The sequence below is a fragment of the Dyella japonica DSM 16301 genome (assembly GCF_001010355.1).
GTDB classification, from domain to species: domain Bacteria; phylum Pseudomonadota; class Gammaproteobacteria; order Xanthomonadales; family Rhodanobacteraceae; genus Dyella; species Dyella japonica.
In genome coordinates this window covers 1-115,343 of the sequence record NZ_JPLA01000014.1, presented here as the reverse complement: position 1 = coordinate 115,343, position 115,343 = coordinate 1, and the positions used below count along the sequence as shown (strand labels likewise).

The window sequence follows — 115,343 nt, the reverse complement described above, 5'->3', positions numbered from 1 at the left end:
ACTCACGCGACGTTTTGTGGATGAAGCCGGACGCCTGCACCAAGCCCTTGCCGCGCAGTGCGAGCGGGTGGTGTTGGTCGCGGCCGGATTGCCGATGCCTCTCAAAGGAAGCCTTACATGAGCCAAGACTGGCTGACTGAACCCTGTTTTGCGATCGATGAAGCGAGCCGCCAGCGCGCACTGGAACACCAGTCGCAGTTGACCAAGCCGCCGGGTTCGCTGGGCACGCTTGAAACGCTGGCCGTGCGTCTGGCCGGCATGCAGCACACGGTGATGCCGTCGGTGCAATCGGTATGGATCAGCATCTTTGCTGGCGACCACGGTGTGGCCGCCGAAGGCGTGTCGGCCTTTCCGCAGGTGGTGACCGGCGAGATGATCCGCAACTTCGCCAACGGCGGCGCGGCGATCAGCGTGCTGGCGCGCAGCCTCGGCGCCATGCTCGAAGTGGTGAACCTGGGCACAGTGAACGATCCGGGTGAACTGCCCAATGTCCGCCGCGCGATCATTGCGCCGCAGACCAGCAATTTCTGCGAGCAGCCTGCGATGAGCGCGGTGCAACTGGAGCTGGCGCTGCGTGCCGGCGCCGACAGTGCCGAGGCAGCACGGCAGGCTGGGGCAAAACTTTTTATCGGCGGCGAGATGGGCATCGCCAATACCACCTCGGCGGCTGCGCTGGCCTGCGGACTATTGCGCGAGTCGCCCAGTGCGCTCGCCGGTGCGGGCACCGGCCTGGATGCCGCCGGCATCCGGCACAAGGCCGAGGTGATCGAACGCGCGCTGGCATGTTTTCCGGCCGATGACGATGCGCTGGCCTGGCTCGGTCGCGTGGGCGGTTTCGAGATCGCCGCGCTCTGCGGTGCCTATATCGGCGCAGCGCAGCGCGGCATTCCGGTGCTGGTCGATGGCTTCATCACCACGGCTGCCGCGCTGACAGCCGTGCGCATCAATCCGTCCTGCCGTGAATGGATGTTCTTCGCGCATCGCTCGCGCGAGCGCGGTCATGCGCGCCTGTTGTCGGTACTGGAAGCCGATCCGCTGCTCGACCTTGGCCTGCGCCTGGGCGAGGGCAGCGGTGCCGCCGCCGCTGTACCGCTGATGCGGCTGGCCTGCGATCTGCACGCGCGCATGGCCACCTTCGCGCAAGCGGGGGTGAGCGCTGCATGATCGGCAAGCACACCGGCATCGACTTGCTGCGCCATGGCGATACCGGGCAGCGCAGCTATCGCGGCCAACTCGACGACGCGCTCAGCCCGCTGGGCTGGAGCCAATTGCGCGCGGCGATTTTCGGACGCAGCTGGGATGCGATCGTCACCTCACCGCTGCGCCGTTGCGCGGAGTTCGCGCAGGACCTGGCCTGCGCGCGCCGCGTGCCGATGCGGGTCGATGCGCGTCTGGCCGAATACCACTTCGGCGACTGGCAGGGCGTCCCCATCGAGACGCTGGCGCAGGAGCAGGGCGACGCGTTGGCGCGCTTCTGGGCCGATCCGGTTGCGCATCCGCCGCCGGGTGGCGAGCCATTTGCCGCGTTCCGCGATCGCCTTTGCGCCGCCTTGAACGACGTCGCCGAAGCAGCGGAAACGCAGCGCGTGCTGGTGGTGACCCATGGCGGTGCGATCCGTCTCCTGCGTTGCGAGGCGGAAGCGCGCGACTTCGGCGAGATGGCGAATATCGATGTGCCGCACGCATCGCTGCATGTGTTGCCGTGGGCGCCGCCCGCCAGCAAGCAGGAACAGGCCTGATGCGAGGACTGTTCGCAGCCATCGGATTTCTCACGCGCCTGCCGCTGCCGGCGCGCGCATTCGATGGCGCGTCTTCACCCTCGGCGCAATTGGCCTGGTATCCCGCCGTGGGCGCCTTGCTGGGCGCCTTGCTGTGGTGCCTGGGATGGTTGCTGTCCGGCGCGCAGCCCTTGCTGGCGGCAGCGCTGTTGCTGGTTGCGTGGGTGGCGCTCACCGGTGCGCTGCACCTGGACGGCCTGGCCGACAGCGCGGACGCCTGGGTAGGCGGCCTGGGCGATCGGGAGCGCACGCTAACCATCATGAAAGATCCGCGCAGCGGCCCCATCGGGGTTACTGCGATCGCCCTGGTCCTGCTGTTGAAGTTCGCGGCGCTGGCCAGCGTGCCGCAGCCGTCGGCGATGTTATGGGTGGCGCCCTTGCTGGGGCGCGCGGTGCTCACCGCGGCCTTCATGACGACGCCTTATGTACGCAGCGGCGGCCTGGGCAGCGGCCTGGTGGGCGAATCCCGTGCGCTGTGTGCGTTGGCGCTGCTGCTGGCCACCCTCGCCACGTTGTTGGCCGGCTGGCACGGACTGCGGGCCATCCTCGCCGCCGCGCTCGTGTTTGGCTGGTGGCGATGGACCTGCCTGCGCCGGCTGGGCGGCATGACGGGCGATACCTGTGGCGCGCTGACCGAACTCACCGAAGCGGCCGTGCTGGTGGCGCTGGCGCTCTAGCCGCTGGCCTGGGCATCAGCGGCGTATCGTTGAATTCCCGCCGTTCGCCTCGATAATGACGACTTGTCGCTGCATGCGGCCGGTGCGTGATCCCGGCACGGCGACCGATACTGCGGAGTCTCCATGCCTATCTATGAATTTGAATGCGCCAGCTGCGGCCATCGTTTTGACCGTCTGCAGAAGATCGCCGATCCCGATCCGTCGGTGTGCCCGGCGTGCGACGTGGCCGAAGTGAAGCGGCGCCTGAGCGCCCCCGGCTTCCGCCTGGCCGGCAGCGGCTGGTACGAGACCGACTTCAAGAAGGACGGCGACAAGAAGCGCAACCTCGCTGGCGACAGCGCCGCACCTGCGGCCAGCGCACCGAGCACGCCCACGCCATCGAGTTCCTCCAGCGACAGCTGAGCCCGATGGCTGAACGCCGGATAGCCGGCCTGCAGGTTTCTGCGAACAGTCGCAAGATATTCAATTCCGGTTGAAGATATTCCCACTAGCGTGACTAGCCGTCACAGAGGAGTGGGATCGATGTTCCGGATACGAACGGGTTTGATGGGTGTAGCGGCAGGTCTCATGGCAGGCCTGCTGTGGGTGGCGGCGCCGGCCGTGCATGCGCAGGGTCGCGACCAGGTGCGCTGCGGCAGCGACGATGGCCGCTTTACGCGCTGCCAGGTGCCGTGGCGCGACGCCGAAATGATCCGCCAGGAATCCAACAGCCCGTGCATTCGCGGGCGGACCTGGGGTGTCGATCGCGGCGGCCTGTGGGTGGACCAGGGCTGTCGCGCGCAGTTCGTAGAAATGGGCGGCGGCGGTTACCGCCCGCCGGGTGGTGGCGGCTACTACCCGCCGCCGGGCTATCGCCCGCCGGACAATGGCGGCTGGCGCCCGGGTCCGGACTGGGATCGCGAAATCCGCCTGCAGTGCGAAAGCAACGACAAGCAGTACCACTTCTGTCAGGTGGACGTGGGCGGGCGCGGCAATGCCGTGCTGCTGCGCCAGCTGTCCGGTTCGCCCTGCGAACAAGGCTACAGCTGGGGCTGGAACCGTGCCGGCGTATGGGTTTCCAAGGGCTGCCGCGGCCTGTTCTCGGTCAATCGCCGCTGGTAAGGGGCTGAAACGTGGGCGCAGGCGCGGTCTTCGAAGCCCGCCTGCCGCTCGCCGCCGGGCGGGTCGGTGTTAACATTCCGGGTCTTCTTGTCCACGCATCACGCCGCCCAGCGGCCCGGAGTTCCAAGCGCATGCGCACGCATTTTTGCGGCCTCATCGATGAGGCACTGGTCGGTCAGACCGTTTCCCTGTGTGGCTGGGTCAACACCCTGCGCCTGCAGAGCCACGTGGCTTTCGTCGACCTGCGCGACCACGAGGGCCTGGCCCAGGTGGTGATCGAGCGTGACAACGCGGCGGCGTTCGCGGTGGCCAACGAGATCGGCAACGAGTATTGCCTGCGCGTCACCGGCACCATCCGCAAGCGCCTGTCGGTGAACGACAAGCTGCGCACGGGCACGGTGGAACTGGTCGCCGACCAGGTGGAAATTCTCAACGCCGCGAAGGATCTGCCGTTCGCGATGCACGAGAACCCCAATGAGGAAATGCGCCTGACCTATCGCTACCTCGACCTGCGCCGCCCGGACATGCAGCAGATGATGCGTCGTCGCATCAAGCTGGTGCAGTCGCTGCGCCGCTACCTGGATGCTGCCGGTTTCCAGGACATCGAGACGCCGATCCTGACCAAGGCCACGCCCGAGGGCGCGCGCGACTACCTCGTACCCAGCCGCGTGCATCCAGGCCAGTTCTACGCACTGCCGCAGTCGCCGCAGCTGTTCAAGCAGATCCTGATGATGGCCGGTTTCGACCGCTACTATCAGATCGCCCGCTGCTTCCGCGACGAGGATCTGCGCGCCGATCGCCAGCCGGAATTCACCCAGCTCGACCTTGAGTTCGCCTTCGTCGAAGAGAAGGACGTGCAGGATTTCGTCGAGGAACTGATCCGCCACGTGTTCAAGGAAGTGGTGAACGTCGAACTCGACGCCGCGTTCCCGCGCATGACCTGGGCCGAAGCGATGCGTCGCTTCGGTTCGGACAAGCCGGATCTGCGTATTGCGCTGGAGCTGGTCGACATCGCCGACGCGGTGAAGCACGTGGAATTCAAGGTGTTCGCCGAGCCGGCCAATGCCGACAACGGTCGCGTGGCCGCGCTGCGCGTGCCGGGTGGCGCCACGTTCACCCGCAAGGAAATCGACCAGCTCACCGAATACGTGGCCAAGTACGGCGCGAAGGGCCTGGCCTGGCTGCGCGTGGATGATCTGTCCAAGGGTCGCGAAGGCATCAACTCGCCGGTCGCCAAGTTCCTCGACGACAAGGCGCTGGAAGGCGTGCTCAAGCTCACCGGCGCCGAAACGGGCGACATGGTGTTCTTCGGCGCGGGCACGTGGAAAGCCGTCACCGACTTCATGGGCGCGCTGCGCCTGAAGGTCGGCAAGGACCGCGGCCTGGTCGAGAACAGTTGGAAGCCGCTGTGGGTCACCGACTTCCCGATGTTCGAATACGACGAGGAAGAAAAGCGCTTCGTCGCCTTGCATCATCCGTTCACCGCGCCCAAGGCGGACGACATCGCCGAGCTGCGCGCGAACGCATCCAATGCGGTGAGCCGCGGCTACGACATGGTGCTCAACGGCAACGAGATCGGCGGCGGTTCCATCCGCATCCATCGCCCGGACATGCAGAGCGCGGTGTTCGACCTGCTCGGCATTTCGCCGGACGAGGCGGAGATGAAATTCGGCTTCCTGCTCAAGGCGCTGAAGTTCGGCGCGCCGCCGCACGGCGGCCTGGCCTTCGGCATCGACCGCATTGCCGCGTTGATGGCCGGCACCGAATCCATCCGCGACGTGATCGCCTTCCCCAAGACCACCAGCGCGCAGGACCTGATGACCGATGCGCCGTCGCCGGTGAGCGAGGCGCAGCTGAAGGAGCTGCATGTGAAGGTGGCTGCGGAAGCCAAGCCGGCTGGATAATTCCGCGCCCGCTTTTCTGCCGTCATTCCGGCCTGCGCCGGAATGACGAGCCTGAAAACCTGCACGTGCAGACTCATCCGCGCACCACGTCGCGGCCCCGGCGCAACTTTTTGTGCACAATGGACTCTTCAGAATGATCTGGCTGCCAAGGCCCGATCATTCTCATTGTCGATGAAGTCCCCACACGCGCCATGACCGATCACGTCATTCTCCTGCACGGCCTCTGGATGCGCGGTTTCGCGCTCTTGCTGCTGCATCGGCGCATGATGGAAGCGGGCTTTCGCGTGCATCGCTTCGACTATATGAGCGTGGCCGCTTCGCAGCCGCGCATCCTCAACAGCCTGCAGGCTCGCATCCATGAGCTGGGACAGGATGCGCAGCGGGTGCATCTGGTCGGGCATAGCCTGGGCGGTCTGCTGGCGCTGCGCGCCTGCGCGGAAGTCGCCTTGCCGCCGGGGCGGGTGGTTTGTCTGGGCTCGCCGCTCAAGGGCAGCGCCGCCGCCCGTCGCTTCGCCGGCATGGGCCGCGGTGGCGAGGTGCTGCTCGGCCACAATCGCGAGCTGCTGGAAAACGGCTTCGAACGCTGGCAGGGCGAGCGCGAGGTGGGTGTGATCGCCGGCAAGGTGTCGCTGGGCCTGGGCGCGATGATCGGACAGTTCGCCGGCGACAACGACGGCTGCGTGACGGTGGAGGAGACGTTTCTCCCCGGCATTGCCGACCACTGCGCCATCGAGACCAACCATACGGGGCTGCTGTTTTCCCAGGAAGCCGCGCGCCAGGTCACCCAGTTCCTCCAGCAGGGTCGTTTCGATCGCGCCGAGGCCTGACAAAGCGCCGTCCCAGGCGCTTTCGCGTGCCGCTTGCCCGTACTGCGCCGTGAAGCGATAGAATTCGCGCCTCGTCCGTTCACCAGATTTGCAGGAAGTGCCATGGGTAGAGGCCCGTCCATCGAAGGTCGCAAGAATGCCGAAGACGCCAAGCGCGCCAAGGTGTTCACCAAGCTGATCCGCGAAATCACCGTGGCAACACGCGCCGGCGTCGCCGATCCATCCGCCAATCCGCGCCTGCGCGCGGCGGTGGACAAGGCGTTGTCGGCCAATATGACCAAGGACACCATCGAGCGCGCGATCAAGCGCGGCTCGGGCGCCGACGGCGGCGCCGCGATGGAAGAACTGCGCTATGAGGGCTATGGCCCGGCCGGTATCGCCCTGATCATCGACTGCTTCACCGACAACCCGACCCGCACCGTGGCCGATGTGCGCCACGCGCTGACCAAGCACGGCGGCAACCTGGGTACCACCGGCTCGGTGGCGTTCCAGTTCTCCCGCGTGGGCGAGCTGGTGTTTGCCACCGGCGGCAACGAAGCGGCCGAAGAAAAGGTGCTCGAAGCGGCCCTGGACGCGGGCGCGGACGACGTGGTCAACGAGCATGGCGAAAGCACCGTGCTGTGCTCGCCGGAAAGCTTCGAGGCGGTGCAGCAGGCGCTGATCGCCGCCGGTCTGAGCGCGCAGCATGCCGGCGTGGGCATGCGCCCGAGCAATCGCGTCGCGGTGCCGGACGAAGCACTCGAAACCCTGCTCGACCTGCTCGAGAAGCTCGATGCGCTCGACGACGTCAGCGAGGTTTCCCACAACGCGCTGCTGCCGGCCGAGGCTGCGAGCTAAGTTCGCGGCCGCTTCATCGGCCCGCGGCGACTCTTCGCCCATGACCCGCATCATCGGCATTGACCCGGGCAGTCAGCGCACCGGCGTAGGCATCATCGATGTCGACGCCACGGGCAAGCTGTCCCATGTCTACCATGGCGCGCTGGCGGTGGCTGGCGAAGCCACCTTTCCGCTGCGCCTGAAACGCATATTTGACGAGCTGTGTGCCATCATCGCCGCCCATCGGCCGGACGAGTGCGGCGTGGAGCGCGTGTTCATGGCGCGCAACCCGGACTCGGCATTGAAGCTGGGGCAGGCGAGGGGCGCCGCGATCTGCGCGGTGGTCAGCCAGGGGATCGCGGTGCACGAGTACGCGGCGACAGAAGTAAAGCAGGCCGTGGTCGGCAGCGGCCGCGGCGACAAGACCCAGGTGCAGCACATGATCGGCGTCCTGCTCGGACTCAAGGGCCCCCTGCAGGCTGACGCGGCAGACGCGCTCGCCATCGCGGTGACCCACGCACACACGCGTGCCAGTCTCGCCCGCGTGGGCATTCCTCGTACCGCCTGGAGGCGTCGATGATCGGTCGTTTGCGCGGCACCCTGGTGTCCAAGCAGCCGCCGTGGCTGATGGTGGAAGTGGGTGGCGTGGGCTACGAGCTCGAAGCGCCCATGTCCACCATCTACGACCTGCCGCAGACCGGCAAGGAAGTCACCCTGCTCACGCATTACGCGGTGAAGGAAGACAGCGTGGCGCTGTACGGATTCATGCACGAGTCCGAGCGCACCCTGTTCCGCAACCTGCAGAAAGTCAGCGGCATCGGCGCGAAGATCGCGCTGGCCGTGCTGTCGGGCGTGTCCACCAACGATTTTGCCCGGCTCGTGCAGACGGGCGATGTGGTGGCGCTGACCAAGATTCCGGGCATCGGCAAGAAGACCGCCGAACGCATGGTGGTGGAGCTGCGCGATCGCGTGGACGGGCTGGCCACCACCTTGCCGGGCTCGCATGCGGCGCCCAACGGCGCACCGCTGGACCCGACGGGTGAAGCCACGGTGGCCTTGCAGCAGCTGGGCTACAAGCCGGCCGAAGTGACCCGGCTGGTGCAGAAGGTCGCCAGCGAGGGCGACACGGCCGAAGCTATCATTCGCAAGGCGCTGCGCGCCGCACTAGGACATTGAGACGTGACTCCGGATTCCTCCCACGGCATGTCCGACGCTGATACCAAACGCCGGCTGGCCACGCTCGCGCTCGGCGCGATCGGCGTGGTCTATGGCGACATCGGCACCAGCCCGCTGTACACCTTGCAGACCACGCTCAGCCACGACGGCATGAAGCCGACGCCCGAGAGCATCTACGGCGTGCTGTCGCTGATCTTCTGGGCGCAGATCATCGTGGTCTCGCTCAAGTACGTCGTGTTCATCATGCGCGCGGACAACAAGGGCGAGGGCGGCATCATGGCGCTGCTCGCACTGGCGCTGCGCAGCGTGCGAGGCGATGCGCGCCAGCGCTGGCTGCTGGCCATCATCGGCATCTTCGGCGCGGCGCTGTTCTATGGCGATGGCGTCATCACGCCGGCCATTTCCGTGTTGTCGGCGGTGGAAGGCGTGAAGGTCGCCGCCCCCAACCTGGGTCACTGGGTGGTGCCGATCACCGCGGTGATTCTGTTCTTCCTGTTTGCGCTGCAACGTCATGGCACCGAACGCGTCGGTCGACTGTTCGGTCCGGTGATGGTGGTGTGGTTCATCGTCATTGCGCTGCTGGGCTTGCGCATGGTGGTGCAGAACCCACACGTGCTGCTGGCGCTCAATCCGGCCTATGGCGTGAAGTTTTTCTTCAGTCACGGCCTGCAGGCCTTTATTGCACTGGGTGGCGTGGTGCTGGCGTTGACCGGCGCCGAAGCCTTGTATGCGGACATGGGCCACTTCGGCAAGCGTCCGATCCGCCTGGCCTGGTTCAGCTTCGTGCTGCCGGCCCTGGTGCTCAACTATTTCGGACAGGGTGCGCTGCTGCTCAACCATCCCGAGGCGATCGACAGCCCGTTCTTCAAGCTGACGCCCGAGCCGCTGCTGTATCCGATGATCGGCCTGGCCACCATCGCCACCGTGATCGCTTCGCAGGCGGTGATCTCCGGTGCGTTCTCGATGACGCGCGAGGCGATGTCGCTGGGTTATTCGATGCGCATGCCGGTGGTGCACACCTCGCGCGAAATGTCCGGCCAGATCTTCGTGCCGTGGGTGAACAACTTCCTGTTGATCATGGTGCTGGCGGCGGTGCTTGGCTTCCGCAGCTCGGACAACCTGAGCGCGGCGTACGGCATCGCGGTGACCGGCACCATGACCATTACCAGCATTCTTGCCTTGATCGTGGCGCGCCGTCAGTGGCATTGGAGCCGCCTGACGGTGATCGTGACCGGCGTGCTGCTGCTCACCATCGACCTGTCCTTCCTGGGCGCCAATCTGATCAAGATCGAATACGGCGGCTGGTTCCCGCTGGTGCTGGGCGTGGCGATCTTCATCGTGATGACCACCTGGCGTCGCGGCCGCGAGCTGGTGGTGCGCGAGATCAAGCAGTCGGGCTTGGCGCTGGATCCGTTCATCGCGAACATCGCCGAGCATCCGCCACTGCGCGTGCCGGGCACGGCCGTGTTCCTCACCGCCAACCAGAATGCCGTGCCGCATGCGCTGCTGCACAACCTCAAGCACAACAAGGTGCTGCACGAGCGCAATGTGCTGCTCACGGTGGAAATGCTGGAAACGCCGACGGCGGACCTGGGCGAGCGCATCGAGATCAGCGAACTCGGTGGCGATTTCTACGGGTTGGCCCTGCGCTTCGGTTTTGCCGAAGACCCCAATATTCCTCGCGCGTTGGCCAAGTGTTCCAAGAAAGGCCTGCCCTTCGACATGATGGACACCACGTTCTTCCTTTCGCGCGAAACCATCATCGCGGACGCCAAGCGTCCGGGCATGGCGTTGTGGCGCGACAAGCTGTTCGCCTTCATGGCGCGCAACGCGCTGCCGGCCACGGCGTTCTTCCAGATTCCGGGCAATCGTCTGATCGAACTGGGCGCCCAGGTCGAAATTTGAGGAAAAGGGCGCTTCGGCGCCCTTTTTTGTGGCGGGGATTGGCTTGGCGGGCTTTTTTTCAAGCCTGCGTCATCGTGCTCTGCCATAATTTCGCCCCATGACCGAACACCGCATCGTTACCGCTGCCGCCCAGATGGATGACGAGGCCCTCGAGGCTTCGATCCGCCCCAGGCGACTGACCGAATACCTGGGCCAGCAGACGGTGCGCGAGCAGCTGTCGATCTATATCGAGGCGGCCAAGAAGCGCGGCGGCGCGCTCGATCACGTGCTGATCTTCGGCCCACCGGGCCTGGGCAAGACCACGCTCAGCCACGTGATCGCCAACGAGCTGGGCGTCAACCTGCGTTCCACCTCCGGTCCGGTGCTGGAGCGGGCAGGGGACCTGGCCGCGCTGCTGACCAACCTCGAACCGCACGACGTGCTGTTCGTGGATGAGATCCATCGTTTGTCGCCGATCGTGGAGGAGGTGCTCTACCCGGCGATGGAAGACTTCCAGATCGACATCATGATCGGCGAAGGCCCCGCGGCCCGCTCGATCAAGCTCGACCTGCCGCCGTTCACCCTGATTGGCGCCACCACCCGCGCCGGCCTGCTCACGGCGCCGTTGCGCGACCGGTTCGGCATCGTGCAGCGTTTGGAGTTCTATACGCCCGATGAGCTTACGGCCATCGTGCGGCGCTCGGCACGCATCATGGGCATTCCCTGCGAGCTGGAAGGCGCGCAGGAAATCGCACGTCGTTCGCGCGGTACGCCGCGTATCGCCAACCGCCTGCTGCGCCGCGTGCGCGACTATGCCGAAGTGCGCGCGGCCGGGCAGATCACCCGCGATGCGGCGCGTGCCGCCACCGACATGCTCAAGATCGACGCCGAGGGCTTCGACGAGCTGGACCGTCGCCTGCTGACCATCATCATCGAAAACTTCGATGGCGGTCCGGTCGGCGTGGAGTCGCTGGCGGCGGCGCTGAGCGAAGACCGCGGCACCCTCGAGGACGTGGTCGAGCCTTATCTGATCCAGCAGGGTTACCTGGTGCGCACCGCGCGCGGCCGCATGGCCAGCGCCAAGGGCTGGCGTCATCTGGGCCTGACCCCGCCGTCCCGCCCCTCGGTGCCCGCCGACCTCTTCACGGGCGACAACAGCGATGTCTGATACAAGCCAACTCAATGCGACCGCGCCCTTCGAATGGCCGGTGCGCGTCTATTGGGAAGATACCGATGCAGGCGGGGTGGTCTACCACGCCAGCTACCTGCGTTTCATGGAACGCGCCCGCAGCGAATGGCTGCGCGCGCTGGGCATCAATCAGTCCGAGGTGAAGGAAAGCACCGGGCTGGCCTTCCTGGTCCGGGAAATGCAGATCGATTTCCTGCGCGCGGCCCTGCTGGATGATGAACTGGCGGTAAGCGTCGAAGTCAAAGAACGGCGGGCAGCCAGTATCCTTTTCGCCCAGACGATCCGCCGGGCGGACGGCGCGGAGCTGATCCGCGCGAAGGTGCGCGTGGCGTGCGTCGATGTCCGCCGCATGCGTCCGGTGCAAATTCCGGCCGACCTTATCCCCGGCCTTTCCCCTTAATACAAGTACGTGTGCTGGAGGACCTTCGAGCAATGAACGGTGGAGTCAATATTTTCAAACTGGTCGCGGAAGCGAGCATCCTGGTCCAGTTCGTCATGCTGGCGCTGCTGGTGCTCTCCTTCCTCTCGTGGGTCATCATCATCCGCAAGGTGTCGCAGCTGAAGGCGGCGATGGAAGAGGCCGAGAGCTTCGAGGAGCGCTTCTGGTCCGGTGCCGACCTCGCCCAGCTGTTCCGCGAAGTAAGCAATCGCGGCGCCAGCAACGGTGGCCTGGAGAACGTGTTCGAGTCGGGCTTCCGCGAGTTCGTGCGCCAGCGCCAGCGCCGCGTGCATGACATGCGCGTGGTGATCGAAGGTTCCGAGCGCGCCATGCGCGTGGCCGGCACCCGCGAAATCGGCCGCCTCGAGCGCAACCTGGAGTTCCTCGCCAACGTCGGCTCGATCAGCCCCTACGTCGGCCTGTTCGGCACCGTCATCGGCATCATGGGCGCGTTCCAGGGCCTGGGCGAAATGAAGGACGTCACCATCGCCGTGGTGGCCCCGCACATTTCCGAAGCGCTGATCGCCACCGCGATGGGCCTGTTCGCCGCGATCCCGGCGGTGTGGGCGTACAACCGCTTCGCCAACAAGGTCGAGCGCGTGGCCTCGCGTTACGAAGTCTTCCAGGAAGAATTCTCTTCGGTGCTGCAGCGTCAGATCCAGACTGACGAAGCGGCCTAACAGGAGCTTCCCATCATGCGTAGCTCTGCGCGTCACAAGCGCCTCAAGCTGAAATCCGAGATCAACGTCGTTCCCTATATCGACGTGATGCTGGTGTTGCTGATCATCTTCATGGTCACCGCACCGATGATCAACAAGAACGTCGACATCAACCTGCCGCAGGCGAACGCCAAGTCGCTGCAGGACAAGAAGGATCCGGTGATCGTCGCGGTCGACCAGAACGGGCAGCTGTACCTCACCCTGGGTACGGAGAAGCGCCAGCCGATCGATGTGGACACCATGAAGGCCAAGGTCGGCGCGTTCGTCAAGGCGAACCCCGAGGTCAGCGTGCTCGTGGCGGGTGATCGCGACGGCAAGTACGACGGTGTCTATCAGGTGCTGGCCGACCTGCAGCAGGCCGGCGTCGCCAAGGTCGGCCTGATGAGCGCACCGGAGTCGGGCAAGAAGAAATGAGGGAAGACACCCCCAAGGGCACGTCCAAGGCGGTGGTCCTTTCCGCCATCCTCCATCTGGGCATCGTGGGTTTCCTGATACTCGCGGTGGTGCCGTGCTCATTCTACGAAAGCCTGTTCGAGACGCTGCACCTGCCGGCGAGCTGGAATCCGATCGCCTGCGCCAAACCGATCCAGCTGCAGGGCGAAATCATCGAAGCCACCCTGGTGGGCCCCACGGGCGCGCCGCCGCCGAAGGCTGCCCAGGCCAAGCCGACGCCGGCTACCGTGCCGCCGCCGCCCTCGATCCCGCCGCCGCCTTCGGAAGAAACCCCGAAGATCAAGACCTTGCCGCCCCCGCCCGAGCATCCCGATACCAAGGATCAGGAGAAGGTGGTGGCCGATGCGGCGGAGAAGGCCGAGGATGCCAAGCGCGAGCAGGAAGAAAAGCAGCGCCAGCGCGCCGCCGAATTGGACGCCCAGGCGGCCAAGCACAAGCTGGAAGAGCAGAAGAAGCTCGATGAGCTGTTCGCCAAGATGGACGCGGCCGACAAGTCGGTCAAACAGGCCCAGAGCAAGGCCAACCAGGCCAAGCAGCAGATGCAGGACCTGAAGAACGCCCAGGACAACGGCCTGGACAACGTACCGGTGGCAGCCCAGCGGCAGACTGGCCAGAACGGCCCCGATGCGGGTCTGCTGGCGCAGTATTTGGCCGCGATTCAGAACGCGGTCACTCAGAATTGGCTTCGCCCGGATAACATGCCCAACACACCGTGCACGGTGCATATTGTGCAGTTGCCAGGAGGCGACGTGATGAGCGCCAAGGTCGACTCCAGTTGCCCTTACGACGAAGCCGGCAAGCGCTCCATCGAAAACGCGGTGCTGCGCGCGCAGCCGTTGCCCTACAAAGGCTTCGAAAGCGTGTTCCAGCGTCAAATTGATTTCACTTTCAGACCGCAGTGATGGACCCCATGCGCAAACTGACCTTCAGCTACTCCTTCGTCCTGCTCCTGGTGGCCGCGTTGTTCGCCGGTCCTGTGGCAGCCCAGCAGACCCAGTCGCTCAACGTCGACATCGTCGGCGGCACGACCACGGCCACGCCGATCGCCGTGGTGCCGTTCGCCCAGGCGGGCGGTGCGCCGCTGCCGACTGACATCGCTGACGTCATCCGCAACGACTTCAACCGCTCGGGCAAATTCCGCTCGCTGGCCAAGAGCGAAATCGTGGAGACGCCGTCCAAGGGTGCGGACGTCAACTTCGCCACCTGGCGCCTGCTCAAGCAGGACTACCTGACCATCGGCCGCATCAGCGATGCCGGCGGCGGCATGATGCGCGTCGAGTACGAGCTGTGGGACGTCAACAAGCAGCAGAGTCTGCTGGCGCAGGCGTTCACCGCGCCGGCCGGCGACCTGCGTGGCGTCGCCCACCAGATCGCCGATGCGATCTACGAGAAGATCACCGGCGTGCGTGGCGCGTTCTGGACCCGCATCGCCTACATCACCGCGGTGGGCCTGGGTAACAACACCACCTACTCGCTGATCGTGGCCGATTCGGACGGCTATAACCCGCAGGTCGTGGCCCGTTCGCGCGAGTCGCTGCTGTCGCCGGCCTGGTCGCCGGATGGCCGCAAGATCGCCTATGTGTCGTTCGAGAGCGGCAACTCGGCGATCTATGTGCAGGACGTCACCACCGGTTCGCGTCAGCTGATCTCGGCCCGCGCCAAGGGCATCAACGGTGCGCCGAACTGGTCGCCGGACGGCAGCAAGCTGGCGCTGGCGCTGTCCTACCAGGGCAACCCGGAGATCTACGTCATGGATGTGGGCTCCCGCCAGGAGACCCGCCTCACCAACAACCTGGCCATCGATACCGAGCCGCGCTGGACGCCGGATGGCCAGAGCATCATCTTCACTTCCGACCGCTCGGGTCGCCCGCAGCTTTACCAGATGTCGGCCGGTGGTGGCGGGGCCGAGCGCATCACCTTCCAGGGTCAGTTCAACGCCAACGCCTCGATCAGCTACGACGGCAAGCAGATCGCGATGGTGCAGGGCAACGGGAACGTGTATCGTATTGCCATTATGGACCGTAGTCTGGGTGGGCAGGTGCGCTTCATCTCGCCGGGTCCGATCGACGAAACACCGAGTTTCGCGCCAAACGCAAGCATGCTGCTGTATGCCGCCTCCGAAGGCCGCCGTGGTGTGCTGTATGCCGTGTCCGCCGACGGCCTTGTCCGTCAGCGACTGGTACTGGCAGATGGCGATGTGCGCGAGCCGGCTTGGGGTCCCTATCGTCAGCGATAAGCAGTTCATGCCGTGACGCGTAAGCGTCACGGCCATGTGATCCGGGCGTGAAGTCTTGGACGACACGGAAGGATCAAACAGCTTGCCGGCCGTGGCAATCCGTCGCGGAAGGCGGGCCAGGCGGCGCGAGACAGCGCACCGCCGGCATCAAAATGGCAAAATAACAGCCGGTCCACCGGCGAAAACTGTCCCGTAACCGCAATCATTATTGACTGTCGGAACTCAAACCTGTTTGAAGGAACGTCCACCATGAATAAGACCGTTCGCGTCGCCCTGGTCGCCCTGCTCTGCGTTGGCGCGGCCGCATGCTCGAAGAAGCAGGAAGTCAAGCCGCAGCCGCAGCCGGAAGCGCCGATGACCACCCCGGCTCCGTCGACCGCTGGCAAGTACACCCCGGCCGATCTCGATACCGACGCCTGCCTCCGTCAGCGCGTTGTGTACTTCGATTTCGACAAGGACGAAATCAAGCCTGAGTTCCAGCAGATCATGGCTTGCCATGCCAAGTACCTGCAGGATCGCCCGATGGCGCAGATCCGCCTCGAGGGCAACACCGACGAGCGCGGCACCCGCGAGTACAACCTGGCTCTCGGCGAGCGTCGCGGCAATGCCGTGTCCAGCGCGCTGCAGGCCAACGGCGGCTCGGCCAGCCAGCTCAACGTGATTTCGTACGGCAAGGAAAAGCCGGTGTGCCGTGAGCACAACGAAGACTGCTGGAGCAAGAACCGTCGCGTCGAGATCGTCTACACGGCGAAGTAATGAAGAAGACACTGGCTAACAGCTTTACAGCCAGGATGAGCATGGCGGGCGCAATCGCGTCCGCCATGCTTTTTGGCGCTCCCGTGCATGCCCAGGATTCCCGGCTGAGCCTTGCCGACCGCGTATCGCGGCTGGAGCAGCAGGCGCAGAGCCAGAATCAAGGTGGCACCACGCTGGTCAATCAGGTGCAGGCGCTGCAGTCCCAATTGCAGCAGATGCAAGGCCAGATCGAGGAACTGCAGCACCAGTTGCAGGAAGCCAACGACAAGAACAAATCGCAAGCCACGGATTTCGATTCGCGCCTGGGTCGCCTTGAAAGCGGCGCCGGTGCAGCGAACGCCAATGCGGGCAATGCCAATCCCAATAACGCGCCGGCCGCCAACGCCGCACCGCCGGCAACGCCAGCGGCTGCAGGCAAGCCTGGCGCCGCTCCCGCGGCTGCCAATGCCAACGCGCAGGCCGCTTACGACGATGCCTTCAAGTCGCTGCGTGCCGGCGACTATGTGAAGTCCTCGCGCGACTTCCGCAATTTCATCCAGCAGTACCCGGACAGCTCCTTGCTGCCCAACGCGTTCTATTGGTTGGGCGAGTCCTACTACGCCACCAGCAATTACCAGGTGGCGATGGAAGCGTTCCAGCGCCTGGTCAGCCAGTTCCCGCAGAGCGAGAAGGTGCCTGACGCCTTGCTCAAGGTCGGCTACAGCCAGATCGAGCTCAAGCAGGTCGATGCGGGCAAGGCCACGCTGAAGAACGTCACGGCGAAGTACCCCGGCTCCAAGGCCGCCGGCCTGGCCCAGGAGCGCCTGCGCCGCCTGCAGGCCCAGCCGGCCAACTGAGGTAGTGGTTGTGACTGGCAGTAACACGAGCGTGGCATCCACCACGCCGACGCAGGCGCCGGCTGAGCGCCTGCGCATCACCGAGATCTTCCATTCGATCCAGGGCGAAGCCGATGCCATCGGCTGGCGCACCGTATTCGTGCGCCTGACCGGCTGCCCGCTGCGCTGCGTGTGGTGCGATACCGAGTATTCCTTCTACGGCGGCGACTGGCGCGATATCGACGACATCGTGGCCGAGGTCGCCTCGCATGGCGCAAAGCACGTATGCGTGACCGGCGGCGAGCCGCTCGCGCAGAAGCGCTGCCTGATTCTGCTCAAGCGCCTGTGCGATGCCGGCCACGACGTCTCGCTGGAAACCTCCGGTGCGCTGGATGTCGCCCAGGTCGATCCGCGCGTGCGCAAGGTGATGGACCTCAAGGCGCCCGATTCGGGCGAAGCCAAGCGCAACCTGTGGTCCAACCTCGAGCACCTGCTGCCGCACGATCAGATCAAGATCGTCATCGCCAGTCGCGCCGACTACGAATGGGCGCGCGACGTGGTCGCCGAGCATGCACTGATCAAGCGTTGCATGGTGCTGTTCTCGCCCGTGCATGGCGCGATCAAGCCGCGCGACCTCGCCGAATGGATCATCGAGGACAAACTGGACGTGCGCTTCCAGCTGCAGCTGCACAAGCTGCTGTGGAACGACGAGCCGGGACACTAAGAACAGGAGTGAGTGAAGAGGAGTGAGAAGTAAGAGAGAGCGGACGCCTTCTCTCACTACTCACTCCTCTTCACTTACTTCTAGCTTCGAGCTTTACCGCGCTTTGCCCTATTGCAGGGCAGGAGTGAGTGCAGAAGATTGAGAAGTGAGAGAAGGCAGCACGCTCTCTCTTACTTCTCACTCCTCTTCACTTACTCCCAGCTTTACCGCGCTTCGGCCTGTGTTGCCGACGGTGCTTAATCGGCCGGATCACCGGCCTGACTCCTGAGTGGATTTCTCCCATGTCCCAAGCAACTCCCCGCAAGGCCGTCGTACTCGTCTCCGGCGGCATGGATTCGGCAGTCACCATCGCCATCGCCCGTGAGCAGGGCTTCCAGGTGCACGCATTGAGCGTTGCCTACGGCCAGCGCCACAGTGCCGAGCTGGCCGCCTCCGAGCGCGTCTCCGGCCTGCTCGGCGCGGTCGAGCACAAGACGGTGCAGGTGGACCTGCGCACCATCGGCGGCTCGGCGCTCACCGCCGATATCGACGTGCCGCTGGACCAGACCGGCGAGCAGGGCATCCCGGTCACCTACGTGCCGGCGCGCAACACCATCATGCTGTCGATCGCCCTGGGTTGGGCCGAAGTGCTCGGTTCCACCGATATCTGGTGCGGCGTGAATGCGGTGGACTATTCGGGCTACCCCGATTGCCGCCCGGCCTTCATCGAGGCCTTCGAACAGCTGGCGAACGTGGCCACCAAGGCCGGCGTGGAAGGCGCGGGCATCCGCATCCACGCACCGCTGATGCGCATGGGCAAGGCCGATATCGCCCGCGAGGGCCAGCGCCTGGGCGTGGATTTCTCCGAGACGGTGAGCTGCTACCAGGCCGACGCGCAAGGCCGCGCCTGCGGGCATTGCGATGCCTGCGTACTGCGTGCCCAGGGCTTCAAGGCGGCCGGTCTGCCCGATCCCACCCGCTACGCCTGAACGCGCTTGCTTGTGCCGGGGGCGCCCAGCCCATAAAATATCGGGCTGGCTTTTGACGCATGGGTCGTTAGCTCAGTCGGTAGAGCAGTAGACTTTTAATCTATTGGTCCCGAGTTCGAATCTCGGACGACCCACCAAAAGACGCCAAGACCCGCCGAAACGCGGGTCTTTTTTTGCCTGTGAGCCGGGGTTGCGACGCTTTCAGCCGGCCTGGCGCCATACCGGCGCGGCCGGTTTCTGCGCGCTGGAGCTGGCGCTGGAATGGCGTTCCATCACCGGCATGCGCGGCAGGTCGAACCAGAAGGTGCTGCCGCGGCCGGGCTCCGAACGCAGGCCGATGCGCGTGCCCAGCAGTCGTGCCAGGCGCTCGGCAATCGCCAGGCCCAGGCCGTAGCCGCCGCGGCGTTCGCTTTCGCCGGCCTGCAGCTGCACGAATTCCTCGAAGATGCGTTGCTGGTGGATCACCGCGATGCCCGGGCCGTTGTCGCGCACTTCGATGCGGATGGCCTGGCCGCGACGGCGTGCGGCAATCAGCACGCGTCCTTCCGGTGCATTGGCGATCGCATTGCTGGCCAGCTGATAGAGCAGGCTCGCGGCCACGTCGGCATCGCCGTGCAGCTGGTGATGACTGCCGCGCCATGCCAGCGTGACGTGATGTTGCAGCGCTTCGTGATTGAGCGAAGTGCGATCGCGCATGAACAGTTCGGCGGCGGTGAAGCCGATCGGTTTCACCGCGATCACGCCGGCATCCAGGCGCGAGATCTCCAGCAAGGCATCCAGCAGCCGCGTCATCGACGCAATGCTGTGGCGCATCTGCGCAAACGGCGATTGCGGCTCGTTGCCCCCGTTCTGGTCAAGGCCGGCAGCGAACAGTTCCAGCGCCTGCAGCGGCTGGCGGAAGTGATGGCTGACCAGCGCGATGAACTGCGACTTGCTGCGCGTGGCGGCCTGGCTCTGGCGCAGGCGGTCGAGTGCTTCGACCGCGTTGTCGTGCTGCATGGTGCTCCAGTCGCGACGCTGCGCTTCCTGCAGTTCGGACAGGCGTTGCAAGGTCTTGCGCAGTTCCTGGAACTCGGTGCTGACCGGCGTGTCGTCGAGGTGCGGATGCCTGGCATTGACCAGCTCATGCACGGCATAGCGGGCCTGCGACAGCGGCTCGAGCACTCGATGTCGTATCGATACGCGCGCCAGCCACGCCAGCACCAGGATGCCCATGGCGCACAACGCACCCAGCAGCCACACCGTGGCCTGTGCCTTGCGCAGGGGCTGGGTGTCCACATCCATGCTCACCCACGTCGAGATGTTGCCCTGCGGCTTCACCTCGTTGCGATAGGTGGCGTTGCCGGTGGTTGCCGCGGTGCCGCTGCTCCACAGGCGACCGTCCGAACCATGCAGCTCCACGCGGCGCACCTGATCGGCTTTTCCTTCCTGCAGGGTGCGGTCGAGCGCGGCCTGTGGCGAGACGCCTGCGGCGAGCTCCAGTTCTCCGGCAAGCCGCGCCAGGCGCAGGTTGGCGGAGGCATCCACCCGCTCGGCCAGGCTGTGCGTCTGCTGCAAGCACAGCGCCAGGATCAAGGCCAGGGCGGCAATCGTGCTGGGCAGGACCACATCGATGAACAGGCGGGGCAGCAGATGCGCTCGCGGCTCCATGCGTCAGGCCTCCCACTCGCAGCGGCGCACCGACGACAGGCAGTCGTGCCGTCGCCGGGGCTTGGAGTACAGATGGAGGCAGCTTGACAGCATCACGCGGGATCCCGGCAGGGAACAGGACAATGAGATGGGCGCGCCGCTTCGCGGAATCACCCTGATTGGCACTCTAAAGAATCCACTACCACCCTTCGATACCCAGTTCGATCTAGCGCGAGGCGCCATAGTGCTAACGGACTATGGGTCGAAAGTGTGACGTGGTGCGCTGCAGAACGGTTCAGCATGACGGCGGCCGCATTTGGCGTTACCTTGCCACCCGCACGCCCACCCCGGGCGGATCGGAGAACTCCATGTCTTCACGTTGTCGCTGGTTGATTGCCGTTTCCCTGCTGGGTCTCACCGGTGCTGCCCTGGCGCAGGACATTCCCTCCAACATCCCCAAGCGCAAGCCTGGCCTGTGGGAAATGCAGACCTCCGGCATGGGCGGACAGGCGCAGACGACCAAGGCTTGCCTGGACGCCGACACCGATACGGCGATGTACAAGATGGGCACGCACATGAGCGGCCAGATGTGCAGCACCTTCAAGATCGATGTGCAGGGCAACAAGGTGATCACCGATGCCGTGTGCAAGATCAATTCGCCCAGCGGCGAGGTCAATATGACCAGCCACAGCGAGACCAACTATCAGGGTGACTCGGCCTATTCGACGCAGGGCCACATCAAGTACGACCCGGCGATCATGGGTCACGCCGAGATGACCATGACCAGCAGCGGCCATTGGATCGGCCAGTGCGCGGCGGGGCAGAAGCCGGGCGACATGATCATGCCCAATGGTCAGACCTTCAACATCAAGGACATGCCGGGGCACTGAGCCGGCGACGTCTACGGGGTGCTGGGCGCCATCAGCTGGTGCACCAGCGCCTCGTGCTCGGCATCGATCTTCTTCAGCCGCGTCTGCATCGCCGCATCGCTCACCCATTGCGCGCTGTAGGCGCGGCGGCGATCGAGATTGAACTCGATGTCGGCAAACGGCACCAGGGTCTCGTTGCCGGCCGGCGAGAAGCCGCTGATGTCGTGGATCAGGTGCAGCTTGGCCAGCTCGGCCGCGGCGTTCTTGCCCTTGGCATATGAGGTGAGCGCCGCGGCCACGCGCTGGCGCAGCTCCGCCGGCAGGTCGGTGCGGATCACCACCACGGCGTGCGGAATCAGGCTGGAGGTCCACAGCACGCGCAGCCGTGCGTACTGATCGGGAAAGCGCTCGGCGAAGCGCTCCATGTCGGCGGTATTGTTGGAAGCGACGTCGGCTTCGTTGTTGGCCACCGCCAGCGCGTTGTTCTGGTGGTTGTCCACCGACACGCCGGCAAAGAAGGTGTCCGAATCCAGCCGCCGGTTGGCAAAGACCTGGGTTTCGGGCACCAGATAACCGGACACCGACAACACCTCGCCGCGCGCATAGCGCAGCTTGCCTGGCTGGCGGTACAGGTCCTCGAGGTTGCGGATGGGGGAGTCCTTGGCCACCAGCAGCACCGAGTAATAACCGCGCGAACCATTGCTGCGCGTGAGCTGGGCGATCACCTGCATGCGGTCGTGAATGACGGCATCGAGTGCCAGCCGACCCGAGACGAAAGCGAAGTCCACCCGCTCCTCGGCCATCGCCTGGCCCAGTCCCTCATAGGTGCTTACCGAGAGACTGCGGATGGGCAGGTGCAGCGTGCGGCTGAGGTCGTCCAGCATCGGGCGCCAGGCGGCCAGTGATTCGGATGGGCCGCCGATGGGGAGGATGCCGAAGGTCAGCGCGTTGATGTGGCCGCTGTTCTGCGGCGCTTCGGCAGCGACAGCCGATGGACCGAGGACGGCGATCAGCAGGCTGGCCGCGCACAGCAGCCTCAGGAAACCGCGCCGTTCTGGCCTGGTCTGTGGGTCGGCGATGGCGGCCATGGGCAGCGCAGGCTTGCCGATGGGCCGCGAAAACTGTCCGTCTGTGCTGTTCTCGGCGAGTGCATCCGGAGCGAGGCGCATAGGCGGGCGTGGCTACCTTCGGATCAGCGGCGTGGCGATCAGAGGCCGCTGATGCGGCGCGAGGCCACCACGGCCTCCACGCGGTTGCGCACGTTCAGTGCGCGGAAGATCGCTGCCAGATGGATCTTCACCGTGCCCTCGCTGATCCCCAGGTCGCGCGCGATCAGCTTGTTCGGCTTGCCCTGCGAGAGCAGGCGCAGCACATCGATCTGGCGTTCGGTGAGCAGTTTGCGCAGGCGCTCCTCCAGCGAGTCGGCGCCCGGTGGCAGCTGCGATGCGGTGGCTGGCGGCGGTGTCGGCACCGCGCCATCGACGCGTTCCTGCAGCAGCAGCGGCGGCACGTAGACGCCGCCGGACAGCACCAGGCGCACGGCCGAAAGCATCACGTCGGGCGAATAGGCCTTGGGGATGAAACCCTGCACGCCCATGGCCAGCAGGCTCTTCATCAGCGCGCCGTCCTCCGAGCCGGACAGCACCATCACCGGCACGTGGGGCAGATGTTCGATCACTTCGGCCAGATGTTCGCTGCCCTGGACGCCGGGCATGGCCAGGTCGATCAGGGCGAGCGACAGCGACGGTGCCTCCGGCGAATGGATGGCCTCGCGTAGCTCAGCCATATCCATGGCCATCACAAAATCGGTGTCCGGCCCAAGCTCGGCCAGCTTGAGCTTGACACCTTCGACGATCAGCCGATGGTCGTCTGCGATCAATATGCGCATCTCATTCCCCATGGCGCTGTACGGTAATCCCATCACCGCACGTCCGCCTACGCAACATAGCCCCAGCCCGTTCGCGCGGCAACCACAAAGCGCGTACGAACGGCATAGCCTCAACGAGATATGGCGCCGTCACGCCGCCAATCGTGACAATGCCGCCGCGATCGGGGGAATCGCTCATCGTTACCCGCTGGGTGGATGCGGAGCGTTCGGGTCGTGCAAGCTGTTGGCGCGATCCACACCGAACACCGAGAGACCTGGTACTTGATGAACGCCACGCGATGCGCCACCGGCCTGCCCGAGCCACTGCGTGCTGTGCCAAGTCTCCCCCGAAACCCGTTGGAACCTCCGGCATGCGGGACCTAAGGCCCGCGCCCGCCGGTTCGCCATGGATGGCCTTCTTTCCCGGGGACGCGCTCGTCTCCGGTGGTTCGGGCCGGGTCACCTGGCGGGCACTGCATGGTCGGCACGACGACGTGTATCGTCGTAGACTTCGGCGCTCATCCCCGTCCGACGCGGCTATGTGGTGCGGCAGGGGCAATGGAGCGACATGCAACAGGCTTTGACGGCTATAGGTGCCATGCGGCTGCTGGAATGTTTTGCGCCTCTGTTCGCATATGGCCTGCTGATCGACGAGCAGGCCACCAGCCAGAATCTTTCCGACGACGAATTGCCGTCCGTGCACGCACGCGCGGTCGCCCTGGTGGAGCAAAGCCGCGGCGCGGCGTTCGCGCGCGGCAAGCTGCTGGCCCAGGTCGAGCTGGCGGCGTTTGCGGTCGCGGCATGGTTTGACGAGGTGGTCACGCGTCACGGCGGCTGGCGTCAGGTCACGCCGCTGCAGCAGACGCTGTTCCGTACCGGCGGCGCCGCCACCGAATTCTTCGATCAGCTCGGTCGCCTTGGCAGCAGCGAGGACGAAGTCCGCGAAGTGTTCAGCATGGCGCTGCTGCTGGGCTTCGCCGGCCAGTATTACTACGAGCAGGGCGACAGCGGCGAGCTGGGGCGGATCAAGGCGCTGTACTGCCCGGCCAGCACCGGCGCGGCGGGCCTGCTGCAGTCCCTGCAGCGCGAATCGGTGACGCCGCAGCCGTATATGACCTCCGGTTCCCCGGTGCTGCGCCTGCCGGTGAGCTGGATGGGGCGCCGTCTCGCCCAGCTGGTGGCGGCGCTGGTGGTGTTGCTGGTGTTCGTGGCTTTCGTGGCGCCGCTGTTCAGTCACGCCTTGTCCGAGCAGGCCTGGTTCACCAGCAGCCTCATCGTGGCGGGGCTGGCGGTGGTGGGCTGGATCGGCGTGCTGGCCTGGCAATCCCTGGTGGTGATGCGTGCCCACACCCGTGTGGCCGACAGCACCGAGGCAGGCTATGGCATCGGCAGCATCTCGGCCGCGGTGAAGGACGCCGCCCGCCGCCTGCGCGGCGCCATCCTGCATCCGTTCCGCCGCCGTGGCCGCTGGCGTCAGCTTTCACGGCATCCGTGGCTGCTGTTCGTGGGCGACAGCGCGGCGGATGTCCGCTCCTTGCTGCAGGCCGCCGCTGCCGCACCGCATGCGCGCGAGCTGGCGCGTGCCAACGACACGCGGCCGTGGCACTGGTGGGTGTTCCGCGCGCTGGTGGCGATCGAACCCGGCCCGCGGCTTTCGCATCCGCACGCCACCGTGGGCGATGGCGACGCGCCCTGGTCCAAGGCGCTGGCCTTGCTGGCCAAGGAACGTCGCAAGCTTCCGCTGGATGGCATGGTGATCTGCATCGCCGCGCAGAGCCTGCGCGAGCCAGACGGCGCGGTCGCCACGCATGCCGATCGCCTGCATCGGCTCGCCGATGAAGCCACGCGTCGACTGCAGCTGCAGTTGCCGGTGTATGTGGTGGTGACCGGACTGGAAGCCTTGCCGGGGCATGCCGCGTTCCGCTCGGCGCTGCCCCTGTCGGTGTTTCGCCGCGTCCTGGGCTGGCGTCATGCCGCGGTGCTCGAAGACGGCGTGCTCGATACACGCGTCGAGTCCCATGCCGATGCCGTCTCCGATCGCCTGCTGGCGATTGCCCAGGCCGTGCTGGCGAGCGAGCGCGATCCGCGCCGGCGTCGTGAGGCGTTTGCCTTCCTGCAATCCCTATATGGTGTGCAACGCGGTTTGCGCAGCTTCCTTGAACGTCTTCAGGCCAACGAAGTCCACGGCGAACGCCGCCTGCACTGGCAAGGCCTGTACGTGACGGGTGGCTCGCGCAGCGATGCGCCCAACGGCGAATTCGTCGACGACCTGTTCAATCGCTTCCTGCCTGCCGACCGCGTGCTGGCGCGCCGCGTCGCACCCAAGGCTTGATCGTTTCAGGCCGTGGTGGCGCGCGAGGCGCTCCACGCCACCATCAGCGCTTCGCGCAGCTGTTCGGGTGACACCGGCTTGTAGAGCACGGGTATGCGTGCAGCCATGATTTCGCGCAGGCGATCGCTGCGGGTTTCGCCGGTGATGAGCAGGCGCGCGAACGGCGGATTGCCGTCGATCTGGTAATGCGCATCCAGCGCGGCCAGTACGTCCAGGCCGCTTTCGCCGTCACGCAGGCGCAGATCGGAAATCACGATGTCCGGCGGCACGTTCCAGTCTTCCGCGGCCTGCAAGGCCTGCACGCGATCCTCGGCCACCGCCACTTCGCAGCCCCAACTGGACAGCAGGTAACGGATGCCCGAGAGGATGGCGGGCTCGTCGTCGATCACCAGTACGCGCATGCCCGACACATCCGGCGAGGCTTCTTCAACGCTGGCCGCGATGTGCTGTGCAGGCACCTGGGGCAGGTGGAAGCTGAAAACGCTGCCACGTCCGGGCTTGGATTTGAGCTCCACCTGCGTGTCGAGCAATTCGGCCAGGCGTTGTACGGTGGCCAAGCCCAGGCCGAGTCCGCGCCGGCGACCCACATCGTGTTCGTTGCTGTGGCATTCGACCCGGTAGAACTCATCGAACACGCGCACCTGGTGCTCCGGTGCGATGCCGCTGCCGGTATCCCACACATCCACCCGCGCGGTGCCGTCCGCACGTTGCCGCGCCACCACCAGTACGCCGCCGCGGCTGGTATAGCGCAGTGCGTTGCTGACCAGGTTGTTGAGGATGCGCGAGAGCATGGTGCGATCGCTGCGCACCCACAGATCAGTGGTGCGCATGATCAGCCGCAAGCCATGTTGCTCGGCGATCATGCGGAAATTGCGGCTGACTTCCTGGAACACCTGGTCGAGCGGGAACTCGGCGATCTCGATCTGCATGGCGCCGGTTTCCAGGCGCGACAGGTCAAGCAGTTCGCTGAACAGGTGATCAAGCGCTTCCACGCATTCCTGGATATGCGCGATGCGATCCAGGCGCACCGGGTCGCGTTCGTCCTCGGCCAGCGACGAAGAAAAAAGAGTCAGTGCATAGAGCGGCTGACGCAAATCGTGCGAAGCCGCGGCGAGGAAACGTGCCTTGGCCACACTGGCCGCTTCGAGCGCGGCGTTCTTGCGCGCCAGTTCCACCGTGGCGTGTTCGATCTCGCGTTCCATGCCGCGCTGCACGTCGAACAGCGCCATGGCAGCGCTGTTGAAGCCGCGCTGCAGTTCGCCGATTTCGGTCTGGTCGGTGACCTCCACCTCCACATGCCGGTCGCCGCGGCCCAGCTGATGCACGGCATCGACCAGGCGGCGCAGCGGCGCGCTGATCCAGCGCGCCGCCTGCCACGCGATGATGGCGGCCACGAACAGGCTGATCACCAGCGCCACCAGCGCGTGACGCAGGCTCGCCTGCTGCATCGCGATCGCATCGCGCAGGCTCACGTCGACCACCACCGAGCCCAGCACGGGTTGCCCCGGGCGCTCGCTGTCGATCACGTCGCGCACCACGGTGAGGCCTTCGTTGTTGTCGGCACCGCTGCGCCCGAGGCTGTCGGCCAGGATCTCGCCGTCGGCGGCGCGTATCTGCACGCGGGCCACATGCGGCAGGTCGCTGATGGATTCGGCGATGCGCACCAATTCGCGCCGCTGCATGTCGCGCAACGGGGCGGCGGTGACCGAGGCAGCCTGTGTCGCGATGGCGTCGGCGGTGTTCTGCGCCATGCCGCGCAAGGTCATCACCTGCTGCGGCGCCAGCATGGCCACCAGCAAGGTGGCGGTGACCAAGGTCGGGATGAGTGTCACCAGGGCAAGCCGCTGCATCAGCGACGTGCGACGCCACCATTGCACTGTCCGGGAATTGACCCCTGCACCCATCACGTCCCCTTGCACGCTGCATGCGTCAGGCTGGGCCAGCCTAGCGCGATTTTCCGAGTCAGGCAGCAGGCCGACTGGGGGCCTCCGAACGGGCTATGGCGCTTGTCGGTCTTACTCTGGAGGATGGCTCGCCCTGCTCACCAGGGCGGTCTTGTGACGCCGGCTGGTCAAGCGTTCGACCAGCAACGGCAGCAGGGCCAGCACGGCAATCGCGGTAAGCGGCATCCAGACGCCGCGCTGCATCAGCAGCTCCAGCCCGAAATGGCCATGGCTTTGCGCCAGCGCCGCGCCCAGGCCGGCGCCAATCGATGTCTCGAAGATCAGCGAGACGGTGCCACCCAGCCAGCTGGCGCCCATGAACAGCCAAAGCGGACAGCGCAGCCAGGCCAGCGCCACCGTGATCAGGCCAAACGGTGCGACCGGCACGAAGCGAAGAAACATGGTGTAGGCCACGGGATGGCGCTCGAAACCGTGGTGCAGCTTGTCGACCAGGGCGGGCGGATGTTTGCTGCCCGCACCGAAGGCATAGCGGCTGGCCAGGAACAGGATCAGCGTGCCCAAGGTGAGCCCGATCGACGAGTAGATGCTGCCTTCCACCGCGCCAAAGGCAAAACCGCCGGCGATGATGATGATCACCGTGCCCGGGATGCCGGTGGACATGGCCAGGGTGAGCAGGCCGATGAAGGTGACGCGGCTAAGCCACGGCGCGGTTTCGATCTCCTGGCGCAGCTGGTCCTGGTGCTGCACCAGCTGCTCCGGATGCAGCCGGTCCATCAGGCCGGAGCTGAACAAGGCGATGCCGGCCAATACCAGCAGGATCAGCGGAAGCGCGGCGCGCAGGCGGCTCAATAGTGCTGCCCACTCTGACCGTAGGTCGCCAGCACGCTGCGCGCCTCGTCGCGAAGAATGTCGCGGCGCACGGCAATGCCACGCTTTTCGAGCTCGCCGACCCAGTCGGCCGGCAACGGGCCTTCGTCGAACTCGGTGAGCTCTTCCACGTCCTGCGCACGCGCGCCGATCAGCAGCTCATCCACGCCGGCCCACACGGTGGCGCCATAGCACTGGCAGCACGGCTGCGCGCTGGTGGCCAGCGTGTAGCGACCGCCATCGGCATTGAGCCGGAACGCGGCAAGGCGCTGCTGCGCACTCATGTACGCCATCATTTCGGCGTGCGCGACCGAACAGGTCTGCGGCACCACGCGATTGACGCCCACCGAGATCACGCGGCCTTGTCCATCGAACACCGCCGCACCGAACGGGCCGCCATGGCTGCGCTCGATGTTCAAACGAGAGAGTTCGATGGCAAGAGCCACGCGTTCCTCGTCGGTGATGTAGCGCTTTTGCGTATCGACCACTTCGTCGATCCACGGCGGCAGGGTCAGGTGTATCTGTTGGCGCAGCATGCAACGTTCCTTGTGACGCGGATATCAACCAGCTTGTTTCGCCCACGCGTCGCGCAGCGTGACGGTGCGGTTGAAAACAGGCTTGTCCGAGCGGTGATCGACGCGATCGGCCACGAAGTAACCCAGACGCTCGAACTGGAAGCGCTGCTCCGCATCAACCTTCGCCGCGGCCGGTTCCAGCCATGCGGTGACCACGCGCTTGGCGTCCGGATTGATGTGCTCGATCCAGGTCTTGCCGTCGGTCTCGTCATCCGGATCGGCCACGTTGAACAAGCGGTCGTACACGCGCACTTCGGTGGCCACGCCGTGCTTCGCGCTCACCCAGTGGATGGTGCCCTTCACTTTGCGGTCCGCACCCGGCATGCCCTGGCGCGATTCCAGGTCGAGCGAGCAGCGCAGTTCGATGATTTGGCCGTCCGCATCCTTCACCAGCTCGTCGCATTTGACGATGCCCACGCCACGCAGGCGTACTTCGCCTTCGGGCTTGAGGCGATGGAAACCCTTCGGCGGCACTTCGGCAAAGTCTTCGCGCTCGATCCACAGGTCGCGCGAGAACGGCACGTGGCGCGTGCCGAAGCTCTCGTCCTTGGGATGGTTGGAGAAGCTGAGCTGTTCTTCGTGGCCTTCCGGCAGATTGGTGATCACCAGCTTGAGCGGATCGAGCACGGCCATGCGGCGTGCCGCGGTCGCGTCCAGATCCTCGCGGATGCAGTTTTCCAGGATCGAGTAATCGATGATGCTGTTCTGCTTGCTCACGCCCAGGCGTTCGATCAGCAGGCGCAGGCCGCCCGGCGTGAAGCCGCGGCGACGCAGGCCGCGCAACGTGTTCATGCGCGGATCGTCCCAGCCATCGACCAGGTTCTCGTTCACCAGCTGGGCGAGCTTGCGCTTGCTGGTGATGGAGTAGGAGAGGTTGAGGCGCGAGAACTCGATCTGTCGCGGCTTGGCCGGTTCCGTGCGGAAACCGCCTTCGCGCAGGTGCTGCCACAGCTCCGGATGGTTGACCAGGTCGACCTTGTCGACGAACCAGTCGTACAACGGGCGGTGGTCTTCGAATTCCAGCGTGCACAGCGAATGCGTGATGCCTTCCAGCGCATCGGACAGGCAATGCGCATAGTCGTACATCGGGTAGATCGGCCACGCATCGCCGGTGTTCTGATGCGTCACCTTGCGGATCCGGTAGATCGCCGGGTCGCGCATGTTCATGTTGCCCGACGTCATGTCGATCTTCGCGCGCAGCGTCTTGGCGCCATCGGCGAATTCGCCGGCGCGCATGCGCTGGAACAGCTCGAGGTTCTCTTCCACGCTGCGCTCGCGGAACGGCGAGTTGCGGCCGGGCTCGGTGAGCGTGCCGCGATAGGCGCGCATGTCTTCCGGGCTCAGGTCGTCCACGTAGGCGACGCCATCCTTGATCAGCTTGATGGCCGAGTCGTAGAACACCTCGAAATAATCGGAGGCATGACGCAGGTCGTGCCACTCGTAGCCCAGCCAGCGCACGTCGTCCTTGATGCCCTCGACGAACTCCGGGTCTTCCTTGCCGGGGTTGGTGTCGTCCAGGCGCAGGTTGCACCAGCCGGTGAATTCCTTGGCGATGCCGAAATTCAGACAGATCGCCTTGGCGTGGCCGATGTGCAGGTAGCCATTGGGCTCGGGCGGGAAGCGCGTGCGGATGGCGTGATGCTTACCGGTGGCCAGGTCCTCGCGGATGATCTGGCGAATGAAGTCGCGTTGACCCTCGGCCTGCGGGGCAGCGGCGGAGGCGATGGGTTCAACGGCGGCGTTTTCGGTGGACATCGGGAATCGAAGCTCGGTCGCGGTGGCGGAAACGGTGAAGTTTACCTCGTCCCGTAGGTGGGGGTGTTTCGGCCGCTTTTCAGCGGCTGGCCGGGGCAGGGAACAGGTCGCGATCCTCGGTGAACCGCGGCCTTTGTCCCGGCAACGCCCGCGCAAGCAAGGCTTGCCCGAATATCGCCGCAGGGGTAGCGTGGCTGCCATGCGTATTGCTTACCGAGCCGAAAGCCTGATCGACGCCCACCTGGTGAAGGACGCGCTGGAGCGCGCCGACATCCCGGCGTTCGTATCCGGCGAATACCTCACCGGGGCGGTGGGACAGCTGCCTGCCCTGGACTACGTGGCCGTGCTGGTGCCCGAAACCAGCCTGGCGGCCGCCGAACAAGTGGTGCGCGAGGTGGAGCGGGATCTGCAGGAGGCCCGGCTGGCCCTGAACGACCCCGACGAAGACCCCGACGCCCCGTTGCCCGCCTTCTGCTGAACGGCGGCGTTCCCCTGCCGGCACCGCCGGTATTCCGTTTGTCATGTCGCCCCGGCCCGATTCGCGTGGCACGGTACGCTGTCGGCTCGCCGCCCGGCCGCCCAGGAGTCACACACCATGGATGTCACGCTGCAACAGATCGAGTCGCTGATTCGCGCCGTACCGGACTTTCCCAAGCCCGGCGTGATGTTCCGCGACATCACCCCGCTGCTGGCCGACGCCGGCGGCTTCGCCCGCTGCATCGACGCGCTGGCCGCGCCCTGGCAGGGCAGTGCCGTGCAGGCGGTGTGTGGGATTGAATCGCGCGGTTTCATCTTCGGCGCGGCGCTGGCGCAGAAACTGCACGCGGGCTTTGTGCCGCTGCGCAAACCCAACAAGCTGCCGCCACCGGTGGTGTCGGTCGATTACCAGCTCGAATACGGCGTGGATCGGCTGGAGGCGCGCAACGATGCCTTGCGTCCCGGTGAGCGCGTGCTGCTGGTCGACGATGTGCTGGCGACGGGAGGTACTTTGGCCGCGGCGCGTGCGCTGGTGTTGAAGCTGGGTGCGCACCTGGTCGGAGCCAGCGTAGTGATCGAGCTGGCCAGCTTGCAGGGGCGCGAGCGGTGGCAGGATGGAAGCGCGCCGTTGGAGGCGTTGTTGCGGTATTGATGGTTGATCAGTGGTCGCGAAGAGCGTCGCGCACAGGGTGCGCTCCCACAGGGAGGGTGCCGCACATTGTGGGAGCGCACCCTGTGCGCGACACTCTTCCCCTCAGGGCGAAACAGGCTCGACACTCTCCACATAAACCAACTCACACGCCCCATCACCCGTATCGTCGCGCGTCATCGACGTCCGCCAACGCCAGCCATCGGCACGACTCGCGTCGACCAGAAAGCCCTGCAGGTGGACCACTTCCCCCGCACGCACATGTTCCAGTTCGCGACGCGCGGCGTCATCGGCGGGAATCATGTGCATATTGGCGCTGGACTGCTCGATCTCGCGGCGCGGTATCGGAAAATGATCGACGTGCCAGTGATAAAAACGATTGCCCTGGCTGACCTGGATCTGCGCCAGCACCTCGCTGTCGGACATGCGCCCCCAGCCGAGCGCGAGATCCATCGGCGCCAGCGTGGCGCCGGCATCGAAGCGGTAGTTTTCGCGTGACAGCACACGTGCGGTGAGCTCGAAGCGCGCACGGGTCTGCAGGGTGAAATCGCCGCGTCGCAAGGTGTCGCCAACACCCAGATCGATCTGCGTGGGCACGTCTGTCGCCAGCATGCCGGGCGCGTGCGTGATGGCGCGATGGCGCCACGCGTTGAAGCCGCCGAGTAAGGCAATCAGCAGCAGACCGACCACAATGAAGCGCTGCATGCGGCGTCAGCGTCCCGACTTGAGCGCAGGCTTGCCCTCGACGATGCCCGGCTGCAGCAGCCCTTCCGGCAGGTCGCCTATCACCTCGGCGAAGCGCTTGAGGAACGTCCCCAGCGAGGAACTCTTGCGCCATACCAGCGCAATGCGGCGGCTCGGCGCACGGCCTGCAAATTCGAGCAGGCGCACGTTGTCGGTGCGCGCCACCGGCGGTTTGATGGCGAGCGTGGGCAGCAGGGTGATGCCGACATTCGCGGCCACCATCTGGCGCAAGGTCTCCAGGCTGGTGGCGCGAAAACCGGAGCGTTCGCCGGCACCGGCGAGCTGGCATACCTCCAGCGCCTGATCGCGCATGCAGTGACCGTCTTCGAGCAGCAGCAGGCTTTCGTCGGCCAGGTCGTCGAGCTTCAGGCGCTTGTGCTTGAGTCCCAGCGGATGATCTTCCGGCACAGCCAGCACGAACGGTTCCTCGAACAGGAACTGCGTGTGCAGGCTGTCCTCATGCAGCGGCAGCGCGAGGATGCCCACGTCGAGCGAGCCCTCGCGCAGCATGCGTATCACCTGCTCGGTCTTCTCTTCCACCAGCAGCAGTTCCAGGCGCGGAAAGTGCTTGCGCACCAGCGGCACCAGGTGCGGCAGCAGATACGGTCCCAGCGTGGGGAAAATACCCAGCCGCAGCGTGCCCGATTCCGGATCGCGCGTGCGTTGCGCAATCGCCTTGATCTCGTCGATCTCCGACAGCACGCCGCGCGCACGGCGGGCGATCTCGCGACCGGTTTCGGTCAGCAACACCTTGCGCGGCGTGCGCTCGACCAGCGCCACGCCCAGCTCGTCTTCCAGTTTCTTGATCTGGGTGGACAGCGTCGGCTGGCTGACAAAGCTCGCCTCCGCCGCACGACCGAAGTGACGGTGTTCAGCGAGGGCAACGAGATAGCTGAGGTCGCGCAGGTTCATGGGCGGGGTCGATGTTCTAGTGATAGGTATCGTCAATGATTGTGGGGTTGTTGATCGCCTTAGGCAATGCCTGGGCCGGCGTCAGTCACGCTGGGCGTTAAGCGCTGGCGACCGGTGTCTGCCCTCCGCCAGGCTTAGTCTGAAGACGGTCCAATCATGCCTTCTGGCACTGTGTCCAAAGTCACGGCAGCACCTAGGGTCGGCGTTTGTCTTACCCAAGGGGAGCCTTTGCGCATGCGCCGTTTTGTCCGTCCGCTCGTTCTTACCGCCCTCGCAGCTTGCTGCGGCGCCGCCCTGGCTGCGCCCGCTGCCGACGACCAGCCGCATGGCCGCCTGCCGGGCTGGGCCCAGCCGGAGTCCTACCAGCTCGACTTCAAGGTGGACCCGCGCCAGCAGGATTTTTCCGGCACCACCGTGATCAAGGTGAAGCTGACCCAGGCCTCCGATCACCTGTGGCTGCACGGCCGCGAGCTGAAGGTGAGCAAGGTCACCGTGACCGATGCGGCCGGCAAGGCGCACGCGGCGAAGTACGTGGAAGTGGCGCCGAAGGAAGGCGTGGTGCGCATCGACTTCGGCGGCACGCTCAAGCCGCAGGAGCTGACCCTGGCGTTCAACTACAGCGCGCCGCTCAACCAGCAGCTGCAGGGCTTGTACAAGGTCAGCCACGAAGGCCAGCCGTACGCGATGACGCAGATGGAGCCGATCAGCGCGCGCTTTGCCTTCCCCGGCTTCGACGAGCCCGGTTTCAAGACGCCGTTTGATGTGCGCCTGACTATTCCCAATGACGAAGTGGGCGTGGCCAACACCAAGCAGGTGAAGGAAGAAAAGGCCGGCGACGGCTGGAAGCGGCTGACGTTCTCCACCACCAAGCCGCTGCCGACCTACCTGGTTGCCTTCGGCGTGGGCCCGTGGGACGTGGTGAAGGGTCCGGATATTTCGTCCACGCCGTACCGCGCCGATGCGCTGGAGCTGCGTGGCGTCGCCGCCAAGGGCGAAGGCCATCGCATGCAGCATGTGCTGGGCGAAACGCCGAGCATCATCCACACGCTGGAGGACTACTACGGCTTCGGCTATCCGTGGGACAAGCTCGACCTGCTCGCCGCGCCGGACTTCTCCGCAGGTGCGATGGAAAACCCGGGCCTGGTCACCTTCCGCGACTGGCTGCTGCTGATCGATCCGGATTCCCCGGCCAACTACGTGCGCGGCTCGTTCAACGTCACCGCGCATGAGCTGGCCCACCAGTGGACCGGCGATACCGTCACGCTGGCCTGGTGGGACGACCTGTGGCTCAACGAAGCCTTCGCCACCTGGATGCAGCAGAAGGTGACGCAGAAGGTGCATCCGGAATACCGCGCCGATCTCGATCGCGTGCGCGGCGCACAGGGTGCGATGAACGGCGACAGCCTGGTCACCACGCGCAAGATCCGCCAGCCGATCACCGGCAACGGCGATATCGAAACCGCGTTCGACGGCATCACCTACCAGAAGGGTGCGGCGGTGCTGGGCATGTTCGAAGGCTACGTCGGTGAGGCGACGTTCCAGAAGGGCATGCGCGCCTATATCCAGGATCACAAATTCGGCAACGCCACGGCGGATGATCTGATCGATGCCATCGCCACGGCCGCCGACAAGGGCAACAACTTCAAGCAGGCGTTCAAGAGCTTTCTGAACCAGCCGGGCGTGCCCTATGTGCAGACCGAGCTGACCCAGGAAGGCGGCAAGATCGTGCTCAAGCTCAGCCAGAGCCGCTACCTGCCGACCGGCAGCAAGGGCGACGACAAGCAGGTGTGGGGCGTACCGATGTGCGTGCGCTACGGCACCGCCAACGGCAGCAAGGTGAGCTGCGAACTGCTCGACCAGGCCACCGGCTCGATGGTGCTCGAAGGCGCCAGCAAGGGCACCTGGGTGCTGCCCAATGCCAATGGCAGCGGCTACTACCGCTTCGCCATGGCCAAGAGCGACCTTGGCAATCTGGGCAAGCAGATCGGCAAGCTCGACGACGCCGAACAGCTCGCCTATGCCGATGCGGTCTACGCCAGCTTCAAGCACGGCGATCTCGATGCGGGCGACGTACTCGCCGCGTTGAAGCCGCTGACTTCGTCAAAGACGCGCGAAGTGGCTACCGCGCCGCTGACCACGTTCAACTGGATCTACCGCAACCTGGCGCAGACCGATGCCGAGCGCGCCAAGCTCGCCGCATGGGCCAAGGCCGCCTATCTGCCGCGCATGCAGCAGCTCGGTTACCAGCGCAAGGCCAACGAGGCCGACAGCGACTCGCTGTTGCGCAGCACGCTGGCCGACGAACTCGCGTTGACGGTGAAGCTGCCGGAAGTGCGCGCCGAACTGCTCAAGCAGGGCGATGCCGCGCTCAAGCGCAAGGCGGATGGTCGCCTGGACTTTGCGGCCGCCGATGCGGATCTGCTGGGTACCTCGCTCGGCGTGGCCGTGCAGGAACGTGGCAAGCCTGCGGTCGATGCGCTCATCGCCGAAGTGCCGCAGACCAGCGATCCGGCCCTGCGCAACGCCATGCTTGATGGCCTGGCCGAAGCGAACGATCCGGCGCTGACCCTGCAGGTGCGCAACTTCTCCCTCGACAAGAAGGTGAAGGTCGGCGAGATGTCGATGCTGCTGCACGGCAGCCGCGACACCCGCGCCGAACGCGATGCCTCGTGGCAGTGGACCACCAGCAACTACGACAAGATCGTGGACCGCACCGGCAGCTTCTCGGGTGGCCGTCTGCCCGACCTCGTCGGTGGTGGCGGCTGCTCGCAGGATGAAGCTGATCGCCTGCAGGCGTTCTTCAAGGATCGCGCGAAGGACGTGAGCGGCGCCGAGCGTGGCCTGGCCCAGGCCAGCGAATCCACCTTGCTGTGCCACGCCCTGGTGCAGAAGCAGGACGCCGCTGCGATCCTGCGCTGAGGTTTAGGGGCGACGAGTGTTACCCAACCGGGCGGCCGCAAGCCGCCCGGTTTTTTTGTGCATGGCCTTGAACCCTTTTCTCCCCTGAGCCCGTTAGACCTCACGAGGGTGCTTTCCGGCGCCTTCTGCCGGCACCTACACTGAGCCGGCCCACCCGGGTAGTCAGGGAGAGAGACATGCGTCGTCCGTGGGAATGGCTGTGCCCGCTCGTGTTGCTTATCGCGCCAGCCATGGCGCAGGACGTACCACCACCGTTGAAGGATTGGCAGGATTGGGTGTTGCATGAGGTGCCGCAGCACGCGTGCCCGGTGCTGAGCACCACCAGCGGCACCACGGCAGACCGCCAGTGTGCGTGGCCCGGGCGGCTCACGCTGGATGCGGGCAAGACCGGTGCCCGTTTCGGTCTGGACGTCCATGTCGATGGACGCAGCTGGGTGGCGCTGCCTGGCGATGCGCGCAACTGGCCGCAGCAGGTGAGTGTCAACGGCAAGCCGATGGTCGTGCTGGAGCACGACGAAAAGCCCTCGTTGCTGCTCGAGCCCGGCGATTACGCGCTGCATGGCACGCTGCCCTGGGACAACCGGCCGGCGCGTCTGCAGGTGCCGGTTTCCATTGGCCTGGTTTCCTTGACGCTCGACGGCACAGCCGTGACGCGCGTCGAGCGCAACGGCGCGCAATTGACCCTGGGCGAAGCCGCTGAGGCCCAGCGCATGGCCGATGCCTTGTCCATGCGCGTGTTCCGGCGACTGGAAGACGGTATGCCGGCCGATCTGCAGACGGAGCTGCAGCTCAATGTCACCGGCAGTTCGCGCGAGCAGCTGCTGGGGCCGGTCCTGCCCAAAGGTTTTGTCGCCACCTTTATCGAAGGCGGCCTGCCGGCACGGCTGGAAAGTGACGGACGCCTTCGCGTGCAGCTGCGTCCCGGTCAGTGGACGATCACGCTGGGCGCGCGCAGTACCGAGGTGTCCAAACAGATCAGTCTGAATTTGCCGGGAGCACCCTGGCCGGCGCAGGAAATCTGGAGCTACGCCGACGACCCGTCGTTCCGCAGCACGCGCGTCGAGGGTCAGGCCACCGATGCTGGCCAGGCCGATGTGCCAGGCGAATGGGCGGATCTTCCCGCCTTTGCCCTCGATGCGAACCACGGGCTCAGCATCGAACAAGGCATGCGCGGTGGTGAAGGCGGGCAGGGCGATCAGCTCACGCTGCATCGTCAGCTGTGGCTGGATTTCGACGGCAAGGGTTTTACCGCCGCCGATCGCCTGACCGGCTCGTTGCGGCGCAGCCAGCGGCTGGATGTGGCGGCGCCCTGGCAATTGCAGAACGCCTCGCAACCGGAACGCCCCTTGCTGGTGACCGATGGCGGCAACGGCCGCAGCGGCGTCGAACTTCGCGACGCGCGACTCAACCTGACGGCTGGGCTGCGGCTGCCCGAACGCGGCAGCGCGCCAGCGGGCGGCTGGTTGCTGCCGCTGGAGAACATCGAGGCCACCTTGCACTTGCCTTATGGCTATCGCCTGATCGGTGCCTCGGGCGCCGATCATTCGCCCGACTCCTGGGTAGCGCAATGGAGCCTGCTCGACCTGTTCGTGGTGGCGCTGATTGCGCTGCTCGCGGGTCGCCTGCTGGGGTGGCCGTGGGCGTTCGTTGCGCTGGGCTTTCTTGCTCTGGCACAACACGAAGCCGGCGCGCCGCGCTGGACGCTGGCACTGGCATTTGCCCTGGCGCTGCTGATGCGTGCGTTGCCCGACGGCAAGTTGCGGTGGGCGTCACGCGTCGGCGCGATCGCGCTGCTGGTGATCGGGGTGTTGTGGACGCTGCCATTTGCGGCCGCGCAAATGTCATATGCACTGCACCCACAGCTGGAAGAAGGGCGCGTGCAAAGCGGCGTCCAGTCGGAAGTGAGCCGCCGGGTGCAGGCACGGGTCGACATGGTGGAACAGGCGCAATACAACGCTCAACCCGCGCCGCCACCGCCACCGCCACCGGGTGCACCGGTAGCGATGTCGGAGGAAGCCGCGCCAGCGATGATCGCGCCGGCGCCCGCGGACATCATGGGCGGGCACCCTGGCATGGCGCCACCAAAGATCGTGCAGAAAGCCAAGGCTCCCGTCGCACTGGAGTCGATCACCGTCACCGGTTCGCTGATCAATGTCGGGCAGGAGTCGGATGCCCGCAGCATCATCCAGGCCGGTCGCGGTACGCCTGATTGGGATGTCGGCAACGACTATCGCCTCGCCTGGTCGGGCCCGGTCACCGCCGATCAGACCACCCGGCTGGTCATTGCGCCCGCATGGCTGGTTCGCTTGCTGCGCGTGGCGATGCTGGCCTTGCTGATCATGCTGCTGGCCAGGCTGGCCTCGCGCCTCTGGCCCACGATACAGGGACAGTGGCGCGGCCTGCGCATACGCGGTGGCGCGACGGCGTTGCTGATGCTTGCCCTGTGGCCGCATGGCGCCCATGCGCAGGTCACGCCGACCGACGGCATGCTGGCGCATTTGCGCGACCGCCTCACCGAGGCGCCCAAGTGCGCGCCCGATTGCGTGGCCGTGGCGCAGGCCGCGTTCCAGGCGAATGGCGATCAGCTGGTGGTGGACATGGAAGTGCACGCCGGCACCGAGGTTGCCGTGCCGTTGCCACTGGGTGGCCCCGTGTTGATGTTGCAGAGCGTGGCAGTCGACAACCGCGACGCTGCGTTGACGCGCAACGACGATGACGTGCTGGTCAGGCTGGAGCGTGGCGTGCACCACGTGGCGCTGCGTTACAGCGCATCATCGGCCGACGTCGCGACGCTGCATTTCCCGCTGCGCCCGCAGCACATCGTATTCAACGGCAGCGGCTGGAAACCCGATGGCGTGGCCGACGGGCGCCTGCTCGGCGATAGCCTCACCTTCAATCGCGTGCGTGTGACGGAAGACGGCGGCACACCCGCTGCCGTGACACAGGCCTTCCCGCCGTATGTCCGGGTGACGCGCACGCTGATGCTCGGCAGCGAATGGACGGTACGCAACATCGTGCAACGCATCGCCCCAAGCGAAGGCGGTTTCAGCCTGGAATTGCCGCTGCTTCCCGGCGAGCATCCGCTGGGCGACGACGCGCGCGTGCAGGACGGCCGCATCGGGGTCACCTTCAACGCCAGCGAAGACAGCAAGAGCTGGACGAGCCGCCTGGATCGCACCGACGCGCTGGCCTTGACGGCACCCGGACTGGGTGAGCGCGCGGAAACGTGGGTGTTGCAGTCCTCGCCCATGTGGCATCTGGATGCCAAGGGCGTGCCGTCCAGCCAGGACGATGACGGCCTGCGCTTCCAGCCGCTGCCTGGCGAGAGCCTGCACGTGACGGTGACGCAGCCCAAGGCCATCGCCGGCGACAGCCTGGCATTCGATCGGGTGGACGTGGAGAGCCGCGCAGGTGAACGCAGCACGGAAACCCTGCTCACGCTCACGGCGCGCAGCACGCGCGGAGGCGAGCACGCCATCGGCTTGCCCAAGGGCGCCGAGTTGCTGGAAGCCCGGCGCGACGCCATCTCCCTGAGTCTGGCGATACGTGAGGACAAGCTCAGCCTGCCGCTGCTGCCCGGCACGCATGTCTACACGCTGCGCCTGCGTGAGCCGCAAGGTGTGGCGTTCGGTACGCGCACGCCGCCGTTCGAGCTGAACGCGCCGGCAGCCAATATCCAGCTGCATCACACGCTCCCTGAAAGCCGCTGGGTGCTGTGGACCTGGGGGCCGCGCATGGGACCCGCCGTGCTGTACTGGTCGCAGCTCATCGTGCTGCTGCTGGCGGCCTGGCTGCTGGCCCGCTACGCGCCGACGCCGCTGCGCTTTCATCAATGGCTGCTGTTGGGGCTGGGCTTCTCGGCCTTCGCGTGGGGTGCGTACGCCGTGGTGGTCGCGTGGTTGATCCTGCTGGGACTGCGGGCGCGTCATGTACCGTCAGAGCGCTATCGCGCAAGTTTCAATCTGGCGCAGATGGCACTGGGCATCGTCACGCTGGTGGCCATTGCCGTGCTGATCTCCGCCGTGCCCAAAGGTCTGCTCGGTCTGCCCGACATGCATGTGAGCGGCAACGATTCCACTGCGTGGCAGCTCAACTGGTTCGCCGATCAGACCGACAACGTGTTGCCGCAGGGCGGCGTGCTCAGCGTGTCGCTGTGGGTCTACAAGATCGCCATGCTGTTGTGGGCGCTGTGGTTGGCCAATGCGCTGATCGGGTGGCTGCGCTGGGGTTTTGAGGCGTGGAGCAAGGGCGGTTACTGGCGGGCGCGCAAACCCAAGCTGGCGGAGCCGCCGCCGGTGCCGGAGGCAACGGCGTAACGGAGAAGCGCCCCGGTGAGAGCCGGGGCGCTTTGTTTTTGTGCAGGTGGCGGTCGGGCACAGGGTGCCCTCCCACAGTAGTTCGTCGCGCCCCGTGCATTACCGCGAACTTGTAGGAGCGCACCCTGTGCGCGACCCACGCCACCTCAGTCGTCGTCACTCACCTTCAAAACCAACTTGCCCGTATGGCTGCCATCGAACAGCCGATTGAGCACCAACGGCGCGTTCTCCAACCCATCAGCCACCGTTTCACCGGCCTTGATCTTGCCGCTGACCACCCAGCCGACCAGGTCCCGCACCGCACGCGCCTGATCCTTGTAATCGAAGGCAAGGAAGCCGCGCACGGTGAGCCGCTTGACGATGATCACGCTGTAATCGTCCTGCGCGCGCGCACCGCCGGCGTAGTTGGCGATCAGTCCGCACAGCGCCACGCGCCCGCCGTTGACCATGCGCGACAACACCGCGCGCATCACCGGGCCACCGACGTTTTCGAAGTTGACGTGCACGCCATCGGGCGTGGCCGCGGCCAGCTTCTGCTTGAAGTCGTCCGCCTTGTAGTCGACGGCGACATCGAAGCCGAGGTCTTCCACCAGGTGTCGGCACTTCTCCGCACCGCCGGCGATGCCGATCACACGTGCGCCGCGCAGCTTGCCGATCTGTCCGGCGATGGAGCCCACCGAACCGGCAGCGGCGGAAACCACCAGCGTTTCGCCTGCCTGCACGGGCGCGATTTCGTCCAGGCCGTAATAGGCGGTGATACCGCTGAAGCCGCAGGCGCCGAGCAGGGTAGGCAGCGCGACGGGCGGCTTGGGAGGCAGCTTCACCCAGTAGCCCATCTTGTTTTCATCGAGCAGGGCGTAGTCCTGCCAGCCCACCAGGCCCTGCACGAGATCGCCCACCGCATAGTTCGCGGACTTCGATGCCACCACGCGGCCGATGCCGAGGCCGCGCATCACCTCGCCTATGGCGACCGGCGGCATGTATTGCGGCACGTCGCTCATCCACACGCGGTTGGTGGGATCCATGGACAGATACAACACCTTCACCAAGGCCTGACCGTCGGTCAGCTCCGCCGTGGTGGCTACGTGCAGGTCGAAATGGTCGAGACTGACCAGACCTTCGGGGCGGGTCTTCAACAGCAGCTGGCGATTCTTGAAGCTCATGGTGGTCTCCTGGTCAGACGGCGCGAGCGCCGCCATCGACCATCAGTTCGGCGGCGGTGACGAAGCGGCTTTCGTCGGAGGCTAGATAAAGCACCGCATAGGCGACGTCATCGGGTTCGCCCAGGCGATTCATCGGGTTGACGCGCGCCAGCCGGCGCGTGGCTTCGGCCTCGCCCATGCTGCTGAAGAGCGCCTCGACGATGCCGGTGCGGATGAAGGCCGGGTGGACGGAATTGCAGCGCACGTCGATCTTCTGGTGCGCGCAATCCACCGCGACGGATTTGCTCAGTGCAGCCACCGCGGCCTTGGAGGTGTTGTACGCCGTGAAGTTCGGATCGGTCTTGTAGGCGGCCAGCGAGGAAATATTGATGATCGAGGCCGGTTGCGCGTCGCGCAGATGCGCCATCGCGTGTTTGCAGCCGAGCATGACGCCTTCCAGGTTGATGCCCATCACGCGGCGCCATTCCTTCAGCTCGATGTTCTCCACGCCGCCGAGCGAGCCGACGCCGGCGTTGTTGACCAGCACGGAGACGCCGCCCATCCGATCCGCAGCCTGCGCAAGCGTGCCCTTCCAGGCGGCTTCATCGCTGACATCCTGCGCGCTGGACCAGGCGACGATCTTGTCGACCTCGCGATTGATCTCATCGGCGAGCGCAGCGGCGGCAGCGGCGTTCACGTCGGTCACGAAAACCTTGGCGCCGTGCCGCGCCAGCATGCGCGCGATGGCGCTGCCCAGGCCGCCGGCCGCCCCTGTCACGAAGGCGCGCTTGCCTGCGACGCGTTGACTCTGTAGTTGGCTCATGAGGTTTCCTTGGCTCAGACGCAGAGATAGCCGCCATCGACATTGAGCACGCTGCCCGTTGTATAGGACGCGGCATCGGAGGCCAGATACAGCGCCGCCCCGGCCATCTCCGACGGCTGCGCCACGCGTCGCATCGGCACATGGGCGAGCGCCTGCTTGAGGATGGCGGGCGTATTGACCAGCACCGAGGCAAACTTGGTATCGGTGAGGCCGGGCAGCAAGGCGTTGCAACGCACGCCCTGTTCCGCGCATTCCACCGCGAAGGCCTTGGTCATGGAAATGACGGCCGCCTTGGTAATTGAATAGATGCCCTGCTGGAAGCCCGGCACCACGCCGTTCACCGAGGCCACGTTGATGATGGAGCCGCCGCCGTTCCTGGCCATCAGGCGCGCACCGTGCGTGGACATGTAGAAATAGCCGCGGATATTCACATCGACGGTTTTCTGGAATACCGACGGATCGGTGTCGAGGATGTGTCCGAAGTACGGATTGGTCGCCGCGTTGTTGACCAGGATGTGCAGGTGACCATGGGTCTTCTCGACCTGCGCATAGAGCGCATCGATCTGCTCCATCTCACCGATATGGCAGGCAATCGCTTCGGCCTTGCCGCCCAGGCCCACGATCTCGTCCACCACGACCTGGCAATCCGCCTGTTTGCGGCTGGAAACGATGACGTGCGCGCCATGGGCGGCGAGCAGCTTGGCAATCTCGGCGCCGATGCCGCGGCTGGCGCCGGTGACGATGGCGATCTTGCCGGTGAGGTCGAACGTGTTGGGTGTGGTCATGGAGTGATCGTTCCTGAGAGGGTGCCAGTCCGAGTCGTGCGGTGTGGTTTATCGGTCTTTGCCGGATGGACGCATGGTTTCATCGCAGCGTCACCAGCGATGGGTCACGCGAGCGCTCCAGATGCGGCCAGGTGTTGTAGGTGACCAGCTGAGCGCCGCGCGAGCCTAATCGAAGCTTCGTCACCCCGGTGTTCACGAGAGACCAGCTGAGATCGAAAGTCTTCGTCTCCGGGGCTTGGAGCAGAGCACTCGTTATTACGGCGATGGGACCGCCTGAAGTAAACGCCCAAATCGTGTTGGCGGGCGACTGGATCAGTTGATCGAGCGCGTCCAGCACATCGCCCCGAAATGCCTGCCAGCTGCGCCTGTAGTCGGCATCATGCTCCCCGCTGGTCCAGCGCTGGAGTGCTTCGACGAACAGCTGTTGAAACGCGCGATAGGGATCGGCTTGCTGTTTCATCGCCGCGCGCAGTGCGCCGGCCTCTGCCAGCTCGGGCCGAAGACGCGCAAGCAATTCCAGGTGGTCGACTTCATCCAGGCCGGGCACGGTGATGGGCGACACGTTGACGCCCGCCGCATGCAGGCAGGGCAGCGCGGTGCCGCGATGACGGACACGCGGCCCCATCGCCACCAGCTCCGGCATGGCGCTGCATTCGGCCATCCATTCGCCCAACAGCAACGATTGGCGCTCGCCCAGCGCGGACAGTTGGTCGTAGTCCTCCGCATGGAAGCTCGCCTGCCCGTGCCGGATCAGCAGCAGCTCGCGCATGCGTCAGGCCTTTGCCGCCATGATGCGGCGGCAGCGCATGCCCATATAGCGCGCCGCATCGCCGAAGCCCGCGAATTGCGGGTTGGTGGTCTGCCCCAGCGCATAGCGCCGGTAGATCTGCTGGATGATCACCATCAGCCGGAACAGGCCGAAAACCTCGTAAAAACGCCAGCCTGCGACATCAAGCCCCGTGCGTTCGCCGTAGTAGGCGACCACTTCGCGCCGCGTGAGCATGCCCGCTTCGTGGGTGGGCTGGCGGCGGAATGACTGGAAGACCGCATCGTCGTCAGCCTGCACCCAATAGGCGAGCGAGCTGCCCAGGTCCATCAGCGGATCGCCGATGGTGGCCAGCTCCCAATCCAGTACGCCGATGATGGCCAATGGGTCGTCGATGGCGAGTACGACATTGTCGAAGCGGAAATCGTTGTGGATCACGCAGCTCGCGTTGTCATGCGCGGGTTGCTGCGCATCGAGCCAGGCGATCACGTCTTCGCACGGATCGGAACCTTCCGTGGCTGCCTGGCGCCAGCGTTCGCTCCAGCCGGTGAGTTGGCGCGCGATATAACCCTCGCCCTTGCCCAGTTCCTTCAACCCGGGCTGGGTGGCATCCACTTGATGCAGTTCGATCAGGCGATCGACAAAGCCCAGGCATAGCGCGCGTACGCCGTCGCTATCGAGACCGAGTCCGGCGTGCAGGTCGCGGCGAAGTATCGTTCCGCTCAGCCGCTCCATCACGTAGAAGTCCTGGCCGATCACGCTGTCGTCGTCGCAGCGCGCGAGGATCGCCGGCACATACGGATAGCTGGCCTTGAGCGCGCCCATCACGCGCGCCTCGCGCAGCATGTCGTGCGCGGATTTCGCCTTGGCGCCGCGCGGTGGACGACGCAGCACGAGTTCGCGATCGGGATAGCTCAACAAGTAAGTGAGATTGGAGGCGCCGCCCGGAAATTGTTTGACGGTCGGGCTTCCAGCCAGGCCATCGATGTGTTGCTTGAGAAATGCATCGACGCGAGCGATATCGAAGGCGTCTTCCTCGCGCACGGCGCGCGCCTGATCCGGAGTGGCGGTCATGCGTGGTTTCCTGCGGCGAGTTGAGCCTTGGCTTCGATCTTGGCGACGACGGCGCGATGCACTTCGTCGGGACCGTCGGCCAGTCGCAACACACGTGCATAGGCATAGAGTTGGGCGAGCGGGAAGTCGTCGGTAAGGCCGGCGCCGCCATGGATCTGGATCGCGGCATCGGCGGCCTGCTGCGCCACCGCCGGCACCACCACCTTGATTTGCGAGATCAGGCTGAGTGCTGCCTTGCTGCCTTGCGTGTCCAGCACCCACGCGGTCTTCAGCGTGAGCAATCGCGCCTGTTCAATGGCCATGCGCAGATTGGCCACGATGTCCGCGTTGCCACCAAGCTTGATCAGAGGCTGCCCGAAGGCCACCCGTGTTTGCGCGCGTTGGCACAGCAGCGACAGCGCGCGTTCGGCGGCACCGAGCGCGCGCATGCAGTGATGCACGCGACCGGGACCCAGGCGTCCCTGCGCAATCTCGAAGCCACGGCCGGGACCGAGTATCACGTTGGTCACGGGCAGCCGCACGTTGCTGAAATGCAGTTCGCCGTGGCCGCTGGGCTCGTGGTAGTCGTGGAACACCGGCAGCATGCGCTCGATGTGGACACCCGGCGCATCGAGCGGGCAGATCACCATGCTGTGGCGGCGATGCGGCTCGGCCTGCGCATCGCTCAGGCCCATGAAGATCACGAAGCGGCAGTGCGGATGGCCAAGGCCGGTGGTCCACCACTTGCGACCGTTCAACACGATCTCGTCGCCTTCGACGGTGGCTGTGGCGCGCATATTGGTGGCGTCCGAAGAAGCCACATCCGGTTCGGTCATCGCAAAGCCCGAGCGAATCTCGCCGCGCAGCAGCGGTTCCAGCCACTGTTCGCGCTGCGGCGCAGAGCCGTAACGATGCAGCACTTCCATATTGCCCGTGTCGGGCGCATTGCAATTGAACACCTCGGGCGCGATGAACGAGTGGCCCATGATTTCGGCCAGCGGTGCGTAATCCAGATTGCTCAGGCCGGGGCCGTCTTCCAGCTCGGGCAGAAACAGATTCCACAGGCCGGCGTCGCGGGCGCGCGACTTGAGCTGTTCCATCACCGGCGGCTGGCGCCACTGGCGATAGTCGGCACTACCCGTCAGCTGCGCCATGTAGACCGGCTCGGCGGGGAGCACATGCTCGCGCATGAAGGCCTGAAGGCGTTCGGTGAGCGCACGGGTGCGTTCGGTGGGGGCGAAATCCATGGCGGGGCTCCTGAACTTCCACGGAGCGTACGCCTCGGACGACCAATTATTGAAATGAATATACTTTATGGGTCGACATTAGCCATATGAATGGGTTCGCGCATGGAACGTGACAGCCGGATCGACCTCAATCTGTTCCGCGTGCTTGACGCGATCTACACGCAAGGCGGGGTGAGCGCGGCAGCGCGGGTGCTGCACCTGACCCAGCCGGCGGTGACCCACGCCCTGCGTCGCCTGCGCGACCAGCTGGGCGATCCGCTGTTCGTGCGCCAGGGCAATCGGCTGCTGCCCACCGACAAGGTGCGCGCGATGATGCCGGCGGTGCAGGGACACCTCAAAGGCCTGCTGGCCAGCGCGCACGCGCAGCCCAGTTTCGATCCAAGGCGACTGCAGACAGAGTTCGTGATCGGCTTCCGCGACATCCTCGAGTCGATTGCCTTGCCGGGCCTGATGGCCAGCATCGGACGGGAGGCGCCGGGCGTGCGCGTGGTGAGCCGCCGCGTGGCCGCCGATGAGGTGGAGCGCGAGCTGGGCACCGGTGCGCTGGATCTGGCGGTGGATCGCCCCTTGCGCGCCGGCGAGCATATTTCCCATCGGCGCCTGCTTGATGAGACGCTGGTGGTGGTGATGCGGCGCGATCACCCGCTCGCTCGCTCGCTGCGGCGCGCCGATTACCTCGCCGCGCAGCACGTCACCGTCTCTCCGCTGGGCGAGGCAAGTGCGCTCGATACCTTGCTGGGCCAGAACGGCATGTTCCGCGAAGTGCGGATGGTGGCGCAGCACTACTTTTCAGCGTGCCAGATCAGCGCGGCCAGCGACTTGTTGCTCACCGTGCCCAAGGCTTATGCCGATCATCTCGCCGTGCTCCTACCGATCGCCATGCAGCCGTTGCCGGTGCGCATCAAGGCGATCCCCATCCTCGCCTACTGGCACGATTCCAAGGACAACGACCAGGCGCATCGATGGTTTCGTGAACGCCTCGTCAAGTCGATCACGGCCGCCATGCAGGCGTCGCCGCAATGACTTGCGAGCGACACCGTTGCGGCGCACGATGCGTGTAGCAGCGCTGCGCGGTTCCCGCCATTCGCGCTGAATGACCTGAAGGACGCGCCTGGTCGCTTGCTGCCGGGCCGTCCCCTTGACGAGGTGTCTTGCATGTCCGAGCAGTCGCCAGCACCCGAGGTCGTCTACGACCCGACCGATCCGATGAACCGCAAGGAGCAGATGTTTCCGCGCCTGGATCCCACCATGGTCCGGCGCATCGCGGCCTATGGGCAGGAAGAAAACGTCTCTCCGGGCACCATGTTGTTTGAACGCGGGCAGCGCGGCGTGGATTTCTTCCTGGTGCTCGATGGACTGGTGGAAATCTTCGATGTCGACAAGCACGGCCAGTCCAACGTGTTCACCATGTACACCGCGCGCCAGTTCAGCGGTGAGATGAACATGTTCAATCGCCGCGCCGTGATGGCCTCGGCACGGGTGGCGATGGACAGCCGCGTGCTGCGCGTGCGTTCGGAGGATTTCCGCCGCATGGTGGCCGCGGAGGCGGATATCAGCGAGATCATCATGCGCGCCTTCATCCTGCGGCGCGTGGGCTTGATCCGCGCGGGCTTTGGTGGCGTGGTGCTGGTCGGGCCGGGGCACAGCGGCGATACGCTGCGCCTTGAGCGTTTCCTCGTGCGCAACGGTTACCCGCACCGCCTTATCGATACGGAGACCGATCCGGACGCCGATGGCTTCATCGAATGCTTTCAGTTGACGCTTGACCAGTTGCCGGTGGTGATCTGTCCGGAGCGCTGCTTCCTGCAGAACCCGACCACCGCCGAGCTTGCCGACGAACTTGGCCTCACCGAAACCATCGATCCGGATTTCGTCTACGACGTGGCGGTGGCCGGCGCCGGTCCCGCAGGCTTGGCGGCTGCTGTATATGCCGCGTCCGAGGGCCTCTCCACCATCGTCGTGGAAGGTGTGGCACCGGGTGGGCAGGCGGGTACCTCGTCAAAGATCGAAAACTATCTGGGATTTCCCACCGGCATTTCCGGGCAGGCCCTGGCCGGTCGTGCCCAGGCTCAGGCGCAGAAATTCGGCGCGCGACTGGCGATTTCGCGGCAGGCCTCCGGCATCGACTGCTCGGTCACGCCATTCCGCATGTTTCTCGACGATGGGCAAAGCATCCAGGCGCGCTCGGTGATCGTGGCCACGGGTGCGCGCTATCGCAAGTTGGACGTGCCGGGCTACGCGCATTTCGAAGGCGCGGGCATTCATTACGCCTGCACTGCGATGGAAGGGCAGCTGTGCAAGAACGAGGAAGTGATCGTGGTCGGCGGCGGCAATTCCGCCGGACAGGCAGCGGTATTCCTCTCGCGCATCGCCTCGCACGTGCATGTGCTGGTGCGCTCGTCGGGTCTGGCCGCCACCATGTCCGACTATCTGGTGCAGCGCATCCTGCTGTCCTCGTCGATCACCTTGCACACGCATAGCGAGATCGTCGGGTTGGAAGGCGAAGGCCGGCTGCATCGCGTGACCTGGCAGCAGCGCGAGACGGGCGAGTCCACCACGCGACCGTGCAGCAATGTGTTCGTGATGATCGGCGCCGAACCCAACACCGACTGGCTCAAGGATTGCCTCGCGCTGGACAGCAAGGGCTTCGTGCTTACCGGTCGATGCGATCAGGGGCACATCCTGGAATCCCCGTACGCCACGACCAAGGCCGGCATCTTCGCCGTGGGCGATGTGCGCTCCGGTTCGGTCAAGCGCGTGGCGTCGGGCGTGGGCGAGGGCTCGGTGGTGATCCAGGCGGTGCATCGCTATCTGTCGCCCACGGCGGTCTGAGGCAGTATTGCCTCTACACTGTGGCTTCCTACTCGTTGGAAGCAGTCATGTCGGCCTGGTCGCCTGCTCGTATTTCCGTTGGCTTTGACTGGAGCGCCGAGCGTGGCTGAGGTGCGCGCGATCATTGCCGATGCCGCCGACGCGCTCGGCGAACGGCTGGAAGCTGAGTTGCTGTTGCTGCACGTGCTGGGCAAGCCGCGCAGCTGGCTGATCGCGCATGCCGACGACGAACTCGACGGCAATCAGGTCAAGGCATTCGACACGCTGGTGCAGCGTCGTCGCGATGGCGAGCCGGTGGCGTATATCACGGGTCATCGCGGCTTCTGGACCTTGAACCTGGAAGTCACCCCGGCCACGCTGATTCCGCGGCCGGAAACCGAATTGCTGGTGGAGCTCGCGCTCGCTCGCATGACAGCGACAACGCGCGTGGCGGATCTGGGCACCGGCAGCGGTGCCATTGCGCTGGCAATCGCGCGCGAGTGTCCAACCGCCAAGGTCGTCGCGACGGATGCCAGCGCCGACGCACTCGCGGTGGCAGCGCGCAACGCCAGCAAGCACGGCATTGCCAACGTTCGATTTGCACACGGCAACTGGCTGGCGGCGCTGGCGGGCGAGCGCTTTGAGCTGATCGTCTCCAATCCGCCTTACATCGAAGCGGACGATCCGCATCTGGCGCAGGGGGATCTGCGTTTCGAGCCAGCCTCGGCGCTGGCGTCCGGGACCGATGGGCTCGATGACATCCGCCAGATCGTGGCGCAGGCGCGCGACCATCTCGAACCCGGCGGCTCGCTGTTGATGGAGCACGGCTGGAACCAGGGGCCGGCAGTGCGCGAGGTGTTGTCCGCCGCGGGCTACCGCGAGGTGTTCACCGAGCAGGATCTGGAGCAGCGCGATCGCGTCAGCGGCGGAGTCTGGCCCGGCGCGTGATGGACGTCCAAATGAAAACGCCGCGCAGTGCGCGGCGTTTTCGGTAAACATTGAGCTGACCGATCAGGCCGTGATCTGGCTGCGCGAACCCACTTGAGGAAAGCGGGCACGAATCGCACGGCGGATGCTGGGCAGGTCCAGTCCGGCCATGGTCAGCACTTCTTCGCGGCTGCCGTGTTCCAGGTAGGCATCCGGCAGGCCCAGGTGCAGGATCGGCTTGACGATGCCATGCGCGGCCAGGCATTCGGCCACGCCGCTGCCCGCGCCGCCGGCAATCGCGTTGTCTTCCAGCGTCACGAACGCATCGTGGGTGCGTGCCAGTTCGAGGATCATCGCCTCGTCCAGCGGCTTGACGAAGCGCATGTTGACCAGGGTGGCATCCATTTCAGCGGCGATCTCCGCCGCCGGCGCCAGCATCGCGCCAAAGCTGAGCAGGGCCAGGCCATGGCCGCGCCGACGCAATTCCGCCTTGCCGATCGGCAAGGTTTCCAGTTCCTGCTGCAGCGGCACGCCGGGGCCGGTGCCACGCGGGTAACGGATCGCAGCCGGACCGTGATAGTGGAAGCCGGTGGTGAGCATCATGCGGCATTCGTTTTCGTCCGCCGGCGCCATCACCACCATGTTCGGCAGGCAACGCAGGAACGACAGATCGAAGCTGCCCGAATGCGTGGCGCCATCGGGGCCGACCACGCCGGCGCGATCGATCGCGTAGGTCACGTCGAGGTTCTGGATCGACACGTCGTGGATGGCCTGGTCGAACGCGCGCTGCAGGAAGGTGGAGTAGATCGCCACCACCGGCTTGGCGCCTTCGCAGGCCATGCCGGCGGCCAGCGTCACCGCGTGCTGTTCGGCAATCGCCACGTCGAAATAACGCTGTGGGTACTCCCTGGAGAAACGCACCAGGCCCGAGCCTTCGCGCATCGCGGGCGTGATGCCCAGCAGGCGCTCGTCGGCGGCGGCCATGTCGCACAGCCAGTCGCTGAAGATATCGGTGTAAGTGGGCTTGGACGGGCCGGCTTTCTTGACCAATCCTGCCTGCGGATCGAATGGACCCACGGCGTGGTATTCGATCTGCGCCTGTTCGGCGGGCGCGTAGCCCTTGCCCTTGGTGGTGATCACATGCAGCAGCTGCGGACCGGGCAGGTTCTTCACCGTGCGCAGCGCAGTGAGCAGCTGCGGGATGTTGTGGCCGTCGATCGGACCGGTGTAATGGAAACCCAGTTCCTCGAACAGCGTGCTGGGCACGAACATGCCCTTGGCGTGCTCTTCCCAGCGCTTGAAGAAGCGGCCGAAGAACGACTGCTTCGGAATGGCGCGCTTGGCCCGCTCGCGCAGCGCGTTCAGGCGGCGGCTGCTCATGGCGCGCGCCGCCATCTTGGTCAGCGCACCGACGTTCTCGCTGATCGACATGCCGTTGTCGTTGAACACGACCAGCATGTTCGGCTCCACGTCGCCGCCATGGTTGAGCGCTTCGAACGCCATGCCGGCGGTCATCGCGCCATCGCCGATCACGGCGACGACCTTGCGCTGGTCGCCCTTGCGCTGCGCGGCGATCGCCATGCCCAGCGCCGCCGAGATGGAGGTGGACGAGTGGCCCACGCCGAAGGTGTCGTACTCGCTTTCCTCGCGACGCGGGAACGGGGCGAGGCCGTCCTTCTTCTTGATCGTGGTGATGCGGTCGCGACGGCCGGTGAGAATCTTGTGCGGATAGCACTGGTGGCCGACGTCCCACACCAGGCGATCGTTCGGCGTGTCGAACACGTGGTGCAGGGCGACGGTCAGTTCCACCACGCCCAGGCCCGCGCCGAAGTGGCCGCCGGAGCTGGCCACGGCTTCGATCAGGTACTGGCGCAGCTCTTCGGCGACGATGGGCAGCTCGTCGTCGGACACTTTGCGCAGGTCGGCTGGCGTCTCGATGGGCGCCAGATGGGGGTAGCGGGACAGGTCGTTCATTGGCGTATTGTTGGCCCAGCGGGGAGGCGGGGCAAGGGCAGCCGGGTGAATTCTTGCGGGCTGCGCCTCCACACGGCGCTGACACGCCAGGGGCGAGGCTCCGGCGCAGTCATTCAGCCAGGGCCTACATATGAGCGCACGCAAGGCTTTCCAGCGATTCGCCGGATCCGTTGCCCACTATTCCGGTCGCCCGGTCACCTTTGTGCTGGCGGTGCTGGTGGTGGTGGCCTGGGCCGTCACCGGGCCGATGTTCGGCTTCGGCGACACCTGGCAACTGGTCATCAATACCGGCACCACCATCGTGACTTTTCTGATGGTGTTCCTGATCCAGAACACGCAGAACCGCGATTCCACCGCCGTGCAGATCAAGCTGGACGAGTTGATCCGCAGCTCGCAGGCGCACAACGCCTTGCTCAACCTCGAAGAGCTCGACGAGCAAACCCTTGACCGCATCCGCCGCAGCTACTGCCGGCTGGCCGAGCTGGCGCGCAATGAGCTGCAGCGCATCGAGGACGAGGACGACCCGTTCGAAGCCGAAAGCGAAACGCCTTAAACCATGTGCTCGCGCCGATCGCGCGGCAGATGGTTGACCAGGAATTCCATCTGGTCGGCCAGGATGTTGCGGTTGGACAGGATCAGGTGCTCCACCCAGCTCGGGCGGTAGGGCACTGCCAACAGCGGCATATTGGCCTGCTGCGGCGTGCGGTTGCTCTTGCGCAGGTTGCAGGCCAGGCAGGCGCTGACCACGTTTTCCCAGCTGTCCTTGCCCTGCTTGGAGATCGGCAGCACGTGGTCGCGGGTCAGTTCGCCGCGGCTGTAGCGCTGGCCGCAATACATGCACAGATAGCGGTCGCGGGCGAACAGCGCGGTGTTGGTGAGCGCCGGCGAGGGATCGATGGCGTGGTCGCGGCAATGGCCGGTGCTGGCGATGATGGGATGCAGGGACAGCGTGCTCTGCAGCCCGCTGAGGCGGTTATGGCCGCCATGCACCGTCAGGCAGGGGTCGCCCAGCGTCCAGGCCACGGCGTCGCGAACATAGAGGCAAACCGCCTCCTGCCAGCTGATCCAGTCGAGAATTCTGCCGGCGGCGTCCAGCGACAGCACGCGGGTCGAATGAAGATCGACAACGCGGCCAGGTACTTCCATCAGCATGCAAAACCGTCCTTCAACCCAGGGGAATGAACGTTCGGGTGCCGCAAAGATGCTCGTATGGCGCCGAGGATAGACCAAATCCATGACAGAACACACGCAAATGGTTGTCAGGGCAGGGGAAGGCATGCCCGACGGGTGTTCTCGTGTCGGCGGAAGCGCTGATATAGTGTCCGTTCATTTGTAGACCCGAGGCCGGGTTTGGGAGGGGGAGCCTGGGTGGCGACCCCGGCACGGCTGGGGAGAGGTATCAACGTGGCTGAAGTTCTTTTCTACGAGCGTCCTGTTCCGCTCAACCGTACCGAACACAAGGATCTGCGCATCAAGCCGATCCCGAACCTCAAGTTCGCCGGCTCGGTGCACTCGGTGCCGCTGACCGGCGTGGAATTCCCCGCAGCCGCGCGCGACCTGCCGATTCTCTTCGGCGGCGTGACCGTCGAAGACGCCGGCCCGATGGCTCTGCTGGGCCTGCGCGAGAACGAGAACCTGTTCATCAACGAACAGGGTCACTGGGCGCCGAACACCTACATCCCGGCCTTCATCCGCCGCTATCCGTTCGTGCTGGCTGAAAAGCCGGTGGGCGCCGAAGGCGACGACTTCACCGTGTTCCTCGACGAAGCCTATGAAGGCTTCAACACCACCGAGGGCGAAGTCCTGTTCAAGGACGACGGCAGCGAGAGCGAAGTGCTGAACAACGCCGTGCGTTTCCTCGGCGAGTTCCAGCAGCACGTGTCGCGCACGCAGAGGTTCATGGAGCAGCTGCGCAAGCACAAGCTGCTCGAGCCGCGCAACATCCGTCTGGAGAAGGATGGCAAGTCCATCAACCTCAACGGCCTGTTCGTGGTCAATGAAGACAAGCTGCGTCAGCTCGACGAGAAGACCGCGCTGGAGTTCCTGCGTGAAGGCGTGTACGGCTGGATCTACGCGCACCTGGTGTCGCTGGGCAATATCGACCGCGTGTCGCAGCGCCTCAGCGAGCGCGAGCAGGCCGAACAGGCTGCTTCCTCCGCTCTGAAGAACTGATGTCAACGACATCACGGCGCCTGCGGGCGCCGTGATGTTGCCCGCGGCGCGCAACGCGTTGCGGCTGATTCGTACCGTCTCCCGGCATGGTCCCGCATCCTCACGCCATGCTTGCAGGGTCGGGCGATATGCTTGGCCCGAACGGGGCTGCGTGGCGCCGCCGACGCGATCCCCATGGCGGGGCAGGCATGTCCGAGCAGAACAAGCGCGTGGTGATGTCGTATGTCGACGCGTTCAATCGCGGCGACCTCGATGGCGTGTGCGCGTTGTTCGCACCCGATGCCTTGATCCATGGCGCGCTGGGCTGGGGCGGTCTGGAGATGGCACGCCCGCTGTGGGAACAGCTGATGCGCTGCTTTCAGATGAGTCTGGAAGTGGACGCCGTGGTGGCCGAAGGCGACACCGTGGTGGTGCGCTACACCGAGCGTGGGCGCTCGGTGCAATCGTTCCGCGGCGGCCCCGTCACCGGCAAGGATTACGAAGTGCTGGCGATGGAATGGTTCGTGGTGAAGGAAGGCCACATCGAACGCCGCTGGGGCGTGCGCGACACCGCCTCGATGTTTGCGCAGATGGCCTTGCCGCCGCCGTGAGCGTGGCCTTCAGCGGTCGTAGGTGAGGCTGGGCCGCCAGTCCGCGCCGCGCCCTTCCGGCAGGCAGTCGAGCAGGTTCCACAGTGGCCAGATCGCATCCACGTGACGCGGGTCCTGTCCCGGTTCCGGCGGCACGAACATCAGCTCGCTGCACCAGGTGTGGTGCACCTGGCCGTCGCGCCTGAGAAAAATATTCAGCGCAGGCATCTGCCTGCCATCGGCGCTTTCGCCGTGATAGTCGGAGTTGTACGTGTTGTGCGCGGATGACAGCAGATGCAGCTGGCGCCAGCCGCGATCGCGCGCGAAATGACGGATGCGCTGGATCGGCGATTTGGCTACCACCGCCACGTTCACGCGCTGGCGCAGATGCGGCATCTCGCCATCGAGCGCATCGAGTATCGACGAGCACGACGGGCACGGTGCCGACATGGCCGGCCCGAACATGAAGCTGTAGATCGCCAGCGTGTCCTTGCCGTCGGCAAACAGGTCGGACAGGCGCGTCTGCCGTTCGATGTCGGTATCGATCGGCGTGTCGCCTTCATCGTCGAAGGCATAGTCCACCGGCACCACGCCGCCCAGCGGCAGTGCGCGGCGCAATGCAGCGGTGGCTTCGGTTTGCCGCCGCAACTCCATTTCCGCCTTCAGCAGGCGATCGCGGGCGATCCGATAGGCGGGGCTTTCGCCAGGAAATCGAACGGTGTGCAGTGGGTCGGTCATGACTGTCTCCCGTCGTGCGGTGACCGCGGGCAAGGCGCCTGGATCGCCGACCATCGCTCAGCGCACGGGCTTGGCCAGGCGCAGCAGGTCGGCGGCGTAGCCCGCGTTTTCGTACACGGCGCGTGCGCGTTCGTTGCCGGGAAATACCGCCAGCGTCACCAGCTGGCAGCGATGCTCGCGGGCCCAGTTTTCGGCGTGGTCGAGCAGGGCGCGTCCCACCCCGCGGCCTTCGTGCTGGGCGGCCACGGCAAGATCTGAGATATGGCAGTTGCTGCGGCCGGTGAAGTAATCCTGCGTCTTCTGCAGATGGATGAAGCCGACCGCCACGCCGTCGCTGTCTTCGGCCACGAACAAAAAACTGTTGGCCGGCTGCTCATCCAGATGACGACTGAGGTCTTTGCGTATGCCTTCGATGCACTCGTGGCGGCGACGCCATGGCGGCAGGTTGAAGTCCACGAAACGGGGCACCAGGCCAAGGATGAAGTCGTCGTCGTCCTCGGCCAGACGGATCAGAAAGCTGGCGTCGCTCATGCGGGAACAACCGGCAGCGAGAGAAGATGGTTTTCTACACCCAGGGGCGCTGAGGTGGTAGTCCTGAAAATGTGAAGACGTATCCGTGCGGTGGAAGCACGTGGCTCCTATGCGCCTTGTCGCTGTCGCGCACAGGGTGCGCTCCCACAAAAAAGAAAAGGCCCCTCCGTGGTGGAGGGGCCTTTGGGTGGATCAGATCAGGCGATGGCGGGGATGGTGTCCACGCCGGCCTCGATCGCGGCCTTGTGGGTCAGGCTGCGGGGCAGAATGCGGGCGAAGTAGAAGGTCGCGTTGTCGCGCTTGGCCTGCTTGAACGCTTCCGGCTGGTTGCTGTTGGCGAGTGCGGCAGCGCCGCGTGCCGACATATAGGCCAGCGTGATGTAGCCGGAGTAATACAGGTAATCCATCGCCGCGGCGCCCAGTTCTTCCGGGTTGGCCTGCACGCGCTGGGCGAGGGCCAGGGTGAGGTCGGCCCATTCCTTGGCGTGCTTGGCGAGCGGTCCGATCAGGCTGGCCAGCGCGGCATCCTGTGCGTGCTGCTGGCAGAACGCGAGGATCTCCTGCAGGAACAGCTTGAAGCCGGTGCCCTGCAGCTGGAGGATCTTGCGGCCCAGCAGGTCGGCGGCCTGGATGCCGGTGGTGCCTTCGTACAAGGTGATGATGCGGGCATCGCGCACGAACTGTTCGACGCCGTTCTCGGCGATGTAGCCGTGGCCGCCGTACACCTGCAGCGCTTCCTTGGTGCACTCCTGCGCGAGCTCGGTGACCACGCCCTTGGCGATCGGGATCAGGAAGGCGACCAGGTCGCTGGCCTGCTTGCGCGTGGCTTCATCCGCACCGCGGGCTTCCACGTCGGTCTGCAGCGAGGTGTACAGCAGCAGCGCGCGCGAGGCTTCCACCAGCGAGCGCTGGGTCAGCAGCATGCGGCGCACATCCGGCTGCACCATCAGGTTGTCGGCGGGCTTGTCCGGGAACTTCGGGCCCGACAGCGCACGGCCCTGCAGGCGCTCGCGTGCGTAGTTGGTGCTGTTCTGCAGCGCGCGCTCGGACAGCGCCAATCCCTGCACGCCCACGCCCAGGCGTGCGGCATTCATCATGGTGAACATGGCGGCCAGACCCTTGTGCGGCGCGCCGATCAGGAAGCCCTCGGCCGCGTCGAAATTCATCACGCAGGTGGCCGAACCACGCAGGCCCATTTTGTGCTCGATGGCGCCGGCGGCGACGCTGTTGCGCTCGCCCAGCGAGCCATCGGCATTCACCTTGAACTTGGGCACGATGAACATCGAAATGCCGCGGCTGCCAGCCGGTGCATCGGGCAGGCGGGCCAGCACGAGGTGCACGATGTTCTGCGCCAGGTCATGCTCGCCGGCGCTGATGAAGATCTTGGTGCCGGTGATCTTGTAGCTGCCGTTCTCGCCGGGTTCGGCGCGGGTCTTGAGCAGACCCAGGTCGGAGCCGGCCTGGGGCTCGGTCAGGCACATGGTGCCGGTCCAGCGGCCTTCGACGATGGGCTTGAGGTAGGTGTCCTGCTGCTCTTCCGTGCCATGCATTTCCATCGCGTGGCAGGCGCCTTCGGACAGCAGCGGGTAGAGGCTCCACGCCAGGTTGCCGCCCTGGAAGATTTCGCTGGTGGCGGTGCCCATCACGTTGGGCAGTCCCTGGCCGCCGAAGCGCTCGGCCTGGATCAGGCCGGTCCAGCCGCCTTCGGCGAAGGCCTTGAAGGCTTCCTTGAAGCCCTTGGGCGTGGTCACCGTGTGGGTGGCCTTGTCGAAGTGGCAGCCTTCCTCATCGCCGCTGGCGTTGTACGGGGCCAGCACGGCTTCGCTCAGGCGACCGGCTTCCTCCAGCACGGCGTCCAGCAGATCGCGCGTGTGGCCCTCGCCACCCTCCAGCTTGGTGAGCACGGCTTCGGCGCCGAGCACGTTGAAGAGGGTGTAGCGCTGGTCGTCGAGGGGGGCCTTGTAGATCGTCATGGCAGAGTTCCTTCGTGGGTCATACAGGGCGCCGAGATCAGCGCCAGGTGTTGGGGATCCCCGGCACCGGCGACAGCCAGTCATTGCCGTGGAAACTGAAATCGCGAGCGGCTTTTTCCTGCTCGGGTTTGGCGTTCGCCGTGCCGGTCACGTTGTAGGGCACGCTGCCGGCGCTGCCTTTGACGGCGGCGGCCTTGAGCGCGGCGGTCATCTCTGGCGTGGGCAGCAGGTTGATCTGGGTGACGTCGGCGGCGAACGGGGGAATGTCCAGGTCGAACGCCGTATGCAGGCGGACGGGAACCAACTCGGCCACCTGCAGCTGGCCATCGAGCGAGGTGAAATCCATCGAGCCGTAGCTGTTGTTCTGGATGCGCAGGGTCACACGCCATTCGCCGTTGGGCTGGGTGCGCATCTCCTGGATGCTCACCGTGGGCGGAAACACGCTCTTTTTCGGCGGCCCACAGGCCACCAGACCTGCCACCAGCACCAGCACCACTACCCAGCCGAGCAGTCGTTTCATGGAAGCACCTCAAACGATTGTTTGAATCTTAGCAGGATGACCTTGCGGTCTGTCCACGGGGTCCCGCCGTCCGGGATTTATCTCAGCGCGAATGCGATCACGCCGTCGTGACCGCTAGCCAGAGGTTCCCATTGCGCAACGCAGCAGGCATCATCTCCGGCTCATCCCCCACTGCCAGTTGCTCATGACCCGACGTATCGTTGCCCGCCGCTCCCCCATCCATGGCAATGGCGTGTTTGCCGTCGCCCCGATCAAGAAGGGCGAGGAAGTCATCGAGTACAAGGGCACCCTGATGAGCCACACCGAGGCCGATGTGCTGTACGGCGACGGCGGCGAAACCGGCCACACCTTCCTGTTCACGCTCAACGACGAATGGCTGATCGACGCCAACCGCAAGGGCAATACGGCGCGCTGGATCAACCACAGCTGCGATCCGAACTGCCAGGCCGTGATCGAGGAAAACGCCAACGGCAACGCGCGCAAGGATCGCGTGCTGATCGAAGCCATCCGCAACATCAAGCCCGGCGAAGAGCTCACCTACGACTACGGCATCACCCTGGACGTGCCCCATACCGCGCGCCTGAAGAAGCTGTGGAAATGCCTGTGCGGCTCGCCCAAGTGCAGCGGGACGTTGTTGAAGGCCAAGCGCTGAGTTTGAGTCTGCGATAACCCTGTACATGTGTGGGAGCGGTATCTGTGGGAGCGCACCCTGTGCGCGACCGCAGAGTGCCGGGGTACCTCAGTCGCGGTTTTTAGCGAGGCGCTCCGGCGAATTTTTGTCGCCTCGTGCCCTCGGGCGCCTGTCGCGCACAGGGTGCGCTCCCACAGGTGAGCCCGGTGCGTTCCAGCATTGAGGATGGACGCGCAAGGCCATCATTCGTCGGTGGGATACTCGATCCGCACCACCTCGATCACTAGGTCCCCCGCCGGCCGCTGCCACGTCACCTCGTCGCCGACGCGGGCGCCCAGCAGGGCTTTGGCCAGGGGCGACACGTGACTGACCAGGCCGTGTTCCACTTCGGCCTCGTCCTCGCCCACGATGCGGTAGCGCGCCTCGCCTTCATCGCTGTCCACCGTCACCAGGGCGCCGAACGCCACGCGGTCGCGTGGCTGTTGCGCCAGGTCGATTTCGATCGCGCTGCCGACCCGCGTATTGAGCCAGCGCAGTTCGCGCTCCACCTCGGCCAGCTCGCGTTGCTGCGGCAGGGTGTCGGCGGCGGCGCGCAGCGCGTCGCGTCGTTCGCGCATGGCGACCAGCCGCGCACGCAGCTGCGCCAGTCCACGCGGTGTCACGACGTTGGGGTGTTCGCTCAGCGGGATATCCGGCAGCCGTTCGCCGACGGACTCGTCCGCATCCTTCACGAAGGAGCGGCTCATCGCATGCCTCCAGCGCCGTGTGTTTCGGCGCGCATCCATTAAACACATGCGGCGTAATTTCAGCGCCTCAAGCGAACGAAGCGCACGGACGCGACGCCGGTCGCGCCCGTTCAGGCGATGCTGTGGGATCAGTCCTCGTCCACGTGCGGCTTCCACGCCTCGGCCAGTTGTTTCTGCACCGGCGGCGGCACCGGTTCGTAGTGACTGAGATCCAGGCTGTAGCGGCCGCGGCCACCCGTCATCGCCTTCAATTCGGTCGGGTAGTCGGTGAGCTCGGCCAGCGGTGCCTGGGCCTTGATCACCAGCTCGCCGCCGCGCAGCGAATCGGTGCCCATGATGCGGGCGCGCTTGCCGGCGAGTCCGCCGGTGACGTCGCCCACGTTGGCTTCGGGTATGGCCACTTCCACGTCCACGATGGGTTCGAGCACGATGGGCCGGGCCTTGCCGATCGCATCGAGGAAGGCCTTTTTGCCGGCACTGATGAAGGCCACTTCCTTCGAGTCGACCGCGTGGTATTTGCCGTCATACACGGTGACGCGCACATCCTGGATCGGATAGCCGGCAATCGCGCCGGTTTCCAGCGCCTGACGCACACCCTTCTCGATGGCGGGGAGAAACTGCCCCGGAATCACGCCGCCCTTGATCGCATCGACGAACTCGAAGCCGGCGCCGCGATCCAGCGGCTCCACCCGAAGAAACACCTCGCCGAACTGGCCGGCGCCACCGGTTTGCTTCTTGTGGCGATGATGGCCTTCGGCACGCCCGGCGATGGTTTCGCGGTAGGCGATGCGTGGCGGGTGCGTGGTCACTTCGACGCTGTAGCGCTCCTTCATGCGCTCCAGCATCACTTTCAGATGCAGGTCCGAGAGTCCGCGCACCACGGTCTCGTTGAGTTCCTTGTGATGCTCGACGCGGAAGCAGGGATCTTCTTCGGCGAGGCGGCTGATGGCCTGCGACAGTTTCTGTTCCTGGCCCTTGTGCTTGGGCTCCAAGGCAAGCCCGAACATGGGTTGCGGAAAACGCATCGGCGCGAGGTGGATGCGGTCTTCGTCGTGCGAATCGTGCAGCACGGCGTCGAAATGGATTTCCTCGATTTTCGCCACCGCCACGATGTCGCCGGGGATCGCCTGATCGATCTCCTCGTGCGTCTTGCCGCGCAGTCGGAACAGATGTCCCACCTTGAAAGGCTTCTTGCTGTCGTCGATGAACAGCTGCGTGTCGCGCTTGACCGTGCCCTGCCAGACGCGGAACACACCGAGTTTGCCGACAAAGGGATCGTTGACGATCTTGAATACGTCGGCGATCACATGCGCCTTGGGATCGGCGTTGACGGTGATGGTTTCGTCCTCGCCGTTGAGGAAGGGCGGCGGATTGCCTTCGGCCGGATTGGGCAGCAGGCGTTCGGCCAGTTCCAGGAATTCCTTGAGACCGGCACCGGTGCGCGTGCTCACGAAGCAGATCGGGACCAGGTGACCTTCGCGCAGGCATTGCTCAAACGCGTCGTGCAATTCCTGCGGCGAGAGGTCGCCTTCACCCGCATCGAGGTAATGGCCCATCACGGTTTCGTTGACTTCCACCACCTGGTCGAGAATGCGCTGGTGCGCTTCGGCCAGTGAGGAGAAATCTGTGGCGCCGTCGCTGTGGAAAAAGCAGTCGAGCACTTTCGTGCCGCCTTCTGCAGGAAGATTCACCGGCAGGCATTGCGTGCCGAATTCCTCGCGCAGGGCATCCACCAGGGGCCCGAGCTTGGCCACGTCGCAATCGATCTTGTTGATCACCAGCACGCGCGCCAGCCCGCGTTCGCGCGCCCGCTCCATGATGCGGCGGGTACCGTATTCGATGCCGTTGGAGGCATTGACCACCACGGCCACGGTTTCCACCGCGGCGAAAGCGGACAGCGTGGGGCCGCGAAAATCGGCGTAGCCCGCCGTGTCGATCAGGTTGATATGACTCTGTCCGAACGGGATGCTCGCGATGGCGGTATCGATCGAATGGCCGCGCGCTTTTTCCTGTTCGTCGGTATCGGACTGGGTGGTGCCGCGCTCCACCGAACCTTGGTTCTGGATCACGCCGCCGGCGTGCAGCAGGGCTTCGAAGAGCGTGGTCTTGCCGGCGCCGGCATGTCCGGCGAGCGCGATGTTGCGGATGTTTTCCGTGTTGTACGACACGATGCGACCCTCCCATGGCTGGGCGCGGGTTCGTGCCGACGTGACCTGCGGCGCCGCACGAAGCCGCGCAAGCGGCTGACGATGGCGGGCCGTCATGGTCGTCCAGGCGTGCAGGACGCGGGGGCGGTCATGGCGGGTACGGCCGAGGTGGCCGTTTGCGTAGATTTTCGCCAATGGCCTTCCGGGTCAAGTTGCAGTGCGATGAACGGGCCAAACCGGGTCAAACGGGGAACCCTCGGCGCTTGCGCGGGTCAGCAGAAGTCCCCATTCCCGCCGGGCCGGACCGGACTACCGGCCGGCAGCCCCCGCAGTACAGAAGAGATTCCCCATCGAGCATACCGAGCAGGTCGAACACCATCGCTGGACGCCCCCGGGCCCGCCATCGCGCGGGCTGGCGCCCCTCGACGGACCCACACGCGCGATGCTGCATCAGCTGCGCTGGCGAAAGGCTCCGCCCAACCGCGGGCGTCGCTGGCTGGCGCTGGGCATTGTGCTGGTGCTGCACGTCCTGTTCGGCTGGCTGACCTGGCATGAGATGCAGTTGGGCAAGGCGGCTGCGCGGGCCCAGGAAGAACGCACCGGCGCCTTGCTGGTACGGCTGATTCCACGGGCGGCCACGCCGCCCGGGCCGGTCGCCCCGCCCGAGCTGCTACCCCCGCCACCCGCGGAGCCGGCGCCGCCGCCGCGACCGGTCAACACGCCGGTGGTGCACGAGGCGCCGGCGAAGAACGCCATGACCGTGAGTCTGCCGCCCGAGCCGCCGGCGCCTGCCAGCTCCAGCCCGCCGTCGCCGCGGCCGGATATCTACAACGCTGCCGGGCAGGCCACGCTGCCTGCCACCGCGAGCACGGCCGCGCCCGCGCCCGAAGGCGACTATGTGGGGCGGATGCCGCAGGGCGATGCGAAGATCATGCAGCACACCACGACGGTGCCGTACAAGGCGACCCGCTTCGAGAAGGACTGGCAGAAGGGCGGCGGCAGCTCGGTCGACGACGCGCTGAAGAAAGGCGTGGAGAAAAGCACCGTCTCGCACACCTTCCACATCGCGCCCGGCGTGCGCATCCACTGTTCGGTTTCGCTGCTGGCGCTGGGTGGCGGCTGCGGTGGCGATCCGCCGCCGCCACCGCCATCGAACGACGGCGACATGCGCATGAACATGGCGCCGGCCAGCCAGCTGGCGCCGGGTTCGCCGCCGCCCAAGACGATCAGCGTGGCCGAATGCATCGCCATCTATCGCGCCGAGAAGCCGCTGCCGCAGGGCTGTCCGGTCGACACGCCGACGCGCTCGGTCGATGCCGAAATGCAGGAACGGGCGGCGCACTCGACGACCCAGGATGGCGGTTGATCGGGGGACTACTCAGAACCTCATCACTGCCCATTACACTTCGCCCATGGACAGGGAATCCGCGGGCCGGCTGACAGTGACGCTTCCATCGCCCAAGTCGGCGGCGGACAGCGCGGGCGTCTATCGCAGGCGTCGCGCGGAACGCCCGCGCGACCGCTGGTTGCGCATCGTTGCCTTCGCCGGCGCGCTGTTCGTGCATTTGGCTTTTCTGGTCGGCATCATTCTGGGTCCCGCCTACGAGCTCGATGAGCTCAACGACGAGACGCCGCCACTAGTCGTGCGCCTGATCGAGAAGCCCAAGGAAGAGCCGCCTCCGCCGCCGCCCGTGCGCGGCACGCCGCCCAAGCAGGTGGGGCCGGTGCATCGGGGCAATGCGAGCAATGCGCCGCGTACGGCGCGCCGCAGCAGCTCGTCCACGCGCACCAACAACGATCTGTCGCCCGTACCGGTGCCGGCCTTGCAGACGCCGGTCGTCACCGACGTGCCCAGGGCCACCGCACCCAAGCCGGAAATCACCGCTGCACCTTTGCCGCCGGTGACCCTGCCCAAGCCGGCGCCTGCCGAACAGCTGCAACCGGTGCCCACCGCGCCGGAGCCGCCGCAGGTGGCGCTGGAAACGCCGGCGGTGGAGAAGCCGGTGCCGCCGAAGTTCCAGCCCGAGCCGATTCGCAAACCGCAGGTCGAAGGCAACCAGCCGGTGCAGCCGCCGGCTTCGCTTGCCCTGCCGGAGGTGCCGCCACAATCGGCGCCCGTGGTCACCCCGCCGACCGTCGCGTTGGAAAAAGCGGTGCCCGTCACCACGCCGCCGAGCATCGCGGCCGTGCCCCGACCCGAAGCTCCCGCCTCGCCGCCCGAACCGGAGCTGCAGGCCGTGCCGCTGCCGGCGCAGGCGGCGCCCACGGTGAACCTGCAGCCGCAGCCGAACCCGGTGGCGCCGGTGGTGCCCAGCGAACAACCGAAGATCGAATCCCCGGCGATCCGCGTGGCGGAAGAACCGCAGCTGGAAGCCGTGCCCTTGCCGCCCAATCCGCAGCCCTCGCTGGAACATCCGCAGGCGCCGCACCTGGACGTGGCAGCACCCAAGGCCATCGCGCTGGACAACCAGCCGTCGATCGAGCGTCCGCAGCTATCGGAAACGCCGGCAGAGGCAGCGCCGACGCAGAATGCCGCGCCGGCCTCGGCATCCAATGCATCGGCGCAGAGCGCTTCCAGCGCGCAGGCCAATACGGCCAGCAACGAATCGAGCCGTCCTTCCAATGAAAGCGGCGAGAGCAGTGCGCCCAACGCGACGCCGCAGGGCAGTCGCACGGGTACGCCGGGCCAGGCCAATGGGGTCAGCCAGTCGCCCAATGTGGCCGGCGGCAAGGGGCTCAATCTCGGCTTGCCGCCAGGCAAGGGCAACGGCACCAGCAACGGGCAAGGCGGCAAAGGGCAGGGCGAGCAGGAAGGCGCCGTGGGCAGCTATGTGCAGCTCAAGCCGCATGGCAATACCGAGATCATGTCGCACGGCACGCCCAGCATCGGCTATACGCCCACGCGCTTCGAAAAGGATTGGACGCCCGAAGGGGAAAGCTCGATCGACACGGCACTGCGCCACGCGGTGGAGAAAACCACCATGCGCCACACCTTCCACCTGCCGCGTGGCGTGCGCGTGGAATGCGTGGTGATGCCGCTGTTCCCGATGGCGCTGTTCGGTTGCGGCGATGGCGATCCGCCGCCGCAACCGGTGGACGACGTGGTCTACGACAAGATGAAATTGGCGCCGACCAATCCGCTGGTTCCGCCGGTTCCCGGGGCTGCCGCGCCTACGATGGCGACGGTGAAGCTCGACAACAGTGCCCAGTGCGCCGCGGCGCGCGTGGCCGGTGGCCCGATGCCGCCGGGTTGTCCGGTGGAAGTGACGTTGCCTGCGGGTCCTGCGCGCAGCAGCACGACCTGGGTTCCCGCGAGCGACCAGTTCCACTGATCGCTGCGTGGCGCCTGCCTGGTGACGGGTGAGTTACGGCGCCGCGCCGTCGCCCACCCATGCCTCACTTGCTCAGCGCAGGATGCCGTCGGTCTTCAGCTTGGGAATCAGCGCTTGCGCAAGCTGCGTGGTCGCCTTGGGGATATCGTTGATGCCGATGCCTTGCGTGGTGACCGTCCAGACCAATTTCTCCGAACGCGGATCCCACACGCTGGTTTCCAGCGTCACCACGTCGTACTGCTGCACGTCCGGGGTGGACGCCCACGCGCCACCGTACCAGCCATAGAAGCCGCCATACATCGGGCCGCTCGGCGTGACGCTGACCCTTTGCTCGACGCGCTGCACGCGCGTCACCAGCACGGCCTGGGCGCCGCTGGATTTGACCAGGTCGCGCAGCCCGATCGCACCGGTGGTGCCTGCCGGTATCTGCGTATAGCTGGGCGCCGCCTGGATGCCTGCGGCCTGCAACTGCTGCGAGAAGGTGTCTTCAAAGACGTGGCGCATGGTATCGCTGCGCGAGATGCCCACGACCACCACATTGGAGGCGGGCGGTCCCGGCCACGACGGATCGCGCCACTGATTGGTGATGCTGACGTTCGAACACGCGCTCAGCGCAAGGCCGGCGACGATCACGAGCAGACGCAACGCTTTCATGGCGATGGCTCCTGGAAGGCCCGCCCAGCGGGCGGGTGGCAAAGCGATTGTGCGGTGGGGTTCGTGGAGACTCCGCGATAACGGCCGCCCGCTCTCACGGCGAAGGCCGCAGCAGCGAACCGAAGGTGAGATAGACCGAATTGTGGCCGCCCTGGGCGTAGCCGTAGCCGAGGAACAGCGGCCCCAAAGGCGTCTGCACGCCCAGGAACATACTGCCCGCGTAGATCAGCGAACCGAGGTCGACCTGGCTGCGGCTCTGCCAGGCGTTGCCTGCTTCCAGGCTCGCGCCGATGTAGATCGGCGTTGAGAAGATCGCATCCATCTGGCCGGTGCGCCGATACACCACGGCGCGGCCGAGCACAGCCTGGTCGCCATGCAGCGAACGCTCGGCGAAGCCGGAAAGATTGAGGAAGCCGCCCAGGAATTGCTGCGCCTCGAAGAACCGGTCCATCTGTGCGTCATGCGAGAGCGCACTGGTTGCGCGCAATCCCAGCAGCAGGTGATAGCGGGACTGGGCCAGTCCGAAGTCGGGCACCCAGTCCGCGTTCAACTGCGCCACGTCGCCGGTCTGGTCGCCGCCCAGCCACGGCCGGTACATGTCGTAGGACAGATTGATGTGCGCGCCCTTGGACGGAAATTGCGCGTTGTCCAGGCTGTCCCAGTCCAGGCCCACCTTGGCCTGGCTGTAGTCCTGTTGCGCGTTGAAAAAGTCCGAGGGGTTGCCGATGCGCAGGTCGCCCTTGTCGCGGCCACGCGTATAGGCGGCCAGCACGCGCCAATAGGAGAACGGCGACCATCCCGTCTCGAAGCCCAGATAGCTGCGCTTGATGCGGTACTCCGCCAGCTGCCGGTTGCCGTCCTCGGTGAAGACCGGAAAGTCTTCGTTGCGCAGCAATCCATAAGGCATCACATAGGTGGAGGCGCCCTGGCCGAAGGGCTGATAGAACTCCGTGGCCACGCCGCCGATGCGACCGGCCCACAAGGTGCTGCGCCATTCGGCGCCGAGGCGATTGAGATTGGTCGCGGTGACTTCGGCGGAAATCAGATACTCGCTGCGACCGGCGAAATCATCGTTCAATTCGAAGCCGAGCTTGCCGTACAGCGGACCCCAGGGCTTGTCGCGCGGAATGATCAACAGCCCGCGATCATTGCCCTGCTGCTGCAGGCGGTAGTCGATCTGCTGGTAATTGCCGCGACCGTAGATGCTGCCGATCTGTTCTTCCAGCTTGTTCGGATCGAACGGCTGGCCGACGTCCTTGCTGAGGCGCTCGTCGACGTACTGCGCGGTATCCGTGTGCGCGGCGTCCACCTTCAGGAAGGCCACCAGGCCGGGATCGAACTGCCGTTGCCGATGTTGCGCGGTGTAGTTGGCCCATTCGTCCGGACCCACCGAAAGTGCCTTCAGCCGCGGCAGGGCTGCTTCGGCGGCAGCTCGGCCAATCGCGATGGCCTGGGCGCCACGATTGAATTCGGCGGCGCTCATCTCGCCGAGCGGCGGCGTGATCAGGATGTCGTTGCTGCCCAAGGTGGCGAGCTGCTGCCGGGTCTTGTCTTCCATCAACGCGCTCACCATCTGGTTGAGCACGGCCAGGGGATTGCTCAACTGCTCGCGCTTGGCCAGCGGCGAACCGACGTTCACCACGATCAGCTGGGTGGCGCCCATGCTGCGCGCGACATCGATGGGCACGTTGTCCATCAGGCCGCCATCGACCAGCAGCAGATCGTCGACATTGGTGGGCGCGAAGGCGCCGGGCACCGACATGCTGGAGCGGATCGACAAGGCCAGATCGCCCGAACCGAACACCACCGGCTTGCCTGCCACGATGTCCGTGGCGATCGCGCGGAAGGGTATGGGCAATTGGTCGAAGTCGTGCACGTCCCAGGTGGAAATCAGCAGGCGGCGCAGCAACAGCAACAGCTTCTGGCCCTGAACCACGCCGGCCGGGGTGATGATGTGGCCGTTCTTGTAGCCCACTTCGAAATTGAGCAGATAGCGGTAATCGGCATCCTTGCGGCGCATCGGCAGCTCGCCGCGCGCGGGGTTGTCGGAGAACAGGTCATCCCAGTCGAGCGAGGTGATGATCTCGTGCATTTCCTGCGGCGAATAACCGGCCGCATACATGCCGCCCACGATGGAGCCCATGCTGGTGCCGGAGATGCGGCAAACGGGAATGTGCTCGCGCTCGAGCACTTCGAGCACGCCGATGTGCGCCGCGCCGCGCGCGCCGCCGCCGCCAAGCACCAGGCCGATGCAACGGCCCGACACCGGCGTGGCTGCGGACTGCGCCCACACAGGCGCCGCGGCACATAGGCAGAGCAACAGAATCAACCCGACACGTCGACGCATTCCTACCCCCGAGCACGCAAACGGCGTTACCTTGAGTAGCGCCGAGTGAAGGCATCCTAGGGCAGAATTTCGGCGCGCGCGTCCGTGAAATTACTCAAATGCGCCTGTCATATGGAGCGTTTTCGTGCACGGTTTCGTCACAAAGCTTTCCGTGCCGAGCAGCTCGCGATCTCGCACGAGGCTGCTCGTCAGGACGCACGCAGGAGCCGGATGGCTCCCTGCCGTCACAGCATGCGCAGCATTTCCTTCAGCAGCGGCAAGCGGCGTACGCGCACGGCGCTCACGCGGAACACGGCATTGGCCAAGGCCGGCGCGGCGGTGGGCATACCCAGGAAGCTGGCGCCGGTGGGATCGCGATCGCCCGGCACGATGATCACTTCGGTGGTGTCCGGCAGCTGGGCCATGTTCGCCAGCGGATAGTCCTTCCAGTTGCGCTGCTGAACCTGGCTGTCCTTGTAGCTGATCGACAGATTCAGCGCGGTGGACAGCGCATCGAGCGTGGCGCCCGCGACCTGGCCTTCCAACCCGGTCGGATTGATCACGCGGCCCACGTCGACCGCGCACACCACGCGCTCGATGTTGAGCTTATTGCCCTGCAGCGACGTCTCGATCGCGTGCGCCACATAGGCGCCGTCCACATGCCAGCAGGCGATGCCCAGGCCATTGACGGTGCGCAGCCAATTTTTCCACTCGATGCGATCGGCCACCAGCTTGAGCACGTTGATCAGGCGGGCGGTGTCCAGCGTGCGGTTGTCGCCAAGCGGGATGACGCGCGGCTCGCCGATCAGGCGCAGGCGCGTGACCAGCGGATCTTCCTTGAGCGATTGCGCGATTTCGTCGACGAAACTCTCGACCGCGAACGCATTGTTGACGTTCGGCATGCCGCGCGAGGGGCCGCGCAACATCGCCGAGGGCAGCGAGTACCAATCGCTGCGCAAGTTGGTCACCAGGCCCGCCGGCAGCTGATGGGCATCCAGTTCGGACGTCCACAGCCGGTTGTCGGGCACGCCACGCTGGGCGAGCGCGGAGGCGCTGGCCATGCGCTGGTTCCAGCTGGTGATCTGACGCTTGCCGTCGAGCGTGGCGCTGAACTTGTGCACCGAGGCCGAGCGGTAGTAGTCCTGCGTGAGGTCCTCGTCGCGCGTCCACATCAGCTTGACCGGCTTTTCGACGGCCTTGGCCAGCATCACGGCTTCGGCAACGTAGTCGTGGTCGAGGCGACGGCCATAGCCGCCGCCCACGCGCGGTACGCGGATCTCGATCTGCGCGGGGGCGAGGCCGGTGAGCCGCTGCACGACTTTCCATGCCTTCTGCGGTGCCTGCGTGGGCACCACCAGCATGGCGCCATCCTTGTCGATGCGGGCCACGCAGTTCATCGGCTCGGGCGTGGCATGCGCCAGCCACGGTTGCACATAGGTCGCTTCGATGCGGCGCGAGGATTTCTTGGCGACCGTGTCGACGTCGCCGTCGTTGCGCACGCGTGCGGCCGGCTGGGCGTTCTTGTCATTGAGAACGTCGCTGGCCTGCTGTTCGAACCAGGCGCTGCTTTCGCTTTGTGCGCCGGCCTTCCACTGCAGCTTGAGTTTTGCGCGACCCTGCAGGGCCGCCCAGGTGTTTTCGGCGAGCACGGCCACGGCGGGCGAGCGCACGGTCTGGCCAAGCGGGATGCCCGCTTCGGGCTTGATCTGCACGACCTTGACGACACCCTTCACCGCCATGGTGTCGGTGGTATCGAGGCTCTCGACGCTGCCGTCGGGCCAGGGGCAGTGCGACAGCACGGCGATCAGCGCTTCGGCCGGATAGTTGTCCAGCGCATACGGCGCCTGGCCGGTGACGATGGCGCGCGCGTCGATGTCGCCGGCCGGCTGGCCGATCAGGCTGTAATGCTCGGGCGACTTGGGCGGCACCGGTGTGGCGGGCGGGGCGATCTTGGCGGCCGCATCGGCGAGCGTGCCGTAGCCGAAGCGACGACCATCGGGCGCGATCACGCTGCCTTCTTCGCAGCGCAGTCGGTCAGCGGGAACACCAAGACGTCGCGCTGCGGCCTGCAGCAACAGCCAGCGCGCGAGCGCGCCGGCGCCACGCAGATCGGCCCACGCGGCCGGAATGGAATCGCCCAGCCCACTGGTCTGGTGACCGTAGATCCAGCGCGGCTGGCCGTTGTCGTCTTCCACGCCAAGGCCGAGCGAGACGACGCTCACGCGCGTCCAGTCGGCATCGAGTTCGTCGGCGATGATGCGCGCAAGCGAGGTCGAGGTACCGGTGCCCGTGTCCGGGTCACGCACACCGATCACGATATTGCCGTCCGCATCGATGCGCACATAGGCGCCCAGGCCATACAGCGTGTCGCCCAGCATGGCGGCGGGGACGGGTGCATCGGCGGCGTCCGCGAACGGAATGCCGATGATCAGGGCGCCGGCGCTGCCGGCCAGCACCTGGAGAAAACGTCGACGCGAGAGCTGCGCGCCGTGATCGCTCGCGCGGCTCATGCGTGCGCTCCCTTGGCGACGCGCTTGATGGCGAGGCGCACGCGGGTCTGGCAGCCGCAACGGCAAAGATTGGGCAACTGGTCGATGTCGTTGTCGCTCGGTTGCGGATGGCGAGTGAGCAGATCGAGCGACGCCATCAGCCAGCCGGGGGTGCAGTAGCCGCAGCCGATGGCGTCTTCGTCGACGAAGGCCTGCTGCAGCGGATGAAGTTTGCCGTCGGCCGCGGCCAGGCCCTCGACCGTGGTCACGGTCTTGCCGGCCAGCTTGGCCACGGGCAGGGTGGTGGCCGAGGCGAGCTTGCCATCCACCAGCACCAGGTCGTAGCCGCCTTCGCCATGCTCGCCGCTGTACTTGGTGCCGGTCAGGCGCAGCACGTCGCGCAGATACCACAGCAGGGGCATCTGATCGTCACCGGTGTGGCGATAGCTCCTGCCGTTGATCTCCAGATCGACTCCCTCGCGCACCTTGTCGGGCACGATGGTGTTGCTTGTTCCGGGTGTCGGTAACTGGTCTTGCGCGTTCGCCATCGCTTAGGAACTCACTTGGATATCTGCCCATTGTGGCATCGGAGCGCGATGCTTAGGAGGTAACCCGGCTGAACAGGTGTCGCCACACCAGGTAAACCGGGATGCCGGCGGCCATGATCAGCAGGCCAATGCCCGTATTCAGGGGGCTGGTGCGCAGGCTCTGCACCATCACCAGGCCGATGGTGGCGATGAAGATCAGCGGCAGCAGCGGGTAACCGGGTACGCGGAAGCTGGCCTGATCGCCTTCGCGGCGGCGATACCAGAACAAGGTGCCCACGCCAAAGGCGCAGGCGAGCCAGTCGCCAAAGGTCGCGTAATCGAGCAGTTGGCCGTAACTGCCGGACCACACCAGCACAATCGCCCAGCCCGAGAGCAGCAACAGCGCGACATTGGGCGTGTGGTGCTTAGGGTGCAGCCGGGCCACGCTGCGGAAGAACAAGCCGTCTTCGCCCATCACCTGCAGCACGCGGGCACCCGCCACCAGGGTGATATTGCAGAAGCCCAGCGCGGATATCGCCACGCCGACCGCGATCAGCTTGGCCCCGGCCGTGCCAAAGACCCGTTGCATCACATCGGCCGCCGGCGCGCGGCTGGCGGCGAGGCCGGCGTGGCCCAGCACGGTGAGATAGGCCAGGTTGACCAAGGCGTAAGCGGCGATCACCAGCAGCATGCCGATGAACAGCGCGCGGGGCAGCGTGCGTTGCGGCTCGCTGACCTCGCCCGCCAGGTTGTTGAGATAGGTGAAGCCCGAATAGGCGAACAGCACCGGCAGCGCGGCGCCCATGAAACCCACCTCAGCCGTTTGCGGGTCGGTGGCCAGCATGCCGTGGCCGCTCACGCCAGCCAGGAACAGGCCGCACACCACCAGCACCGCCACCGCCAACAGCTTGAGCAGGGTGAACAGGTTCTGCACCTGGGCACCCAGGCGCAGGCCGAACAGGTTGATCAGTGCCACGAAGACGAGTGCGCCAATGGCCAGAGGGGTGGCGGCGCTGGCGGGCAGGCCGAACAGGGAGGCCGCATAGCTGGCAAAGATGGTGGCGACCGCCGCGGTCGATCCCGAATAGATCACCAGCAACATGCTCCAGCCGAACAGGAACCCGGCCAGCGGCCCAAACGCTTCGCGCAGGTACACGTAGCTGCCGCCCGCATGGGGACGTCGCGCCCCCAGCTCCGCATAGCAAAGGGCGCCGATGAGGGTCAGCACGCCGGCGCCGATCCACATCAGCAGCAGCGACAGACCGGACGATGTGCGCATCGCCACGACATACGGGTTGAGGAAGATCCCGCCGCCGATGATGCCGCCAACCACGATCATGGCCGCGTCCCACGGGCGGAGGCGACGGACGTAACCGCCGGACGTCGAGGTATCGGTCATGAAGGCTTCGCTGCGTGAAAGTGCAGCGAGCATCGCAACTGGGGCCAGTATCGGCAAGCCCTCGCCGTGGGCCAGGCCGGCAAAGAGAAGGGCCGGCACAGGCCGGCCCTTCATCGACGAACGGGTGCTGGTGCTTAGAACACCGTCATGAACAACGCCAGGTTGGTCACGTTGAGCGTGCCGATGCCGGCGCCGGGTTCATACCCGCCCACGCCCTTGTAAAACCAGTTGTCTCCGGACTTGATGTCGTTGAACGGCGAGAACGCGCCGTAGCCGAAGATGTTCTGCAGCGGATAGATCTGCGGGTTCCACAAGCCCTGGCGGCCGCGCGTGGCCTGCTTGAGCAACGCACTGATGCCGTTGAGCTGCGGTGCGACGAAGCTGGTGCCGCCTGAGCCGGTGAGCAGGCCCGGGCCATCCAGCGAGGAGACCAGGCTGTAGCCGGTTTCCGGGTCGGCGTTGAGCGAGATGTCCGGCTCATTGCGGCCCTTGAAGTTGGCCGGCAGCGTGTAGTCGATGTCGAACGCCGGGAACAGCCAGCGCTGGTTCTTTTCGCTCTTCTTGATGCCGGGCGTGAACGCCTGGTACAGCGGGACCGGCCAGAACACACTCACGCCGCCGCCACCGCCCACCGAAAACACGCCGACATTGAGGCCCAGGTTCTTCTTGAAGTAGGTCTGGATGTAATCCCAACCCCAGACACCTTCCTTGGTGATCGATTCGACCGGACCGCCGCGGAAGCTGTAACTGAAGGGCACCGTGGTACCGCCCGCCGTGGTGATGAAGGGATCGGATCCCGGGGCGTCGGCCGTCAGCGGCGGCGGTACCGGATCGCTCAGCGATCCGCCAAAGCCGCGTACGGTGTCATACGCACCGGAGTCGCCCGACGTGGCGAACATCGAGATGCCTTGCACCGCGGCTTCCAGAAATACCTGGTGGAAAGCGCGCAGCTCATCGGTGAAATCCACGCCGCCTTCGGTTTGCGGGAAGTAGAGGATTTCCGGTGAACCCCAGCTCACCGACAGGCTGTCGACCTTATTGTCGGACACCGCCTGGTTGAACACGTCGAAGAAGCCGGCGTCGGTATTGGGCGCGTCATAGACGATGATGTCCGCCCACGGCGCGAGGCCGCCGGACTGCTCCACATCCAGCGACGTTTCGCCGGAACCGGCCGGGCCGCTCAGTGGGCCGCCACCATCCACATGCACCTGGGTGATGCGGTTGGGCTTGACCGACAAGCCGATGGCGCTCCAGTAGCTATAGGCGTCGGCCGGCAAGAAATCGGCCAGCGTGGCGATGCCGATGGTCGAGCCCTTGCCGTTCACGCCCGCCTTGTACAGCGGATTGATGTTGTAGCGATTGGCCACATCGCCCACGGTGAACTCACCGGGCGTGCAGGTGGCAGTGGGGTTGCCGGTGCAGGGCGGTGCGGCGGGCGCTGCAGCCGCGGCCGTTCTGGCTGCCGGGCTCATCGTCGATGCGGAGGCCGGTGCCACGGGCTCGAAGGCCGATACGCGATGCGAGCGATAACGTGCTTCCGTGCTGAGGCCCGAAGCAACGATCAAGGTGCCCGACAGTGACGAGGGCAGGGTGGGCTGGCTGCTCGGTCGATGGAAGGTCGTGCCGTCCGCACTCTGGTAATCATGGATGGACGTCTGGAAGGCTTTATTGAACTGGCCGACCGTGCCGCTCACCTTGATGGCAAGGTGATTGGGCAGCAGTTCCACTTGCGTGAGTCCCTGCTGCTTGACGAAGGCCTGCACCTTGGCGATGTCGCTGGCCGAGGCGCCGAAGCGATCGGCAAACTGATCGGTGGTGAGGAAGCGGTGGTATGAGGGATTACCCTGGGTCACCGTGCTGTAAACGAGACTTTCCAGTGCCGCCTGGTTTCGAAGGCCCAGTACGAGCGTAACGTTCACTTTCTGGCTGGTGTTGCTTGGGCCGAGATCGGCCGGTGACGAACTGCCGGCGGCCATCGCTACCGAGGTAGCGCCACCGAAGAGCAGAAGGCCGAGGGAGACCGCGAGCGACTTGCGATGCAACGTCGAGAGCATGTTGTTTCTCCAGGGTAGATACAGCCGACGCTGCGCATCGACGACGCCCCTGCGCGCCGCCGCGCCCTTCAGCGAGGCCGTAAAACGGATGTGCGCTTTCCCCAAATCCCAGCCCGCCCCCTGGAGTCAAACTCGCGCTGGGGCTCTGAACGTACGCCTGCGATGCCACCGGGTGAAGTGCCTGCCATGTCGCATGAAGTTACGAAACCCGCGTCACGCCTCATCCGGATTCGCAATAAATTACGTCTATATCGTTTGGACTACGTATTAGTGCGAACCGGGTCGCTAAACGCTGATGGTCTTAGGGCTAGGCAGCCAGTAACTTGTGCGTCGACTACGCATCTACTTGCGTTCCCCGCCAGAGCAAGGAAGCTTCATGAAAAAGTTTGGACCGGCCGCCGCTGCGGCCATGGCGCTTGCAACGATTTCGACGTCCGCTGCTGCGATGGACGGGCAGTTCTTCGTCGCCGGAAGTCTTGGGCAATCCCACTTCAATAACACCTACATCGGCGATCAGGACAAGACCGACACGCAAGGCGCGCTGCGACTGGGCTATGCCTGGCACAGCGGCCTGCTTGAGTATGGCGTGGAAGCTGGTTACGCCGATCTGGGTAAGACGTCAGCAAGCGGAAGCTATACCTCTCTGGTCAGAGGGGTTCTCTTGATCGAGCGCGTCGATTACCGCAATCGGTTTTCCGCGAAAGGCGGGCTCCTGGGTGGCAACCTGAAATACAACATCGGATCGTGGTACGTGTCCGGTCATGCAGGGTGGTTTCGCGCGAAAATCGACAGCGAATTTGACACCACCTATACGCCCGTCAATTACCCCCTCGCCAGTACGACGTATTCCCATAGTCGCGGTTCGGACACGTCGACCAACGGATATGTTGGCGTGGGAGCAGGCTACAACGTCTCCCAATCCTGGAGCGTTGGCATCGGCTATGACTACTACGACTACGGAAGCGACTACGGTCATGTGAATGCGTATTCGGTTACGGCGGAATTTCGCTTCTAAGCATCGATCCCCGATGGCTGTCAGGGTTTGACGGTCCAACGAAGATCGAGCTTCGGCTCAGTGTGCGATTCACTCCGAACTCTTTGGCAGGTGCGCCGCGCCTGCCGCGCAACCATGACCAGATTTGAACAGTCCAGGACGCCATCCCATGAGTAAATATGCCTTTGCCGCCGCACTGCTCGTTGCCGTGGCCTCGTCTCCCGCCATGGCGCAGGGCGGACAGTTCTTCGTCGATGGCGGCATCGGGCGCTCCAGTTACGCTCTTTGGAACGGGCAGTACGACAGTGACAAGACCGACTGGGCAAGCTCGATCCGTGCCGGGTATCTCTGGCACGGATTCGTGGATTACGGCGTGGAGCTGGGCTACGTCGATCTGGGCCAGGAGGTGAATCGGTACGACTACGTCCATATCACCGGATCGGACTACGTGCGCAATTCGACGGCCGCAAACGGCTGGCTGCTCGGAGGCCGGCTGGAATACGTGATAGGCCAGTCCTGGTATGTGATGGGGCGCGGCGGTTGGTTTCGGCCCCGTGTCAACCAAGAGAGTGGCTGGTGGGCGCTTACCTCTGGATACCCCTGGGCTTCAGTGCCGGCATCGGGTTTTACCCACTATCAGGATTCGTTCAATACCGGCACGCAGACGTATTACGGCGTCGGTTTGGGCTACATCATTTCGCCGCATTGGCGAGCAGGCCTGAACTACGACTACTACGACCTCGGTTCGCTGCTGTCCTTACCCGGGTTCCGCGAACCCTCGTCCCATGTGAAGTCTTACTCGGCTTCCGTCCAGTACAGGTTCTGATTCCGCCGCGCGCTCCCGCGAAACTCGCGCAACCACGGAGCGGCTTGCAGCGCTGAACGGATTGCCTGAACGAAGAGATGGTTCGTCTCAGCGCGACTGGGAACCTGCTCTGGAGAGCGAGGTCTTTCGTCGCAGCGGCGCGGAGACCCAACGATTCGCGCTTGCAGGGAGCCTTCGGGCGAGTACACCTCACAGCAAGGAAGTTATCCATGAGAAACGTCGGCGTGGCCGTGCTGGCCATGGTTTTAAGTGCGGCTGCAAGCAATGCATTGGCCCAGGACGGGCAGTTCTTCGTCAACGGAAATATCGGACAGTCCAATTTCAGTGCGCCGAGCTGGGGCGCCATGCACAAGGACAACAGCGATACCTATGGCGCCCTCCGTTTCGGCTATGCCTGGCGAGGCAAGGTCGACTACGGCGTGGAGGCGGGCTACGCCGACCTCGGTCAATTCGTGCGCAGTGGCACCTACACGTACACGGCTATCAATGGGCAGCCTGCCCAGGCCGGATATCGCGAGACCGGCTCGGCGCGCGGCTGGCTGCTCGGCGGCAATCTCAAATACCACTTCGATTCGCCGTGGTACGTCTCGGCACGGGGCGGCTGGTTTGTGGCCAGAACGACCTTCAAGTTTGGCCCCAATGGCGAGCAGGGGAGCAGCAGCCAAACCAATTCCCGTCCCTACTTCGGGCTGGGCGCGGGTTATGACCTGACCCGGTCGTTCAGCGTTGGCGCGGGTTACGACTACTACAGCCTGGGCGATAATTTCGGTCATGTGAACGCTTATTCGGTCTCGGCCGAATTTCGCTTCTGACCTTCGACGGCCGCGCAAGCGGCCGTCTCTTTGGGGCCGGCGAGCCTTTTGCGGCACAATGGGAGGGTTGTGCGTCGTGGACATCCCCGTTTTCGACGCCCTGATCCCCCGGAGTCGAAGCAGCCGCCATGACCACCATCAAGCAAGACGATTTGATCCAGTCCGTCGCCGACGCCCTGCAGTACATCAGTTACTACCACCCCGTCGACTACATCAAGAACCTCGCCGCTGCCTATGAGCGCGAGGAGTCGCCGGCCGCGAAAGACGCGATGGCGCAGATCCTGATCAACTCGCGCATGGCTGCCGAAGGCCATCGCCCGCTGTGCCAGGACACCGGCATCGTCACGGTGTTCCTGAAGGTGGGCATGAACGTGCGCTGGGACGCCACCATGTCGCTCGAGGACATGGTCAACGAGGGCGTGCGCCGCGCCTATAACGATCCCGACAACAAATTGCGCGCCAGCGTGCTTGCCGATCCGGCCGGCAAACGCAGCAACACCAAGGACAACACGCCGGCGGTGATCAACGTCTCCATCGTGCAGGGGGACACCGTCGAGGTGATCGTGGCGGCCAAGGGCGGTGGTTCGGAGGCCAAATCCAAGTTCGCCATGCTCAACCCGTCCGATTCCATTGTGGACTGGGTGCTCAAGACCGTGCCGACCATGGGCGCCGGCTGGTGCCCGCCGGGCATGCTGGGTATTGGCATCGGTGGTACGGCAGAGAAGGCGATGCTGCTGGCCAAGGAATCGTTGATGGAGCACATCGACATCCAGGAGCTGATTGCCCGCGGCCCGCAGAACCGCATCGAGGAACTGCGCGTCGAGCTGTACGAGAAGGTCAATGCGCTGGGCATCGGCGCACAGGGTCTGGGTGGCCTCACCACCGTGCTCGACATCAAGATCAAGGATTACCCGACCCACGCGGCGAATCTGCCGGTGGCGCTGATCCCGAACTGCGCCGCCACGCGCCATGCGCACTTCACGCTGGATGGCTCGGGCCCGGTCGCGCTCGATCCGCCGTCGCTGGAAGACTGGCCCAAGCTCACCTACGACTCGAGCAAAGGTCGTCGCGTGAACCTGGACACGGTCACCCGCGAAGACGTCGCCGGTTGGAAGCCGGGCGAGGTGCTGCTGCTCAACGGCAAGCTGCTCACCGGCCGCGACGCCGCGCACAAGCGCATGGTCGACATGCTCAACAAGGGCGAGCCGCTGCCGGTCGATTTCAAGAACCGTTTCATTTACTACGTGGGCCCGGTTGATCCGGTGCGCGACGAAGTGGTGGGCCCCGCGGGCCCGACCACGGCCACCCGCATGGACAAGTTCACCGAGCAGGTGCTGGCGCAGACCGGCCTGCTGGGCATGGTCGGCAAGGCCGAGCGTGGCCCGGCGGCGATCGAGGCGATCAAGCAGCACCAGTCGGTGTATCTGATGGCCGTGGGTGGCGCCGCTTATCTCGTGTCCAAGGCGATCAAGGCTTCGCGTGTGGTCGGTTTTGCCGATCTGGGCATGGAAGCGATTTACGAGTTCACCGTTGAGGACATGCCTGTGACCGTGGCCGTGGATTCCGCCGGTACGTCCGTGCATCAGACGGGGCCGAAGGAATGGCAGGGGCGGATTGGCAAGATTCCGGTGGTGGTCGCGTAAGAACAACACTTCTCCTTCTCCCCGCCGGGGAGAAGGCCGGGATGAGGGGCGGGTGCTCGCTCGGACATGTCTAGAGCGAGCTTTTCGTTTCGTTGGAAACCGAGGCCAGGTTGGCCCCTCACCCCAACCCTCTCCCCGCAGGGGAGAGGGGGCTGACAGAGGCATCCCGCACTTTTCCGCATTTAGCCATCCAAATGGCTACGCCGCTCCGAGGTTGCATTCCTCCTGCTGCGGCGCAACACTCACCAGATTGTTTTCCCCACCACAACCGAAGGTAACCGTGAACCCGCAAAGCCCCGCGTCGCTCACCAACGACGCTCCCTGGATCGTGATGAAGTTTGGCGGCACCAGTGTCGCCACCCTGCCGCGCTGGCAGAACATTCTGGAGCTGGTAGCCAGCCGTCGCGCCGAAGGCGCACGCGTGCTGGTTGTCGTTTCGGCACTCTCCGGCATCACCGACGCACTCAAACAACTGTGCGCACAGGAAGACAAGGGCAAACGCATCGAGGCTGCCAAGGCGATCGCACAGCGTCACTACGACCTGCTCGATCACATGCAGCTGGCGGTTCCGGACACCCTGGGCGAGCGACTCGCCGAACTCGCGCAGCTGGCCGACGACGGCCCGTCGCTGTTGGGCGAGCTGGCCTGGTCGGCGCGCGTGCAGGCGCACGGCGAGCTGATGTCCAGCGCATTGGGATCGGCGTTCCTCAGCCACAGCGGCCTGGATACGCAGTGGGTCGATGCGCGTGACTGCCTGGCGGCGATTGCCCTGCCCAACCAGAACGAGCGCACCAAGCTGCTGTCGGCGATGGTCGAGACCAAGCCCGATCCGGCCTTGAACGCGCGGCTGGCCGCGCTGGGCGAAGTCTTCATCACGCAGGGCTTTATTGCGCGTGAAGCGCAGGGCCGGACGGTGCTGCTCGGTCGCGGTGGTTCGGATACCTCGGCGTCGTACTTCGGTGCCTTGTTGAAAGCGCAGCGCGTGGAAATCTGGACCGACGTGGCGGGCATGTTCACCGCCAATCCGCGCCAGGTGCCCAGCGCACGCCTGCTGCAGCGCCTGGATTACGAAGAAGCCCAGGAAATCGCCTCCACCGGCGCCAAGGTGCTGCACCCGCGTTGCCTCTCGCCGTTGCGCGAGCCGCGCGTGCCCTTGCTGATCAAGGACACCAATCGTCCCGAACTGGAAGGCACGCTGATCGGTCCGGAAGTGCGCGAGCATGCTCCCAGCGTCAAGGCCATCAGCGCACGCAAGGGCATCACCCTGGTGTCGATGGAGTCGGTCGGCATGTGGCAGCAGGTCGGCTTTCTTGCCGACGTGTTTGCGCAGTTCAAGCAGCACGGCCTGTCGGTGGACATGATCGGTTCGGCCGAGACGAACGTCACGGTGTCGCTGGACCCCACGGAAAATCTGCTCGATTCCGATGCGCTCGCCGCCCTGGCCAGCGATCTGGCCAAGGTCTGCCGCGTGAAGGTGATTGCGCCGTGTGCGGCGATCACCCTGGTGGGTCGCGGCATGCGTTCGATGCTGCACACGCTGTCCAGCGTGCTGGCGGAGTTCGGCCAGCTGCGCGTGCACATGATTTCGCAGTCGTCCAACAACTTGAACCTCACCTTCGTGGTGGACGAAAACGTCGTCGACGAACTGCTGCCGCATCTGCACGAACTGCTGATCACCGCGGGCGCCCTGCGCACCGACGACAGCGCCTTGTTCGGTCCAAGCTGGCAGGCGTTGTATGGAACGGGCGAAGTGCTTCCGCCGGCGGCTTCGTGGTGGCGCGAAGAGCGTCGCGCGGATCTGCTGAAGATCGGCGCGGGCGCCACGCCGCGTTATGTCTACCACTTGCCCACGGTGCGCCAGCAGGCGCGCGAGCTGAAGACGCTGGCGGCGGTGGATCGCCTGCATTACGCAGTGAAAGCCAATACGCATCCGACCATCCTCAAGGCACTGGCCGAAGAGGGTTTCGGCTTCGAATGTGTATCGCCGGGTGAACTGAAGGCGGTGATGGCGGTGGTGCCGGAAAGTGCGCCGCTGCTGTTCACGCCTAACTTTGCGCCTCGCGAGGACTACGAGTGGGCACTGACCACGCGCGCCACGCTGTCGCTGGATTCGCTGTATCAGCTGGAAAGCTGGGGCGAGCTGTTCCGCGGTCGCGAAGTGGTGCTGCGGCTGGATCTGGGCCGCGGCCTGGGGCATCACGAGAAGGTGCGTACCGGCGGCAGCGGCAGCAAGTTCGGCTTGCCGGTGGAACAGCTCGATGCCTTCCTTCGCTTGGCCGACGCGCATGGCGTGATTGTGCGCGGCCTGCATGCGCATCTGGGCTCGGGCATCCTCGACGACAGTCACTGGGGTGAGGTGTATGGCCAGCTGGCCAGCCTGGCCGAGCGTATCGGCAGCGTGACCTTCCTGGATATCGGCGGCGGCCTTGGCGTGCCGTCCCATCCCGGTGAGGCGCGCCTGGACATCGCCGCACTCGACAAGGTGCTGCGCGAAGTGAAGGCCGCCTATCCGCACTACAAGCTGTGGATGGAACCGGGTCGTTATCTGGTGGCCGATGCGGGCGTGCTGATCACCAAGGTTACGCAGACCAAGGGCAAGGGCCATGGCCAGATCCGCTATCTGGGCGTGGACACCGGCATGAACAGCCTGATCCGTCCGGCGCTGTACGAGGCCTGGCACGAGATCGTCAACCTCACGCGGTTGGACGAGCCGGCCACGGCCTTGTTCCAGGTGGTCGGCCCGATCTGCGAGAGCGGCGACGTGCTCGGCACCGACCGCCGCCTGCCCGAGCCGCAGGAAGGCGACGTGGTGCTGGTGGCCCAGGCCGGCGCGTATGGCAAGGTGATGTCCTCGCCGTACAACCTGCGGGATGAGGCGGAGGAAGTGATCCTCGACTAAGGCCTCAGTCCCACACTCCTCCCTCTCCCCTCCGGGGAGAGGGCCGGGGTGAGGGGCGGGTGCTCGCGGCAAGGTAACAACCAGGGACGCTCACGGATGAAGCGTTTGAATGTAGATAGAGCACGCAGCCTGCGCGTCGGTCAGACAGACGCCGAGCAGTTGCTCTGGCATCACTTGCGAAATCGCCGCCTGCAAGGCTGGAAATTCCGCCGTCAGAACGAGATTGGGCTGTATGTCGTCGATTTTGTCTGTCCGGATGCTGGCCTGGTTCTGGAACTGGACGGCGGTCAACATGGCGATCAGCTGATTTATGACGAAGCGCGAACACGAAAGCTCGAAGAACAGGGCTACCGCGTGCTGCGTTTCTGGAACAATGACGTACTGACGAACACTGAAAGCGTGCTTGAGGTCATTCTCGAGGCTTTGGCCAGCCCCGACCCCTCACCCCAACCCTCTCCCCGGAGGGGAGAGGGAGCATGCAATGGAGACTGAGGCGTGACCACCAACATCAATCCTCGCCTGACCCAGGTATTCCGCTACGTGCGCTGCAGCTATGCCGACGGCGTGGCCGAGCTGGTGTATGCGTTCGACCACGGCGACGAACTGGTCGAGCGTGTGCGCTTTCCGAATGCGCCGGCCATCCCGGCGAGTCACCAGGCCGCCTTCGACCAGGCGTTGAAGATGCTGCATCTCATCGCGGGCGTCAGCTACTACAAGGCCGGCGTACCGCCGCGCATCGAGGTCGCGGGTGGCACGCTGGACGACAGTACGGCGGACCTGCTCGATGCGCTCTATCTGCATGGACTGGCCGAGTTCGCCTACCGCAACGGCTTGGATCTGCGCGGTCGCATCAACTTTCCCCGCGGCGGTGCCAAGCAGCCTGAAGCGAAGGCGCTGGGACTGCCCCATCGCACGCTGGTGCCGATCGGCGGCGGCAAGGACTCGCTGGTCGCCGTGGAAGCGATCAATTCCATAGGCGGCGATGCCACGGCGGTGTGGGTCGGCAATTCGCCCTTGATCGCCGCGTGCGCTGAACGCACCGGCCTGCCCATGCTCAACATCCAGCGCGAACTGGCGCCGGGTCTGTTCGAGCTCAATCGCCTGGGTGCGTGGAACGGCCATATCCCGGTGACGGCGGTGAACTCCGCGATCCTCGCCGTCGCTGCCATCCTCTATGGCTTCGACAGCATCGCCTTTGCCAACGAGCGCTCCGCCTCGGCTGCCACGTTGGAGTACGACGGCCAGCAGGTGAATCATCAGTGGAGCAAGGGCTATGCGTTCGAGCAGCTGCTCGGCGACTGGTTGCACCAGCACGTGGCCGCCGATCTCGACTATTGCTCGCTGCTGCGTCCGTATTCCGAGCTGGCGGTGACGCGCGCGTTCGCCAAACTCACGCCGTATTTCGACGTGTTTTCCAGCTGCAACCGCAACTTCAAGATCCTCGGTCCCAAGCCGGCCGATCGCTGGTGCGGCCAGTGCCCGAAGTGCCATTTCGTGTTCCTGGCGCTGGCGCCGTTCCTGCCCAAGCCACGCCTGCTGTCCATCTTTGGGCGCAACCTGCTGGACGATGAAAACCTCGCGCCGGGCTTCGATGCGCTGCTGGAATACCAGGATCACAAGCCGTTCGAGTGCGTGGGCGAGGGTGCTGAAGCACGCGCGGCCATGCTTGCGCTGAGCCAGCGTTCGGAGTGGCAGGAAGACGCCCTGGTCGCGCGCTTCATCCGCGAGATCCTGCCGCAGCTGGACGTGAGCGAGCTGGCGCTGGAACCCTGGCTGCAGCCGTCCGACGAGCAGCGCATTCCCGAGCGTCTCCTGCCGGCGCTGGCCTTCTTCGCGTGACCACGTTGCCGCCGCTGCGCATCGCCGACCTTGCCGACAAGCGGGTGGCGATCTGGGGTTTTGGCCGGGAAGGCAAGGCGGCGATTGCAGCCATCCGCGCGCGTTTGCCCGAACTGGCGCTCACCTTGTTCTGCAGCGATGCGGAAGTCGCCGCGGCCAAGGCATTCGACGCCACGCTGACGGTGCACGGCCAGGAGCCGGATGCCACCGCGCTGGCTGTGTTCGATGTCGTGGTGAAGTCGCCGGGCATCTCGGCGTACAAGCCTGCGCTGCTGGCCGCACGCGTAGCGGGTATCCGCGTGACGTCGGGCACGGCGCTATGGTTTGCCGAGATGCCCAAGGCGCGTGTCGTTGCCATCACCGGCACCAAAGGCAAAAGCACCACCACCGCCTTGCTCGCGCATCTGGCGCGCAGTCTTGGCGTGCGCACCGCGCTGGCAGGCAATATCGGCATACCGTTGCTTGAGCTGCTCGATGCATCGGCCGAACTCTGGGCCATCGAGCTTTCCAGCTTTCAGACAGGAGAAGCAGGGCCTGTCGAACTCGGCGTCATCACCAGCCTTTACGAGGAACATCTCGACTGGCATGGTTCGCGCGAGCGCTACATCGAAGACAAGCTCAAGCTTGCCGATGTGACGCAGCAGCTGCTGGTCAACGCCACCCAGCCATCGCTGCTGGAACGCACCGCGCAACATCCGCACCGCATCGTGTTTGGCCATGCGAAAGGGTGGCACGTCGCCGGTGGCTTCATTCGCCACGGTACCGAAGCGGTGTTCGAGATCGCGAACCTGCGCGCTCCGGGCGAACACAATGCACTCAACGCCTGCGCCGCGCTCGCCGCGCTGGAAAGCATGGGCTTTGACGCGCTGAAGGCGGCGCCGTCGCTCGCCACCTTCAGGCCCTTGCCGCATCGTTTGCAGCCGCTGGGCGAGCACGACGGTTTCCACTGGATCAACGATTCCATCAGCACCACCCCGCAGGCCACGCTGGCGGCGCTGAGCAGTCTGGAAGGTCGCGCGGTCACGGTCATCGTGGGTGGCCACGATCGCGGCCTGGACTGGCATGATTTCGTGGTTGCTGCGAAAACGCATGCACCGCACGCCATCGTCGCCCAGGGCGCCAACGGCCCGCGCATCGCGCAGGCCTTGCGTGATGCGGGTATCGCCGTGGAAGAGGCGTCAGGGCTGGCCGATGCGGTGCAACGCGCACGGGCACTGACCCCTGCCGGCGGCACCATCCTGCTTTCTCCTGGCGCGCCCAGCTTCGACCAGTTCCACGATTACGCCGACCGCGGGCGGCACTTTGCCGAGATGGCTGGTTTCGATGCCCATGACATCATCGGCATCGAAGGCCTGGGCGTTCACTGAGGACGCCCTGGCGATGACGTTCGATATCCGCGTCGATGACCTGCGTGGCCCGGAGATCGCCGCCTTGCTGCAGGAACACCTCGACGACATGGCGAAATGGTCGCCACCCGAAAGCATCCATGCGCTCGACCTGGGCAGACTGCGTACGCCACAGATCACGTTCTGGACCGTGTGGGAAGGCGCTGAGTTGGTGGGTTGCGGCGCCATTCGCAAGCTTGACGACGAGCATGCCGAGATCAAATCGATGCGCACATCCAGCCGCCATCGACGCAAGGGCGTGGCGGCGTTTGTGCTTAGGTACATCCTCGAGGAGGCGGCGCGCCGTGGCTATCGCCGCCTGAGCCTCGAAACCGGTTCGCCTGCAGCGTTCGAGCCCGCACGACGGTTGTATGCGCGCTTCGGCTTCACGCTCTGTGGGCCATTTGGCGATTACGTGGACGATTCTTTCAGCGTGTTTATGACGCGAACGCTCTGAGAGACAAAGGCGCTGGATTCCGGCTTTTGCCGGAATGACGGTGAGGGGAGATGGACGTGCGCGCCTAGCTGTCGGAGCGGATGACCTACGCCTCCGGGGCCTTGTTCCCCCTCTTCGTCATTCCGGCGAAAGCCGGAATCCAGCGCCTTTGCTCTCGCCACGCCAAGCCATATGCCCAAGCAACCCTCGACATGGGCGTCTACGTGACGCGCTATCATGGCGGTGCAGGCGTTCATGCATCCCATGCACATGGGGCATTTGCTCGGTGACGTGCCGGCGCTATTTATCGCGGCCATCGTGCTGGCCTTGCTGACGCCGCGTGCAGCGGCAGTGCGGGTCACCTAAACGAAAAGGCCACGTCTTTCGCAAGACGTGGCCTTCGCTTTATCGCAGCAGATGCGTTACCAGATCTTCACGCGATCGGCCGGCGCCAGGTACAGCGTCTCGCCCGCCTTGGGCTGGAAGGCGTCGTACCAGCCATCGAGATTACGCACGGTCTGCGCACGGAAGCGCCCCGGCGCATGCTCGTTGCCGATCACGCGCTGGCGCATAGCGGCATCGCGGATCTTCTCGCGCCAGCTCTGGCCAAAGGCCAGGAAGAAGCGCTGATCGCCGCTAAGCCCATCGACCACCGGCGCCGGCTTGCCGCCGAGCGACTTGTGATACGCCACATAGGCAATGGTGAGGCCGGACACGTCGGCAATGTTTTCGCCCAGCGTCTGCTGGCCGTTCACATGCAGGCCCGGCAGTGCTTCATAGGCGTTGTACTGCTCGACCAGTTTCTGGCCCGCGGCCTTGAAGTGCGCCTGATCTTCCGGCGTCCACCAGTTGGCAAGATTGCCTTGCGCGTCGAACTCGGCACCGAGGTTGTCGAAGCTGTGGCTGATCTCGTGACCGATCACGGCGCCGATGGAGCCGTAGTTGGCGGCAGCGTCCGCCTTCGGATCGAAGAACGGCGCTTCGAGAATCGCCGCCGGGAAGTTCAGCGCATTCTGCAACGGCAGATTCACCGCGTTCACCGTTTGCGGCGTCATCCACCACTCGCCGCGATCCACCGGCTGGCCCAGCTTGGCCAGCTGATGTTCGTACTCGTACTTCTCGGCGCGCTGCTTGTTGCCCAGTGCGTCGTCAGCGCGAATATCGAGCTTGGCGTAGTCGCGCCAGTGTTCCGGATAACCCACGCTCACGCGGATGCTGGCGATCTTGGCCTTGGCTTTGGCGCGCGTCGCCGGCGTCATCCAGTCGAGATGATCGACACGCTCGTCGAACGCCGCGAGGATGTTCTTCACCATCTGCTCGACCTGCTGCTTGGACGAGGCGGGGAAGTATTCCTTCACGTAGATCTGGCCCACCGCATCGCCGAGCGCGACATTGGTGCTGGCCACGCCGCGCTTCCAGCGATCACGCTGCTTGGGCGTGCCGGACAGGGTCTGGCCGTAGAAGCCGAAGCTCAGGTCGGCATAGGCCTTGGGCAGCAGCGAGGCGCTTTGATTGATGGCGTGGAAGGTGAGGTAGTCCTTCCAGGTCTGCAGCGGCTCGCTGGCGGTCAGCGCGGACAGCGCCTTGATCGCCGGCACCTGCCACACGTCGACGGTCTTCTGCTGATCGAGGCCGGCGGCCTTGAAGTAGGCGTTCCAGTCCAGGCCCGGCGCGTTCTTGGCAAACGCGTCCATTGCCCACGGGTTATTGGCCTTGTGGATGTCCTGGCTGTCGACCATGTCGACCTGTGCCTTGGCGATCTTGGTTTCCAGCTCGAGGATAGCCTTGGCCTTGGCGTCGGCATCGGCGATGTTCGCCTGCTTCAGCAATGCGGCGACATACGCCTGATACTTGCCGCGCGTCTCCACCATCGCCTTGTCGTCGGACAGGTAGTAGTCGCGCGTGGGCATGCCCAGGCCGCCCTGCAGCAGATACGGAATATTGCGCGTAGCGTCCTGCAGGCCATGCGAGACGAACAGGCCGAACAGGTGCTCGGTCTGGAAGTTGGTGGCGTTCACCGGATCCACGTCGGCGCGCAGGCCATCGCCCAGCACGCGGGCGAGGTCGGCCTTGCTCTGGATCGCGTCGATCTGCTGCAGCTGGGGCTGCAGCGGCTCCAGGCCACGTTTTTCGATACCGGCCTCATCCATGAACGCGGCGTAGTAATCGGCGATCTTGCGCGCATTGCTGCCGGCGGCCGGCTTGCTGTTGCCGGCGTTCTGGATCAGCTCGGCATTGCGCTTCTCGGTCTTCTGGAACACCTCCAGGAAGATGCCGGTACTGGAGCGATCCGCGGGAATCTCGGCGGTCTTCTTCCAACTGCCATTGGCGTAGTTGTCGAAATCGTTGCCCGGCAACACGCTGTGGTCGATGCCGGCCAGGTCGATGCCGCTGGCGCCGCGGGCGGCGGTGTGAGCCGGGGCAGGCGGGGTCGCGGTGGCCGCCATGGCGCAGGTGGTGGCCATCGCTGCGGCCGTGAAAATCCAACGAAGCTGCCGCATGAGCGGTCTCCTGAGCGGGAAAACCGTAACGATAGTCCCAACCGCCACCATGCTGGGCATGACCTATGGCCTAGAAACCCGCCGGCGACGCTCAAAATGTTGCGAAGGATACGGTAGCCTTGTCGTTTTCGGTCCCGTCGGGGGCCTATGCAGCAACCAGGGAGGGTTATCCATGGCCAACACCGGATCCATCGTCAGTCCGCAAGCGCTTGAACGCACGCAGGAATGGCGTGCTCAGTTTGCAGGCGCAGCACCGTTTCGCCATGTGATCATCGATGACTTTCTGTCCCCGGCGTTCGCAGAAGCATTGCTGCGCCAATTCCCCGACTTTGAAAAGGGCAACTACATTGGCGATGACGGTCGGCCCGGTGGCAAATCCACGCTGGATCGCATCCGTGGCCTTGGAGACGCCTACCGGGATCTGGATGAGGTCATCCAGACAAGGCAATTTCTCGATGTCATCGGCACCATCACCGGGATCGATGGCCTGCTCTACGACCCGTTCTACCTGGGCGGCGGCACGCACGAAAACCGTCACGGGCAGGGCCTCAAGGCGCACATCGATTTCAACTACCATCCCAGCGAGCGCTGGCACCGCCGGCTTAACCTGATCGTGTATCTCAATCACGAGTGGGATGATGCATGGGGCGGCATGTTTGATCTGTATCGCGACCCCTATGCGGATCCCTCGCCTGCGGTCCGCGTTGCGCCACTGTTCAATCGCTGCGTGATCTTCGAAACCAACGAGCACAGCTGGCACGGTTTCGATGCGATCTGCCTGCCCGAAGAAAAGCGAAGCATGAGCCGCAAATCGATTGCCCTGTATTTCTACAGTGCGGATCGACCGTCTGCGGAAACCGCAGGGCGCCATACGACGCACTACGTCAATGGACAGTTGCCGTCGCACCTGCAGGCAGGCCACACCTTGACCGAAACGGACGTTTCGGTGATGAAGCAGTTGGTGGCGCAGCGCGACGCGCAGTTGCGCGAGCTCTATCGAGAGAACTCCAGCCTGTTGCAGGCGCAGGACAAGGGCTTGGCGGGCCATCTGCTGTATCTGCTCAAGCGGCTGTACGTGCGATATCGCCGCTGATAGCCGGCGGCATCCGCTTGGGTCAGCGCTCGATGCGGTAGTTCAACGAGGCGCGGTTGAAGTCGGTTGCGCTCTGCGCCTCGAAATTCCAGCGGCTGTTGAAGTGGTAACGCAGGGTGATCACCTGGCCCGGATCGAACAGGCCCACGCCGTAGCTGATGTACAGGCGCGGCGAGAGGTACTTGCCCACGGTGAAGGCGGACCCGCCATTGAGTGCGTCGTTGCTGCTGACGCCGATATCGTCCACGCCCAGGCGCGAGCCGATGCTCTTGGCCAGCAGATTGCCCGTGGCTGAGCCCAGGGCTTGCGCGGCCGCACCCACCATATTGCCTTCACCGCCCTTCACCTGAGATAGCGGCTTGCCGGTGATCAGGTAGGAGAGGGCATCGGACTGTTCCATCGGCGGCTGCGAGAACACCGTGAGCACCGGCCGCTGCGCGGTGCCCGCGATATTGAGGCCCACCTGCTGGCCGTCGTCGATGGTGGCATTGGGATTGAGTTTGCGGACGGCGCGGATATTGAGGCCTGGATTGTCGATGGGCGTGCTCGCAAACAGCAGCTGGCCGCGATCAATCTGCAGGTTCTGGCCGTAGGCTTTGTACGTGCCTGCCACGTCGATCTGACCCTGGCCGGTGGTGGCGCGTCCGGGGCGCTCGCTGACCACGAGCTGGCCGCGCAACGTGCCATCCAGACCCATGCCGACGAGGTGTGCCTTCTTGCCCAGGTTCACCGTGACGGTGGCGGATATCGGCATCTGGCTGGCCGCTTCCTCCTGCTGCTTCTCATCCACCACGACCACGTCGGGCGATGCCTTGGTGGCGCCTGCGCCGGGCAACTTGTCGAGATTCACGTCGGCGCTGTCCAGCGTCACGCTGCCGGTGATGTCCAGGCCCTTGTCGTCGTGGCGCACGGCCAGATCGGGCGAAATCGCCACTTTCGCGGCGGGAATGTCGATCGCCTTGAAGTTGTTGCCCTTCACCGTCAGCACGCTTTGCGCATCGGCGCCGAGTGCTGACGTGCCCGCGAGCACGACGCTGCCGTCGCCCGAATGCAGGGTGCCGTCGATGCGGAAATGCCGCGCATCGGTGGTGCCGATGGCGATGCGTCCCTGGTTGAGCTTGAGGCCCATGCCGGGAATTTCCGCCGAGAAATCGGTGAGGTTGGCTTGTCCGCTGATGGCCGGCTGTTCCAGCGTACCGGCCAGGTTGAAGTCGCCATTCATGGCGCCCTTGGGATTGACCACCTCGGTGGTGAAGATTTCCAGCAGCTTCAGATTGCTGACGTGAATGCCGACATGGCCGCTGAGCGCTTGCTGTGCGCCGGTGATATTCACCTGGCCATCGATACGCCCGTTGTTGGTGAGCCCCGCATGCAGCACGAGTTGCTGGCTGGAGGGGCTGAGCTGTGCGGTTAGCGCGAGGTTGTCGTACGTCACCAGCGGCTGGTCGGCGCGATCGGCATAGGCCACGGAGCCGCGCGGCGAGTTGATCGACGCGTTGCCGCTCAAGGCGCCGGCCGTATTGCGACGCAGACTGCCGCTGCCCTCCAGCGTGCCTTCCACGCGCATCGGCTGCTTGCTGGTGCTTACCGCGCTCATGATCAACGCGATCGGCAGGCCATGCAGGCGATAGCTGGCGTCGAGGTTGCCGGCCTTGTCCTGTCTGGCGGCGGCACACAACAGCGGTTCGCCTGCAGTGAGGCAAAGTTCGGAGAGATTGAGCGCGCCATCGTTATACGAAAGCGACGTCGACTGCTGCAGTCGCCAGCGCGGCAGGCCGGCAACATCTAGGTTGAGCGTGGACAGCATGCCGCTCCAGGCTGAGCCCTTGAGGCTGCCGCTGAGCGCCAGCTCCGTCGACAGCGGCGAACCGTGCGCGGTGAGCGTGAGGCTGTGTCGTTCGGCCGTACCATCGCCGCGCACATTGACCTGGGTGAATGCCAGGCCGCCTGCATTCACGCCACTGGTCTGCAGATCGAGCTTGCCGCCCGGATGGCTGATGTCGGGCACGTTGGCGACCAGCCTCAAGCTGTTGACCTGTTGGCCCGCGTAGCTCAGTGCGCTGCCTTGCAGATTGGCCTCGACCGCGAGCCTGGGATGCTTGCCGCGCACCTGGATGGTGCCCTGGAGACGCCCGGCAGACTCGGGCAGCCAGTCGCCCAACGAGGCGACGGCAAGTTTGATCGTGATGTCGTTGGTGTTGCCCGGCTTCGCGTCGATCTGTGCATCGCTGCCGCCGGAGATCAGGTGCAGCTTGCCGTCGATCACGCCTTCGGGCGGCAGGTGCAGCTTGCCGTCGCCGTGCACCGTACGATCGCGCAGGCGGCCGTCGAATTTCCTGATTTCTAGCGTGACGTCGGGATGGTCCTGCGGCAGCGAACCTTGCGAGGCGATGTCGAAATCCAGCGAGCCGTTCCACTGCGCGAGCAGATGGCCTGGATCGAATTTGTGCGCGATGGCTTCCAGTTGCCAGCCGAGGGTAGGTTGCAGGCTCAGCGTCCCTTTGGCCTGCAGATCGCCCTGCGCCTGCTTGACCGTGAGCGAATGCAGGTTGATGAGCTGCTGGGTGCCGTCGAGGGCCAGCGTGACATCGGCCAGCTTGCCTGCCGGACCGATGGCGAGCGTGCTCTCGGCGTGGAATTGTTCCGTCGTGCCTTTGGCAACGAGACTGCCGTGGCTCAGCAGCGTCTGGCCAGCCATCTGCTCGGGCAGCACCACGTCCTTCCACTCGACCGTGAGATCCGCCGCCAGCGGCTTGGCCGCCAGCTGCACGACGCCGTGAACGCCGACGCCACCCTTGAACTGCGGCGAGGCGATGCCGAGCTGTTCGATGGTCAAGGTGTTGAGGTCGTTGCTGAAGCGCGCGCTCAGCGGCTGCAGCTGCAGGTGGTAGTCGTTGAGGCCCAGCTGGCCGGTGAGGGTACCGCTGCGGCGATCGCCTTTGCCGGTGACGGCCACGGAGAGTCCGGTGAGTGAACTCTCGCCGAGCAGCGGCTTGGGATCGAAGCGCGGCGCATCGAGCGTCGCCGTCCACGCATAATCGCCACCTTGCGCCAGCGCCAATTGCAGTCGCACGGCCGTGGGCCGGGTGAGTTGCAGATCGGCGTGCGCCTGCTTGCCGTCGCCGCTTGCGATCAGTTCACCGGCGTATTCGGTGCCGCTCACCGTCCACGCAAAACTCGCCTTGCTGTCGCCCTGGTATTTGCTGCCAACGACAAGGTTGCCAGTGAGATCCGCATGGCCTTCCGGCGCGCGCAGCGCGAGCTGGCGAAGTTCGATGCCGCGGTTGGCCGTCCAGCTGCCCGCGACGTCGAGCGAATCGGAGGCGAACACCGGCTGTCCGGCCTGCGTGATCTTTACCGAACCGACGTGCGCACGGTCGAGCAACATGTCGAAGGGCGGCTTCCACGAGAAGCTGCTTTCGCTCTCGGGCGATTCGGGTTCGCTGGGCGGCAGCGCCACTTCGACGCCGTCGGCGTTGAGATCGAGCACGTGCAGCCGCTCGCGAAACAGGGCAGGTATGCGCAGATCCAAGTGAGCCTTGGCGACCTTCACGTCCAGTCCCTTGCCGTCGGCATAGCGCAGGCCGGCAAGATCGAGCGGACCAACCAAGCGACCATTCGCCGACTGCACCGTGAGCTGGCCATCGGTGAAGCCTTCCGCGCGAGCCAAGGCAAAGCGCAGGCCCGGGGCCGTGCCGACCAGCCATGCGATGAAGGCAAGCAGCACCAGCAGCAACGCGAGCACCGACAGCAGCGTCCAGCGCAGCCAGTGGCGGCGTGGACGAGGCGCGGGAGCGGAGGCGGTTGTCTCAGTCATCACATCGCTGCTCACAGATCCGGGCCGATCACGACGTGCAGTTCCACGCCATGCTCATCGGGGTTGTGCACCGGCGTGCCCAGGTCCACCCGGATCATACCCACCGGAGAGAGCCAGCGAACGCCCAGGCCGGCGCCGATCTTGGGCCGGTAATCCGTGCCGGTGAACGCGTTGCCCGCATCGACGAACGCGGCCATGCCCCATTGACGCGTGAAGTAGTGCTCCACCTCGGTGCTGCCGACCAGCAGATTCTCGCCGCCAATCACGCGGCCGAAGGAATTCTTGGGACCAATGCTCTGGTAGCTGTAGCCGCGCACGGAACGGTCGCCGCCGGCGAAGAAGCGCAGCTGCGGTGGCAGGTCGTCGAAATTGTTGGTCCAGGTCGCGCCGGCCGAGCCGCGCACGATGAAGCGGTTGTTGCCCCAGAACGAGGTGATCCATTTGCCGTCGGCAGTGACCTGGCTGAAGCTCGCATCGGACAACAGCGAGCCCACCGTGGTACGCGCCGTCAACACCAGCGACCAGCCATTGCGCACGAAGATGGGGTTGTCACCCGATTTGCGCGACAGCGACACTTCCGGATAGAACAGGTTGCTCTGACCGTGTTCCAGCCCCTCCACGTTGTCCGCTTCGCCGGGTTTCTGGCCCACGGTGAAGGTACCGTCCAGCGCATGGATGCCGATGGTGCGCAGCCATCCGTGCCACTCGCGCGTCTCGTTCGCCACCAGCTCCAGCGTCTTGGATTTGGACGTATCGGTATTGGAGTCGCGATAGGTCGCGCCGTAATTGAAGCTGCGCTGGTTGGGGCCGGGCAGGGGCACCGTGTACAGCGTCGACAGCGTCTTGAGATTCTGCGCGAGGATCAGCTCGTTCTTCCACTTGTGGCCGCTGGCGTTCACCCAGCGCCGCTCCATGCCTGCACGCACGCCAAAGCCCGTGTCCGTGCCGATGAAGGGACCGCCGGTGTAGACCGTGCGCTTGGCCGGCGCCAGCTCCACCTTCACGTCGACCACGCCGTTCTTCTTGTCGTCCACGTCGGGCAGCACGTTCACGACCGAGAAATAATCCGCGCCATTGAGCGCCTGCTGCAGCTGCAGCAGCTTGTCCTGCGCAAAGTACTCGCCCGACTTGAACGGTACGTAGCGCTGCAGGAAGCCTTCCTTGAACTGCGAGCCTTCGAAATGGACCTCGCCAAACTTGTAACGCTGGCCCGCCTCCCAGGCCAGATGGATGACCGCGCTGCGCTCGCCGCGATTGACGTCCACCCGATGCGTGGTCAGTCGCGCGTCGAGAAAGCCGTTGGCGGTGAGCGCGCCGCTCAGCGCATCGCGCGCGGAGTCGTATTCGCCGTGGTTCAGCGTCTGGCCCTTGAGGTTCTCGATGGCCCGCTGTGCGCGCCGGATCGCCGGGATCTTGGCCGCGGTGGCATCGAGCCTGAGATCAACGCCAGTGACAGTCACCGGCGACCCGGGCGTGACATGCAGCGTCACGCGCCAGTCCGTGCCCACCGGATCGAGCTGCCCCTGCACCCTGGCCTCGTAGTAGCCATACGGCTCCAGCGCCGCCTTGGCCTGGTCCAGCGATTGCTCGTACAGACGGCGCACCTGCGCCTCGGTCACGTCGCGAGTGGCGTACTGCGAAAGATCGACGCCCGAACTCACCGCCAGCTTCAGCGGATCCTCCACGCCATCCACCACCAGCTGCACACCTGCATGCGCCAGCCATGGGGCCAGCAACAGCGGCAATAGCATGAGGCGTCGCAGTCGGCGCATGCGCTCCCGGTTTCCGTCCTGGAAAAAAGATGGGCCGCATGCGTCATCAAACGCATGCAGCCCAAGCTTAGCCGATCAGCCGGCCGATGCCGGTGAATGGAATGTCGCGAAAGCTCTGGTTTTCAGCCCGCCTTGTCACCGGCCTTGTGCGCAATCCATGCCCCGATCACCGCCGAAACGTACGGAATCGCTTGCGCGGCGAGGATGAACATCCACAAGGTGCCTTCGACGTAGTGCGTGCCAAAGCGCAGGCCCATGCCGACGATGCAGCCGACCAGCGCGATGGCCATGAGGAATTCCTCGCGCACCGGTGCGAACGCGGCGAAGTTGCTGCCGCCCAGGCGGCGGCTCTTGGCGGTCACCACGAACGAGGTCTTCTCGCGCGTCAGGCCATGCAGGATGCCGCGCGCGATGGCGTGCGACAGGCTCATGCTGGCCAGCGACGCCATCAAGGTGTCGTACCAGCTGCACGGCACACGCACGCGGTACAGCACGATGCCGAAGATCGCCTTGGCGAAGAAGAAGCCGATCACCGGGATCAGGAACAACTGCATCGGCAAGTTGAAGATGGTGGGGAAGGCCACCATGCCCGCGGTCCAGAAGATCGCCATCATGGTGAAGATCAGGTGCAGCGCATCGGCAAACCAGCTAAACCAGCCGGTGAGGAAGTGGAAGCGCTGGCCGGCGCTGAGCGGGCCCTTCTGGGTCATCCAGTTCCAGCGGCCCTTGAGGATCTGCATGGCGCCGAAGGCCCAGCGGTAGCGCTGGCTCTTGTATGCCTTGAAGTCCGCCGGCGTGAGGCCCTTGCCCATCAGTTCGTCGACGTAGACCAGCTCGTAGCCGGCATGCATCAGGCGCAGGCCCAGCTCCGCGTCTTCGCAGATGGTCCACTCGGACCAGCCGCCGGTGCCTTCCAGCGCCGAGCGGCGCACCATGGTCATGGTGCCGTGCTGGATGATGGCGTTGCGCTCGTTGCGATGGTGCATGCCGATGCGGAAGAAGCCGTCGTATTCCCAAGCGGTCATGCGGCGGAAGCGGTTGTGCTCGAAGTCGCGATGCGCCTGCGGGCACTGCACCACGGCCACCTTCGGATCGTGGAAATAACCGGTGAGCGAGGCCAGCCAGTCTTCGCGCACCACGTAGTCGGCGTCGATCACTGCCACCACGTCCGCACGCGGATCGGTTTCCTTCAGGCCGAAATTCAGCGCGCCAGCCTTGAAGCCCGGCCAGGGTTCCAGATGGAAGAAGCGGAACTTGCTGCCCAGCTTCTCGCAGTATTCCTGCACCGGCTTCCAGATCGCCGGGTCCTTGGTGTTGTTGTCGATCACCAGGACTTCGTAGTTCTCGTACTTCAGCTCAGCCAGCGAATCGAGCGTGACGAAGACCATTTCCGGCGGCTCGTTGTAGCAGGCCAGGTGGATCGACACGAACGGCTGCTTCTCCACCGGATCGGGCGGCAGCAGACCGGCATGACGCACCCAGCCGCGGCGCCACAGCACTTCAGTGAACTCGAAACCGTTGATCAGCAGGATGGCGAGGATGGCGATCTGGGCCGGGAACAGCAGCACCAGCATGGTCCAGTCGATCCAGCTCAGGTAGAAATTGAACGGCAGCGTGGCCGACCAGGTGACCAGGCCGCAGGCCAGCTGGATCAGCGCGCAGAAGAAGAACCGGCCGGTCAACTTGAAGCGGCTGTAGCGGCGCGCAAACCAGATCATCGGAATCAGCGCGAGCAGGCTGGCGCCGAGCGCCTTCCACGGCCACGCGGTGTCCTCGGTCACCGGGCCGGTGAACGGGAACTTGGGCTGGCGATCGGCGTTGAACATGCCCCAGTACGCTTCGGTGCGGCCCGATAGCGCTTCCTTCCAGGGCTGGTCGAACGCTTCCATCACGTAGTAGTCGATGTTGCGTTTCTTCGCTTCGTTGAACCAGGTGCGCAGGAAGATCGCTTCGTTGGACACCGACGGGTCGGCGTACTTGTAGCGATCGCCGTTCGACGGCCAGCCGATTTCGCCGATCACGATCGGCTTGTTGGGGTACAGGCGCTTGAGCGCCGCATAGCTCTCCAGCGCATCGTTTACGCCGGCGCTGCGATCGATGCCGTTCCAGTACGGAAACAAATGCACCGTGATGAAGTCGACGTGCTCGACCAGCTCCGGATACTTGGCCCAGATATGCCAGGGCTCAGCAATGGACACCGGCTGATGGATCGCCGCACGCACGCGATCGGCGTAGGCCATCAGCTGTTCCGGCGGAATATCGTTGCGGAACAGCACCTCGTTGCCCACGATCACGCGGTTGATCGAATTGGGATAGCGACGCGCCTGCGCGATCAGCGTCTCCACTTCGTTTTCGTTGTTGTCCAGACGGCGGTCGATCCACGCACCGGCCATGACCTGCAGACCGTCCTTCTCCGCCAGGCGATAGACCTGCGGATTCTGCAGCGTCGAATAGGTGCGGATGCGCGGCGTGTAACGCTTGAGCAGCTTCAGGTCGCTGTCGATCTCCTCGTCCGAGGGGAAATCGTTCTTCAGCGGATTCTGGTAGCGCTGGAAAGCGGACAGGGCAAAGCCACCGATCGGGCCTTTCCAGTCTTCCGGACCGTGCGGCAGGTTGCTCCACCACCAGAGGCCGATGTTCATGGCCGCCACGATCAGGGCAAGCAGGATGGCTGCGAGCAGGGGGTGCTTGCTGTCGTGGTTGGTTGTACTCGCGCTCAAAACGATCCCCGTGGCTGCCTCACACGAGGCCGAAAAGCATTGGAAGCTTAACCACGCAGCGCTTTTGTCTCAATCGAAATGGGCCAGGATGGTCAGCGTAAGCTCAGGCCGCCATGGGGCCGGCTGCTGTCACCGGCACGGAACGGCCATCCGGCACAGCGCGGCGACCAGGGTGGCCTGGCTGTGCTGGACGGTTTTTTCGAAGACATGCTTGAGGTGGTTGCGCGCCGTGCCTTCGGCCATCGCCAGCCGGCGGGCGCAGTCGCGCAGCTCGTGACCATCGGCCAGCAGGCCGGCCAGCGCGGCCTCGCGGGGCGTCAGGCCGAACGCCACCGCCAGTGCTTCCGGCGGAAGCGGGCGCAGATGTTCAGGGGTTGTGACGAGCACGACGACCTCCGGCGGCGGCCCCGGCAGCGGCGACAGACGCAGCAGCCAGGGTGCGGCACGACGGGAGCGCCGCCGCAGGGCCAGGTAATGGGGTTGAGGCAGGCGCCCGTCGCTGCGCACGGATGCGGCGGTCAGCGCGATGGCGTGGCGCAGCCGTCGCGTGTCCGCCACGCTGGCTGCCTTCAGGCCGGCAGGGCTCACCAGCAGGCCGTCACGCCGCGCCAGCAGGTCGCGGGCCTGATGGTTGAGAAAGGAGGGGTGGGCCTGCGCGTCCACCAGGATCACGCCGATCAGCAGTTGATCGAGCAATTGCTGCAGCAGGGCCACGCGCACGACGCCACCTGGCGCCAGCGGCGCACGGGATTCCCCTGCGGATAAGTGTCCAAACGGGCGTGGCATGTCGCACTCCCGCCACCGGCCTAGTCCTTTCGCGCTGTCCGGTATGGGACAGGCGCATTCGCAACAGGCAGCGTATCCAGGAGGTTCCATCCTACTCCATTGCCCTTGAGGGCGGTGTCGCGGAGCACTGTCATGGCGATCGATGAACAAAGACTTCACGCTTTCCTGGGACGAGCCGTAGGCGATCTGGGGGCCGCCATCAGTGCCACGCTGATCCAGATCGGCGACGAGCTGGGCTTCTACAAGGCGCTGGCGAAGGAGCGCCTGACCCCAGCCGAACTGGCCGAACGCACCGGCACCTACGAACGCTATGTGCGCGAGTGGCTGGGCAACCAGGCCGCCGGCGGCTACGTGGAATACGACGAGGCCTCCGGCCGCTACGGCCTGAGCGAAGAGCAGGCCTTGTGTCTGGCCGATCCGAATGGTCCGGTGGATGTCCCCGGTGCCTATTCCATCGTCGAGGCGCTGTTCCATGCCAAGAGCCGCACCCTGGATCACTTCCGCAACGGTGAGGGCATGGAGTGGGGCGAGCATCATCCCTGCCTGTTCCATGGCACCGAGCGTTTCTTCCGGGCCGGCTACAACGCCAACCTGATCGGCGCCTGGCTGCCGGCGCTCGATGGCGTGGTGGACAAATTGCGCAAGGGTGGGCGGGCCGCCGATGTCGGCTGTGGCCATGGCGCCAGCACCATCCTGATGGCCAAGTCCTTTCCCACCTCGCAGTTCGTCGGTTACGACTACCACGCACCATCAATCGAGGTGGCGCGTGAGCGTGCCGCCGAAGCCGGCGTGGTCAACGCGTCGTTCGAAGTGGCCGACGCCACCGGCTACAACGGCAAGGATTTCGACCTGATCGCCTTCTTCGACTGCCTGCACGACATGGGCGACCCGGTCGGCGTGGCCAGGCATGCGCGCGGTGCACTCAAGTCCGATGGCAACTGCATGATCGTGGAGCCGTTCGCCGGCAACCACGTGCAGGACAACCTCAATCCGGTGGGACGCGTCTACTTCGGTGCATCGGCGCAGATCTGCGTGCCCGTGTCGCTGGCGCGCCACGGCCCCGCCCTGGGTGCCCAGGCGGGTGAGGCGAAGTTACGCGAAGTGGTGGTCGACGGCGGTGGCTTCCAGCGCTTCCGCCGTGCCGCGGAGACGCCGTTCAACATCGTGTTGGAGGCGCGGCCCTGAGCGTGGTGCTCGCGGGCCGCGACACACCCTCGCTGTGAAGGCGAGGGTGTCGAGCGCGATTACTTCAGCAGCGAGCGCAGCATCCAGGCGGTCTTCTCGTGTTCCTTCAGGCGGCCGGTCACGATATCGGCCGTGCCTTCGTCGCCTGCGTCATCGGCCACCTTGATCACCTGGCGTGCGGTATGCGCGGCGATCTCGTGGCCTTCGACCAGCTGGCCCACCATCTCCCTCCAGTCCGGCACGCCGGCTTCTTCCTTGATCGAGGTGAGCTTGCCGAACTGGCTGTAGGAGCCCGGCGCAAACACGTCCAGCGTACGGATGCGCTCGGCCACTTCGTCGGCCGCCAGCCACAGTTCGTTGTACTGGGTCTCGAACATGGTGTGCAGGCTGTTGAACTGCGGACCGGTGATGTTCCAGTGGAAGCTGTGCGTCTTCAGATACAGCGAATACGTATCGGCCAACAACTTGGACAACTGCTCACCGATCTGTTCCCGGTCCTTCTTGGCGATACCGATGGAAATGGCCATGTGTTGCTCCTTGCGAGGGTGATGGAAGGGAAGTTGGACTCAGGTTAGTGAGCCGGTTTCCCCGGGGGAAATGAATCCTTCTGATGCTGGCGATAGGTCTGAGCTATCGCCTGATGCGAGTGGCTACCTCAGTAAAATGGCGTCGCTGCCGGCGCCTATCGAGGCGTGCGCGGCAACCTGCCGCGGTCAGTCGCGGAGGGCGATCCGGTGGCCGTGTTTATTCCACCCGTCCCGCGCCGCCCCCTTCAGCGGCTATCATCTGCGGTCCGATGACCCCGACCGCTCCCAACGCCGCCTCCACCGATGCGCGTCTGCGTCCATTGCGCCAGGCGCTCGACGACGTATCCACTCGCGACCAGGGCCGCCTGCTAGGCCGGTGGCGCGAGTTGTCGCGCCGTTTCGACGAGAAAAAGCTGGCTGCACTTACCCGCGACATCGAAGCTTCCGTGGCCCGACGCAAGGCGCGTGCGGACGCCAAGCCGGCGATCCGGCTGGACGAAGCGCTGCCGATCACCGCGCGCGCCGAGGAAATCGTCGAGCTGATTCGCAAGCACCAGGTGGTGGTGATCGCTGGCGAGACCGGTTCGGGTAAGACCACCCAATTGCCCAAGCTGTGCCTGGCAGCCGGTCGTGGCGAAGCGGGCATGATCGGCTGCACCCAGCCGCGCCGGCTGGCTGCGCGTTCGGTGGCACGCCGCGTGGCCGAGGAGCTGGCGACGCCGCTGGGCGAACAGGTCGGCTTCCAGGTGCGCTTCAACGACCAAGTGTCCGAGCGCACCCTGGTCAAGTTCATGACCGACGGCATCCTGCTCGCCGAAACGCAGGGTGATCCGTGGCTGAGCGCGTACGACACCATCATCATCGACGAGGCGCACGAACGCAGCCTCAACATCGACTTCCTGCTGGGTTATCTGAAGCGGCTGGCGGTGAAGCGCCCGACGCTCAAGATCATCGTCACCTCGGCCACCATCGATACCGAGCGTTTCGCGGAGCATTTCAGCGGTGCGCCCATCGTTTCGGTGGAAGGGCGTGCCTATCCGGTGGAAGTGCGCTGGCGCTCGGTCGACGAGGTGGCCGCACGACGCGGGCAGCGGGCGGGGGAGCTGCAGCAGGGTGGGGCGGACCATGTGGCCGCCGTGCTGGATGAGATCACCCACGACGATCCGCGCGGCGACGTGCTGATCTTCCTGCCCGGCGAGCGCGAAATTCGCGATGCACATCTGCTGCTCTCGCGACGCCAGTACCGTGAGACCGAAGTGATGCCGCTGTACGCGCGTCTGTCGGCGGGCGATCAGGATCGCGTCTTCAAACCCGGTACCAAGCGACGCGTGGTGCTGGCCACCAACGTGGCCGAAACCTCGCTCACGGTGCCGCGCATTCGCTATGTGATCGATACGGGCCAGGCGCGCGTCAAACGCTATAGCCAACGCAGCCAGCTCGAACGCCTGCACGTGGAGCCGATTTCGCGGGCGGCTGCCGATCAGCGCAAGGGTCGTTGCGGCCGCGTGGGTCCGGGCATCTGCTACCGGCTCTACGACGAAGCCGATTTCGAGAGTCGCGCCGCGTACACCGATCCGGAATTGCTGCGCTCCTCGCTGGCCAACGTCATCCTGCGCATGCTTGCCCTGCAGCTGGGCGAAGTGGAGGACTTCCCGTTCCTTGAAGCGCCCGATCCGCGCGTGGTGGCGGACGGCTATCGTCGCCTGGCGGAAATTTCCGCCATCGACGAGGCACGGCGACTGACGCCCACCGGCCGCACAGTCGCCAAGCTGCCGATCGACGTGCAGCTGGCGCGCATGCTGGTGGAAGCACAACAGTTGCACAGCCTGCGCGAAGTGCTCGCCATCGTCTCGTTCCTCAGCATCCAGGACCCGCGCGAGCGGCCGGCGGACGCACGCCAGCAGGCCGATGCAGCGCACGCAGCCTTTGCGGATCCGAAATCCGATTTCGTCGGCGTGCTCAACCTGTGGCGCGATTACGGCAAGGCGCACGAAGACCTGACGCAGTCGAAACTGCGCGACTGGTGCACGCGGCACTTCCTCAGCTTCATGCGCATGCGCGAGTGGCGTGAGCTGCATCGGCAGTTGTTGCTGGTGGTGCAGGAGCTTGGGTGGAAGCTGGATGCGATGATGTCGCGAGAAGCCACCACTTCTCCTTCTCCCCGCCGGGGAGAAGGCCGGGATGAGGGGCCAACCTCGCGGGGCGTTGCAAAGGCGACGGCTGTCGCTCCCGCCAAAAAAGATCGGCAGCCTTCCCGCGAGCACCCGCCCCTCACCCCAACCCTCTCCCCGGAGGGGAGAGGGAGCAAGGGCGAGGACGAGGCAGCGAAGCAATACGAAGCCATCCATCGCAGCCTGCTGGCGGGCTTGCCCACACAGGTGGGTCACAAGGACGAGAAGGGTGTCTATCGCAGCACGCGCGAACGCCGCTTCCAGGTATTCCCGGGCTCATCGCTGTCCAAGGTGCCGCCCAACTGGATCTTCGCCGGGCAGATTCTCGATGTCGGCGGTCGCGTGTGGGGCATGATGTGCGCCCGCATCGAGCCGCTGTGGATCGAACAGCAGGCCGCGCATTTGTTGCGCGCTTCGTGCCGTGACGCGCACTGGTCGCGCAAGCGCGGCCACGTGGTCGCGTACGAGCAGGTGAGCCTGTTCGGACTCACCCTGGTCGAACGCCGGCCGGTCACGTTCCAGAAGCAGGATCCCGCGCTTGCGCATGAGATCTTCCTGCGCGAGGCACTGGCACGCTGCGATATCGATGCACGCGCTGACTTCATCCGCGCAAACCAGCGCGTACTGGAAGATGCGCGCGGCATCGAGGCCAAGCAGCGCCGCGAGGGCTTGCTGCGTCATGAAGACGAGCTGGTCCGTTTCTTCGAGGGCAAGCTGCCGCAGGACATCGCCGACAGCCGGGCGCTGGATGCGTGGTACCGCAAGGCGCGTCCGGCGGAACAGGCGGCGCTGCGTTGGTCGCTTGATGATGTGATGAGCGGCGGCGCGGGGCTGGATCCCAAGGCGTTCCCGGCTTCGCTGGATGTGCCGCCGCAGAAATACCGCCTCGAATACCGTTTCGTCCCCGGCGACGATGCGGACGGCGTCACCTTGCATCTGCCGCTGGCCATGTTGAATGCCTTGCCCGCCGCGCGCTGCGAGTGGCTGGTGCCGGGTCTGCTGGCCGAAAAAATTGCCGAGCTGATACGGGGACTGCCCAAGGCGCTGCGGCGAAATTTCGTGCCGGCGCCGGATTTCGCACGCGCCTTTGTCGAGGCCGAGGCGCCGCGCGATGAATCGCTGAACAAGGCGCTGGCGATGTTCCTCAAGCGCGCCACGGGCGTGGATATATCGGCGGCCGAATTTGATCAGGTGGTCTTGCCCGCACACTTCCGCATGCGCTATCGCCTGCACGACGAAAACGGCAAGACGCTCGCCACTGGGCGCGACTTGGCCGCGATTCGCGCGCAGTGGGAAGGCCAGGCGCGCGAAGCGTTCTCGCGCAAGACCGATATCGAACTGACACGCGAAGACATTGCCAGCTGGGACTTCGAGGAGATTCCGGCGCAGGTCCGTTCGGCCGGTGGACTGCTCGCGTTCCCGGCGCTGGTGGACCTGGGTGACGCCGTGGCGCTGCGCGTGTTCGAGCGCAGTGACGAAGCGCGCGAAGCCCATGTGCACGGTGTGATCCGCCTGTTGCGCAACGCGCTGGCCAGCGACATGAAACAGGCGCGCCGGCGCTTGCCGGTCGGCAATCCGCTCGCCTTGAAGTACGCACCACTCGGCGGCGTGGATGGCCTGCGCGAGGATCTGGTCGAAGGCGGCCTGCAGGACTTGCTGGCACGCCACGAGCTCAACGTGCGCACGGCTGGCGCGTTCGAAGCCTTGCATACGCAGGCATCGCGCGAACTGTTTGGTGCCGGCGTCGAGCGATTGAAATTGGCCGAGCCCATCATCGAAGCGCAGGCCGATCTGAAGCCCTGGCTGCAACCGCCGCTGATGGGCTTTGCGCGGGCCAGCTACGACGATCTGCGCGAACAGCTCGATGCACTGCTCACGCCCGGCTTCCTGCGTGAGCTGCCAACGTCACGGCTGGCGCACTATCCGCGCTACCTCAAGGCCATGCGTTTGCGTGCCGAACGCCTGCGCCAGGATCCGGCAAAGGATCAGCAGCGCTTGCTGCAGGTGCTGCCGTTCTGGCGTGACTACCTCAAGCATCGCGCCGCCGGTACCGAAGGCCTGGACGAACTGCGCTGGCTGATCGAAGAGTGGCGCGTGTCGCTGTTCGCGCAGGAGCTGAAGACGCCCGAGCCGGTCTCGGCCAAGCGCCTGATGCGCGCGCTCGAAAACCTAGCCTTGTAGGAGCGCACCCTGTGCGCGACGGCCGATGCCTCGCGGCATCGGTTCGCGCACAGGGTGCGCTCCTACAGGGGAGATTTATTTCACGCGGCTCATCGGCGCGGTGTCGTTGCAGCCATCCACTGCCGCCATCCAGTTGCCCATCAGCGAGCGGCGGATCGCGATCTTCGGATTCTCGCTGGCCATGCAGGACACGCGGGTGCCATCGGCCTGCTGCCACACCTGGTTGTTGTCCAGGGTGATCTGGGTGTGGCCGGTGAAGCCTGCAAACGAGCCCTGCACGTGCGCCTGCACCGGGCCGGCTTTTTCGGCGGTGGGGTAGAACACCGGCTTGCCGCTCTGGTCGACCACCTTGGTCACGACCTTGCCGTGACCGCTCAGCCAGTTGTCGAGGTTGTTCAGTTCATCCGGCGACAGCTTGTCCAGGCCGGCTGCCTTGAACTCTTCCGGCGTCATGCGCTGCTGCAGCGGCAGCACCTGGTCGGCAGCGAACGCAGCGACGGGAACGGCGAGAGCGACACTCATCAGCAACAGCAGCGAACGGGCCAGACGCATGGGGTAGTCCTCTAGGGGCAAGGGTGAAGCGTTGCTGGCGCAGCATACACGGCATGAATCGCCGGTTCATGCGGGCGCGGGGGAATACCGGGTGACTGCACTAGAATAGGTGCATGGTTCAAGCCGTCCTCCATGCAAGCTCGGGTCTCGCCGAGTGGCGCGAACGCGCCGGCAACGTGTCGCCCGTGCTGGGCGAGGCGCTGGATACGTGCGCGGTGCTGCCGATGAACCAGGCCGAATGCGTGGACGTGCTGGAGCTGCTGGCCATGCTGGGCTGCGATGCCCAGACCCAGGCCGCCGCCCTGTGGTTCGAGGTGTCGCGCATCGATCCGGCCCTGTGGGCCTTGCGTGAAGCCAGCCTGCCGCCCGAGCTGCAGCGGCTGGTCAGTGGCCAGCTCGCCGCGGAAAAAGTCTGGGCGCTGCATGCCCAGCACGGCGGCGACCGTGGCGCGGAAGGGCTGCGCCGCCTGTTGCTGGCGATCATCCGCGACCTGCGCGTGGTGTTCATCCTGCTCGCCCGGCAGCTGGCGAATATGCGCGCGGCGAGCAGCCTGCCGGACAGCGAGCGCCAGGCGCTGGCGCGTCTCACCCAGGACATCCACGCACCTCTGGCCAATCGCCTGGGTATCTGGCAATTGAAGTGGGAGCTGGAGGACCTGAGCTTCCGCTACCTGCAACCGGAAACCTACAAGCGCATCGCCCGCCTGTTGGACGAGCGGCGCGTCGATCGCGAGGACTTCATCCGCGAATCGCTGGATGCGCTGCAGCGCTCGCTCGCGGCGGCCGGCATCCGCGCGGAACTCGCCGGGCGGCCGAAGCACATCTATTCGATCTGGAAGAAGATGCAGCGCAAGTCGCTGGAGTTTTCCGATCTCTACGACATCCGCGCCATTCGCGTACTGGTGGATTCGGTGGGCGACTGCTACGGCGCGCTCGGCGTGGTGCACACGCTGTGGCCGCATTTGCCCGGTGAGTTCGACGATTACATCGCGCGCCCCAAGGGCAACGACTATCGCTCGCTGCACACGGCCGTGATCGGTCCGCGCGGCAAGACGCTGGAAGTGCAGATCCGCACGCACGAGATGCATCGCATCAACGAGCTGGGCGTGGCCGCGCACTGGCGTTACAAGGAAGGCGGCGCCGGCGACAGCGAGTTCGAGGCGAAGATTGCCTGGATGCGGCGCCTGCTGGAACCGCGTCCGGACAGCGAAGGCGATCTGGCCGCCGAACTGCATACCGAGCTGCTGGAAGACCGCGTCTACGTGCTCACCCCCAAGGGCGAAGTGGTGGACCTGCCGCACGGCGCCACCGTGCTGGATTTCGCCTACCACGTGCACACCGAAGTGGGCCATCGCTGCCGTGGCGCCAAGGTCAACGGGCGCATCGTGCCGCTGACCTTCCAGCCTTCCAGCGGCGATCGCATCGAAGTACTTACCGCAAAAGTGGCCGAGCCCAGCCGTGACTGGCTGTCCTCGCATCACGGCTATCTGCATACCTCGCGCGCCAAGGAAAAAGTGCGCACGTGGTTCCGCCGCATTGCGCACGATGCCAATCTCGCCGCCGGTCGCGCGATCTTCGAAAAGGAGATCAGGCGGCTTGCGCTGCCCGCGGCCGACCTGGGCAAGCTGCCCGCGCATTTCCATCTGAAGACGCACGACGAATTGCTGGTGGCGCTGGCGCTGGGCGAGGTCGCGCCGGGCCAGATCGCACGCGTGTTGCAGGAGGCGGCAGCGCCACCGCCTGCCGAACCGCCGCCCTCTGCCGCGGCACAGGCAAGGCAGGCGCTGCGCGATCACAGCGCGCTGAGTATCGAAGGCGTCGGCAACCTGCTCACCACACTCGCGCGCTGCTGCCAGCCGCTGCCGGGCGACCCGGTGCGGGGCTTTGTGACGCGCGGCCGCGGCGTCTCCGTGCATCGTGCCGATTGCGCCAGCTTGGCGCGGCTGGCGCGGCGCGATCCCGATCGGGTCATCGAGGTGGAGTGGGGCAAGGCGGCCGCCCGAGCCTACGAAGTGGACATCGAGCTGAGCGGCTACGACCGCAAGGGCTTGCAGAAAGATGTCACCAGCCTGATCAGCAACATGGGCACGCACATCATCGCCTCGTCCAGCCGACTGCTGGGCCACACCGGCGAAGTGGAGATGCGTTTCACCCTGCGTGTACGCGACTTCGAACAGCTGTCGGGCCTGTTGAGCCGGCTGGTGGCGCTGCCCAACGTGGTCGACGCACGCCGCGTCAGCGGAGCCTGAACGCCGCGCGTTGCCACCCGGGAGCGGCAGCGGCGCAATGTTAAGCTGCCCACGTTAACCCACCTTCGTGAACCCATGAACGGACGCAAAGACCAGCACGACCACGGGTCGTCGGGCCGCACCGAGCCCACCCTTGGCAACCTCGACAACCTGGACGGGCCGGCGCCCCAGTCCCGGGAGGACGACGGGCTGCCCAAGTTCACGCTGGATCCCGACCTGCGTCGCGGCGGGTCGTCGCGCCCACCGGTGCATCGTCCCAAGCGCCGCGGCTGGCTGGTGCCGCTGGTGGTGCTGATTGCCATCGGCGTGGGTACCTCGCTGTGGATTGGCCAGGACCGGCTGCGCGGGTTGGTGCCGAACACCGAACTGGACGGCATCCTCGGGCGCGCGGAAACCGCGCTGCAGGAAGGCCATCTCGACGGCAACGACGGCAGCAGCGCACGCGAGTTGTTCGAAGCGGCGCGTGCCCTGCAGCCCGACAACGACCGCGCCCGCGACGGACTGCGCAACGTCGGTCAGGCCGAGATTGCGCGAGCGGATGCCGCGCTGCAGGCCCACAAGCTGGACGAGGCAGACCAGGCGCTCACCGCCGCGCGCGAACTGCTCGGCGGCGGCAGTGACGTCGATCGACTGACCCAGGCCCTGGCGGCGGCGCGCAACGGCGCGGTGCCCACCGATCGCTTGGTGGACCAGGCCCAGCAAGCCTTCGCCGCGGGCAAGCTCGAGGGCGACGATGGCGCGGGCGAACTGTATCGCCGGGTGCTGGCGGCCGATCCCAACAACGCCGTAGCCAAGCATGGCCTGGAACAGGTCGGCGACGCGATCGCCGGCCAGGTGCACAAGGCGCTCGATGCTGGCGATCGCGCGCAGGCGGCGACCCTGGTCGATCGTCTTGCCGTGTTGCTGCCCAACTACGCGGAACTGCCCGCACTGCGCGCGGCCCTGGTGCAGGAGAATCAGCAGAACAGCGGCGCCCTCACCGATGCGATCAAGCAGGGTCAGGACGCCTTGCGCGATGGCCGCATCGTCGGTCCCGGCGAAGACACTGCGCTGGCGCACTTCAAGGCGGCGCTGGCGATCGATCCGGACAACGCCGATGCCAAGGCCGGCCTGGGCCAGGTGGCGCAGGCGCTGATCGTGCAGGCCAATGCCGCCGCAGAGAATGCCGACCCCGCGCATGCGCGCCAGTTGCTGGATCAGGCTGCAGCGATCGCGCCGCACTCGGCTGATCTGGCAGCCGCGCGTGCCCGCATCGGTGGTGAAGGGCGCAAAGCGAACTCCGCGCAGGTGGCCAACGACATCGCCAGCGATGTCGCATCCGACAACAACGACAACCTGCAGCATCCGCCGCTCACACCGCAGCAAAGCGCCGAACTGGCCCGCACCATCCAGCGTGCCGATGCCGCCGCGCGGCAGGGCAACCTGATGTTGCCGCCGGGCGAGAGCGCCTATGACCTCTACCGCCAGGCCCTGGCGATGGACGGCAACAACGAGGCGGCGCGCCACGGACTAGAGTCGCTCTCGGGTTTGGCCGTCCAACAGTTCAACCAGGCCTTGGCCAGCGGCAATCTTCCAGCGGCGGGCAATCGGCTCGCCGACCTGGCTGATCTCTCGCCGGGCAGCGCCAGCCAGGGCGAGCTGCGCAACCGTCTCGCCGGTGCATGGATGGACCAGGCCGAACAGGAATTGCAGAACGGCGATCGCGCCAGCGCGGCGCAGGCGCTCGATAGCGCACGCAAGCTGGCACCCGGCAATCCGCGCCTCGCGACGTTGACGGCGCGCCTGCAATCGGGCGGTTGATATGACGGTGCTCGTGTTCGGGGCCAGCAGTCAGATTGGCCATTTTCTGCTGCCGCGGCTTCGTGCGCGCGGCGAATCGGTGCTTGCCCTGAGTCGCCAGTCGCGCCATGCGCAAGCCGGCGTGCATTGGCTGCAGGGCGAACTACCCGGTCCCCTCTTCGAGGTGGGCAGGCCCACCGCCGTGATCAATTTCGGTCCGCTGAATTTGTTCGCGCAGTGGCTGGCCTCGGCCGGCTTGCCGGCGTCCACGCGCGTCATCGCCACCAGTTCGATGAGCGCCGAGTCCAAGCAGGCGTCGGATGTGCCCGCCGAGCGCGAACTCTCGCAGTCGCTGCGCGATGGCGAGCTTGCCGTCGCCGCGGCATGCGACCGCCAGGGCATGCCGTGGACCATTTTCCGGCCGACGCTCATCTACGGCGCCGGCATCGACAAAAGCCTCTCGCCGATCGCGCGTCGCGCCAGCCGGCTGCACATCTTTCCGCTGCCGGCCGGCAGCGGCCTGCGCCAGCCTGTGCATGCTGACGATATTGCCGCCGCCGTGGTCGCCGCGCTCGATCATCCGGAAGCGGCCGGGCAGATCGTGCCGCTGGGCGGCGGCGAACGGCTCACCGCGGGTGAGATGTTCGCCCGGGTTCGTCGCAGCCTCGCCACCTCCACGCTGCCGGTACCGATTCCCGCCGCGCTGCTGCGCCTGGGGCGCCACGCAGTGCCGCGTCTGCGCGGCCCGCTGACGCGGCTGGAAGCCGACCTGATCGCCGACAACAGCGATTTGCAACGCCTGCTGGGCATCTCACCCCGCCCGTTCCAGCCTGACGCGAGCTCCTGGGAACCGCAGCCCCCCTTGTAGGAGCGCACCCTGTGCGCGACCGCCGCCATCAGGCGGCTCAGAGGCTTCCCGGTCGCGCACAGGGTGCCCTCCTACAACCTCTGGGCCGCCCCATCCCCGCCCGCGTCCTGCCAGAAATCCCTGCCCACGTTCAGATGCCCGCCGGGAAGCAGGCCCTATGATCCCGGAGCCTCCCTGTTCAGGATTGCCCCTACTTGGACTTCATGACCCGTCTCCGCTCGATCTTCAGTGCCGTCTGGCCCTGGATCCGCATTCCGTTCTGGGTCTGCATGGGACTGCTGTTCGGCTTCGTGCTGCCGTACACGATGGTACTCAACAAGCGTGTGCAGGATCGCTTCAACGATCTGGTGTTCGCCGTGCCCACGCGCATCTACGCCAGGCCGCTGCCCTTGTCGGCGGGCACGCCGATGACGCCGGGCACGCTGGAACTCGAACTGACCTTCGCCGGTTACAGCAACGACGGCCGCGCCGACGTGGCCGGGACCTGGATGAAGGAGGGCAGCACCTACACCATCGCTTCGCGCGGCTACGCCGGCCCTGACGGCGGCGAAGTGCCCAAGCGCATCCGCGTCGCGTTGGGCAAGGGGCAGGTGGCCAGCGTCAAGGACCTGGCCAATGGCAAGCCGATCGACGTGACCCATCTCGATCCCGCGCGCATCGCCACGGTGTATGGCTCGCAGCAGGAAGAGCGCCGCATCGTGCGCCTCACCGACGTGCCGCCGCTGTTGCTGAGCGGCCTGCAGGCGGTGGAAGACCGCGACTTCAAGCATCACTTCGGCATCGACCTCACGGCCATCCTGCGCGCGACGTTCGCGAACCTGCGTGCCGGCCATACCGTGCAGGGCGGTTCCACGCTCACCCAGCAGCTGGTGCGCAACCTGTTCCTCGATCGCGAACAGCATGTCTCGCGCAAATTGAACGAAGCGTTGATGTCCATCCTCATCGAGGCGCATTACGACAAGAGCCGCATCCTCGAGGCCTACGTCAACGAGGTGTTCCTCGGCCAGCAAGGCGGCCAGGCGGTGCACGGTTTTGCCGCGGCGTCGGAGTTCTACTTCGGCCGCCGCATGGAAGATCTCAAGCCGCAGGAAATGGCGCTGCTGATCGGCATGGTGAAGGGACCGAGCTACTACGACCCGCGTCGCTATCCCGATCGCGCGCTGTCGCGCCGCAACCTGGTGATCGACCAGTTCGCCGAGACCGGACTGATCACTGCAGATCAGGCCACTGGCTACAAGGCGTCGCCGCTGGGCATCGTGAGCAACGGCCAGCTGCCGCATAACCGCTTCCCGGCGTTCATGGACCTGGTGCGTTTGCAGATCACCTCGGACTTCGACGACGACACGCTTTCCCAGGGCAACCTCAGCATCTTCACCACGCTGGACCCGGCCGCGCAGGTCTATGCCGAACAAGCCATCACCACCACGCTCGGTGGACTGGGCAAACGTGGTGAAGCGGCACAGGCCGCCGCCGTGGTGACCGAAGCGCAGACCGGCGCGGTGCTCGCCATCGTCGGCAGCAAGCTGCCCGGCGACCAGGGCTTCAATCGCGCGCTCGATGCGAAACGCCAGATCGGTTCGCTGGTGAAGCCGCTGGTCTACCTGGTGGCACTGACCAATCCGGAGCGCTGGAACCTGGCCAGTCCCGTGGAGGATTCGCCGGTCAGCATGCGCCAGCCCGATGGCAGCTTCTGGACGCCGAAGAACGACGAAGGCGATGTGCATGGCTCGGTGCCGATGGTCGATGCGCTGGTGCATTCGTGGAATCTGGCCACGATCAACCTGGGCATGAATATCGGCGTGTCGCGCATCAAGGCGTTCCTGGAGTCGTTCGGCCTCAGCAACGTCAATCCGAGTCCCTCGCTGCTGATCGGCGCCGTCGACATGTCGCCGCTGCAGGCCACCCAGCTCTATCAGTACATCGCCGCCGACGGCCATGCGCTGCCGCCGCTGGCGGTGCGCGGCGTGGTGGATGCGCGCGGCCAGACCATCAAGCGCTATGAAGTGAAGACCGGCGCGGGTGAATACCAGCCAGCCGTGCGCCTGGTGACCTGGGCCATGCAGCAGGTCACCCGCTCGGGCACGGCCGCGTCGATTGGTTCTTCGGGCCTGGCCTACCTCAATGCGGCGGGCAAGACCGGCACCAGCAACGACATGCGCGACAGCTGGTTCGCCGGATTCACCGGCGATCACCTCGCCGTGTTCTGGATGGGCCGCGACGACAACAAACCCAGCGGCATGTACGGCGCCACCGGCAGCCTGCGCGCCTGGCAGGAGCTGTTCAAGAAACTGCCCACCCGTCCGTTGCCGGCGGCGCCGGGCCAGGGCCTGGAAATGGCGTGGATCAACCCCGCCAACGGCAAGCGATCGGAAGAGGGCTGCGAAGGAGCGCGGCAGGTGCCGGTGGTCGCCGGTACACTGTCACAGGACGCCGAAGGCTGTTTCTGGCAGCACGTCGGCAACTTCTTCAGCGGCGGCGACGGCGCTCCCGCGCCGGCTTCCTCCGCCCCTATCCGGGATTGATCATGTTTCGTCGTGCCCTTCGTCTTACCGCCGCGCCCGCTTCGTTGGCCGTCCTCTTGCTCGCAGCGTGCAGCCAGCCCACCGCGCCGTCGCAGGCCACGCGTCCGACCGTGTCCGACGACCAGATGCTGGCGTCCATCCATGCGGCCGGCGACAAAGAGAAATCGGCGATCGACGTGAACCCGCTGCGCGATCCGGGTGTGGCCGCGCTACAGGACGCCGCCGAAGGCGACCTGCGCGTCGGCAAATACAACGAAGCCGCCACCAAGCTCGACCAGGCGCTGAAGATCAGCCCCAACTCGCCCGACCTGCTGCAGGACCGCGCCGAACTGGCGATCCGCTTGAAGGACTACGCCAACGCCGAACAGCTCGCCCACCGCTCATGGGACCTGGGTCCGAAACTCGGCCCGTTGTGCGCACGCAACTGGCAAACCATCGCCGAGCTGCGCCGTCATGCGGGCGATGACGCTGGCGCGGCCAATGCCAGCAAGAGCGTGGCGCAGTGTCATGTGGAAGGCATGCAGCGGTACTGAGCGTTCGCGCTATCTGCTGTGAAAGCGCGCAGGCCCGATTACGCCTGCCATGTCCATGGGTTGATGACAGCCACGCCGGCAGCTTCAAAAGGGGACGTGTCGCGCGTGGCCACCGCAAAACCATGGGTTGCAGCGATGCCGGCGATGTAACCATCCGCAGAGGCGATCGCTTTCCCGGCGGCGCGAGCGCGGGAGCGCAGCGTGGCGTAGGCGTCCGATGCGGGTGCATCGAATGGCAGTATGCGGCCGGCAAACAGAGGCAGCACGCGTTGCTCGAGGCGCTGATGAAGGATGTCGCGGCGCTTGCCTTCCGGCAGCACAGCGACGCCGAAGCGCAGTTCGGCAAGGCTGATCGCCGAGAGGTACAGCGTTTCGATGATCTGTGCGTCGATCCATGCAAGCACGTTCATGTCGCCCGGCGCTTTGAGCGGCTCTGAGACAACATTCGTATCGAGCAGGATCATTCAAAGCTCACGGGATCGGACGCCGTCCGGTCGCGCTCGATCTCAAGTTCGACCCCGCCCACTTCCCGGCCAATGTCGGCCAGCAGGGAACCGAGCTTGATGCGGCTCTCCGGCCGGACAGCGCTTTCGAGAATCGCCCGGATTTCCGCCTCCGTGCTGCGTCCATGCGTGGCGGCACGTACGCGCAAGGCGCGGTGGGTTTCTTCGGGTAGGTTGCGAATGGTGACGGAAGCCATGGCGGGCGCCCCTTGTGCTGATATCAATGATGTCATCATATCACCATTGATATCACCGAGGTCGCGGCATGCCGTGGAGCGGGGCGGGCGAAAGCTTGGCGAGCGGCGTCTTCAATAGGACTCGACCCCTCAGCCTTCGCTATCGGCCAGCAGCTGCACCAGGGCGTTGCGACGTCGGGCATTCAACTTGCGCATGGCAGTAATAACGGCGCGTTCCTGCTCGGTCAGGACCTTATAGGCGCCCCCGGGTTCGCGTACCTGCCCGGTCGATGGCAGGCGGCCCAGGATCAGCCAATCCAGGCTGCACTCAAACTCATCCGCCACTTTTGCCAGCCGAGCCGTTTCGGGAAAGGCCTGTCCCTTGAACCACTGGCGTACGGCTTCTTTGGACACGTCAAACCGCAACGAGAGCGCCTTGTTACGCGCTCGGCCGCCCGGGATGTCGGCCAAATCGCAGGCTTCCTTCAGTCGATCTGCGAAGCCTGCGTAGGCGTCAGTTGATTTTCTTGTAGGCAAGTTAAACCTGGCTTTGGTGAGTCCAATCACCAAGCCATTCTTGTGATTTTTGTAAGAGAAAGACCACGTTTGACTTGTTAAACAAGTTTTGATTGTCTGTTTCCCGCAGCGCGGAGGGCGCTGCATCCGAAGCGCTTTTGCGTTGGTGTCGACGACACCGACACGGACCGCTATCGCCTTTCACAGGGGAGCAACTCGAAATGATTTCACGTAGCGGATCGGCTTCGTTCGATTTACGCCTGCTGCTGCTCGCCATCGCCTTGGGCCTGGCCAGCGGCAACGTGCTGGCGCAGGGTACGGCGGGCGACATCTCAGGGACTGCGACTGATGCCAGCGACGCCGTCGTGGCCAGCAAGGGTTTGGATTCGGGTCTGTCGCATGCGCCCGAATTGGCGGCTACCGGACCCGCGTCGGTGAAGGCGTCCTCACCGCAGGCGCAGGCCGAAGACATCCCGCCTGCCGCGTCCGCCAAGCAAGCGAAGCGGATGGATGCGATCAACGTCACCGGTTCGCTGATCCCGCAAGTGCAGGTGGAAACCGCCGCGCCTCTGGTGGTCATCACAGCCAACGACATGCAGGTGCGCGGCTTCGCCACCGTGGCCGATGCACTCCGGCAATCCTCCTTCGCCGTGGGCAGCGTGCAGGGCGCGCAGACCTCGGCCTCGTTCACTCAGGGAGCGCAGACGCTGAGCCTGTTCGGTATGCCGGCAGGCTTTACCAAGTACCTCATCGACGGCCGGCCGATGGGCAATTTCCCCGCGCTGTACAACGGNNCGGCGGATCAGTTTCAGCGACGGCTTCCAGAACGGCCGCTTCACCCTGATGGGTGGCGCGCAATACGAAAAGGTCGACCCAATCTGGGGCTACCAGCGCGACCTCACCGCGCGGGTGAACCAGGACGGCACCAGCGCGCCGGTGGCTTCCCGTGACTATCTGCTGATCAGCGGCACGACCGGCCGCTATATCAATGTCGATCGCGTGGACAACAGCGCGTGCAGTCGCGTGACCAGGCAGTTCGCTGGCACCGAGGCATTGCAGTCGCGTCCCGGCAACGGCACGTATTGCGGCTCGTTCTATTCGCCGGGTTATCGCACCTTGTCCAACGGCAGCGAAAGCGGCCAGATCTACACCCATGCCACCTTCGATGCGGGCGAACACCTGCAGCTGTATGGCGACTTGCTCTACAACTACAACGAAACGCGCTTCGCCACCGGTTCCAGCTATACCTGGTGGGGTAGCAGCAGCAAGTACAAATATTTCTACGACCCCAAATTGCGCGACTACGTGCAACTCCAGCGAGCGTTTTCGCCCGAGGATATCGGCGGCTACGACTCGATCATGAACAAGTACACCGAGAACGCCTACATGCTCACGCTGGGCGCGAAGGGGCGGGTGGGCTCATCGTCGTGGGGTTACGACATGGG

General features: G+C 65.3%; 95 protein-coding genes, 1 tRNA gene and 1 pseudogene (1 of these 97 running past the window's edge). 58 read left to right on the top strand and 39 right to left on the bottom strand.

Annotated elements, in window-relative coordinates:
- From cobU to Y882_RS06310, 23 genes are all read left to right on the top strand, one after another.
- Positions 1–121: the 3' portion of a bifunctional adenosylcobinamide kinase/adenosylcobinamide-phosphate guanylyltransferase gene (cobU, locus tag Y882_RS06420; RefSeq protein WP_046971064.1), read on the top strand. The gene continues 401 nt to the left of window position 1, outside the view; 121 of the gene's 522 nt are visible here — the last part of the coding sequence; its start codon lies beyond the left edge, outside the window; the stop codon is at positions 119–121.
- Positions 118–1,164: a nicotinate-nucleotide--dimethylbenzimidazole phosphoribosyltransferase gene (cobT, locus tag Y882_RS06415; RefSeq protein WP_046971063.1), complete on the top strand. Its 1,047-nt coding sequence runs from the start codon at positions 118–120 to the stop codon at positions 1,162–1,164. Before cobU ends, cobT begins: the two co-directional genes overlap by 4 nt.
- The gene (locus Y882_RS06410; protein ID WP_046971062.1) at positions 1,161–1,739 is read left to right on the top strand and encodes a histidine phosphatase family protein; all 579 of its coding nucleotides are present in this window, start codon (positions 1,161–1,163) and stop codon (positions 1,737–1,739) included. Before cobT ends, Y882_RS06410 begins: the two co-directional genes overlap by 4 nt.
- The gene (locus Y882_RS06405; protein WP_046971086.1) at positions 1,736–2,455 is read left to right on the top strand and encodes an adenosylcobinamide-GDP ribazoletransferase; all 720 of its coding nucleotides are present in this window, start codon (positions 1,736–1,738) and stop codon (positions 2,453–2,455) included. Before Y882_RS06410 ends, Y882_RS06405 begins: the two co-directional genes overlap by 4 nt.
- Before the next feature lie 123 nt (positions 2,456–2,578).
- Positions 2,579–2,857, top strand: coding sequence for an FmdB family zinc ribbon protein (locus tag Y882_RS06400; RefSeq protein ID WP_046971061.1), 279 nt, complete (start codon positions 2,579–2,581; stop codon positions 2,855–2,857).
- Between the two features lie 120 nt (positions 2,858–2,977).
- Positions 2,978–3,556 (top strand): DUF3011 domain-containing protein, encoded by a 579-nt coding sequence (locus tag Y882_RS06395; protein WP_046971060.1) that lies wholly within the window; start codon positions 2,978–2,980, stop codon positions 3,554–3,556.
- 131 nt (positions 3,557–3,687) lie between these two features.
- Positions 3,688–5,460: an aspartate--tRNA ligase gene (gene aspS, locus Y882_RS06390; protein WP_046971059.1), complete on the top strand. Its 1,773-nt coding sequence runs from the start codon at positions 3,688–3,690 to the stop codon at positions 5,458–5,460.
- A gap of 191 nt (positions 5,461–5,651) precedes the next feature.
- Positions 5,652–6,287 carry an esterase/lipase family protein gene (locus tag Y882_RS06385; RefSeq protein WP_046971058.1) on the top strand — a complete coding sequence of 212 codons (636 nt, stop codon included), beginning with the start codon at positions 5,652–5,654 and terminating at the stop codon, positions 6,285–6,287.
- 102 nt (positions 6,288–6,389) lie between these two features.
- The gene (locus Y882_RS06380; protein ID WP_046971057.1) at positions 6,390–7,124 is read left to right on the top strand and encodes a YebC/PmpR family DNA-binding transcriptional regulator; all 735 of its coding nucleotides are present in this window, start codon (positions 6,390–6,392) and stop codon (positions 7,122–7,124) included.
- Between the two features lie 40 nt (positions 7,125–7,164).
- The gene (gene ruvC / locus Y882_RS06375) at positions 7,165–7,683 is read left to right on the top strand and encodes a crossover junction endodeoxyribonuclease RuvC (protein ID WP_046971056.1); all 519 of its coding nucleotides are present in this window, start codon (positions 7,165–7,167) and stop codon (positions 7,681–7,683) included.
- A complete protein-coding gene (ruvA, locus tag Y882_RS06370) occupies positions 7,680–8,279 on the top strand; it encodes a Holliday junction branch migration protein RuvA (protein WP_046971055.1) in 600 nt (199 codons plus the stop codon). Before ruvC ends, ruvA begins: the two co-directional genes overlap by 4 nt.
- A gap of 27 nt (positions 8,280–8,306) precedes the next feature.
- Positions 8,307–10,184 (top strand): potassium transporter Kup, encoded by a 1,878-nt coding sequence (locus Y882_RS06365; RefSeq protein WP_046971054.1) that lies wholly within the window; start codon positions 8,307–8,309, stop codon positions 10,182–10,184.
- Positions 10,185–10,281: 97 nt separating this feature from the next.
- On the top strand, positions 10,282–11,331 hold the full coding sequence (gene ruvB, locus Y882_RS06360; RefSeq protein ID WP_046971053.1) for a Holliday junction branch migration DNA helicase RuvB: 1,050 nt from the start codon (positions 10,282–10,284) through the stop codon (positions 11,329–11,331).
- A complete protein-coding gene (gene ybgC / locus Y882_RS06355; protein WP_046971052.1) occupies positions 11,324–11,752 on the top strand; it encodes a tol-pal system-associated acyl-CoA thioesterase in 429 nt (142 codons plus the stop codon). The genes ruvB and ybgC overlap by 8 nt, the downstream gene beginning before the upstream one ends.
- A gap of 32 nt (positions 11,753–11,784) precedes the next feature.
- Positions 11,785–12,471 (top strand): protein TolQ, encoded by a 687-nt coding sequence (gene tolQ, locus Y882_RS06350; RefSeq protein WP_046971051.1) that lies wholly within the window; start codon positions 11,785–11,787, stop codon positions 12,469–12,471.
- A gap of 15 nt (positions 12,472–12,486) precedes the next feature.
- Positions 12,487–12,924 carry a protein TolR gene (tolR, locus tag Y882_RS06345; protein WP_046971050.1) on the top strand — a complete coding sequence of 146 codons (438 nt, stop codon included), beginning with the start codon at positions 12,487–12,489 and terminating at the stop codon, positions 12,922–12,924.
- Positions 12,921–13,865, top strand: coding sequence for a cell envelope integrity protein TolA (gene tolA / locus Y882_RS06340; RefSeq protein ID WP_046971049.1), 945 nt, complete (start codon positions 12,921–12,923; stop codon positions 13,863–13,865). Before tolR ends, tolA begins: the two co-directional genes overlap by 4 nt.
- An 8-nt stretch (positions 13,866–13,873) precedes the next feature.
- Positions 13,874–15,199 carry a Tol-Pal system beta propeller repeat protein TolB gene (tolB, locus tag Y882_RS06335; RefSeq protein ID WP_046971085.1) on the top strand — a complete coding sequence of 442 codons (1,326 nt, stop codon included), beginning with the start codon at positions 13,874–13,876 and terminating at the stop codon, positions 15,197–15,199.
- Positions 15,200–15,448: 249 nt separating this feature from the next.
- Positions 15,449–15,955 carry a peptidoglycan-associated lipoprotein Pal gene (gene pal, locus Y882_RS06330; RefSeq protein ID WP_046971048.1) on the top strand — a complete coding sequence of 169 codons (507 nt, stop codon included), beginning with the start codon at positions 15,449–15,451 and terminating at the stop codon, positions 15,953–15,955.
- Positions 15,956–15,996: 41 nt separating this feature from the next.
- The gene (gene ybgF, locus Y882_RS06325) at positions 15,997–16,791 is read left to right on the top strand and encodes a tol-pal system protein YbgF (protein WP_046971084.1); all 795 of its coding nucleotides are present in this window, start codon (positions 15,997–15,999) and stop codon (positions 16,789–16,791) included.
- A gap of 10 nt (positions 16,792–16,801) precedes the next feature.
- Positions 16,802–17,494 (top strand): 7-carboxy-7-deazaguanine synthase QueE, encoded by a 693-nt coding sequence (gene queE, locus Y882_RS06320; protein WP_046971047.1) that lies wholly within the window; start codon positions 16,802–16,804, stop codon positions 17,492–17,494.
- 281 nt (positions 17,495–17,775) lie between these two features.
- Positions 17,776–18,462, top strand: coding sequence for a 7-cyano-7-deazaguanine synthase QueC (queC, locus tag Y882_RS06315; protein ID WP_046971046.1), 687 nt, complete (start codon positions 17,776–17,778; stop codon positions 18,460–18,462).
- Between the two features lie 61 nt (positions 18,463–18,523).
- A tRNA-Lys gene (locus tag Y882_RS06310) sits at positions 18,524–18,599 on the top strand.
- Between the two features lie 64 nt (positions 18,600–18,663).
- Here Y882_RS06310 and Y882_RS18785 read toward each other — a convergent pair.
- Positions 18,664–20,112 carry a sensor histidine kinase gene (locus tag Y882_RS18785; RefSeq protein ID WP_052949738.1) on the bottom strand — a complete coding sequence of 483 codons (1,449 nt, stop codon included), beginning with the start codon at positions 20,110–20,112 and terminating at the stop codon, positions 18,664–18,666.
- A 347-nt stretch (positions 20,113–20,459) separates the two neighbouring features.
- Between Y882_RS18785 and Y882_RS06295 the strand changes: the two genes are divergently transcribed.
- Positions 20,460–20,981, top strand: a complete 522-nt coding sequence (locus tag Y882_RS06295; protein ID WP_046971044.1) for a DUF3617 domain-containing protein — start codon at positions 20,460–20,462, stop codon at positions 20,979–20,981.
- 11 nt (positions 20,982–20,992) lie between these two features.
- Here Y882_RS06295 and phnD read toward each other — a convergent pair whose 3' ends face one another.
- Both phnD and Y882_RS06285 read right to left on the bottom strand, forming a co-directional pair.
- A complete protein-coding gene (phnD, locus tag Y882_RS06290) occupies positions 20,993–22,129 on the bottom strand; it encodes a phosphate/phosphite/phosphonate ABC transporter substrate-binding protein (protein ID WP_244466264.1) in 1,137 nt (378 codons plus the stop codon).
- 38 nt (positions 22,130–22,167) lie between these two features.
- Positions 22,168–22,848: a LuxR C-terminal-related transcriptional regulator gene (locus tag Y882_RS06285; protein WP_046971043.1), complete on the bottom strand. Its 681-nt coding sequence runs from the start codon at positions 22,846–22,848 to the stop codon at positions 22,168–22,170.
- Between the two features lie 547 nt (positions 22,849–23,395).
- Between Y882_RS06285 and Y882_RS18780 the strand changes: the two genes are divergently transcribed.
- Positions 23,396–25,159, top strand: a complete 1,764-nt coding sequence (locus tag Y882_RS18780) for a type VI secretion protein IcmF/TssM N-terminal domain-containing protein (RefSeq protein ID WP_082120961.1) — start codon at positions 23,396–23,398, stop codon at positions 25,157–25,159.
- Positions 25,160–25,164: 5 nt separating this feature from the next.
- On the opposite strand, the gene Y882_RS06275 is transcribed toward Y882_RS18780, so the two are convergent.
- The 4 genes from Y882_RS06275 to Y882_RS06260 all read right to left on the bottom strand — a co-directional run bounded on the left by Y882_RS06275 (position 25,165) and on the right by Y882_RS06260 (position 30,260).
- A complete protein-coding gene (locus Y882_RS06275) occupies positions 25,165–27,009 on the bottom strand; it encodes an ATP-binding response regulator (RefSeq protein WP_211259129.1) in 1,845 nt (614 codons plus the stop codon).
- Between the two features lie 165 nt (positions 27,010–27,174).
- Positions 27,175–27,912 (bottom strand): TVP38/TMEM64 family protein, encoded by a 738-nt coding sequence (locus Y882_RS06270; RefSeq protein ID WP_046971041.1) that lies wholly within the window; start codon positions 27,910–27,912, stop codon positions 27,175–27,177.
- Positions 27,909–28,466, bottom strand: a complete 558-nt coding sequence (locus Y882_RS06265) for a nucleoside deaminase (RefSeq protein WP_046971040.1) — start codon at positions 28,464–28,466, stop codon at positions 27,909–27,911. Before Y882_RS06265 ends, Y882_RS06270 begins: the two co-directional genes overlap by 4 nt.
- A gap of 24 nt (positions 28,467–28,490) precedes the next feature.
- A complete protein-coding gene (locus tag Y882_RS06260) occupies positions 28,491–30,260 on the bottom strand; it encodes a glutamine--tRNA ligase/YqeY domain fusion protein (protein ID WP_046971039.1) in 1,770 nt (589 codons plus the stop codon).
- Positions 30,261–30,459: 199 nt separating this feature from the next.
- Between Y882_RS06260 and Y882_RS06255 the strand changes: the two genes are divergently transcribed.
- Together Y882_RS06255 and Y882_RS06250 are read left to right on the top strand one after the other, a co-directional pair.
- Entirely contained in the window at positions 30,460–30,738 is a 279-nt protein-coding gene (locus tag Y882_RS06255; protein ID WP_046971038.1) for a putative signal transducing protein, read from the top strand.
- Between the two features lie 117 nt (positions 30,739–30,855).
- Positions 30,856–31,389, top strand: a complete 534-nt coding sequence (locus tag Y882_RS06250) for an adenine phosphoribosyltransferase (RefSeq protein ID WP_244466263.1) — start codon at positions 30,856–30,858, stop codon at positions 31,387–31,389.
- 102 nt (positions 31,390–31,491) lie between these two features.
- Here the strand turns inward: Y882_RS06250 and Y882_RS06245 are convergent, their stop codons facing one another.
- Positions 31,492–32,091: a hypothetical protein gene (locus Y882_RS06245; protein WP_046971037.1), complete on the bottom strand. Its 600-nt coding sequence runs from the start codon at positions 32,089–32,091 to the stop codon at positions 31,492–31,494.
- A 6-nt stretch (positions 32,092–32,097) separates the two neighbouring features.
- Positions 32,098–33,042: a DNA-binding transcriptional regulator OxyR gene (gene oxyR / locus Y882_RS06240; RefSeq protein WP_046971036.1), complete on the bottom strand. Its 945-nt coding sequence runs from the start codon at positions 33,040–33,042 to the stop codon at positions 32,098–32,100.
- Positions 33,043–33,276: 234 nt separating this feature from the next.
- Here oxyR and Y882_RS06235 point away from each other — a divergent pair, with 234 nt between their 5' ends.
- Together Y882_RS06235 and Y882_RS06230 are read left to right on the top strand one after the other, a co-directional pair.
- Positions 33,277–35,961, top strand: a complete 2,685-nt coding sequence (locus Y882_RS06235) for a M1 family metallopeptidase (RefSeq protein ID WP_046971035.1) — start codon at positions 33,277–33,279, stop codon at positions 35,959–35,961.
- Positions 35,962–36,137: 176 nt separating this feature from the next.
- Positions 36,138–40,277: a hypothetical protein gene (locus Y882_RS06230; protein WP_046971034.1), complete on the top strand. Its 4,140-nt coding sequence runs from the start codon at positions 36,138–36,140 to the stop codon at positions 40,275–40,277.
- A 146-nt stretch (positions 40,278–40,423) separates the two neighbouring features.
- Here Y882_RS06230 and Y882_RS06225 read toward each other — a convergent pair whose 3' ends face one another.
- From Y882_RS06225 to Y882_RS06200, 6 genes are all read right to left on the bottom strand, one after another.
- A complete protein-coding gene (locus tag Y882_RS06225; protein WP_046971079.1) occupies positions 40,424–41,440 on the bottom strand; it encodes an NADP-dependent oxidoreductase in 1,017 nt (338 codons plus the stop codon).
- A 13-nt stretch (positions 41,441–41,453) separates the two neighbouring features.
- A complete protein-coding gene (locus Y882_RS06220) occupies positions 41,454–42,242 on the bottom strand; it encodes an SDR family oxidoreductase (RefSeq protein WP_046971033.1) in 789 nt (262 codons plus the stop codon).
- A 14-nt stretch (positions 42,243–42,256) separates the two neighbouring features.
- The gene (locus Y882_RS06215; RefSeq protein ID WP_046971032.1) at positions 42,257–43,027 is read right to left on the bottom strand and encodes an SDR family oxidoreductase; all 771 of its coding nucleotides are present in this window, start codon (positions 43,025–43,027) and stop codon (positions 42,257–42,259) included.
- A 79-nt stretch (positions 43,028–43,106) separates the two neighbouring features.
- Entirely contained in the window at positions 43,107–43,796 is a 690-nt protein-coding gene (locus tag Y882_RS06210; RefSeq protein ID WP_046971031.1) for a histidine phosphatase family protein, read from the bottom strand.
- A gap of 3 nt (positions 43,797–43,799) precedes the next feature.
- Positions 43,800–44,867 (bottom strand): phosphotransferase family protein, encoded by a 1,068-nt coding sequence (locus Y882_RS06205; RefSeq protein ID WP_046971030.1) that lies wholly within the window; start codon positions 44,865–44,867, stop codon positions 43,800–43,802.
- Positions 44,864–46,093: an acyl-CoA dehydrogenase family protein gene (locus Y882_RS06200; protein ID WP_046971029.1), complete on the bottom strand. Its 1,230-nt coding sequence runs from the start codon at positions 46,091–46,093 to the stop codon at positions 44,864–44,866. Before Y882_RS06200 ends, Y882_RS06205 begins: the two co-directional genes overlap by 4 nt.
- A 102-nt stretch (positions 46,094–46,195) precedes the next feature.
- Here Y882_RS06200 and Y882_RS06195 point away from each other — a divergent pair, with 102 nt between their 5' ends.
- From Y882_RS06195 to prmC, 3 genes are all read left to right on the top strand, one after another.
- A complete protein-coding gene (locus tag Y882_RS06195) occupies positions 46,196–47,116 on the top strand; it encodes a LysR family transcriptional regulator (protein ID WP_046971078.1) in 921 nt (306 codons plus the stop codon).
- A 132-nt stretch (positions 47,117–47,248) separates the two neighbouring features.
- Complete coding sequence (locus Y882_RS06190; protein WP_046971028.1) at positions 47,249–48,925, top strand: FAD-dependent oxidoreductase; 1,677 nt, start codon at positions 47,249–47,251, stop codon at positions 48,923–48,925.
- Between the two features lie 102 nt (positions 48,926–49,027).
- Positions 49,028–49,852, top strand: coding sequence for a peptide chain release factor N(5)-glutamine methyltransferase (prmC, locus tag Y882_RS06185; protein WP_046971027.1), 825 nt, complete (start codon positions 49,028–49,030; stop codon positions 49,850–49,852).
- A gap of 63 nt (positions 49,853–49,915) precedes the next feature.
- Here the strand turns inward: prmC and dxs are convergent, their stop codons facing one another.
- The gene (gene dxs, locus Y882_RS06180) at positions 49,916–51,805 is read right to left on the bottom strand and encodes a 1-deoxy-D-xylulose-5-phosphate synthase (protein ID WP_046971026.1); all 1,890 of its coding nucleotides are present in this window, start codon (positions 51,803–51,805) and stop codon (positions 49,916–49,918) included.
- A 130-nt stretch (positions 51,806–51,935) separates the two neighbouring features.
- Here dxs and Y882_RS06175 point away from each other — a divergent pair, with 130 nt between their 5' ends.
- Positions 51,936–52,358 carry a low affinity iron permease family protein gene (locus tag Y882_RS06175; protein WP_046971025.1) on the top strand — a complete coding sequence of 141 codons (423 nt, stop codon included), beginning with the start codon at positions 51,936–51,938 and terminating at the stop codon, positions 52,356–52,358.
- Here the strand turns inward: Y882_RS06175 and Y882_RS06170 are convergent.
- Positions 52,355–52,957: an HNH endonuclease gene (locus Y882_RS06170; protein ID WP_046971024.1), complete on the bottom strand. Its 603-nt coding sequence runs from the start codon at positions 52,955–52,957 to the stop codon at positions 52,355–52,357. The genes Y882_RS06175 and Y882_RS06170 overlap by 4 nt on opposite strands.
- Positions 52,958–53,209: 252 nt before the next feature.
- Here Y882_RS06170 and Y882_RS06165 point away from each other — a divergent pair, with 252 nt between their 5' ends.
- Positions 53,210–53,977, top strand: coding sequence for a SapC family protein (locus Y882_RS06165; RefSeq protein WP_046971023.1), 768 nt, complete (start codon positions 53,210–53,212; stop codon positions 53,975–53,977).
- A 188-nt stretch (positions 53,978–54,165) separates the two neighbouring features.
- On the top strand, positions 54,166–54,567 hold the full coding sequence (locus Y882_RS06160; protein ID WP_046971022.1) for an ester cyclase: 402 nt from the start codon (positions 54,166–54,168) through the stop codon (positions 54,565–54,567).
- A 9-nt stretch (positions 54,568–54,576) separates the two neighbouring features.
- On the opposite strand, the gene Y882_RS06155 is transcribed toward Y882_RS06160, so the two are convergent.
- From Y882_RS06155 to Y882_RS06140, 4 genes are all read right to left on the bottom strand, one after another.
- Positions 54,577–55,284 carry a DUF899 family protein gene (locus tag Y882_RS06155; protein WP_046971021.1) on the bottom strand — a complete coding sequence of 236 codons (708 nt, stop codon included), beginning with the start codon at positions 55,282–55,284 and terminating at the stop codon, positions 54,577–54,579.
- Between the two features lie 57 nt (positions 55,285–55,341).
- Complete coding sequence (locus Y882_RS06150; protein ID WP_046971020.1) at positions 55,342–55,815, bottom strand: GNAT family N-acetyltransferase; 474 nt, start codon at positions 55,813–55,815, stop codon at positions 55,342–55,344.
- Between the two features lie 197 nt (positions 55,816–56,012).
- Positions 56,013–57,788, bottom strand: a complete 1,776-nt coding sequence (locus tag Y882_RS06145) for an acyl-CoA dehydrogenase C-terminal domain-containing protein (RefSeq protein ID WP_046971019.1) — start codon at positions 57,786–57,788, stop codon at positions 56,013–56,015.
- A gap of 37 nt (positions 57,789–57,825) precedes the next feature.
- A complete protein-coding gene (locus tag Y882_RS06140) occupies positions 57,826–58,308 on the bottom strand; it encodes a hypothetical protein (RefSeq protein ID WP_046971018.1) in 483 nt (160 codons plus the stop codon).
- 184 nt (positions 58,309–58,492) lie between these two features.
- On the opposite strand from Y882_RS06140, the gene Y882_RS06135 reads away from it, so the two are divergent.
- Positions 58,493–58,960, top strand: coding sequence for an SET domain-containing protein (locus Y882_RS06135; RefSeq protein WP_046971017.1), 468 nt, complete (start codon positions 58,493–58,495; stop codon positions 58,958–58,960).
- A gap of 221 nt (positions 58,961–59,181) precedes the next feature.
- Here the strand turns inward: Y882_RS06135 and Y882_RS06130 are convergent, their stop codons facing one another.
- Together Y882_RS06130 and fusA are read right to left on the bottom strand one after the other, a co-directional pair.
- The gene (locus Y882_RS06130) at positions 59,182–59,685 is read right to left on the bottom strand and encodes a GreA/GreB family elongation factor (RefSeq protein WP_046971016.1); all 504 of its coding nucleotides are present in this window, start codon (positions 59,683–59,685) and stop codon (positions 59,182–59,184) included.
- A 128-nt stretch (positions 59,686–59,813) separates the two neighbouring features.
- Positions 59,814–61,853, bottom strand: coding sequence for an elongation factor G (fusA, locus tag Y882_RS06125; RefSeq protein WP_046971077.1), 2,040 nt, complete (start codon positions 61,851–61,853; stop codon positions 59,814–59,816).
- 421 nt (positions 61,854–62,274) lie between these two features.
- On the opposite strand from fusA, the gene Y882_RS06120 reads away from it, so the two are divergent.
- Both Y882_RS06120 and Y882_RS06115 read left to right on the top strand, forming a co-directional pair.
- Positions 62,275–63,198, top strand: coding sequence for a hypothetical protein (locus tag Y882_RS06120; protein WP_046971015.1), 924 nt, complete (start codon positions 62,275–62,277; stop codon positions 63,196–63,198).
- Positions 63,199–63,244: 46 nt separating this feature from the next.
- Positions 63,245–65,164 carry a hypothetical protein gene (locus Y882_RS06115; protein ID WP_046971014.1) on the top strand — a complete coding sequence of 640 codons (1,920 nt, stop codon included), beginning with the start codon at positions 63,245–63,247 and terminating at the stop codon, positions 65,162–65,164.
- A 72-nt stretch (positions 65,165–65,236) separates the two neighbouring features.
- Here the strand turns inward: Y882_RS06115 and Y882_RS06110 are convergent, their stop codons facing one another.
- From Y882_RS06110 to Y882_RS06085, 6 genes are all read right to left on the bottom strand, one after another.
- Positions 65,237–65,818, bottom strand: coding sequence for a DUF4136 domain-containing protein (locus Y882_RS06110; RefSeq protein WP_046971013.1), 582 nt, complete (start codon positions 65,816–65,818; stop codon positions 65,237–65,239).
- A gap of 94 nt (positions 65,819–65,912) precedes the next feature.
- Positions 65,913–68,165 carry a patatin-like phospholipase family protein gene (locus Y882_RS06105; protein WP_082120957.1) on the bottom strand — a complete coding sequence of 751 codons (2,253 nt, stop codon included), beginning with the start codon at positions 68,163–68,165 and terminating at the stop codon, positions 65,913–65,915.
- 224 nt (positions 68,166–68,389) lie between these two features.
- A complete protein-coding gene (locus tag Y882_RS06100; protein ID WP_046971011.1) occupies positions 68,390–70,654 on the bottom strand; it encodes a xanthine dehydrogenase family protein molybdopterin-binding subunit in 2,265 nt (754 codons plus the stop codon).
- A complete protein-coding gene (locus tag Y882_RS06095) occupies positions 70,651–71,181 on the bottom strand; it encodes a (2Fe-2S)-binding protein (protein ID WP_046971010.1) in 531 nt (176 codons plus the stop codon). Before Y882_RS06095 ends, Y882_RS06100 begins: the two co-directional genes overlap by 4 nt.
- A 52-nt stretch (positions 71,182–71,233) precedes the next feature.
- On the bottom strand, positions 71,234–72,559 hold the full coding sequence (locus Y882_RS06090; RefSeq protein ID WP_156171341.1) for an APC family permease: 1,326 nt from the start codon (positions 72,557–72,559) through the stop codon (positions 71,234–71,236).
- A 134-nt stretch (positions 72,560–72,693) separates the two neighbouring features.
- Positions 72,694–74,613: a S53 family peptidase gene (locus Y882_RS06085; protein WP_046971009.1), complete on the bottom strand. Its 1,920-nt coding sequence runs from the start codon at positions 74,611–74,613 to the stop codon at positions 72,694–72,696.
- A gap of 376 nt (positions 74,614–74,989) precedes the next feature.
- Between Y882_RS06085 and Y882_RS06080 the strand changes: the two genes are divergently transcribed.
- The 10 genes from Y882_RS06080 (at position 74,990) to Y882_RS20865 (ending at position 85,813) form a co-directional block, all read left to right on the top strand.
- Positions 74,990–75,628 carry an outer membrane beta-barrel protein gene (locus Y882_RS06080; protein WP_046971008.1) on the top strand — a complete coding sequence of 213 codons (639 nt, stop codon included), beginning with the start codon at positions 74,990–74,992 and terminating at the stop codon, positions 75,626–75,628.
- A gap of 148 nt (positions 75,629–75,776) precedes the next feature.
- Positions 75,777–76,433 (top strand): outer membrane protein, encoded by a 657-nt coding sequence (locus tag Y882_RS06075; protein WP_046971007.1) that lies wholly within the window; start codon positions 75,777–75,779, stop codon positions 76,431–76,433.
- A 209-nt stretch (positions 76,434–76,642) separates the two neighbouring features.
- The gene (locus Y882_RS06070; protein ID WP_046971006.1) at positions 76,643–77,245 is read left to right on the top strand and encodes an outer membrane protein; all 603 of its coding nucleotides are present in this window, start codon (positions 76,643–76,645) and stop codon (positions 77,243–77,245) included.
- Between the two features lie 128 nt (positions 77,246–77,373).
- On the top strand, positions 77,374–78,888 hold the full coding sequence (locus tag Y882_RS06065) for a fumarate hydratase (RefSeq protein WP_046971005.1): 1,515 nt from the start codon (positions 77,374–77,376) through the stop codon (positions 78,886–78,888).
- A gap of 280 nt (positions 78,889–79,168) precedes the next feature.
- On the top strand, positions 79,169–81,787 hold the full coding sequence (locus Y882_RS06060; protein WP_280136518.1) for a bifunctional aspartate kinase/diaminopimelate decarboxylase: 2,619 nt from the start codon (positions 79,169–79,171) through the stop codon (positions 81,785–81,787).
- Positions 81,788–81,883: 96 nt separating this feature from the next.
- The gene (locus tag Y882_RS19155) at positions 81,884–82,279 is read left to right on the top strand and encodes an endonuclease domain-containing protein (RefSeq protein WP_211259128.1); all 396 of its coding nucleotides are present in this window, start codon (positions 81,884–81,886) and stop codon (positions 82,277–82,279) included.
- 3 nt (positions 82,280–82,282) lie between these two features.
- Positions 82,283–83,626 (top strand): UDP-N-acetyl-alpha-D-muramoyl-L-alanyl-L-glutamate epimerase, encoded by a 1,344-nt coding sequence (gene murL / locus Y882_RS06050; protein WP_046971002.1) that lies wholly within the window; start codon positions 82,283–82,285, stop codon positions 83,624–83,626.
- A gap of 14 nt (positions 83,627–83,640) precedes the next feature.
- Entirely contained in the window at positions 83,641–84,993 is a 1,353-nt protein-coding gene (gene murD / locus Y882_RS06045; protein ID WP_046971075.1) for a UDP-N-acetylmuramoyl-L-alanine--D-glutamate ligase, read from the top strand.
- The gene (locus tag Y882_RS06040; RefSeq protein ID WP_244466262.1) at positions 84,956–85,468 is read left to right on the top strand and encodes a GNAT family N-acetyltransferase; all 513 of its coding nucleotides are present in this window, start codon (positions 84,956–84,958) and stop codon (positions 85,466–85,468) included. The genes murD and Y882_RS06040 overlap by 38 nt, the downstream gene beginning before the upstream one ends.
- Before the next feature lie 216 nt (positions 85,469–85,684).
- On the top strand, positions 85,685–85,813 hold the full coding sequence (locus Y882_RS20865) for a DUF6632 domain-containing protein (RefSeq protein WP_280136517.1): 129 nt from the start codon (positions 85,685–85,687) through the stop codon (positions 85,811–85,813).
- 56 nt (positions 85,814–85,869) lie between these two features.
- Here the strand turns inward: Y882_RS20865 and Y882_RS06030 are convergent, their stop codons facing one another.
- Positions 85,870–87,948, bottom strand: a complete 2,079-nt coding sequence (locus tag Y882_RS06030; RefSeq protein WP_046971000.1) for a M13 family metallopeptidase — start codon at positions 87,946–87,948, stop codon at positions 85,870–85,872.
- Between Y882_RS06030 and Y882_RS06025 the strand changes: the two genes are divergently transcribed.
- On the top strand, positions 87,947–89,041 hold the full coding sequence (locus Y882_RS06025; protein WP_244466261.1) for a 2OG-Fe(II) oxygenase: 1,095 nt from the start codon (positions 87,947–87,949) through the stop codon (positions 89,039–89,041). The two genes, Y882_RS06030 and Y882_RS06025, sit on opposite strands and share 2 nt — an antisense overlap.
- 22 nt (positions 89,042–89,063) lie before the next feature.
- On the opposite strand, the gene Y882_RS06020 is transcribed toward Y882_RS06025, so the two are convergent.
- From Y882_RS06020 to Y882_RS06005, 4 genes are all read right to left on the bottom strand, one after another.
- Positions 89,064–92,858, bottom strand: a complete 3,795-nt coding sequence (locus Y882_RS06020; RefSeq protein WP_082120964.1) for a translocation/assembly module TamB domain-containing protein — start codon at positions 92,856–92,858, stop codon at positions 89,064–89,066.
- Positions 92,859–92,869: 11 nt separating this feature from the next.
- Positions 92,870–94,630, bottom strand: a complete 1,761-nt coding sequence (locus Y882_RS06015; protein WP_046970998.1) for an autotransporter assembly complex protein TamA — start codon at positions 94,628–94,630, stop codon at positions 92,870–92,872.
- A gap of 122 nt (positions 94,631–94,752) precedes the next feature.
- The gene (locus Y882_RS06010) at positions 94,753–97,350 is read right to left on the bottom strand and encodes a glycosyltransferase family 2 protein (protein WP_046970997.1); all 2,598 of its coding nucleotides are present in this window, start codon (positions 97,348–97,350) and stop codon (positions 94,753–94,755) included.
- Positions 97,351–97,479: 129 nt separating this feature from the next.
- Complete coding sequence (locus Y882_RS06005; RefSeq protein WP_052949731.1) at positions 97,480–98,070, bottom strand: helix-turn-helix transcriptional regulator; 591 nt, start codon at positions 98,068–98,070, stop codon at positions 97,480–97,482.
- Between the two features lie 198 nt (positions 98,071–98,268).
- Here Y882_RS06005 and Y882_RS06000 point away from each other — a divergent pair, with 198 nt between their 5' ends.
- Complete coding sequence (locus Y882_RS06000; protein ID WP_046970996.1) at positions 98,269–99,321, top strand: class I SAM-dependent methyltransferase; 1,053 nt, start codon at positions 98,269–98,271, stop codon at positions 99,319–99,321.
- A gap of 59 nt (positions 99,322–99,380) precedes the next feature.
- Here Y882_RS06000 and Y882_RS05995 read toward each other — a convergent pair whose 3' ends face one another.
- Entirely contained in the window at positions 99,381–99,848 is a 468-nt protein-coding gene (locus tag Y882_RS05995; protein WP_046970995.1) for a Dps family protein, read from the bottom strand.
- Positions 99,849–100,117: 269 nt separating this feature from the next.
- Between Y882_RS05995 and hrpA the strand changes: the two genes are divergently transcribed.
- Positions 100,118–104,200: an ATP-dependent RNA helicase HrpA gene (gene hrpA / locus Y882_RS05990; protein WP_046970994.1), complete on the top strand. Its 4,083-nt coding sequence runs from the start codon at positions 100,118–100,120 to the stop codon at positions 104,198–104,200.
- A gap of 75 nt (positions 104,201–104,275) precedes the next feature.
- On the opposite strand, the gene Y882_RS05985 is transcribed toward hrpA, so the two are convergent.
- Complete coding sequence (locus Y882_RS05985; RefSeq protein WP_046970993.1) at positions 104,276–104,752, bottom strand: hypothetical protein; 477 nt, start codon at positions 104,750–104,752, stop codon at positions 104,276–104,278.
- A gap of 113 nt (positions 104,753–104,865) precedes the next feature.
- On the opposite strand from Y882_RS05985, the gene Y882_RS05980 reads away from it, so the two are divergent.
- The 5 genes from Y882_RS05980 (at position 104,866) to Y882_RS05960 (ending at position 112,703) form a co-directional block, all read left to right on the top strand.
- A complete protein-coding gene (locus Y882_RS05980) occupies positions 104,866–107,001 on the top strand; it encodes a RelA/SpoT family protein (protein WP_046970992.1) in 2,136 nt (711 codons plus the stop codon).
- Between the two features lie 75 nt (positions 107,002–107,076).
- On the top strand, positions 107,077–108,801 hold the full coding sequence (locus Y882_RS05975; RefSeq protein WP_046970991.1) for a tetratricopeptide repeat protein: 1,725 nt from the start codon (positions 107,077–107,079) through the stop codon (positions 108,799–108,801).
- Position 108,802: 1 nt separating this feature from the next.
- Complete coding sequence (locus Y882_RS05970; protein WP_046970990.1) at positions 108,803–109,648, top strand: NAD-dependent epimerase/dehydratase family protein; 846 nt, start codon at positions 108,803–108,805, stop codon at positions 109,646–109,648.
- 203 nt (positions 109,649–109,851) lie between these two features.
- The gene (gene mrcB / locus Y882_RS05965; protein WP_156171336.1) at positions 109,852–112,170 is read left to right on the top strand and encodes a penicillin-binding protein 1B; all 2,319 of its coding nucleotides are present in this window, start codon (positions 109,852–109,854) and stop codon (positions 112,168–112,170) included.
- Positions 112,171–112,172: 2 nt separating this feature from the next.
- Positions 112,173–112,703 carry a tetratricopeptide repeat protein gene (locus Y882_RS05960; protein ID WP_046970988.1) on the top strand — a complete coding sequence of 177 codons (531 nt, stop codon included), beginning with the start codon at positions 112,173–112,175 and terminating at the stop codon, positions 112,701–112,703.
- A gap of 38 nt (positions 112,704–112,741) precedes the next feature.
- Here Y882_RS05960 and Y882_RS05955 read toward each other — a convergent pair whose 3' ends face one another.
- From Y882_RS05955 to Y882_RS05945, 3 genes are all read right to left on the bottom strand, one after another.
- Entirely contained in the window at positions 112,742–113,167 is a 426-nt protein-coding gene (locus tag Y882_RS05955) for a type II toxin-antitoxin system VapC family toxin (protein WP_046970987.1), read from the bottom strand.
- Positions 113,164–113,403: a FitA-like ribbon-helix-helix domain-containing protein gene (locus Y882_RS05950; protein ID WP_046970986.1), complete on the bottom strand. Its 240-nt coding sequence runs from the start codon at positions 113,401–113,403 to the stop codon at positions 113,164–113,166. The genes Y882_RS05955 and Y882_RS05950 overlap by 4 nt, the downstream gene beginning before the upstream one ends.
- Before the next feature lie 129 nt (positions 113,404–113,532).
- Complete coding sequence (locus Y882_RS05945; RefSeq protein ID WP_162207395.1) at positions 113,533–113,949, bottom strand: helix-turn-helix domain-containing protein; 417 nt, start codon at positions 113,947–113,949, stop codon at positions 113,533–113,535.
- Positions 113,950–114,119: 170 nt separating this feature from the next.
- Between Y882_RS05945 and Y882_RS18775 the strand changes: the two genes are divergently transcribed.
- Both Y882_RS18775 and Y882_RS18770 read left to right on the top strand, forming a co-directional pair.
- Complete coding sequence (locus Y882_RS18775; protein WP_052949727.1) at positions 114,120–114,848, top strand: TonB-dependent receptor plug domain-containing protein; 729 nt, start codon at positions 114,120–114,122, stop codon at positions 114,846–114,848.
- A pseudogene (locus Y882_RS18770) lies at positions 114,835–115,343 on the top strand (TonB-dependent receptor); the annotation flags it as partial. The gene Y882_RS18775 and the pseudogene Y882_RS18770, both read left to right, overlap by 14 nt.

Excerpts from the sequence above, each read along its gene's own strand:
- cobT (WP_046971063.1), top strand. The coding sequence starts at position 118 with ATGAGCCAAGACTGGCTGACTGAACCCTGTTTTGCGATCGATGAAGCG.
- Y882_RS06410 (WP_046971062.1), top strand. The coding sequence starts at position 1,161 with ATGATCGGCAAGCACACCGGCATCGACTTGCTGCGCCATGGCGATACC.
- Y882_RS06400 (WP_046971061.1), top strand. The coding sequence starts at position 2,579 with ATGCCTATCTATGAATTTGAATGCGCCAGCTGCGGCCATCGTTTTGAC.
- Y882_RS06395 (WP_046971060.1), top strand. The coding sequence starts at position 2,978 with ATGTTCCGGATACGAACGGGTTTGATGGGTGTAGCGGCAGGTCTCATG.
- aspS (WP_046971059.1), top strand. The coding sequence starts at position 3,688 with ATGCGCACGCATTTTTGCGGCCTCATCGATGAGGCACTGGTCGGTCAG.
- Y882_RS06385 (WP_046971058.1), top strand. The coding sequence starts at position 5,652 with ATGACCGATCACGTCATTCTCCTGCACGGCCTCTGGATGCGCGGTTTC.
- Y882_RS06380 (WP_046971057.1), top strand. The coding sequence starts at position 6,390 with ATGGGTAGAGGCCCGTCCATCGAAGGTCGCAAGAATGCCGAAGACGCC.
- ruvC (WP_046971056.1), top strand. The coding sequence starts at position 7,165 with ATGACCCGCATCATCGGCATTGACCCGGGCAGTCAGCGCACCGGCGTA.
- ruvA (WP_046971055.1), top strand. The coding sequence starts at position 7,680 with ATGATCGGTCGTTTGCGCGGCACCCTGGTGTCCAAGCAGCCGCCGTGG.
- Y882_RS06365 (WP_046971054.1), top strand. The coding sequence starts at position 8,307 with ATGTCCGACGCTGATACCAAACGCCGGCTGGCCACGCTCGCGCTCGGC.
- ruvB (WP_046971053.1), top strand. The coding sequence starts at position 10,282 with ATGACCGAACACCGCATCGTTACCGCTGCCGCCCAGATGGATGACGAG.
- ybgC (WP_046971052.1), top strand. The coding sequence starts at position 11,324 with ATGTCTGATACAAGCCAACTCAATGCGACCGCGCCCTTCGAATGGCCG.
- tolQ (WP_046971051.1), top strand. The coding sequence starts at position 11,785 with ATGAACGGTGGAGTCAATATTTTCAAACTGGTCGCGGAAGCGAGCATC.
- tolR (WP_046971050.1), top strand. The coding sequence starts at position 12,487 with ATGCGTAGCTCTGCGCGTCACAAGCGCCTCAAGCTGAAATCCGAGATC.
- tolA (WP_046971049.1), top strand. The coding sequence starts at position 12,921 with ATGAGGGAAGACACCCCCAAGGGCACGTCCAAGGCGGTGGTCCTTTCC.
- tolB (WP_046971085.1), top strand. The coding sequence starts at position 13,874 with ATGCGCAAACTGACCTTCAGCTACTCCTTCGTCCTGCTCCTGGTGGCC.
- pal (WP_046971048.1), top strand. The coding sequence starts at position 15,449 with ATGAATAAGACCGTTCGCGTCGCCCTGGTCGCCCTGCTCTGCGTTGGC.
- ybgF (WP_046971084.1), top strand. The coding sequence starts at position 15,997 with ATGGCGGGCGCAATCGCGTCCGCCATGCTTTTTGGCGCTCCCGTGCAT.
- queC (WP_046971046.1), top strand. The coding sequence starts at position 17,776 with ATGTCCCAAGCAACTCCCCGCAAGGCCGTCGTACTCGTCTCCGGCGGC.
- Y882_RS18785 (WP_052949738.1), bottom strand. The coding sequence starts at position 20,112 with ATGGAGCCGCGAGCGCATCTGCTGCCCCGCCTGTTCATCGATGTGGTC.
- Y882_RS06295 (WP_046971044.1), top strand. The coding sequence starts at position 20,460 with ATGTCTTCACGTTGTCGCTGGTTGATTGCCGTTTCCCTGCTGGGTCTC.
- phnD (WP_244466264.1), bottom strand. The coding sequence starts at position 22,129 with ATGCGCCTCGCTCCGGATGCACTCGCCGAGAACAGCACAGACGGACAG.
- Y882_RS06285 (WP_046971043.1), bottom strand. The coding sequence starts at position 22,848 with ATGCGCATATTGATCGCAGACGACCATCGGCTGATCGTCGAAGGTGTC.
- Y882_RS18780 (WP_082120961.1), top strand. The coding sequence starts at position 23,396 with ATGCAACAGGCTTTGACGGCTATAGGTGCCATGCGGCTGCTGGAATGT.
- Y882_RS06275 (WP_211259129.1), bottom strand. The coding sequence starts at position 27,009 with ATGCAGCGGCTTGCCCTGGTGACACTCATCCCGACCTTGGTCACCGCC.
- Y882_RS06265 (WP_046971040.1), bottom strand. The coding sequence starts at position 28,466 with ATGCTGCGCCAACAGATACACCTGACCCTGCCGCCGTGGATCGACGAA.
- Y882_RS06260 (WP_046971039.1), bottom strand. The coding sequence starts at position 30,260 with ATGTCCACCGAAAACGCCGCCGTTGAACCCATCGCCTCCGCCGCTGCC.
- Y882_RS06255 (WP_046971038.1), top strand. The coding sequence starts at position 30,460 with ATGCGTATTGCTTACCGAGCCGAAAGCCTGATCGACGCCCACCTGGTG.
- Y882_RS06250 (WP_244466263.1), top strand. The coding sequence starts at position 30,856 with ATGGATGTCACGCTGCAACAGATCGAGTCGCTGATTCGCGCCGTACCG.
- Y882_RS06245 (WP_046971037.1), bottom strand. The coding sequence starts at position 32,091 with ATGCAGCGCTTCATTGTGGTCGGTCTGCTGCTGATTGCCTTACTCGGC.
- oxyR (WP_046971036.1), bottom strand. The coding sequence starts at position 33,042 with ATGAACCTGCGCGACCTCAGCTATCTCGTTGCCCTCGCTGAACACCGT.
- Y882_RS06235 (WP_046971035.1), top strand. The coding sequence starts at position 33,277 with ATGCGCCGTTTTGTCCGTCCGCTCGTTCTTACCGCCCTCGCAGCTTGC.
- Y882_RS06230 (WP_046971034.1), top strand. The coding sequence starts at position 36,138 with ATGCGTCGTCCGTGGGAATGGCTGTGCCCGCTCGTGTTGCTTATCGCG.
- Y882_RS06225 (WP_046971079.1), bottom strand. The coding sequence starts at position 41,440 with ATGAGCTTCAAGAATCGCCAGCTGCTGTTGAAGACCCGCCCCGAAGGT.
- Y882_RS06220 (WP_046971033.1), bottom strand. The coding sequence starts at position 42,242 with ATGAGCCAACTACAGAGTCAACGCGTCGCAGGCAAGCGCGCCTTCGTG.
- Y882_RS06215 (WP_046971032.1), bottom strand. The coding sequence starts at position 43,027 with ATGACCACACCCAACACGTTCGACCTCACCGGCAAGATCGCCATCGTC.
- Y882_RS06210 (WP_046971031.1), bottom strand. The coding sequence starts at position 43,796 with ATGCGCGAGCTGCTGCTGATCCGGCACGGGCAGGCGAGCTTCCATGCG.
- Y882_RS06205 (WP_046971030.1), bottom strand. The coding sequence starts at position 44,867 with ATGACCGCCACTCCGGATCAGGCGCGCGCCGTGCGCGAGGAAGACGCC.
- Y882_RS06200 (WP_046971029.1), bottom strand. The coding sequence starts at position 46,093 with ATGGATTTCGCCCCCACCGAACGCACCCGTGCGCTCACCGAACGCCTT.
- Y882_RS06195 (WP_046971078.1), top strand. The coding sequence starts at position 46,196 with ATGGAACGTGACAGCCGGATCGACCTCAATCTGTTCCGCGTGCTTGAC.
- Y882_RS06190 (WP_046971028.1), top strand. The coding sequence starts at position 47,249 with ATGTCCGAGCAGTCGCCAGCACCCGAGGTCGTCTACGACCCGACCGAT.
- dxs (WP_046971026.1), bottom strand. The coding sequence starts at position 51,805 with ATGAACGACCTGTCCCGCTACCCCCATCTGGCGCCCATCGAGACGCCA.
- Y882_RS06175 (WP_046971025.1), top strand. The coding sequence starts at position 51,936 with ATGAGCGCACGCAAGGCTTTCCAGCGATTCGCCGGATCCGTTGCCCAC.
- Y882_RS06170 (WP_046971024.1), bottom strand. The coding sequence starts at position 52,957 with ATGCTGATGGAAGTACCTGGCCGCGTTGTCGATCTTCATTCGACCCGC.
- Y882_RS06160 (WP_046971022.1), top strand. The coding sequence starts at position 54,166 with ATGTCCGAGCAGAACAAGCGCGTGGTGATGTCGTATGTCGACGCGTTC.
- Y882_RS06155 (WP_046971021.1), bottom strand. The coding sequence starts at position 55,284 with ATGACCGACCCACTGCACACCGTTCGATTTCCTGGCGAAAGCCCCGCC.
- Y882_RS06150 (WP_046971020.1), bottom strand. The coding sequence starts at position 55,815 with ATGAGCGACGCCAGCTTTCTGATCCGTCTGGCCGAGGACGACGACGAC.
- Y882_RS06145 (WP_046971019.1), bottom strand. The coding sequence starts at position 57,788 with ATGACGATCTACAAGGCCCCCCTCGACGACCAGCGCTACACCCTCTTC.
- Y882_RS06140 (WP_046971018.1), bottom strand. The coding sequence starts at position 58,308 with ATGAAACGACTGCTCGGCTGGGTAGTGGTGCTGGTGCTGGTGGCAGGT.
- Y882_RS06135 (WP_046971017.1), top strand. The coding sequence starts at position 58,493 with ATGACCCGACGTATCGTTGCCCGCCGCTCCCCCATCCATGGCAATGGC.
- Y882_RS06130 (WP_046971016.1), bottom strand. The coding sequence starts at position 59,685 with ATGAGCCGCTCCTTCGTGAAGGATGCGGACGAGTCCGTCGGCGAACGG.
- Y882_RS06120 (WP_046971015.1), top strand. The coding sequence starts at position 62,275 with ATGCTGCATCAGCTGCGCTGGCGAAAGGCTCCGCCCAACCGCGGGCGT.
- Y882_RS06115 (WP_046971014.1), top strand. The coding sequence starts at position 63,245 with ATGGACAGGGAATCCGCGGGCCGGCTGACAGTGACGCTTCCATCGCCC.
- Y882_RS06110 (WP_046971013.1), bottom strand. The coding sequence starts at position 65,818 with ATGAAAGCGTTGCGTCTGCTCGTGATCGTCGCCGGCCTTGCGCTGAGC.
- Y882_RS06105 (WP_082120957.1), bottom strand. The coding sequence starts at position 68,165 with ATGCGTCGACGTGTCGGGTTGATTCTGTTGCTCTGCCTATGTGCCGCG.
- Y882_RS06100 (WP_046971011.1), bottom strand. The coding sequence starts at position 70,654 with ATGAGCCGCGCGAGCGATCACGGCGCGCAGCTCTCGCGTCGACGTTTT.
- Y882_RS06095 (WP_046971010.1), bottom strand. The coding sequence starts at position 71,181 with ATGGCGAACGCGCAAGACCAGTTACCGACACCCGGAACAAGCAACACC.
- Y882_RS06090 (WP_156171341.1), bottom strand. The coding sequence starts at position 72,559 with ATGACCGATACCTCGACGTCCGGCGGTTACGTCCGTCGCCTCCGCCCG.
- Y882_RS06085 (WP_046971009.1), bottom strand. The coding sequence starts at position 74,613 with ATGCTCTCGACGTTGCATCGCAAGTCGCTCGCGGTCTCCCTCGGCCTT.
- Y882_RS06080 (WP_046971008.1), top strand. The coding sequence starts at position 74,990 with ATGAAAAAGTTTGGACCGGCCGCCGCTGCGGCCATGGCGCTTGCAACG.
- Y882_RS06075 (WP_046971007.1), top strand. The coding sequence starts at position 75,777 with ATGAGTAAATATGCCTTTGCCGCCGCACTGCTCGTTGCCGTGGCCTCG.
- Y882_RS06070 (WP_046971006.1), top strand. The coding sequence starts at position 76,643 with ATGAGAAACGTCGGCGTGGCCGTGCTGGCCATGGTTTTAAGTGCGGCT.
- Y882_RS06065 (WP_046971005.1), top strand. The coding sequence starts at position 77,374 with ATGACCACCATCAAGCAAGACGATTTGATCCAGTCCGTCGCCGACGCC.
- Y882_RS19155 (WP_211259128.1), top strand. The coding sequence starts at position 81,884 with ATGAAGCGTTTGAATGTAGATAGAGCACGCAGCCTGCGCGTCGGTCAG.
- Y882_RS06040 (WP_244466262.1), top strand. The coding sequence starts at position 84,956 with ATGACATCATCGGCATCGAAGGCCTGGGCGTTCACTGAGGACGCCCTG.
- Y882_RS20865 (WP_280136517.1), top strand. The coding sequence starts at position 85,685 with ATGGCGGTGCAGGCGTTCATGCATCCCATGCACATGGGGCATTTGCTC.
- Y882_RS06025 (WP_244466261.1), top strand. The coding sequence starts at position 87,947 with ATGAGCGGTCTCCTGAGCGGGAAAACCGTAACGATAGTCCCAACCGCC.
- Y882_RS06030 (WP_046971000.1), bottom strand. The coding sequence starts at position 87,948 with ATGCGGCAGCTTCGTTGGATTTTCACGGCCGCAGCGATGGCCACCACC.
- Y882_RS06020 (WP_082120964.1), bottom strand. The coding sequence starts at position 92,858 with ATGACTGAGACAACCGCCTCCGCTCCCGCGCCTCGTCCACGCCGCCAC.
- Y882_RS06015 (WP_046970998.1), bottom strand. The coding sequence starts at position 94,630 with ATGCGCCGACTGCGACGCCTCATGCTATTGCCGCTGTTGCTGGCCCCA.
- Y882_RS06000 (WP_046970996.1), top strand. The coding sequence starts at position 98,269 with ATGGCGATCGATGAACAAAGACTTCACGCTTTCCTGGGACGAGCCGTA.
- Y882_RS05995 (WP_046970995.1), bottom strand. The coding sequence starts at position 99,848 with ATGGCCATTTCCATCGGTATCGCCAAGAAGGACCGGGAACAGATCGGT.
- hrpA (WP_046970994.1), top strand. The coding sequence starts at position 100,118 with ATGACCCCGACCGCTCCCAACGCCGCCTCCACCGATGCGCGTCTGCGT.
- Y882_RS05985 (WP_046970993.1), bottom strand. The coding sequence starts at position 104,752 with ATGCGTCTGGCCCGTTCGCTGCTGTTGCTGATGAGTGTCGCTCTCGCC.
- Y882_RS05980 (WP_046970992.1), top strand. The coding sequence starts at position 104,866 with ATGGTTCAAGCCGTCCTCCATGCAAGCTCGGGTCTCGCCGAGTGGCGC.
- Y882_RS05975 (WP_046970991.1), top strand. The coding sequence starts at position 107,077 with ATGAACGGACGCAAAGACCAGCACGACCACGGGTCGTCGGGCCGCACC.
- Y882_RS05970 (WP_046970990.1), top strand. The coding sequence starts at position 108,803 with ATGACGGTGCTCGTGTTCGGGGCCAGCAGTCAGATTGGCCATTTTCTG.
- mrcB (WP_156171336.1), top strand. The coding sequence starts at position 109,852 with ATGACCCGTCTCCGCTCGATCTTCAGTGCCGTCTGGCCCTGGATCCGC.
- Y882_RS05960 (WP_046970988.1), top strand. The coding sequence starts at position 112,173 with ATGTTTCGTCGTGCCCTTCGTCTTACCGCCGCGCCCGCTTCGTTGGCC.
- Y882_RS05955 (WP_046970987.1), bottom strand. The coding sequence starts at position 113,167 with ATGATCCTGCTCGATACGAATGTTGTCTCAGAGCCGCTCAAAGCGCCG.
- Y882_RS05950 (WP_046970986.1), bottom strand. The coding sequence starts at position 113,403 with ATGGCTTCCGTCACCATTCGCAACCTACCCGAAGAAACCCACCGCGCC.